Source organism: Pseudomonas asuensis (assembly GCF_014646755.1).
In the GTDB taxonomy this organism is placed as follows: Bacteria; Pseudomonadota; Gammaproteobacteria; order Pseudomonadales; family Pseudomonadaceae; genus Chryseomonas; species Chryseomonas asuensis.
The window spans coordinates 339,168-452,544 of sequence record NZ_BMNW01000003.1; the positions used below are offsets into that span (position 1 = coordinate 339,168).

General features: G+C 53.4%; 104 protein-coding genes, 8 tRNA genes, 1 other RNA gene and 1 pseudogene (2 of these 114 only partly in view). 56 read left to right on the forward strand and 58 right to left on the reverse strand.

All coding sequences use genetic code 11. The features are described 5' to 3' along the window. Positions 1–2,854: the 5' portion of a PAS domain-containing hybrid sensor histidine kinase/response regulator gene (locus IEX86_RS08300; protein WP_188865661.1), read on the reverse strand. 623 nt of this gene lie to the left of the window's left edge; only the first 2,854 of its 3,477 coding nucleotides appear in the window; its start codon is at positions 2,852–2,854; its stop codon lies off the left edge, out of view. A gap of 269 nt (positions 2,855–3,123) precedes the next feature. On the opposite strand from IEX86_RS08300, the gene IEX86_RS08305 reads away from it, so the two are divergent. After that, positions 3,124–3,690: a GNAT family N-acetyltransferase gene (locus IEX86_RS08305; protein WP_188865662.1), complete on the forward strand. Its 567-nt coding sequence runs from the start codon at positions 3,124–3,126 to the stop codon at positions 3,688–3,690. Between the two features lie 114 nt (positions 3,691–3,804). Further along, positions 3,805–5,121: pseudogene (locus IEX86_RS08310) on the forward strand (MFS transporter); the annotation flags it as partial. A 29-nt stretch (positions 5,122–5,150) separates the two neighbouring features. On the opposite strand, the gene sugE reads toward IEX86_RS08310, so the two are convergent. From sugE to rdgC, 3 genes are all read right to left on the reverse strand, one after another. Further along, a complete protein-coding gene (gene sugE / locus IEX86_RS08315) occupies positions 5,151–5,465 on the reverse strand; it encodes a quaternary ammonium compound efflux SMR transporter SugE (RefSeq protein WP_188865664.1) in 315 nt (104 codons plus the stop codon). Positions 5,466–5,583: 118 nt separating this feature from the next. Then, on the reverse strand, positions 5,584–6,528 hold the full coding sequence (locus IEX86_RS08320) for a bile acid:sodium symporter family protein (protein ID WP_188865665.1): 945 nt from the start codon (positions 6,526–6,528) through the stop codon (positions 5,584–5,586). A 67-nt stretch (positions 6,529–6,595) separates the two neighbouring features. Next, on the reverse strand, positions 6,596–7,516 hold the full coding sequence (gene rdgC, locus IEX86_RS08325) for a recombination-associated protein RdgC (RefSeq protein ID WP_188865666.1): 921 nt from the start codon (positions 7,514–7,516) through the stop codon (positions 6,596–6,598). Between the two features lie 309 nt (positions 7,517–7,825). Here rdgC and IEX86_RS08330 point away from each other — a divergent pair. The 7 genes from IEX86_RS08330 (at position 7,826) to IEX86_RS08360 (ending at position 10,412) form a co-directional block, all read left to right on the forward strand. Further along, positions 7,826–7,901, forward strand: a tRNA-Val gene (locus IEX86_RS08330). Positions 7,902–7,916: 15 nt separating this feature from the next. Next, positions 7,917–7,993 (forward strand) — tRNA-Asp (locus tag IEX86_RS08335). Positions 7,994–8,070: 77 nt separating this feature from the next. Then, a tRNA-Val gene (locus IEX86_RS08340) sits at positions 8,071–8,146 on the forward strand. 13 nt (positions 8,147–8,159) lie between these two features. Continuing rightward, positions 8,160–8,236: transfer RNA gene (locus IEX86_RS08345), tRNA-Asp, on the forward strand. A 346-nt stretch (positions 8,237–8,582) separates the two neighbouring features. Continuing rightward, positions 8,583–9,356, forward strand: a complete 774-nt coding sequence (gene bamJ, locus IEX86_RS08350) for a BamJ family beta-barrel-assembly machinery protein (RefSeq protein ID WP_188865667.1) — start codon at positions 8,583–8,585, stop codon at positions 9,354–9,356. A gap of 147 nt (positions 9,357–9,503) precedes the next feature. After that, a complete protein-coding gene (locus tag IEX86_RS08355) occupies positions 9,504–9,971 on the forward strand; it encodes a YkvA family protein (protein ID WP_188865668.1) in 468 nt (155 codons plus the stop codon). 75 nt (positions 9,972–10,046) lie between these two features. Next, positions 10,047–10,412 (forward strand): hypothetical protein, encoded by a 366-nt coding sequence (locus IEX86_RS08360; protein ID WP_188865669.1) that lies wholly within the window; start codon positions 10,047–10,049, stop codon positions 10,410–10,412. A gap of 1 nt (position 10,413) precedes the next feature. Here IEX86_RS08360 and IEX86_RS08365 read toward each other — a convergent pair whose 3' ends face one another. Together IEX86_RS08365 and IEX86_RS08370 are read right to left on the reverse strand one after the other, a co-directional pair. Beyond that, the gene (locus IEX86_RS08365) at positions 10,414–12,165 is read right to left on the reverse strand and encodes a bifunctional diguanylate cyclase/phosphodiesterase (protein ID WP_188865670.1); all 1,752 of its coding nucleotides are present in this window, start codon (positions 12,163–12,165) and stop codon (positions 10,414–10,416) included. 86 nt (positions 12,166–12,251) lie between these two features. After that, positions 12,252–14,342 (reverse strand): carboxy terminal-processing peptidase, encoded by a 2,091-nt coding sequence (locus IEX86_RS08370; protein ID WP_188865671.1) that lies wholly within the window; start codon positions 14,340–14,342, stop codon positions 12,252–12,254. A 117-nt stretch (positions 14,343–14,459) separates the two neighbouring features. Between IEX86_RS08370 and IEX86_RS08375 the strand changes: the two genes are divergently transcribed. Continuing rightward, positions 14,460–15,422 carry an NAD(P)H-quinone oxidoreductase gene (locus IEX86_RS08375; protein ID WP_188865672.1) on the forward strand — a complete coding sequence of 321 codons (963 nt, stop codon included), beginning with the start codon at positions 14,460–14,462 and terminating at the stop codon, positions 15,420–15,422. 43 nt (positions 15,423–15,465) lie between these two features. Here IEX86_RS08375 and IEX86_RS08380 read toward each other — a convergent pair whose 3' ends face one another. From IEX86_RS08380 to IEX86_RS08405, 6 genes are read right to left on the reverse strand one after another with little or no spacing between them, the layout of a single operon-like run. Further along, a complete protein-coding gene (locus tag IEX86_RS08380; protein ID WP_188865673.1) occupies positions 15,466–16,116 on the reverse strand; it encodes an HAD family hydrolase in 651 nt (216 codons plus the stop codon). After that, positions 16,113–17,102, reverse strand: coding sequence for an ABC transporter ATP-binding protein (locus IEX86_RS08385; RefSeq protein WP_188865674.1), 990 nt, complete (start codon positions 17,100–17,102; stop codon positions 16,113–16,115). Before IEX86_RS08385 ends, IEX86_RS08380 begins: the two co-directional genes overlap by 4 nt. Beyond that, a complete protein-coding gene (locus IEX86_RS08390) occupies positions 17,099–17,893 on the reverse strand; it encodes an ABC transporter permease (protein WP_188865675.1) in 795 nt (264 codons plus the stop codon). Before IEX86_RS08390 ends, IEX86_RS08385 begins: the two co-directional genes overlap by 4 nt. Further along, positions 17,880–18,710, reverse strand: coding sequence for an ABC transporter permease (locus IEX86_RS08395; protein WP_188865676.1), 831 nt, complete (start codon positions 18,708–18,710; stop codon positions 17,880–17,882). Before IEX86_RS08395 ends, IEX86_RS08390 begins: the two co-directional genes overlap by 14 nt. Beyond that, positions 18,707–19,504 (reverse strand): alkaline phosphatase family protein, encoded by a 798-nt coding sequence (locus tag IEX86_RS08400; RefSeq protein ID WP_188865677.1) that lies wholly within the window; start codon positions 19,502–19,504, stop codon positions 18,707–18,709. Before IEX86_RS08400 ends, IEX86_RS08395 begins: the two co-directional genes overlap by 4 nt. Before the next feature lie 4 nt (positions 19,505–19,508). Then, a complete protein-coding gene (locus IEX86_RS08405; protein WP_188865678.1) occupies positions 19,509–20,567 on the reverse strand; it encodes an ABC transporter substrate-binding protein in 1,059 nt (352 codons plus the stop codon). A gap of 240 nt (positions 20,568–20,807) precedes the next feature. Between IEX86_RS08405 and IEX86_RS08410 the strand changes: the two genes are divergently transcribed. Next, entirely contained in the window at positions 20,808–21,536 is a 729-nt protein-coding gene (locus tag IEX86_RS08410; RefSeq protein ID WP_188865679.1) for a UTRA domain-containing protein, read from the forward strand. A 45-nt stretch (positions 21,537–21,581) separates the two neighbouring features. Here IEX86_RS08410 and lpcA read toward each other — a convergent pair whose 3' ends face one another. The 6 genes from lpcA to minC form a co-directional block, all read right to left on the reverse strand. Next, complete coding sequence (gene lpcA, locus IEX86_RS08415; protein ID WP_188865680.1) at positions 21,582–22,169, reverse strand: D-sedoheptulose 7-phosphate isomerase; 588 nt, start codon at positions 22,167–22,169, stop codon at positions 21,582–21,584. A gap of 18 nt (positions 22,170–22,187) precedes the next feature. Beyond that, positions 22,188–23,474 (reverse strand): M18 family aminopeptidase, encoded by a 1,287-nt coding sequence (locus IEX86_RS08420; RefSeq protein WP_188865681.1) that lies wholly within the window; start codon positions 23,472–23,474, stop codon positions 22,188–22,190. A gap of 618 nt (positions 23,475–24,092) precedes the next feature. Beyond that, positions 24,093–24,728 (reverse strand): RluA family pseudouridine synthase, encoded by a 636-nt coding sequence (locus IEX86_RS08425; protein WP_188865682.1) that lies wholly within the window; start codon positions 24,726–24,728, stop codon positions 24,093–24,095. 60 nt (positions 24,729–24,788) lie between these two features. Beyond that, the gene (gene minE, locus IEX86_RS08430) at positions 24,789–25,049 is read right to left on the reverse strand and encodes a cell division topological specificity factor MinE (protein WP_188865683.1); all 261 of its coding nucleotides are present in this window, start codon (positions 25,047–25,049) and stop codon (positions 24,789–24,791) included. Further along, the gene (minD, locus tag IEX86_RS08435) at positions 25,046–25,861 is read right to left on the reverse strand and encodes a septum site-determining protein MinD (RefSeq protein ID WP_188865684.1); all 816 of its coding nucleotides are present in this window, start codon (positions 25,859–25,861) and stop codon (positions 25,046–25,048) included. Before minD ends, minE begins: the two co-directional genes overlap by 4 nt. Before the next feature lie 167 nt (positions 25,862–26,028). After that, on the reverse strand, positions 26,029–26,787 hold the full coding sequence (gene minC / locus IEX86_RS08440) for a septum site-determining protein MinC (RefSeq protein ID WP_188865685.1): 759 nt from the start codon (positions 26,785–26,787) through the stop codon (positions 26,029–26,031). Between the two features lie 123 nt (positions 26,788–26,910). Here minC and IEX86_RS08445 point away from each other — a divergent pair, with 123 nt between their 5' ends. Continuing rightward, positions 26,911–27,843 carry a lipid A biosynthesis lauroyl acyltransferase gene (locus IEX86_RS08445; protein ID WP_188865686.1) on the forward strand — a complete coding sequence of 311 codons (933 nt, stop codon included), beginning with the start codon at positions 26,911–26,913 and terminating at the stop codon, positions 27,841–27,843. 77 nt (positions 27,844–27,920) lie between these two features. Beyond that, the gene (locus IEX86_RS08450; RefSeq protein WP_188865687.1) at positions 27,921–29,096 is read left to right on the forward strand and encodes a patatin-like phospholipase family protein; all 1,176 of its coding nucleotides are present in this window, start codon (positions 27,921–27,923) and stop codon (positions 29,094–29,096) included. On the opposite strand, the gene IEX86_RS08455 is transcribed toward IEX86_RS08450, so the two are convergent. From IEX86_RS08455 to IEX86_RS08470, 4 genes are all read right to left on the reverse strand, one after another. Next, positions 29,090–29,941 (reverse strand): pirin family protein, encoded by an 852-nt coding sequence (locus IEX86_RS08455; protein WP_188865688.1) that lies wholly within the window; start codon positions 29,939–29,941, stop codon positions 29,090–29,092. The genes IEX86_RS08450 and IEX86_RS08455 overlap by 7 nt on opposite strands. A gap of 158 nt (positions 29,942–30,099) precedes the next feature. Further along, on the reverse strand, positions 30,100–30,888 hold the full coding sequence (locus tag IEX86_RS08460) for an MlaA family lipoprotein (protein ID WP_188865689.1): 789 nt from the start codon (positions 30,886–30,888) through the stop codon (positions 30,100–30,102). Further along, positions 30,881–32,188 (reverse strand): lipid asymmetry maintenance lipase MlaY, encoded by a 1,308-nt coding sequence (gene mlaY / locus IEX86_RS08465; protein WP_188865690.1) that lies wholly within the window; start codon positions 32,186–32,188, stop codon positions 30,881–30,883. The genes IEX86_RS08460 and mlaY overlap by 8 nt, the downstream gene beginning before the upstream one ends. An 88-nt stretch (positions 32,189–32,276) precedes the next feature. Then, the gene (locus IEX86_RS08470) at positions 32,277–32,765 is read right to left on the reverse strand and encodes a GNAT family N-acetyltransferase (RefSeq protein ID WP_188865691.1); all 489 of its coding nucleotides are present in this window, start codon (positions 32,763–32,765) and stop codon (positions 32,277–32,279) included. A 186-nt stretch (positions 32,766–32,951) separates the two neighbouring features. Between IEX86_RS08470 and IEX86_RS08475 the strand changes: the two genes are divergently transcribed. After that, positions 32,952–33,803 (forward strand): glycine betaine ABC transporter substrate-binding protein, encoded by an 852-nt coding sequence (locus IEX86_RS08475; RefSeq protein WP_188865692.1) that lies wholly within the window; start codon positions 32,952–32,954, stop codon positions 33,801–33,803. A 45-nt stretch (positions 33,804–33,848) separates the two neighbouring features. On the opposite strand, the gene IEX86_RS08480 is transcribed toward IEX86_RS08475, so the two are convergent. Continuing rightward, positions 33,849–34,313 carry a MaoC family dehydratase gene (locus IEX86_RS08480; protein WP_188865693.1) on the reverse strand — a complete coding sequence of 155 codons (465 nt, stop codon included), beginning with the start codon at positions 34,311–34,313 and terminating at the stop codon, positions 33,849–33,851. A 324-nt stretch (positions 34,314–34,637) separates the two neighbouring features. Here IEX86_RS08480 and fadD1 point away from each other — a divergent pair, with 324 nt between their 5' ends. Both fadD1 and hrpA read left to right on the forward strand, forming a co-directional pair. Then, a complete protein-coding gene (gene fadD1 / locus IEX86_RS08485; RefSeq protein WP_188865694.1) occupies positions 34,638–36,323 on the forward strand; it encodes a long-chain-fatty-acid--CoA ligase FadD1 in 1,686 nt (561 codons plus the stop codon). A 161-nt stretch (positions 36,324–36,484) separates the two neighbouring features. Next, positions 36,485–40,513: an ATP-dependent RNA helicase HrpA gene (gene hrpA / locus IEX86_RS08490; RefSeq protein WP_188865695.1), complete on the forward strand. Its 4,029-nt coding sequence runs from the start codon at positions 36,485–36,487 to the stop codon at positions 40,511–40,513. 46 nt (positions 40,514–40,559) lie between these two features. On the opposite strand, the gene IEX86_RS08495 is transcribed toward hrpA, so the two are convergent. Further along, positions 40,560–41,177, reverse strand: coding sequence for a YiiX/YebB-like N1pC/P60 family cysteine hydrolase (locus IEX86_RS08495; protein WP_229685283.1), 618 nt, complete (start codon positions 41,175–41,177; stop codon positions 40,560–40,562). Positions 41,178–41,227: 50 nt separating this feature from the next. Continuing rightward, complete coding sequence (locus tag IEX86_RS08500) at positions 41,228–41,629, reverse strand: DUF4878 domain-containing protein (protein ID WP_188865696.1); 402 nt, start codon at positions 41,627–41,629, stop codon at positions 41,228–41,230. Positions 41,630–41,847: 218 nt separating this feature from the next. On the opposite strand from IEX86_RS08500, the gene IEX86_RS08505 reads away from it, so the two are divergent. Then, a complete protein-coding gene (locus IEX86_RS08505) occupies positions 41,848–43,158 on the forward strand; it encodes an FAD-dependent oxidoreductase (protein WP_188865697.1) in 1,311 nt (436 codons plus the stop codon). A gap of 99 nt (positions 43,159–43,257) precedes the next feature. Then, the gene (locus tag IEX86_RS08510; RefSeq protein ID WP_188865698.1) at positions 43,258–43,845 is read left to right on the forward strand and encodes a LysE family translocator; all 588 of its coding nucleotides are present in this window, start codon (positions 43,258–43,260) and stop codon (positions 43,843–43,845) included. A gap of 19 nt (positions 43,846–43,864) precedes the next feature. Here IEX86_RS08510 and IEX86_RS08515 read toward each other — a convergent pair whose 3' ends face one another. Beyond that, a complete protein-coding gene (locus tag IEX86_RS08515; RefSeq protein WP_188865699.1) occupies positions 43,865–44,695 on the reverse strand; it encodes an AraC family transcriptional regulator in 831 nt (276 codons plus the stop codon). 174 nt (positions 44,696–44,869) lie between these two features. Here IEX86_RS08515 and IEX86_RS08520 point away from each other — a divergent pair, with 174 nt between their 5' ends. Beyond that, a complete protein-coding gene (locus IEX86_RS08520) occupies positions 44,870–45,199 on the forward strand; it encodes a DnaJ family domain-containing protein (protein ID WP_188865700.1) in 330 nt (109 codons plus the stop codon). A gap of 69 nt (positions 45,200–45,268) precedes the next feature. On the opposite strand, the gene IEX86_RS08525 is transcribed toward IEX86_RS08520, so the two are convergent. Beyond that, on the reverse strand, positions 45,269–46,048 hold the full coding sequence (locus tag IEX86_RS08525) for a transporter substrate-binding domain-containing protein (protein WP_373290409.1): 780 nt from the start codon (positions 46,046–46,048) through the stop codon (positions 45,269–45,271). Positions 46,049–46,188: 140 nt separating this feature from the next. Here IEX86_RS08525 and IEX86_RS08530 point away from each other — a divergent pair, with 140 nt between their 5' ends. From IEX86_RS08530 to IEX86_RS08540, 3 genes are all read left to right on the forward strand, one after another. Continuing rightward, entirely contained in the window at positions 46,189–46,365 is a 177-nt protein-coding gene (locus tag IEX86_RS08530; protein ID WP_188865701.1) for a hypothetical protein, read from the forward strand. 332 nt (positions 46,366–46,697) lie between these two features. Beyond that, the gene (locus IEX86_RS08535; RefSeq protein ID WP_188865702.1) at positions 46,698–47,690 is read left to right on the forward strand and encodes a TRAP transporter substrate-binding protein; all 993 of its coding nucleotides are present in this window, start codon (positions 46,698–46,700) and stop codon (positions 47,688–47,690) included. Between the two features lie 122 nt (positions 47,691–47,812). Further along, complete coding sequence (locus IEX86_RS08540) at positions 47,813–48,139, forward strand: hypothetical protein (RefSeq protein ID WP_188865703.1); 327 nt, start codon at positions 47,813–47,815, stop codon at positions 48,137–48,139. 76 nt (positions 48,140–48,215) lie between these two features. On the opposite strand, the gene IEX86_RS08545 is transcribed toward IEX86_RS08540, so the two are convergent. Further along, entirely contained in the window at positions 48,216–49,490 is a 1,275-nt protein-coding gene (locus tag IEX86_RS08545) for a putative porin (protein WP_188865704.1), read from the reverse strand. A gap of 352 nt (positions 49,491–49,842) precedes the next feature. Between IEX86_RS08545 and IEX86_RS08550 the strand changes: the two genes are divergently transcribed. From IEX86_RS08550 to IEX86_RS08580, 7 genes are all read left to right on the forward strand, one after another. After that, complete coding sequence (locus IEX86_RS08550) at positions 49,843–50,964, forward strand: beta-ketoacyl-ACP synthase III (protein WP_188865705.1); 1,122 nt, start codon at positions 49,843–49,845, stop codon at positions 50,962–50,964. Between the two features lie 314 nt (positions 50,965–51,278). Then, a tRNA-Ala gene (locus IEX86_RS08555) sits at positions 51,279–51,354 on the forward strand. Between the two features lie 43 nt (positions 51,355–51,397). Continuing rightward, positions 51,398–51,473 (forward strand) — tRNA-Glu (locus tag IEX86_RS08560). Between the two features lie 35 nt (positions 51,474–51,508). Then, positions 51,509–51,584, forward strand: a tRNA-Ala gene (locus IEX86_RS08565). A gap of 42 nt (positions 51,585–51,626) precedes the next feature. Further along, positions 51,627–51,702: transfer RNA gene (locus IEX86_RS08570), tRNA-Glu, on the forward strand. Positions 51,703–51,872: 170 nt separating this feature from the next. Further along, positions 51,873–53,006, forward strand: a complete 1,134-nt coding sequence (locus IEX86_RS08575) for a GNAT family N-acetyltransferase (protein ID WP_373290410.1) — start codon at positions 51,873–51,875, stop codon at positions 53,004–53,006. Positions 53,007–53,016: 10 nt separating this feature from the next. Next, positions 53,017–53,349, forward strand: a complete 333-nt coding sequence (locus IEX86_RS08580; protein ID WP_188865706.1) for a YnfA family protein — start codon at positions 53,017–53,019, stop codon at positions 53,347–53,349. A gap of 9 nt (positions 53,350–53,358) precedes the next feature. On the opposite strand, the gene IEX86_RS08585 is transcribed toward IEX86_RS08580, so the two are convergent. The 4 genes from IEX86_RS08585 to IEX86_RS08600 all read right to left on the reverse strand — a co-directional run bounded on the left by IEX86_RS08585 (position 53,359) and on the right by IEX86_RS08600 (position 58,428). Further along, positions 53,359–53,613: a YheU family protein gene (locus tag IEX86_RS08585; RefSeq protein WP_188865707.1), complete on the reverse strand. Its 255-nt coding sequence runs from the start codon at positions 53,611–53,613 to the stop codon at positions 53,359–53,361. Between the two features lie 91 nt (positions 53,614–53,704). Beyond that, the gene (locus tag IEX86_RS08590) at positions 53,705–54,895 is read right to left on the reverse strand and encodes an osmoprotectant NAGGN system M42 family peptidase (RefSeq protein ID WP_188865708.1); all 1,191 of its coding nucleotides are present in this window, start codon (positions 54,893–54,895) and stop codon (positions 53,705–53,707) included. Further along, a complete protein-coding gene (ngg, locus tag IEX86_RS08595) occupies positions 54,892–56,637 on the reverse strand; it encodes an N-acetylglutaminylglutamine synthetase (protein ID WP_188865709.1) in 1,746 nt (581 codons plus the stop codon). The genes IEX86_RS08590 and ngg overlap by 4 nt, the downstream gene beginning before the upstream one ends. Positions 56,638–56,655: 18 nt before the next feature. Further along, a complete protein-coding gene (locus IEX86_RS08600; protein ID WP_188865710.1) occupies positions 56,656–58,428 on the reverse strand; it encodes an N-acetylglutaminylglutamine amidotransferase in 1,773 nt (590 codons plus the stop codon). Positions 58,429–58,696: 268 nt separating this feature from the next. On the opposite strand from IEX86_RS08600, the gene IEX86_RS08605 reads away from it, so the two are divergent. Together IEX86_RS08605 and IEX86_RS08610 are read left to right on the forward strand one after the other, a co-directional pair. Further along, positions 58,697–58,960 carry a type B 50S ribosomal protein L31 gene (locus IEX86_RS08605; RefSeq protein ID WP_188865711.1) on the forward strand — a complete coding sequence of 88 codons (264 nt, stop codon included), beginning with the start codon at positions 58,697–58,699 and terminating at the stop codon, positions 58,958–58,960. A 122-nt stretch (positions 58,961–59,082) separates the two neighbouring features. Further along, entirely contained in the window at positions 59,083–60,060 is a 978-nt protein-coding gene (locus tag IEX86_RS08610) for an SDR family oxidoreductase (RefSeq protein WP_188865712.1), read from the forward strand. Between the two features lie 3 nt (positions 60,061–60,063). Here IEX86_RS08610 and metR read toward each other — a convergent pair whose 3' ends face one another. The 5 genes from metR to IEX86_RS08635 all read right to left on the reverse strand — a co-directional run bounded on the left by metR (position 60,064) and on the right by IEX86_RS08635 (position 66,086). Further along, a complete protein-coding gene (gene metR / locus IEX86_RS08615; RefSeq protein ID WP_188865713.1) occupies positions 60,064–60,981 on the reverse strand; it encodes a transcriptional regulator MetR in 918 nt (305 codons plus the stop codon). Positions 60,982–61,093: 112 nt separating this feature from the next. Continuing rightward, positions 61,094–62,635 carry a glycerol-3-phosphate dehydrogenase gene (gene glpD / locus IEX86_RS08620; RefSeq protein WP_188865714.1) on the reverse strand — a complete coding sequence of 514 codons (1,542 nt, stop codon included), beginning with the start codon at positions 62,633–62,635 and terminating at the stop codon, positions 61,094–61,096. 153 nt (positions 62,636–62,788) lie between these two features. Further along, entirely contained in the window at positions 62,789–63,544 is a 756-nt protein-coding gene (locus IEX86_RS08625) for a DeoR/GlpR family transcriptional regulator (protein WP_188865715.1), read from the reverse strand. A 128-nt stretch (positions 63,545–63,672) separates the two neighbouring features. Then, on the reverse strand, positions 63,673–65,178 hold the full coding sequence (gene glpK / locus IEX86_RS08630; RefSeq protein WP_188865716.1) for a glycerol kinase GlpK: 1,506 nt from the start codon (positions 65,176–65,178) through the stop codon (positions 63,673–63,675). A 14-nt stretch (positions 65,179–65,192) separates the two neighbouring features. After that, the gene (locus IEX86_RS08635) at positions 65,193–66,086 is read right to left on the reverse strand and encodes an MIP/aquaporin family protein (protein WP_188865717.1); all 894 of its coding nucleotides are present in this window, start codon (positions 66,084–66,086) and stop codon (positions 65,193–65,195) included. Between the two features lie 303 nt (positions 66,087–66,389). Between IEX86_RS08635 and ybaK the strand changes: the two genes are divergently transcribed. Both ybaK and IEX86_RS08645 read left to right on the forward strand, forming a co-directional pair. Further along, the gene (gene ybaK, locus IEX86_RS08640; protein ID WP_188865718.1) at positions 66,390–66,860 is read left to right on the forward strand and encodes a Cys-tRNA(Pro) deacylase; all 471 of its coding nucleotides are present in this window, start codon (positions 66,390–66,392) and stop codon (positions 66,858–66,860) included. A 309-nt stretch (positions 66,861–67,169) separates the two neighbouring features. Further along, positions 67,170–67,955: a PhzF family phenazine biosynthesis protein gene (locus IEX86_RS08645; protein WP_188865719.1), complete on the forward strand. Its 786-nt coding sequence runs from the start codon at positions 67,170–67,172 to the stop codon at positions 67,953–67,955. On the opposite strand, the gene IEX86_RS08650 is transcribed toward IEX86_RS08645, so the two are convergent. Next, on the reverse strand, positions 67,952–68,992 hold the full coding sequence (locus tag IEX86_RS08650; RefSeq protein WP_188865720.1) for an ABC transporter ATP-binding protein: 1,041 nt from the start codon (positions 68,990–68,992) through the stop codon (positions 67,952–67,954). The two genes, IEX86_RS08645 and IEX86_RS08650, sit on opposite strands and share 4 nt — an antisense overlap. Beyond that, a complete protein-coding gene (gene argF, locus IEX86_RS08655) occupies positions 68,989–69,906 on the reverse strand; it encodes an ornithine carbamoyltransferase (RefSeq protein WP_188865721.1) in 918 nt (305 codons plus the stop codon). Before argF ends, IEX86_RS08650 begins: the two co-directional genes overlap by 4 nt. 331 nt (positions 69,907–70,237) lie before the next feature. Here argF and IEX86_RS08660 point away from each other — a divergent pair, with 331 nt between their 5' ends. The 11 genes from IEX86_RS08660 to IEX86_RS08710 all read left to right on the forward strand — a co-directional run bounded on the left by IEX86_RS08660 (position 70,238) and on the right by IEX86_RS08710 (position 80,745). Next, the gene (locus tag IEX86_RS08660; RefSeq protein ID WP_188865722.1) at positions 70,238–70,669 is read left to right on the forward strand and encodes a hypothetical protein; all 432 of its coding nucleotides are present in this window, start codon (positions 70,238–70,240) and stop codon (positions 70,667–70,669) included. Between the two features lie 228 nt (positions 70,670–70,897). Then, a complete protein-coding gene (grxD, locus tag IEX86_RS08665) occupies positions 70,898–71,224 on the forward strand; it encodes a Grx4 family monothiol glutaredoxin (RefSeq protein WP_188865723.1) in 327 nt (108 codons plus the stop codon). A 556-nt stretch (positions 71,225–71,780) separates the two neighbouring features. Continuing rightward, entirely contained in the window at positions 71,781–73,775 is a 1,995-nt protein-coding gene (locus IEX86_RS08670) for an FUSC family protein (protein ID WP_188865724.1), read from the forward strand. Next, positions 73,762–73,965 carry a DUF1656 domain-containing protein gene (locus tag IEX86_RS08675; protein ID WP_188865725.1) on the forward strand — a complete coding sequence of 68 codons (204 nt, stop codon included), beginning with the start codon at positions 73,762–73,764 and terminating at the stop codon, positions 73,963–73,965. Before IEX86_RS08670 ends, IEX86_RS08675 begins: the two co-directional genes overlap by 14 nt. Before the next feature lie 40 nt (positions 73,966–74,005). Then, the gene (locus IEX86_RS08680; protein WP_188865726.1) at positions 74,006–74,908 is read left to right on the forward strand and encodes an efflux RND transporter periplasmic adaptor subunit; all 903 of its coding nucleotides are present in this window, start codon (positions 74,006–74,008) and stop codon (positions 74,906–74,908) included. A 292-nt stretch (positions 74,909–75,200) separates the two neighbouring features. Further along, positions 75,201–75,509: a DUF485 domain-containing protein gene (locus IEX86_RS08685; RefSeq protein WP_188865727.1), complete on the forward strand. Its 309-nt coding sequence runs from the start codon at positions 75,201–75,203 to the stop codon at positions 75,507–75,509. Beyond that, complete coding sequence (locus tag IEX86_RS08690; protein ID WP_188865728.1) at positions 75,509–77,167, forward strand: cation acetate symporter; 1,659 nt, start codon at positions 75,509–75,511, stop codon at positions 77,165–77,167. Before IEX86_RS08685 ends, IEX86_RS08690 begins: the two co-directional genes overlap by 1 nt. A 60-nt stretch (positions 77,168–77,227) precedes the next feature. Continuing rightward, positions 77,228–79,027, forward strand: a complete 1,800-nt coding sequence (locus IEX86_RS08695) for a DUF294 nucleotidyltransferase-like domain-containing protein (protein WP_188865729.1) — start codon at positions 77,228–77,230, stop codon at positions 79,025–79,027. Continuing rightward, entirely contained in the window at positions 79,027–79,650 is a 624-nt protein-coding gene (locus IEX86_RS08700; protein WP_188865730.1) for a 3'-5' exonuclease, read from the forward strand. Before IEX86_RS08695 ends, IEX86_RS08700 begins: the two co-directional genes overlap by 1 nt. A gap of 174 nt (positions 79,651–79,824) precedes the next feature. Further along, positions 79,825–79,983 (forward strand): DUF3309 family protein, encoded by a 159-nt coding sequence (locus IEX86_RS08705; RefSeq protein ID WP_188865731.1) that lies wholly within the window; start codon positions 79,825–79,827, stop codon positions 79,981–79,983. A gap of 348 nt (positions 79,984–80,331) precedes the next feature. Further along, positions 80,332–80,745: a hypothetical protein gene (locus tag IEX86_RS08710; RefSeq protein WP_188865732.1), complete on the forward strand. Its 414-nt coding sequence runs from the start codon at positions 80,332–80,334 to the stop codon at positions 80,743–80,745. Between the two features lie 23 nt (positions 80,746–80,768). Here the strand turns inward: IEX86_RS08710 and dacB are convergent, their stop codons facing one another. Then, positions 80,769–82,229 carry a D-alanyl-D-alanine carboxypeptidase/D-alanyl-D-alanine endopeptidase gene (dacB, locus tag IEX86_RS08715; protein WP_188865733.1) on the reverse strand — a complete coding sequence of 487 codons (1,461 nt, stop codon included), beginning with the start codon at positions 82,227–82,229 and terminating at the stop codon, positions 80,769–80,771. Positions 82,230–82,887: 658 nt separating this feature from the next. On the opposite strand from dacB, the gene IEX86_RS08720 reads away from it, so the two are divergent. Then, positions 82,888–83,043, forward strand: a complete 156-nt coding sequence (locus IEX86_RS08720) for a hypothetical protein (RefSeq protein WP_188865734.1) — start codon at positions 82,888–82,890, stop codon at positions 83,041–83,043. Then, positions 83,033–84,061: a family 8 glycosyl hydrolase gene (locus IEX86_RS08725; protein WP_188865735.1), complete on the forward strand. Its 1,029-nt coding sequence runs from the start codon at positions 83,033–83,035 to the stop codon at positions 84,059–84,061. The genes IEX86_RS08720 and IEX86_RS08725 overlap by 11 nt, the downstream gene beginning before the upstream one ends. 41 nt (positions 84,062–84,102) lie before the next feature. On the opposite strand, the gene IEX86_RS08730 is transcribed toward IEX86_RS08725, so the two are convergent. The 6 genes from IEX86_RS08730 to IEX86_RS08755 form a co-directional block, all read right to left on the reverse strand. Then, entirely contained in the window at positions 84,103–85,434 is a 1,332-nt protein-coding gene (locus IEX86_RS08730; RefSeq protein WP_188865736.1) for a deoxyguanosinetriphosphate triphosphohydrolase, read from the reverse strand. Positions 85,435–85,550: 116 nt separating this feature from the next. Beyond that, positions 85,551–86,723, reverse strand: a complete 1,173-nt coding sequence (locus IEX86_RS08735; RefSeq protein ID WP_188865737.1) for an EAL domain-containing protein — start codon at positions 86,721–86,723, stop codon at positions 85,551–85,553. A gap of 129 nt (positions 86,724–86,852) precedes the next feature. Next, on the reverse strand, positions 86,853–87,197 hold the full coding sequence (locus IEX86_RS08740; protein ID WP_188865738.1) for a hypothetical protein: 345 nt from the start codon (positions 87,195–87,197) through the stop codon (positions 86,853–86,855). Then, positions 87,194–87,589, reverse strand: a complete 396-nt coding sequence (locus tag IEX86_RS08745) for a phage holin family protein (protein WP_188865739.1) — start codon at positions 87,587–87,589, stop codon at positions 87,194–87,196. The genes IEX86_RS08740 and IEX86_RS08745 overlap by 4 nt, the downstream gene beginning before the upstream one ends. 16 nt (positions 87,590–87,605) lie before the next feature. Continuing rightward, positions 87,606–87,986, reverse strand: coding sequence for an ElaB/YgaM/YqjD family protein (locus tag IEX86_RS08750; protein WP_188865740.1), 381 nt, complete (start codon positions 87,984–87,986; stop codon positions 87,606–87,608). A gap of 96 nt (positions 87,987–88,082) precedes the next feature. Then, positions 88,083–90,038: a monovalent cation:proton antiporter family protein gene (locus IEX86_RS08755; RefSeq protein ID WP_188865741.1), complete on the reverse strand. Its 1,956-nt coding sequence runs from the start codon at positions 90,036–90,038 to the stop codon at positions 88,083–88,085. 197 nt (positions 90,039–90,235) lie between these two features. On the opposite strand from IEX86_RS08755, the gene IEX86_RS08760 reads away from it, so the two are divergent. Continuing rightward, positions 90,236–90,478 (forward strand): glutaredoxin family protein, encoded by a 243-nt coding sequence (locus IEX86_RS08760; RefSeq protein ID WP_188865742.1) that lies wholly within the window; start codon positions 90,236–90,238, stop codon positions 90,476–90,478. A 222-nt stretch (positions 90,479–90,700) separates the two neighbouring features. Further along, entirely contained in the window at positions 90,701–90,988 is a 288-nt protein-coding gene (locus tag IEX86_RS08765) for a DUF3509 domain-containing protein (RefSeq protein WP_037029624.1), read from the forward strand. A 160-nt stretch (positions 90,989–91,148) separates the two neighbouring features. Here IEX86_RS08765 and IEX86_RS08770 read toward each other — a convergent pair whose 3' ends face one another. The 3 genes from IEX86_RS08770 to IEX86_RS08780 all read right to left on the reverse strand — a co-directional run bounded on the left by IEX86_RS08770 (position 91,149) and on the right by IEX86_RS08780 (position 92,801). After that, positions 91,149–91,640 carry a hypothetical protein gene (locus IEX86_RS08770; protein ID WP_188865743.1) on the reverse strand — a complete coding sequence of 164 codons (492 nt, stop codon included), beginning with the start codon at positions 91,638–91,640 and terminating at the stop codon, positions 91,149–91,151. A gap of 15 nt (positions 91,641–91,655) precedes the next feature. Continuing rightward, positions 91,656–91,934, reverse strand: coding sequence for a DUF3509 domain-containing protein (locus IEX86_RS08775; RefSeq protein ID WP_188865744.1), 279 nt, complete (start codon positions 91,932–91,934; stop codon positions 91,656–91,658). 195 nt (positions 91,935–92,129) lie between these two features. Next, on the reverse strand, positions 92,130–92,801 hold the full coding sequence (locus IEX86_RS08780; RefSeq protein WP_188865745.1) for a haloacid dehalogenase type II: 672 nt from the start codon (positions 92,799–92,801) through the stop codon (positions 92,130–92,132). 871 nt (positions 92,802–93,672) lie between these two features. On the opposite strand from IEX86_RS08780, the gene IEX86_RS08785 reads away from it, so the two are divergent. Continuing rightward, positions 93,673–93,879 (forward strand): hypothetical protein, encoded by a 207-nt coding sequence (locus IEX86_RS08785; protein WP_188865746.1) that lies wholly within the window; start codon positions 93,673–93,675, stop codon positions 93,877–93,879. 231 nt (positions 93,880–94,110) lie between these two features. Here IEX86_RS08785 and IEX86_RS08790 read toward each other — a convergent pair whose 3' ends face one another. Beyond that, positions 94,111–97,518, reverse strand: a complete 3,408-nt coding sequence (locus IEX86_RS08790) for an ATP-binding protein (protein ID WP_188865747.1) — start codon at positions 97,516–97,518, stop codon at positions 94,111–94,113. A 98-nt stretch (positions 97,519–97,616) separates the two neighbouring features. Further along, a complete protein-coding gene (locus IEX86_RS08795) occupies positions 97,617–98,165 on the reverse strand; it encodes a hypothetical protein (protein ID WP_188865748.1) in 549 nt (182 codons plus the stop codon). 161 nt (positions 98,166–98,326) lie between these two features. Between IEX86_RS08795 and IEX86_RS08800 the strand changes: the two genes are divergently transcribed. Together IEX86_RS08800 and IEX86_RS08805 are read left to right on the forward strand one after the other, a co-directional pair. Next, entirely contained in the window at positions 98,327–98,545 is a 219-nt protein-coding gene (locus IEX86_RS08800) for a hypothetical protein (RefSeq protein ID WP_188865749.1), read from the forward strand. A 250-nt stretch (positions 98,546–98,795) separates the two neighbouring features. Further along, positions 98,796–99,122 carry a hypothetical protein gene (locus IEX86_RS08805; RefSeq protein WP_188865750.1) on the forward strand — a complete coding sequence of 109 codons (327 nt, stop codon included), beginning with the start codon at positions 98,796–98,798 and terminating at the stop codon, positions 99,120–99,122. A 73-nt stretch (positions 99,123–99,195) separates the two neighbouring features. Here the strand turns inward: IEX86_RS08805 and sstT are convergent, their stop codons facing one another. The 3 genes from sstT to IEX86_RS08820 all read right to left on the reverse strand — a co-directional run bounded on the left by sstT (position 99,196) and on the right by IEX86_RS08820 (position 105,816). Then, positions 99,196–100,410 carry a serine/threonine transporter SstT gene (sstT, locus tag IEX86_RS08810; RefSeq protein WP_188865751.1) on the reverse strand — a complete coding sequence of 405 codons (1,215 nt, stop codon included), beginning with the start codon at positions 100,408–100,410 and terminating at the stop codon, positions 99,196–99,198. Between the two features lie 428 nt (positions 100,411–100,838). Further along, complete coding sequence (locus tag IEX86_RS08815) at positions 100,839–103,901, reverse strand: hybrid sensor histidine kinase/response regulator (RefSeq protein ID WP_188865752.1); 3,063 nt, start codon at positions 103,899–103,901, stop codon at positions 100,839–100,841. Positions 103,902–104,031: 130 nt separating this feature from the next. After that, positions 104,032–105,816 (reverse strand): putative bifunctional diguanylate cyclase/phosphodiesterase, encoded by a 1,785-nt coding sequence (locus tag IEX86_RS08820; RefSeq protein WP_188865753.1) that lies wholly within the window; start codon positions 105,814–105,816, stop codon positions 104,032–104,034. A gap of 215 nt (positions 105,817–106,031) precedes the next feature. On the opposite strand from IEX86_RS08820, the gene IEX86_RS08825 reads away from it, so the two are divergent. Both IEX86_RS08825 and IEX86_RS08830 read left to right on the forward strand, forming a co-directional pair. Further along, on the forward strand, positions 106,032–106,589 hold the full coding sequence (locus tag IEX86_RS08825) for a DNA-3-methyladenine glycosylase (protein ID WP_229685284.1): 558 nt from the start codon (positions 106,032–106,034) through the stop codon (positions 106,587–106,589). 135 nt (positions 106,590–106,724) lie between these two features. Further along, entirely contained in the window at positions 106,725–108,008 is a 1,284-nt protein-coding gene (locus tag IEX86_RS08830; RefSeq protein WP_188865755.1) for a cytochrome P450, read from the forward strand. Positions 108,009–108,237: 229 nt separating this feature from the next. Here IEX86_RS08830 and IEX86_RS08835 read toward each other — a convergent pair whose 3' ends face one another. Then, entirely contained in the window at positions 108,238–108,570 is a 333-nt protein-coding gene (locus IEX86_RS08835) for a hypothetical protein (protein WP_188865756.1), read from the reverse strand. Positions 108,571–108,752: 182 nt separating this feature from the next. Beyond that, entirely contained in the window at positions 108,753–109,844 is a 1,092-nt protein-coding gene (locus IEX86_RS08840) for a hypothetical protein (protein WP_188865757.1), read from the reverse strand. A gap of 372 nt (positions 109,845–110,216) precedes the next feature. Here IEX86_RS08840 and IEX86_RS08845 point away from each other — a divergent pair, with 372 nt between their 5' ends. Both IEX86_RS08845 and IEX86_RS25395 read left to right on the forward strand, forming a co-directional pair. Continuing rightward, the gene (locus IEX86_RS08845) at positions 110,217–110,687 is read left to right on the forward strand and encodes an Hsp20 family protein (protein ID WP_188865758.1); all 471 of its coding nucleotides are present in this window, start codon (positions 110,217–110,219) and stop codon (positions 110,685–110,687) included. Between the two features lie 353 nt (positions 110,688–111,040). Continuing rightward, positions 111,041–111,169 (forward strand): hypothetical protein, encoded by a 129-nt coding sequence (locus IEX86_RS25395; RefSeq protein WP_268239858.1) that lies wholly within the window; start codon positions 111,041–111,043, stop codon positions 111,167–111,169. Between the two features lie 206 nt (positions 111,170–111,375). Here IEX86_RS25395 and IEX86_RS08850 read toward each other — a convergent pair whose 3' ends face one another. After that, positions 111,376–111,864, reverse strand: coding sequence for a hypothetical protein (locus IEX86_RS08850; protein ID WP_188865759.1), 489 nt, complete (start codon positions 111,862–111,864; stop codon positions 111,376–111,378). Positions 111,865–112,010: 146 nt separating this feature from the next. Then, positions 112,011–112,388: a transfer-messenger RNA gene (gene ssrA / locus IEX86_RS08855) on the reverse strand. Positions 112,389–112,684: 296 nt separating this feature from the next. Here ssrA and IEX86_RS08860 point away from each other — a divergent pair. Further along, on the forward strand, positions 112,685–113,377 hold the 5' portion of the coding sequence (locus IEX86_RS08860) for an SDR family NAD(P)-dependent oxidoreductase (RefSeq protein ID WP_188865760.1). Its footprint extends 117 nt past the window's final position; only the first 693 of its 810 coding nucleotides appear in the window; its start codon is at positions 112,685–112,687; its stop codon lies off the right edge, out of view.

Sequence of the window (113,377 nt, forward strand, 5' to 3'; positions counted from 1 at the left end):
TACCTGGGCCACGGTCCCAAACTTCCAGGGTTACAGAGTTGCCGTGACGCCGGACGCCTAACAGCACGTGCCCCTTGGCGTAGCGAAAGGCATTGGTCAGAAAGTTCTGCAAAACCCGGCGCAGGAGTTTGATATCGCTCTCAATCTTCAAGCGGCTTCCGCTGAGGTGGAAGTCGATGCCTTGTTCACGCGCCATCGCTCGAAACTCCACGCCTAACGTATCGAAGAGGGTACTGATTGGAAACGCACGAACCTCCGTATGCACGCGTCCACTTTCCAGGCGTGAGATATCCAGCAGGTCGGCAATGAGATCTTCTACAGAGCGCAGGGAGGAGTCCATGTTTGTAACCAACTCACGAGCATCCTTGGGCAAAGCGTCGTGATGGGCGAGAGCGGCTGTAAACAGACGGGCTGCATTGAGCGGTTGCATCAGATCATGGCTGACAGCAGCAAGGAAGCGTGTTTTGGATTGGTTTGCCGCTTCGGCATGAGCTTTCGCTTCTGTTAGGGCGTGATTAAGCTGGGAAAGCTCTCGCGTTCGTTCCTCCACACGCTGTTCTAGTCCCTCATTGGCTTCCCGAAGGGCCCGCTCTGCTTCGCGAAACGCAGTAATGTCGGTAAAACTCATAACAAAGCCACGTCCCGGCATGGGTTTACCGCTGAGTTCGATTACCCGGCCGTTAGGAAACTGACGTTCGGATGTATGAGCAATGCCTTGTCGCATCCGATCGACGCGTCGAGCTACATGTTCGACTGGATCTCCCGGGCCGCACAGACCGCGTTCAGCGTTATAGCGAATGATTTCGGCGATAGGGCGTCCGACCTGGATCATGCCGTCGGGGTAGTCAAACAGCTCCAGATAGCGCTGGTTCCAGGCCACTAATCGAAGGGATTGATCCACTACGCTAATGCCTTGGGAAATATTTTCGATAGCGCCCTGCAGAAGGGCGCGGTTGAATTCGAGCACTTCGGACGCTTCGTCGGCAATGCGTACGACGTCCTCCACATGCATATCACGGCCTTCAATGGCGGCCTTTACCACAGCCCGTGCCGAGGACGCTCCGATGACCCCGGCTAATAATCGCTCGGTGTGGGCTATCCATTCCCCATTGGCATTTTGTGCAGGATGGAATGTCAGTCCTGTCTGATCAGCAAAGCGGATAAAGCTCTGCCGTGCACGCTCATCACCCACGAAGCGTGCAGCGAGCGCGCGAAGATCTTCCAGTTGAACAGCCAGTAGTGACCGGGTGTTCAGCCGTGCTGATGTCATTTGCCCAATGAAGCGGCCTGCCTGCCAATGTTCGGAGACCCGCGTCCTGGCCTGATTGGAAACCAGAAAGAACAGCAGGAAATTGCCAGCCAAGGACAACAGTACCCCTTGAGTGAGGGGCTTAAAGGGGAGGCCGAAAGGGTTAGCCGCCAGCCAGGCAAGGCCAGGGAATTGTTCAAGAGACCAATGCAGACTCTCTGCCATGACCGGTAAAACCAGTGTGTAGGCCCAGAGAAGGGCACCCGCTGCAAGTCCTGCAAACACGCCGCGTCGGTTTGCCTGCTTCCAATAGAGCGCGCCTACCATAGCTGGGCCTAATTGGGCGATGGCGGCAAATGCAATTTGGCCAATGGTGGCCAGGCTTGCGGTCGAGCCCAGCAGGCGATAGCAGAGATAAGCCAGAAGAAGAATCGCTACAATGGCGACGCGCCGAATGGTTACCAGCCAGTGGCTGAACACCTCATAAGGTCGTTCTACCTTCTGCTTGCGAAACAGAAGCGGCAGTAAAATATCGTTGGATAACATAGTCGATAATGCCACGCTGGCTACGATTACCATGCTCGTAGCAGCCGATGCGCCACCGATAAAGGCCAGCAGCGCCAGCCCTGGATGAGCTTGGGCCATAGGCAGGCTGATGACAAAAGAATCAGGTACGACCCCTTTGGGCAGGTGCATCTGCCCAGCCAGGGCAATGGGAACAACAAATAGCGCTGCCAGGGCCAGATAGCAGGGGAATACCCAGCGGGCCAGATTCAGATCACGCGCATCCGTGTTCTCAACCACAGTGACATGAAATTGCCTTGGCAAACACATGACGGCTGTGAACGCTACACCGGTCTGCACCAGGAGCGCTGGCCAGTCAAAGGTCTCCTTCCAATAGTTTGATAGCTCGGGGGCTATTCGCGCCTGGTCGAATAAGTCATTGAAGCCATCATATAGTCCGTAGGTTACAAAGACGCCTACTGAAAGAAACGCCAGAAGCTTGATCAGGGATTCAAAGGCAATCGCTAGCATCATGCCGCGGTGATGCTCGGTAACATCAAGGTTTCGAGTGCCAAACAGGATGGTAAATACCGCGAGTACGAGTGAAACGATAAGGGCTGTATCTTGCGCACGCATACTGACCGACTCGGCCCCTACGCCCGTCAGCAGGTTTACGCCCATGACGATGCCTTTGAGTTGCAGCGAAATATAAGGCAGCACACCTACCAGGCAGATCAGCGTAACCACAACGGCCAGCGCCCTTGACTTGCCGTAACGGGCGGCAATGAAGTCAGCAATGGAGGTAATATTTTCCTGCTTGCTGATCATGATCATTTTCTTGACCAGCCTTGGCATAAACAGCAAAAGCAGGATAGGGCCCAGGTAAATAGGCAGAAAGGACCAGAGTTGATCCGCGGCCTGCCCAACTGCGCCGAAGAATGTCCAGCTGGTGCAATACACGGCCAGTGACAAGCTATACACCCAGGCGCGTAGTTTTGGGGGTAGCGGTTTCTGGCGTCTATCACCGTAAAAGGCAATGGCAAAAAGCACTGCCATGTATAGCAGGGCAACGGCGGCAATCAGTCCGCTGGAAAGGGTCATGCGAACTCCTGTGATTTATTATAGGTAAAGCCTTTTTATCGTGTTAGCGCCAAACCTTCCGTTGCCAAAACAGGTGGATAAAGCGTCTTTCAGACATTGGCAAACACGATCGGACTATTCTAATGCTCTCATTGGGGAGCATGGCAGGCTTTATAGGTGTCTCATCAAAGCGACTGCTCCAAGGTCCTTAGGCCAATGTCGCAGGTTTGGTTGAGCCCAAGGGCTTCAGCCTGTTAGCGTGTCGCAGTGTTATCAAGGAGAGTGGCGCCATGTTCGAAGCGCATCCCATTACCTTGCAGCGCGGTGCTCTTCGTCTAGAGCCTATGGTGGAAAGCGACGTACTGGAATTGGTCAGCCTAGCCGACCTCAACCGGGACGAGTTGCATTATCTCAGCGGCCCTTTGCGGCCAGACTGGTATAGGCAGGCCATCGCCGAGCAGCGTGAGGGAAAATCCATACCCTTTACTATCAGGCTGGCTGACAAGCTGATTGGTACTACCCGGTTTTCAGAGTTTTTGCCCGCATTGCCTGCGGCAGAAATCGGTTGGACCTGGTTGGACCGTGAGCAGCATGGCAGTGGCCTAAATGCCAACATTAAATACCTGCTGCTGCGCCATGCTTTCGAAAACTGGCATCTGGTGCGAGTACAGCTCAAGACGGCTGCGAGCAACTTGCGTGCGCAACATGCAATCGAGAAATTGGGGGCTGTGCGTGAAGGTCTGTTACGTAACCATCGACGTCTGGCTGATGGCCGACTCGACGACACCGTCATGTACAGTATTACCGACCGTGAGTGGCCTACTGTAAAAGCCAATCTGGAAGCTTCTTTTTCTTAAAGCCCTCAGGCATTACAGCAGTAGTTTGACGGGCAGTGTAACGTTCTTGTTATATCGGGCTGCGAGTATGACTGTAGCCCGCTTCAGGTTCCCCTTCGAATAGGACCTCATTCGATGTCCTCACAGTTTGCCTTGTTGAAAAAGCGGCGCTTCTTGCCGTTCTTTGTAACGCAATCGCTTAGCGCCTTTAATGATAACGTCTATAAGCAGTCATTGATCCTGGCTGTGCTATTCCATCTAAGCCTTGCCGGCGACAGGTTGCTCTTGGTCAATCTGTGCGCCTTGCTGTTTATCCTTCCTTTCCTGTTGTTCTCGGCCTTGGGCGGACAGCTAGGGGAGAAATGCGATAAGGCGCGGCTCATGCAATGGCTAAAGGGCTCGGAAGTTGTCATGTTGGCATTAGGGAGCCTTGGCTTCCTGCTTAACAGCTTGCCATTGCTATTAATGATTCTGTTTGCAATGGGAACACGCTCGGCACTCTTCGGCCCTTCCAAGTACTCTATTTTACCTCAGCATCTTGAGCCACGAGAGTTGATGGGCGGTAACGCTCTGGTCGAGATGGGGACTTTCCTGGCTATTCTAGGCGGCACGATTGGGGCAGGGGTGCTGCTCTCTCAGGCAAATTACGCCCAGGCCGTGGCGATGAGTGTCTTGCTCATTGCCCTATTGGGGTTTTTCTTTAGCCTGGGTATCCCATCGGCACCTGCGGCTATGCCGCAGCTCAAGCTGGATTGGAATATTTTCCGGCAAACATGGGTAATTTTGCGTATGGGCCTAGGGCAGGCGCCTTCGGTCTCACGCTCACTGCTGGGAAATTCCTGGTTCTGGTTTGTAGGTGCGATATACCTTACGCAGATACCTGCTTATGCCAAGGACTACTTGCATGGCAGCGAAAGCATGGTTTCGCTGATTCTTACCCTGTTCTCGGTAGGGATCGCCCTGGGATCTCTCTTATGTGGGCGTTTATCCAAGGGCCATGTCGAACCAGGTATTGTTCCCTTGGGCGCACTGGGGCTGTCACTCTTCAGTATCCTGCTCTATGCCGTCACGCCAGATGCTACTACTGCCGTCATAGATACTTATAGCGGATGGGCAGCGTTAAAGGAGCTCTCCCTGTGGCCAGCGCTTGGGTGCATTCTAGGGCTGGGCATCTTTGGAGGGTTCTACATCGTCCCACTCTATGCACTGATTCAATCGCGTACCCCGCAGGAGGAGCGTTCTCGGGTTATTGCTGCCACAAATATTCTCAATGCGCTTCTTATGGTCTGTTCCGCCCTTATGACCATGGTGCTTCTGTCTGGAATAGGGCTAACCATTCCAGAGCTCTTTCTTGCAGTTGCCTTGATGAACATAGGCGTCAATGCTTTTTTGTTTACAAGCGTTCCAGAGTTTTGGGCGCGTTTTCGGGTACTGATAGGGCGTGAGCATCGTGCACGAAGCGCGCACGATTAGGCTTTGCGTTAGTGACTAAGCTTAAGACCAATCAAGCCACACAGAATCAGCAGGACGCTAAACAGGCGAATAGGACTGACGCTTTCACCAAACAGCATGATGCCAGCGATCACCGTGCCTATAGCGCCAATGCCAGTCCATATGGCATAAGCCGTACCCAGGGGAAGCTGTTTAACAGCCATGCCCAATAAGCTTATGCTGGCCAGCATGGCTGCTGCCGTCAGGAGGGTGGGAAGAGGGCGGGTGAAGCCTTCGGTGTATTTAAGGCCGATAGCCCAGCCTATTTCAAAAAGGCCAGCCAGAAAAAGAAGAATCCAGGACATAGAGGTTCCAGGGTTGGAAGAGCGGGGCCGTCCCCGGGTGGTCATAAGCGGTGAGGTCGTCCTCACCGCCATTGATGAGCCTTTATGAGAGTCCAGGCTCATCCGTTTCATTACGCATTCAATCTTTCGCAGAAGGCTCGTCATTCAAGCGCCGGAACCAGGTGGCCAGCAGCGCCCCGGAAATATTATGCCAGACGCTGAATAAGGCGCTAGGTACCGCTGCAAGTGGGGAAAAGTGAGCTGTAGCTAACGCTGCGCCTAGTCCTGAATTCTGCATGCCGACTTCAATAGCCAGAGTCTTGCGCTGCGCCAGGGGTAAACCAAACACCTTTCCGGCCAGATAACCAAGCGTCAGTCCTAGTAGGTTATGCAATACGACCACGGCCATGATTAAAAATCCTGACTCGGCTATCTTCGCCTGGCTGACCGCCACGACGGCTGCCACGATCACTACAATGCTGATAACCGATACCAGCGGCAATACCTCAACGGCTGCCCGTACCTTTGATCCCAGGAAACGTTGGGCGATCAGCCCCAGTACGATCGGAAGTATGACGACCTGAACGATCGACAGGAAAAGCGCAGAAAACTTGACCGGTAACCACGCTGAAGCCAGTAGCCAGATCAGCGTAGGCGTTACCAGTGGGGCCAGAAGTGTGGTGACGGCTGTAATGCCAACCGACAATGCAACATCTCCGCGGGAAAACCAGGTGATGACGTTGGATGCCGTGCCACCGGGACAGCAGCCGACCAAAATTACGCCTACGGCGATTTCCGGTGGTAACTGCATAATGAAACAAAGCAGCCACGCCATGCCGGGCATGATGACGAATTGTGCTATCACACCAAGGAGTACTCTCAGAGGCTTGCGAAACACCTCTTGGAAGTCCTCAGTTTTGAGCGTGAGCCCCATGCCAAACATGATCAGGCCCAACAGCGGAACAATAGCTGGGGTTAAGGAGCGAAACCCTTCAGGCCATATAAAAGCCAGAATCGCTGCCAACAGGACCCACAAGGCAAAGGTATTGCCTGCAAAACGGCTTAAAGCCGCAAGGACGCCCATGATTATCCTTATAAAAATATGAGAGCCTTTGAAGTAGGAGGCGGCACCTCTCGGGTGCCGCGACCGATTACAGCCCTTGTGGAATTTCTTCTCCACCCAAAGCTTCGACCAGTGATGGAATAAACTCGGCAAAGGTCATCATCATCAATGTAAAGGTAGCATCTAGCTGTGCCATGGCATCATCACCGCCATCCTGCTCAGCCTGCTCCTGAAGCAGATCTTCAAAGCGCAGACGCTTGAGAGCTACCTTATCGTCAATCAGCAACGAAAGTTTGTCCTGCCAGGCTAGCGCCAGCTTAGTGACCAGCTTGCCTGCGCCCAAGTGATTTTGAATCTCTTCACTCGTCAGGTCCTGTCCCTTGCAGCGAACTACACCACCATCCTCATGGCTGTCGCGTAATTCGCACTCGTCCAACAGGTGGAAGTCGTGAGTAGCTGCCTGAGACTTGACCCAGTCCGTAAAGGTCGCAGTAGGTGCCTGCTTAACCGACATTGGGCGGACCGGAAGAGAACCCAGTGCTTCACGAAGGGTAGAGAGCAGGTCCTCGGCCCGCTTGGCACTGGAGGCATCTACCAATATCCAACCCTGTTTGGGTGCTATTGCTGCAAACGTGGTCTGGCGACGGATAAAGGCTCGTGGGAGCAGGCTCATGACAATTTCGTCTTTGATCTGATCGCGCTCCTTTTTATAAACCTTGCGCATCTGTTGCGCTTCGATTTCATCTACTTTTTCCTGCACGGCATCCTTTACTACGCTGCCGGGCAGAATGCGCTCTTCCTTACGAGCTGCAATCAGGAAAAAGTCCTGGCTGGCATGTACCAGTGGGGCGTCTTCTCCTTTGCCAAAAGGAGCAACGAAACCATAGGTGGTTAGTTCCTGGCTGGCGCAGGGACGTGCAGGTTTGCTGGCCAACGCGGTTTCCAGGGCCTCGGCCTCGAGTGATAAATCCTGGGTGAGACGATAAATAAGAAGATTACGAAACCACATGGCGTGACGATTCCCCAAAAAACGAAGCGCGCATTATTCCGCTGCCATGCTTCCAAGGCCAACCCCCAATTGATCATTGGCAGCGATTAAACGGTCTTAATGACAAACAGACCGCTTTTTGAATCATTGGTTAAGTCACTGTGCTTGCCAGGGATCAGGCCAGGAAATGATCCAAGGGCTTGGAAATAAAGGAAAAGAACCTAAGCCTTTGGATCATTTGAAATTTTTTTTAACTGGGGGCTTGCCAGCCTGTAAAACCGTCCGTAGAATGCGCCCCACTTCGAGAGCAAACGCTTACGAAAGTTAAGTGGGTGATTAGCTCAGCTGGGAGAGCATCTGCCTTACAAGCAGAGGGTCGGCGGTTCGATCCCGTCATCACCCACCACTCTTGAAGTTACGCGCAGCGGTAGTTCAGTCGGTTAGAATACCGGCCTGTCACGCCGGGGGTCGCGGGTTCGAGTCCCGTCCGCTGCGCCATTTTTGCTTCATCTTGGATTGCTTGATTCTGATTCGTCAGGTCATTCAGCCAAGAAGAACACTAGCGAAAGCTATGTGGGTGATTAGCTCAGCTGGGAGAGCATCTGCCTTACAAGCAGAGGGTCGGCGGTTCGATCCCGTCATCACCCACCATTTTGCGATATACGCAGCGGTAGTTCAGTCGGTTAGAATACCGGCCTGTCACGCCGGGGGTCGCGGGTTCGAGTCCCGTCCGCTGCGCCATATTAAGATTATCGGGCCTACTGAACTCCCGGTAATCTACGAGAAAGCGGCCTTGTGCCGCTTTTTTTGTTTCCGCCAATTTACTCTATCTCTTCCGATTATCTACTTCATACGTGGCTTTTATTAAAAGGCTATGCGCATTAGAAGCGCCTTTTAGACATGTCCAGCCTGCATGTTCACGTTTGTTTGATACGTCACGCATAGGGACTGTTTTGTATTCAGTCGCTATTCAGCGCTGAACTTATAAGCTACGAACTATTCTTATCATGCCGTAGCCAGTGGCAGTTAGGCCCTGATAAGCTCGCGGTTTTATCGAACGCGCTTCGCGCACGGACAAGGAAACAGCATGAAACAGCACCGGTTGGCAGCAGCAGTGGCCCTCGTTGGCCTGGTTCTCAGCGGCTGCGACTCACAATCCAAGGTCAATCTTGAAACCCCGGCTCAAAAAGCCTCCTACGGCATCGGCTTGAACATGGGTAAAAGCCTTGCTCAGGAAGGCATCGACGACCTGGATTCAAAAGCGGTGGCTTTGGGTATTGAAGATGCTGTGGGCAAGAAAGAGCAAAAGCTCACTGATGATCAGCTAAGAGATGCATTTGCCGATCTGCAGAAACGTGCAGAAGAGCGCATGACCAAAATCAGCGAAGACACTGCCAAAGCGGGTAAGGACTTTCTGGAAAAAAATGGCAAGCGCGAAGGTGTCGTAACGACAGCATCCGGCTTGCAGTATGAGGTTGTTAAAAAGGCCGAAGGTGCACAGCCCAAGCCAAATGATGTTGTGACGGTTCACTACGAAGGCCGCCTTGTCGACGGCACTGTGTTCGATAGCTCCATCAAGCGTGGCAGCCCGATTGATCTGCCCGTTAGCGGCGTGATCCCTGGTTGGGTTGAGGCGCTACAGCTCATGCATGTGGGCGAGAAGTACAAGTTGTACATTCCTAGTGAGTTGGCCTATGGTGCGCAGAGCCCGAGCCCTGCTATTCCTGCCAATTCAGTTCTGGTTTTTGATCTGGAGCTGCTAGGTATTAAGGATGCGAATGCTCAAGGCGATAATGGTCTGATGCAGGAGCCTTCCGACGAATCGGATACTGTGCAAGAGCAAGATACTTCCAAGAAGTAATATCCTGCTTGCTAGAGAAAAGCCCCGTTCATACGGGGCTTTTTGTTTTTGGAAACCTGTAACGAAGAAGATGCTCTAATTTAAGTATTTGCTTAACTATTGACCAATCGCTCTATCAGACTGCCTTTGCAAGGCGGGGGAGATCCCATGAAGCCACCGGTTGGATTTGATCGTTACCTAAGGCTTGCTCAACGGTTTCTTGTTCGGGGCCGATTACCGGCGCTGCTACTGGCTGTAGGGCGCAAATTGGCAAAGCGAGATTTTCGCCTGGGTGCCGCTAAGGATACCTTAGGCTTGTTTCATTCCTTGCTATTGGCGTGGTGGCGTGGGGAGTATCGCGGTATTAGCCGGCAGGCACTTTTGTCGGTGGTAGCAGCGCTTGTTTACTTCCTGTCGCCGATTGATCTGATCCCTGACTGGATGCTGACGTTTGGCTTTATTGATGATTTAGCGGTGTTGGCGTGGGTAAGCAAAACCTGGAAGAGCGAGCTGGATGCTTTTCGAGCGTGGCGAGATGCTCAGCCTGTAGCGCTGCAGCGGTCATTGTCGGCTCCGCCGCACCCTCATGAGAAGCCAGCCGAGGGCATTATAGTGGTTGAGCGAGCTGGTATCTGATTGTAAGAGGCTTGCGTATCAGGGCAGGATAAGCTGTTCTGTATAATAGCCTCTTGTTGAAATCAGGTTTGGATCGTGGCTTTACATATCAGTCGTACCCATTGGCAGGCGCTGCTGGCTGAGTTGGAAGAGGCTCGTTGCCAGCGACACTTGGTAACGTATCGCTCATTGATTGAGCGTCTTCAGTTACCGACTCCAGCCATGATTACGCTAACTGCTGCGCTAGAGCATTTGATGGCTCTAGATGCCCGTCAAGGTAGCCCATTGCGCAGTGCGCTCGTCGTCAGTCAGGGCGCCAGTCGTTTACCGCGTCCCGGTTTTTTCGAGTGTGCTCAGCGGGTCGGACGGTTCAATGGCCAAGTGGACGGTATAGCTGCTGCCGCTTGGCATGCGTCGGAAGTTACGCGCGTTTTTGAGTACACTTATCCCCCCAATGACTAGGTCAGACCATTTCGGCCATCAAGTGTAGGCTGTAGCCGGGAATGGTTTTAGCTTGAGCTTTGGCGCTTTCAGCCAGCTTGAGCAACTGGCGGGCGTCGCGTGAGGTTCGGCTTTCTGCTGTAACTCTTACAACGCCTAGTGAAAGAGAGAGTAGGGGATATTCGCGACGGCAGCCTTCAAGATCTTCTGTAATCAAGCAACCTGCATCCAGATGCTCTGGAGCATAGAAGCGGCGGCAGCGTCCTTGAAACGTTTCCATGAGCCGGGTTAGCCGGGCACGCCAGTCCATAGAGCGCAGAACAACTATAAAGTTATCGTCTCCATAATGGCCAACAAAATCTTGCGTGCGATCAATGCTCTCTGCCAGAACCTGGGCCAGGCATAGCAATACCTCATCTCCTTTTGCATAGCCGTAGATTTCATTGAAAGGGGTAAAGCTGTCTATATCAAGGTGACACAGGATGGCGTTCTGGTTGTGCTCCAATAACTGACTCAGGCAATGATGAATCGGCACGCTACCCGGCAGGCCTGTAAGTGGGTTGGCATGTCGGGCCTCTTGGATCTTCTGCTCAGTGATGAGTTGAAGGAGATCAACCACACGGCCCATGCCGGCATATTGGCCTTGATCGACAATGATGAAGTCTTCTTCCACTCGCTGCTTGGCACGCTGGGTTAATAGTCGGCTAACGTGAAGAGGTGACTGGCTTTTTTCTACGCAAAGAAAATCCAGATGCATCAGGCGTGTAATGGGCTTGCGGCCAAACAGGTCTGGTGCAAAGGGCTTGCGCAAGGTTTCTGCTAGAGCGTAATGATGAACAATCCCGACAGGTGCACCTTGCTCATCAAGTACGGCTAGAGAGTTGAAGCTGGGTTTATCATGGAAGAGCTGCATGACAGCAGGGATCAAGGTGTGCTCCGTGACTGCAGGTCGTTCCAATAGCATGGACGTCAAGCCTGTACCGCCTTCTGTAAGGCTTTTAGGTCGGGCCTCTAGGCGCGGCATGATCTCACGTGCTTCGCGCGGTGGGTTTGCTTCAGGGCGGCTCAACAAGTAGCCCTGAACCAAGTCAATGCCCATTTCTGCCAGTACGACAAGTTCGTCATGCAGTTCAATGCCTTCGGCAACGACTATGGCATTGGAGGCTCTGGCCATCTGAAGAATTGAACCTACAAACTCACGCTTAACACCGTCACGGTGAATACCATCAATGAAATGGCGATCAATCTTTACATAATCTGGCCGCAGCTCGGACCATAGGCGCAGGCTGGAATATCCGGCCCCTAAATCATCTAGAGCGATTGAGAAGCCCATCGCTCGATAATAGTGCAATGCGGTATCGAGTAATCCCAAGTCATCCGTCGGGGACTGTTCGGTTAGCTCAATAACTACTCGGTTGGCTGGAATGCCCAGGCGTTGCAGGAGCTTTAAGGTACGGCCTTGTTCGTGGCTGCTCTCAAGGAGTGATTCAGGTGAAACGTTAAGAAAGAGTTTGCCCTCAAGACCAAGATCGCGAAAGCCGGTACAGGCTTTGGCGCGGCATGCCATTTCCAGTTCCGACAAGCGCTGTGTCGCTCGAGCGACGGCAAACAGCGGGAGCGGAGAGTGCAGAGGGCTATTGGAAGGCCCTCGACTGAGTGCTTCATAGCCGATGATGCGGCGCTCACTCAAGGAGACAATAGGCTGGAAAAGGCTATGCAAATCACCTCGAGCCAGTATGTGCTCAAGTGCACTCAACTGTTCGTTGACGGTCATCTATCTTGGGTCCTGAATAAACAAAGCCAGCGATAAGCTGGCCTTGTTCATTTCACGACAGTTCGATGACTGTTTGATGACGGCGGTTAGTGAGACGTGCGGCCTTGGCTTAAGTCCAGATAGTCGAGCAGGATCTGGCCGCTTTCCATCAAGTAGGCGTCGTCTTGTGGTTTTGTCTTGTCATCGTTATTAGCCGCCGCGATTGCATCATCGTCGATCTTTTTCAGCTCCTTGAGTGGCTCTTCACCTTTAGCTACCCGGCGCGCGTTTTCAATCGCCAGTTGTCGTTTATCAAGAGCATCCTGTTCAGCGCGACGCTTCTGCTCGTTCAGACTGACGGTCGTATCCTTCATGACATCCTGGGCAAATTGAAGGCGTTCACGAGCGAACACAAAGTCCGGATTGGTCTTGGTTCGCATGTCGTGAAGGTCAATCAGCTGAGGCAAGTAAGGCTTGAACGGGTTTTTATCGACCTCAAGAACTGGGCGAATCGTATCCCACGGCATGGAGTTAGGCAGGGCACTTTCGCCAATTTCCTTATTGTCTACGATGTCCGGATAAGTGATATCCGGGATAATGCCTTGGTGCTGTGTGCTCTGGCCTGAAACGCGATAAAACTTGGCTAGGGTCAGCTTCAATTCGCCGTGGTTAAGCGGCTGAATCGTTTGCACCGTACCTTTTCCGAAGGTCTGTCCACCTACAATTAGTGCGCGGTGATAATCCTGCATGGCACCGGCGAAAATTTCCGATGCCGATGCCGACAGGCGGTTGACCAATACGGTCATAGGTCCTGTGTAAAAAGCGTCGCCTTCATCGTCAGCCAGGACATCTACCTTGCCATCGCTATTACGCACCAACACCGTTGGGCCTTGATCGATGAAGAGCCCAGTCAGCTCGGTTGCTTCCTGCAGGGAGCCACCGCCGTTGTTACGAAGGTCGATGACAATACCGTCAACTTTCTCGTTTTTCAGCTCACCGATTAGCTTGCGAACATCGCGAGTGGTGCTCTTGTAGTTCGGGTCACCTGCACGATACGCCTTGAAGTCCAGATAGAAAGCGGGAACATCGACAACGCCCAACTTATAGGTTTTGCCGTTATGGGGGACGTCAATGATGTGTTTCTGGGCAGCCTGCTCTTCAAGCTTTACCGCTTCCCTGGTGATCGAGACGACCTTGGTCGTCTGGTCGTTTGGCGGATTGCTTGACGGAATGACTTCCAGGCGCACGACAGAGCCTTTTGCACCGCGAATCTTTTTGACTACTTCATCCAGACGCCAGCCGACCACATCGACCATCTCGCCATCTTTACCTTGAGCCACGCCTACAATCTTGTCGGCTGGAGCCAGCTGCTTGCTCTTGTCGGCCGGACCAGCCGGTACCAGGCGCACGATCTGTACGTAATCGTTGTCGCTTTGCAGCACTGCACCGATGCCCTCAAGAGAGAGGCTCATGTTGATATCGAAGTTCTCTGCGCTTTCGGGCGAGAGGTACTGCGTGTGCGGGTCGTACGTTTGAGCAAAGGCGTTGATATAGGTCTGGAAAATATCTTCGCTGCGGGTCTGCTTCAGGCGTGCCAGCTGATTACGATAGCGTTTTTGCAGCTGCTCCTTGATGGCTGCATCATCCTTACCGCCCAGTTTCAGGCGCAGGACTTCATCTTTAAGCTTCTTATGCCACAGTTCATCCAGTGCGGCAGTATTGGCAGGCCATGGAGCCTTCTCACGATTGACGTCAAACGTCTCGTCTGCCGCGAAATTCAACTGAGGAATGCCTTTATCCAGCAGGCCTAGCGTGTAGTCCAGGCGTTCCTTTACACGATCCAGATAACGTTTGTAGATGGTAAAGCCTGGATTCAGGTCGCCTTGCTTGAGCAGATCGTCGAAGCGAGTCCGCCATGCATCAAACTCGGAAATATCGGCTGCATTGAAATACAACCGATTGGGATCAAGCATCTTGAGATAGCTGTCATAGATCTTTATCGAGCGTTCATCGTTAAGCGGTGGCTTGCTGTAGTGATGGCGCTTGAGCAGCTCTACCACATTGAGACTTGCCACGACTTGATCGCGGTCTGGTTTGAGACCGTCCCAGACGTTTGGGCTCGCTGTCTTGGCCGCCAGCGGCAAAGCACTGACACCGAGGATGAACAGGAGGGCGGTACGGGGGAAGAGCTGCTTCATGCTTGATTCGACTAGAGTACGGGTAATAACGCTATAGGCCGTACTTGACCGTTCCGGTTCCCCGCAACAGTCAAGTACGCTGTTAAAGGTCAAAAGCTATCTCACTATGGAGGCACCGTGAACGCATTGCAAGGTATTGAAGGTCAGCTTGAATGGCAACAGCTGACAAGTGCTGCACTTTCTGCGGGAGAAATTCGCATTCAGGTGGCTGCAGCGGGGCTTAATCGCGCCGATCTTCTGCAATTGTCTGGTAATTACCCACCACCACCTGGAGCCCCGCAAACCTTGGGTCTGGAATGTTCTGGCGTAGTAGTTGAGGTCGGCGAAGGTGCTAATTGGAACGTAGGGGATCGCGTTTGTGCGTTGCTGGGCGGTGGTGGCATGGCGAGTGAAGTTGTCGTTCATGGTCAGCATGCGATTCCGGTTCCCGAAGGGCTTTCAATGGCTGAGGCCGCAGCGCTGCCTGAAGTCTGGGCAACAGCGTGGTGCAATCTGTTCGAATTGGCAGCCCTGCAGCCCGGCGAAAAGGTGCTTTTACACGCGGGAGCCAGTGGCGTAGGTTCGGCTGCTATTCAGCTCTGTAAGGCCTTTGGTAATCCCTGCTGGGTCAGCGTAGGCTCCGCTGAGCGATTAGACTATTGCATTTCGCTGGGCGCTGAGGGAGGCGTTGATCGGCATAAAGGGCTGGACGGCTTGCGCGACTTTGGACCTTTCGACGTGATCCTTGATCCGGTAGGGGCAGGCTACGCCGAGCTGAATCTGGATGTGCTGCGCCGTGATGGGCGTTGGGTTCTGATTGGATTGATGAGCGGCAAAGAGGCGCAGTTTGATCTGGCCAAGGTGCTAGGCAAGCGCATCAGTTTGATCGGCTCTACGCTGCGTAACCGTGATACAGCGTTCAAGGCTCGATTGATGGCAGAGCTGGCGGCGCGTGTCTGGCCGCTGTTTACGGAGGGCAAGCTCAAGCCAAATCTCGAGCGACAATTTGCTGCCAAGGATGCCGAGGCGGCATTTGCTGCGTTATCGAGCAACAAGGTGAACGGCAAGGTTGTCATGATTCTTGACGATAGCCTGACCTGAGTCCGGCATTGGCCATGCTCTAGGCATGGCCAGCTTCCGTTAGCTACTTCCATTCAAGGATTGGCCAGCCCCGCAGGTTGGCTTGCTCACGCAGATAAGGGTCAGGATTTACAGCATGTGGATGCCCGACCCGCTCCAGCAGATGTAAATCATTACGTGAGTCGGAATAGAAACTGGCTTCTGCAAGCTCCTCCTCCCGATTTTCCAACAACTCAAGAAGACGCGTTAGTTTGCCCTCTCGATAGGTCAGAATACCTTGAGTGTGGCCGGTATAAACACCGTGAGCCAACTCCAGATCAATGGCCAGTATTTCGCTAATGCCAAGCCTGCCAGCAATCGGCTCGACCAGGTGGGCACCGGAGGCTGAAATCAGCACAATCCGGTCACCTTTGGCACGATGCTCGGCAATACAGCGGCAGGCATCGCTAAAGATCAGGGGCTCGATAACATCCTCAACATAGGCGTCAATTTCGGGCTCCAGTTCTTCAGGTGCTCGGCCTATGAGCGGCTCAAGGGCGAATGCCATGTACTCCTCCATGGCCAGAGAGCCCTCAGAGTAGGCCTGCATCAAGGCAGCGTCACGCTCGATGAAAGACTCGTCAACCCAGCCGAGTTGAGCCATTCGCTGGCACCAAAGGCTGGAGCAGTCACCATCAATCAGGGTTTCGTCAAGGTCGAAAATAGCGAGGGTCATGCGACTTCTCTTGCGGCAGATAAATCGATCCCCAATGTGACGTGTGTGCCGCGTGTGCGCAAGGCGGAGGCATCATGATTGAGGACGTCGACCAAGAGCTCGATCCCCATGGTCCGCACACGGTAGCGAATGACATTGCCTAGCAAGGTATGTCCGATGATCTCTGCACTAGGGCCTTCCGAGGCGTTAATCCTGATCGATTCAGGCCGGATCGCTACCTGTTGGCCGAAGTTGTGGCCTAACAAGGCGGATGCTTGTGCAGCATCCAGAATGTTGTAGTTCCCCATAAAGCCTGCTGCAAACAGGGTCGCCGGTGCGGTATAGAGAGTTTCTGCATCACCACTTTGTACAATACGGCCTTCCTGCATCAAGACGATGCGATCGGACATCGTCAGGGCTTCTTCCTGATCATGGGTGACAAACAAGGTTGTAAGATTGAGTTCTTGTTGCAGGCTACGTATCTGCTCACGCAGATGCCTGCGAATACGTGCATCCAGGGCAGACAGCGGCTCGTCGAGCAACAGCAGGCGTGGGCGTGTAACGAGGGAGCGCGCAAGGGCGACACGCTGACATTGCCCTCCCGACAGCTGATGGGGATAGCGACCTTCGAATCCCTTGAGTTCTACCAGTTCGACCGCCTCAGCCGTGCGTCTGATTAGCGTCTGTCGATCCACCTTTTGCATCTTCAAGCCGAAAGCCACGTTTTGCGCCACTGTCATGTTGGGGAACAGCGCATAGCTCTGGAAGACCATGGCGATGCCGCGCTTCTGAGGAGATAAGGCTGCGATATCCTGGCCATCAAGCAGAATGCGACCACCGTTCACGGGGGTAAGTCCGGCCAGGCAGCGAAGGAGTGTGGATTTTCCGCAGCCTGAAGGGCCTAGAAGCGTGACCAGCTCACCTTGTTTGGCAGAAAACTCAATATCCTGAAAGATCATGGTCGAGCCGTAGCTCTTGTGCAGCTGTTTGACGCTTAAAAAGCTCATGATTTGTCCCGACTTAAACCACTGGCCGCCCACGTTACGATCAGCACAACCAGAAAGTAGGAGATAACCAGCGCGCTGGTAAAGTGGCCACTGCCGTTGCGCATGTTGTATAGGTAAACCTGCAGGGTTTCGTAACGCGCGCCCACCAAGATATTGGCAAAGACGAATTCGCCTATCAGAAACGAGAACGAAAGAAATAGCGCTACCATCAGGCCCTTGCGTAAGTTGGGCAGTACCACCAGAAGGGCTGCCCGGAAGGTGCTGGCACCCAGAAGGTGAGCGGCATCCATTAGATCGTGGACATTCAATGCCTGCAGGTTATTGCTGATGGCCCGGTACATGAACGGCAAGGCAATGGTGAAATAGCAGCCAATCAGAATCCATGGTGTGCCTATCAAGGGAAGCGGTCCACCCGCATAGAGCTGTAACAGCCCTACTGATGACACCACTGGTGGTACGGCGAATGGCAGCAGGATCAATACGTTCATAAGCGCATCGAGCCTGGGAAAGTGGTAGGCGATCACGAACATGAGTGGCAGTACAAGAAATATTGCCAACAGCAGCGCCCCCACGCATACGACCAGCGAGTGGCCAAATGCGATGAGAAAGCGTGAGTCGCTCCAGAGCGCCGCATACCATTTCAGTGTCAAGCCGCTGGGTAGAAGCGTGGCAGACCATTGGGTTGCCAATGAATACAGCAGGGTAGCGGCGAGCGGAAGCAGGAGGATCAGAAATAGCAGCCAGACAACCAGGCGATGGTAGAGCGAAACCGACCGGCTAGCGTTTGACATGGTAGCTCCGGCGTAGCAGCCACTGATGGGTAAAGGTAATGACAGTCATGAGAATCACCAGCAGCATGGCGAGGGCGCTGGCCAGATTTGGATCCAGGAATATATCGCCAGAAACCAATGCTGCGATGCGTACCGGAACGACATTAAAGTTGCCCGTTGTCAGGGCGTAGACGGTTGCATACGCTCCTAATGCATTGGCTAGCAGGATGATAAAAGTGCCGAGCAGTGCCGGGGTCAATACGGGCAGTCCGATATGCCGCCAGAAATGCCATGTGCTGGCGCCAAGCAGTGAGGCTGCTTCGCGCCAGTCTTCGCGCAGAGCGTCAAAGGCGGGGTAGAGCAGCAGAACACCGAGCGGAATCTGAAAATAGGTATAGATCAGAATCAGTCCGTTTTTGGAGTACAGATTGAAATCTTCGATCAATCCGGCTTGCTTGAGCAGTAGGGTCAAGCAGCCATTAAAGCCCAATAGGATGATGAAGGCGAAGGCCAGGGGAACGCCGGCAAAGTTGCTCGTCATGTTGGCAAAGGCCGTTACGAAGTCCCTTAGCCTTGAGTCGACCTGGCGTAACGAATAACTGCCCAATACTGCAATCAGTAGGCCTAGTACGCTGGACCAGACAGAGATTTCCAGCGAGAAGCGCATGGCCTGGCGATAGAAGGGGGACCCAAGGATCTCGCTAAAATTACCCAGCCCCCAACCGTCCAGGCTTTTGAGGCTATTGACGGCGATCCAGATCAACGGTGCTATCTGGAACGCACAAAAGAAAATCAGAAATGGCAAAAGGCATAATGTGGCCAGCCATTTGCCTTTCATGCCAGTAACTCCCGGCAAACCTGCTTGTCATGCGCTGCACCTAAAAGCTCGCAGAGCGTGCCGCATAGATCGGCCTGTAACGGTGTTGCCTCTTTCAGGCTGAAGCTTGAGCCAAACACGAATAAAGGTACTTCACGCTCTTCAGGCAAGACGCCTCCATGACTACGATCATCGTTCATGCCGTGATCGGCGGTCACCACCACCTGATAGCCTTCCTCTAGCCAGATTGGTAGATAGTTGGACAAATATATATCGGCCATTCGTGTGGCATTGCGGTATTGACTGCTGGAAAGGCCGTGCGTGTGGCCCGCATCGTCGATATTCATCGAGTGAACCAGAAGAAAGTCAGGTGAGTGGCGCACTCTCAGGCTTTCTGCATCGTCGAAGAGGTGAGAGTCTGGATAATGATCGGCATAATAAAAATGCCCATGCTGAATAGGCAGCTCAGGTGCGCAGGTATGACGGTCTCGCGGGGCCTCGAAAGGCGACAGGTTGTAAAGCTCGCTTATCCAATGGTAAGCCGCAGCCGCCGTAGTAAGGTGTGCTGCACGTGCATAATGAAACACGCTGCGCTGGTTCGAGAGCCGAACGATCTGGTTATGCGTAATGCCACTGTCGACAGGACGTACGCCTGTCAGGATGCACTCATAAAGCGGGCGTGACAGGGACGGTAGTTCACACTGCAAGGTATAGAGCCGTCCACGTCCAGCCTTACACATTCCCTGTAGATAGCCCATGCAGTCATGGGCCACTCCATAAGCAAGGCCATCAAGCACAACCAGGATCGTTCTCATCAGATCACTGCTTCATCTGCATGATCACGTTTTCCTGCCAGAGGCGTGGCAGGCGCTTGGCTGTTTCTTCCCACGCCTTGGCATCGGCGATGGGCTTGGCACTGGCGTACTGCTCACTTGGCAGTAGTTTGGCTTTCACATCCTCGGGTAGCTGGATATGGTCGGCTCGAATAGGGCGGGCGTAACCACGTGCCAGGTTGATCTGTCCTTCATCAGAAAGAATATATTCCCGGGCGAGCTTGGCGGCATTGGGATGCTTGGCGTGCTTGTTCAAAATCGTGGTATAGCCGGACGTAATCGAGCCATCCGAAGGAATGAGCACTTCGAAGCGGGATTGGTCGATCTGATCGCGATAGTTCAAACCGTTGAAGTCCCAGACGATGCCTACTTCGACTTCACCTTTTTCCAGTGTCGAGACGACCGGGTTGGTCATAGACAGGCGGCCTTGTTGAGCCAGCTTGCCAAAATATTCCAGGCCGGGCTTGATATTCTTTTCATCTCCACCATTGGCATAGGTTGCTGCCAGCACACCGCTGACAGCCTGGGAGGCAGCGCTCACATCACCAATGGCAACTTTATAGTTGCCTTTGAGCAGATCGGCCCAGCTATGGGGTACATCAGCTACCAGCTGCTTGTTGACAATAAACGCGATAGTGCCGGTATACGCCAGCATCCAGTGACCATCCTTGTCCTTGGCCCAGTCGGGAATCTGCTCCCAGGTAGTCGGTTTATAAGGCTGGGTCACGCCTTTCTCTACGGCGACAGGGCCGAACGAAGCACCTACATCACCAATATCAGCAGTAGCGTTTTCCCCCTCAGCGGCAAATTTGGCGATTTCCTGAGCCGAGCTCATGTCTGTATCCATGTGCTTGAGGCCATACTTCTTTTGCAGGTCGGCCCAGGTGTCCTTCCAGTTGGCCCAAGTGTCCGGCATACCCACGCTATCTACCTGCCCCTCTTGGCGGGCAGCCTGTTCAAGCGCATTCATATCCGTGGCAGCCAGGGCCAAGGTGCCATTCAGCGCAATTGCGCTACCCAACAGTGAAGCAAGCAAGCGTTTCATTAGGCGCTCCTTCGAGGTGTGGTCGATTGGCTGGTCTAGGTCAGCAAGACACAAGCCAATCTACCGGCGAAGAATGACGATTTGATTTCCAGCCTGACTGTGTTGATGCGTGGATGTACCTTCAGTGGTGACTCGCCAATTAGGCTTTCTGCTTAACGGGGTGGTCATGTAGGTGATCTATGCTGGCCATATTCTTTTTAGCTCAGGCATGCGTGAGCCCTATTGGCTGGACTAGTCCAAATGAGAGCAAGCCCGCACGACGATGCACCGAAAACTGTCACAGCGATTTGCCGCACATTGGAAGAGCGGATTGTCTGCGGTGCGCTTGCACCTTCCAGCAAATTACCCGCGGAGCGGCGGTTGAGCGAGGCATTTTCAACCACGCGGATTACATTGCGTGAAGCACTCGGACAGCTGGAGTCACAGGGACTGATTTACCGGGAGGAGCGTCGCGGCTGGTTTGTCTCGCCTCCCAGGGTTGCGTACAACCCTCTAGTGCGTTCGCACTTTCATGCCATGGTGGCAGGGCAGGGCCGGGTACCGGCCACTGAGGTGCTATCGGCTCGGCTGGTACCGGCTAATGCTACTGTATGCGGGCTTTTGGAGCTTCCTGAGCGCACAGGCGTGTATCAGATACGGCGAGCCAGACGCATAGATGGTCGCTTGGTGCTCTATGTAGAGCACTATCTCAATCCGATCTATTTTCCCAACATCCTGCAATTCGATCTGACCCATTCACTGACCGATTTATATGCCAGCGAATACGGCATTCGTTATGGACGTGTTCGTTTCGAAATGCGGCCTACCGCCTTGCAGGCCGACGCTGCGCTTGCGCTCAAGGTCAGTATGGGAAGCCCTGCATTGCATATCACACGTATCAATCGTGATCAGCAGGGGCGTTTGATCGATTGTGATCTGGAATATTGGCGGCATGACGCTATCCATGTAAGCGTAGACGTGCCGGAGTGAGTGATGTACGGCGCCGTTATATGACGCCGTATCAGAAGGGGTTGGTCAGGCGTAGTTGTCCGGGCTCAACGTGCGCTCGATGAGCTCCATAAGAATATGAATGACCTTGATATGCAGCTCCTGAACGCGATCAGCATAGTTGCCACCAGGGGCACAAATGCAGACGTCTGCCATGGTCTCAAGTTGAGAGCCTGATTTACCCGTCAGGGCAATAACCTTGATCCCTAGTGCCTTTGCGGCTTCAGCGGCTTTAAGCACATTAGGACTCTTGCCGCTGGTGCTGATGGCCAGCAAGACATCGCCCTCACGGCCATGGGACTCAATATAGCGAGAGAAGATGTAGTCGTAGCCGAAGTCATTCGCCACACAACTGATATGACTGGCATCACTGATGGAAATGGCAGCGATGCCAGGGCGGTTCTTGCGATAACGGCCGGTCAGCTCTTCAGCAAAGTGCATGGCATCACACATGGAGCCACCGTTGCCACACGAAAACGCCTTGCCTTTATGCTCAAAGCTTTCAATCAGCAGTTCTGCCGCACGCTCGATATTCTGCAGCGCCTGTTCGTCAGCCAAAAAATTATCCAGTGCTGTCTTGGCTTCGAGCAGACTATTGCGGATATGCGTGATCATCGTGCGGTTTCCTCTGCCTTACGGCAGTACATGGCTGGAATAGAAAGCTTTGAGGACTTTTACCAGGTAGTTAAGGTCATGGCTGCCAGCGAGTTCGCGAATCGAGTGCATGGCGAACGTGGGTAAGCCAATGTCTACTGTGCGAATCCCTAGCTGGCTGGCTGTAATCGGTCCGATGGTCGAGCCGCAACTCATGTCGCTACGAGTGACAAAGCTCTGAACCGGCACCTCATTCTCCAGGCACAGGTGACGGAAGAATCCACCGGTTTCGCTGTTGGTGGCATAGCGCTGGTTGTTATTGATCTTGATAACCGGGCCGGCATTGAGTTTAGGCCCATGGTTGCCATCATGCTTTTCGGCATAGTTAGGATGTACGCCATGAGCGTTGTCAGCGGAGATCAAGAGCGAACGGGCAATGATTCGGGTAAAGTCTTCGCCTTCTGGCAGCACACGGCGCATCACCTGCTCCAGGAATGGGCCGTCTGCGCCGCAATGGGAGCTTGAACCAACTTCCTCGTGGTCTGTGCATACCAGGACGCAGCTTTCATTGCCATCCGCCGACAGAAGCGCTTCCAGGCCTGCATAACAGGACAATAAGTTGTCCAGGCGGGCACCTGCAATGAAGTCTTCATCCAGGCCAACAACGGCGGCCTTCTGAACATCATAAAATGACAGCTCAAAGTCGAGTACCGACTCGGCCAGAATGCCATGTTCTCTTTCCAGCTGCTCGGTCAACAGTGCACGAAAATCGCGGCGCTCACTGGCTGGAACCTGCGCCACGATAGGTGGAAGCTCATTTTGGGCATTGATCGGCCAGCCTTGATTAGCTTCGCGATTCAAGTGAATGGCAAGGTTGGGAATGATGGCGATCGGACGTTTGAAATCTATCAAACGACTATGCTGTGTACCGGTTTGGCGAAAGGTCACACGGCCTGCCAATGACAGGTCACGGTCGAACCAGGGTGCCATGAGCATCCCACCGTATACCTCTACGCCCAATTGCCAGAACCCTTGCTTGTAGAGTTCAGGGTTGGGCTTTACGCGTAGACAAGGGCTGTCGGTATGGGCACCCACCATGCGTAATCCGTTGCGTAGCGGATCGTCACCCAAGCGGAACGCGATCAATGAGGAATCATTGCGTGTGACGTAGTAGCGTCCGCCCGGGCGGATATGCCATGTTTCCCTTTCATCCAGACGCTGAAAGCCAGCCTGCTCAAGACGGCGGCTCAGCGTGGCGGTGGCATGAAAAGGGGTAGGGGACGAAGCGAGAAAGTCGATCAAACCTTGATTGAGTGTGTCGCGCATGCGGTACTCCTTACGATATGTCCCTAGTCTATCCATTTATGATGTTAGGCGGCTAACTCAGTTGGTCGACCGCAGACCACAATTTCAAAAGATGCCCGTGCTTGTCGGCTCCTTTTGTGGTCTCCCGGTCCGCTCGACTTTCTTGAAGTGAATTAAAGCTAGTCTGACGGCGACGCGAGAAGGGGGGCTGCCACTACCATAACGCCTGACACTGCCTTACCGCCTTGTGGCTCGAATAACTGACCTGCGATAAATCCGTTTGGCTGCAGGCTAGAGAAAGCTGAGTACCATAAGGCATTGAAGGATGCAGGCTGGCAGAGGGAAGTGAGAAGCGGGCATTAATCAAGAGGCGTATAGGCCGTTGTAGCTCTTCAATCGAGCCTGCTGCAAGGCAAGGCGCTCACGTTGTTTGCGTGTAAACCGGTACTTAAACGCTCAAAAGCTTCCGCAGACGCATCAATGATGACGATATGTTAGCCCGCGCAGCTCAAGCGTATTTCGGCCAATACCACAGCCAAGATCAAGCTTAACCCCTGCATGCTCACTCCAATGGTTCAGCGCACACAGTAGCGTAGGGCGAGCCGGCTCGTTGCCTATGGCGTCGTGGCAGCCTGTCCATCAAAACGGCGCTACGTTTTCAAAACGCATTCGTTCGCCTGTCTTGGGGTGGGTCAGCGCGAGGAGGCTCGCGTGTAGGCACAATCGAGAGTATGCATTCAGCGCTTTTTCATGGGCGTAGAGCCGATCACCCAATAATGGATGACCTATAGATAGCATATGCACACGAAGCTGATGAGAGCGTCCTGTAATAGGTGTCAGTTCGACACGACTGTAATGCCCGCAGCGCTCCAGAACACGCCAGAATGTCAACGCGTGACGGCCTAGCTCATGATCAACGACATGGCGTGGCTTGGTTGGGGGGTCATACCGCAGGGGTAACTCAATACGGCCGCTGTCGGCCTCAGGCTCGCCCCAGCAAAGCGCGGTATAGGCTTTCTCTGTCTCGCGATCATGAAACTGGCGAGAGAGCTCGCGGTGGCTATCTGGATCGCGGGCAAGCACCATGATCCCAGAGGTTTCCCAATCCAGGCGGTGCACAATACGTGCCTCGGGATAGCCGTTTTCCTGGAGGCGAGTTACCAGGCAATCCCTGTTATCTTCGGCTCGACCGGGAACCGAAAGCAGCAGGGTCGGCTTGTCTACTACCAGTAACGCGTCGTCCTGGTGGATGAAACGGATATTTGAAAGAGGCATGTCACATTCAGGAGAGAGCCCATCGGCGGTCAAGACCGCCGATGAATAACCGGACAAAAATCAACGATCTCGGTCTGGCAGGGTGATATTCAGTTCCAAAATCGAGCAGCTGCCCTGATTTTCCAGTTCCACCTGGATTTGGTCCTGCTCGATTGGTACGTATTTGCGGATTACTTCCAGCAGGTCTTTCTGCAACTGAGGCAGATAGTCGGGCTGGGAGTGGCGTCCACGCTCATGGGCAACGATGATCTGTAGCCGCTCTTTGGCGATGGAAGCGCTGTTCTGCTTCCTCCGCTCGCGAAAGAAAGCAAAGAGGCTCATTCGTTCCCCCCAAATAGTCGTTGCAAGAAGCCCTTCTTCTTCACATCCAGGAAGCGATGGGGCATTTCTTTGCCGAGCAGACGCTCTACTGCGTCGCTATAGGCTTGACCAGCATCGCTCTGCTCATCAAGGATGACCGGGATACCCTGGTTCGATGCCTTGAGAACAGCCTGCGACTCAGGAATGACGCCAAGAAGACGGATAGCCAGAATTTCTTCCACGTCTTCTACGCCCAGCATCTCACCCTTGTTAACCCGCTCAGGGTTATAGCGAGTCAACAGCAGGTGCTCCCTGATAGAGTCCTCGCCATTTTCTGCGCGCTTGGACTTGCTGGCGAGCAGGCCAAGCATCCGGTCCGAGTCACGTACGGAAGAGACTTCCGGGTTGGTCACGACAATCGCCTCGTCAGCGTAGTACATGGCCAGGTGAGCGCCTTTCTCAATACCAGCAGGGGAGTCGCACACAATATATTCGAAGCTACCCTTAAGTTCTTCGATGACCTTGCCGACACCCTCTAGAGTAAGGGCGTCCTTGTCGCGTGTCTGACTGGCTGCCAGCACGTATAGATTCTCAAGACGCTTGTCTTTGATAAGCGCCTGGGTGAGCGTTGCTTCGTTGTTGATGACGTTTACGAAGTCATACACAACGCGACGCTCGCAACCCATGATGAGGTCGAGGTTACGCAAACCCACGTCGAAGTCGACGATAACGGTCTTGTGGCCGCGCAGGGCCAGACCAGTGCCGATGGCCGCGCTTGTGGTTGTTTTGCCGACACCGCCTTTACCGGAGGTGACTACGAGTACTTTGGCCAAGCTGATTCACCCTAAATTCGAAATAAGCTCACGGAATGAACGGCTGGAGTACCAAAAATTGGCCGCCGGAACACTACACAATACTCGGCTGGACTCCAGACGCCACTCGGGTCTGGAAGCGGTAGTGATGACACTACCGCTTCGTAAAAAATTCGCGGCAGTATCCGTTAAAGACGTGTGATGTTCAACACATCTCCAGACAGACTAATCTGAACAGGATTCCCCCACTGAGGATGTCTGCGCAAGTCTTCCGCTACTTTGTATTGTCCAGCAATCGAGACCAGTTCGGCGGTGAGTTGCTGGCAAAAAATTCTTGCTTTTGTGTCGCCCTTCACACCTGCAAGGGCGCGACCTCGCATGGGACCATACACATGAATATTGCCGTCTGCGAGCAATTCAGCTCCCGGACTTACCGAGGATAACACCACCAGGTCTCCACCGGGTGCATAAAGCTGCATGCCACCGCGTACCGGTGCGGTAATAACCTTGGTAGGGTTTATAGTTGGCTCTACAGGCTTTTCCTGTTCAGGGGCTGGCTCTGCTTTTAATGGCTCGCGCTCACGCAGCTCAAGGGCGCGCTCACGTCCCGTACCGTTTGACGGAGGAAGCACAGGCAGATCGAAATCATTGGCTGCCCGGATATCCAAAGGCCGCCTGGCCCGCAGCGCCAGGGTGCGCAGGCCGTGACGGCGACAGAGATCGAGCAGGGCGCCTAAGTCGAGTGCTTCATCATCTTCGTCGAGTTTATCGAGCGACAGGATGAGTGGAGTGTCATGAAAGAAGTTGGGCGCCTGTGCCACTTTCTGCGCCAATTGGCGATCAAGGCGCGAAAGGTCGTTACGGGAGAGTTCCAGTACAGTAATGGCAAGCATGTTGCCTTTTAGCTGGAATACGGAATCGTTATCGAGAAGATCAACCTGGCTCATGTTGGGACCGCGTGCGTCAGATGCCGAGGACTTATAACGAGATGACAAGCATGTCGCAAGCATGGCTGCTTGCTAACGGTCAGGAATGTAGAATGTACCGTTTAATATTCACCAGGATGTTTGATGGAACGCCCTCGCTTTCGACTTGCTTTTCTTCATCCCCGTTATTGGCTGCTCTGGCTAGGGTTGGGCGTACTCTGGCTGGTCGTACAGCTACCCTATTGCGTACTGCTCCGCCTGGGTCGCGCAATAGGCTGGGCCATACTGCACGTTTCTGCCAGCCGACGCCATATCGCGATGCGCAATCTTGAGCTGTGCTTTCCTCAGTGGAGTGAGGCTGAGCGCCAGCGTGTGCTCAAGGAAAACTTCGCCTCGAGTGGTATTGCTCTGATTGAAATGGCCATGAGCTGGTGGTGGCCTAGATCGCGCCTGAGTAAGCTTGCCCATATCGAAGGGATCGAGCATCTTCAGCAAGCCCAGCAGGAGGGCAAAGGGGTCATTCTGATGGCGTTGCATTTTACGACGCTTGAGATTGGTGCTGCGCTGCTTGGGCAGCGGCATACCATCGACGGAATGTACCGTGAACACAAGAATGCGGTTTTCGATTACATACAGCGACGGGGCCGTGAGCGGCATAATCTTGATGCCACCGCTATAGAACGCGAGGATGTGCGGGCTATGTTAAAAGTGCTCAGGAGCGGACGCGCCATTTGGTACGCACCGGATCAGGATTATGGTGCCAAGCAAAGTGTCTTTGTGCCGCTATTCGGAATTCAGGCCGCTACCGTTACCGCCACGACCAAGTTTGCACGGCTAGGCCGAGCGCTGGTCATGCCCTTTACTCAGGAACGGCTCGCAGATGGTTCGGGTTACCGCCTGGTCATCCATCCGCCGTTGGAAAACTTTCCTGGCGAGACTGAAGAATCCGATTGTTTGAGAGTCAATCAATGGGTAGAAAAGTGTGTCAGTGAACTGCCCGAGCAGTATCTCTGGGCACACCGACGCTTCAAGACGCGGCCTGCTGGAGAGCCCAAGCTATACTCTAAGGAGGACTAATCTCTGCGGAGTGTCAATGACACGCTATGCTCATGGCGGCTTAGTCTGTTTTAGCCTCTAGGCTCAAGGAAAAGGTGTTGGACGCTACTTCGACTGTTCCTGTTACAGGGCTGATCCTGTCTGGTGGAGGTGCCCGAGCGGCTTACCAGGTAGGCGTGCTTTCCGCCATTGCCGAGTTGCTGCCTGCGGGTGCACGCAATCCTTTTCCCGTCATTGTGGGGACATCGGCGGGTGCCATAAATGCGACGGTACTGGCCTGTGGTGCGCTGCAGTTTCAGCATGCCTGTCAGCGCCTGACTGAGGTCTGGCGGGATTTTCACATTCATCAGGTCTATCGCAGTGACTGGTCAGGGATCATCCGGCAAGCCAGTCGTTTTGTCGGACAAAACTTCTTTGGCATTCGTGGCAGGACGCCGACAGCATTGCTTGATAATGCACCTTTGCGCGAGTTGTTGACCCGGGAGCTGGATTTTTCGGGCATTACAGCGGCAGTCAAGACGCGGCATCTTAGGGCCGTTGCGATTACTGCATTTGGTTATGATTCTGGCCACTCGATGACATTTTACCAAGGTCATGGCGCTATCGATCCTTGGTTGCGTCACCGGCGGGTTGGGTTTCCAACTCGACTGAACGTAGAGCACTTAATGGCCAGTTCAGCCATTCCGCTGATCTTTCCAGCAGTCAAGCTAGGGCGTGAATACCTGGGGGATGGATCGGTACGGCAGGCCGCACCCATTAGCCCAGCGTTGCACCTTGGTGCTAATCGAGTACTGATTGTAGGCGTCAGTAACAACGCGCACGCCGATGCCTCTCATTCGGAGGACGCTTCTGCTGCAACCGGCAGGGCGCCTACGCTGGCGCAGATTGGTGGGCATCTGTTGAACAGTACGTTTATTGACAGTCTGGAAAGCGACACGGAAATGCTTGAGCGGATCAATTTAATGAGCCAGATGATTCCTCCTGCCGAGCGGCAGGGACGCTTAAGAGTTAAACCGGTTGAAACATTGGTGATTGCACCCAGTGAACCGCTGGCTGAGATTGCCGCTCGATTTCGGCATGAACTGCCAAGATCCCTGCGTTTATTTCTTCGCGGGTCCGGTACGACCAAGAAAGGCGGATCTGCGGTGTTGAGCTATTTGCTATTCGAGTCAGGTTATTGTTCGGAATTGATCGCGCTTGGAAGGCGAGATGCCTTGGCCAAGCGAGATCAATTGATTCAATTTCTAGGACTGGAATTGGCTGGTGTTCATTGACCAAACTCGCCTCGCTGGTAGTCCTGTAGCGCTTGTTCAATCTGCTCACGCGTATTCATGACAAAGGGGCCGTACTGAACAATGGGTTCATTCAATGGCGCGCCTGCAATTAACAGCACACGAGCGCCTTGAGAGGATCGAATCGTCAGTTGTCCTTCATCGCTCAAGCGAACCAAACGATTTGTCGTTACGTGGACCGCCGTATCGCCTCCGACCTCTATCTCTCCCTCATACACATAAAGTAAAGCGCGATGCCCCTCGGGAAGCCTTGGGCTGATAGTGCTTTGCGCGGGCATGATGAAGTCAAAATACTGTGGATCCGTATCCGGACGTTGCACAGCGCCTGTCTGTTGGTATTCCCCGTCATTGAACTGACCCGCAAGCACAACGACCTCTACGCCTTGGGACGTTGTCAGGCGAGGTACTTCAGCGGGTTCATAGTCACGGTAGCTGGCAGGGTCCATTTTGTTTTTTGCAGGCAGGTTCAGCCACAGCTGGAAACCTCGCATTACGCCTTCGTGCTGCTCAGGCATTTCGCTATGAATAATGCCGCGAGCGGCGGTCATCCACTGCAGGCCACCAGGACTAAGGAGTCCCTGGTTGCCCAAGTGATCTTCATGGCGCATACGGCCTTCGAGCATGTAGGTAACTGTCTCGAAACCACGGTGAGGGTGAGCTGGGAAGCCACCGATATAGTCATCAGCGTTGGCTGTGTCGAATTGATCCAGCATGAGGAAAGGATCAAAGCGCTCAACGCCATGGCCAGCGAATACACGTGTCATGCGTACGCCCGCTCCATCTGAGGCGGGTTGGCCGGTATGCAATTCCAGAACGTTACGGTACATAGTTAATGCCTCCCAAAGGGCAAACGGAACGTTTAGCCAGTAGATGAAAGCTATAATAATTCATTTAATCAGATGTATTTATGCTTATTTTTCAGGATTAATATCAGATTATTCGATGGTTTAGATTTGAAAAAAGCCGGCGTAAAAGCCGGCTTTTTTTACTCCCTGATCTGGAGCTTACGTGCTTCGGTATAGACGTAACGAACCTTCTCATACTCAAAGGGAGAGTTGAGCTGGCCATATCGGAAGTTGGTTATGTAACGCAGGTTGATTCCCCTTAGCAGCAAGATTTCAGGATGCCGGCCGCTTTCCTGGCTCACGTTCAGGTAATTAACCTGACTCTCAGCCAGTGTATCAACTGCGAAACCGCTAGCATCCCGCAGGTTGGAGGGCCCTAGTAGCGGCAGTACAAGGTAAGGGCCACTAGGTACGCCATAAAAGCCCAGTGTCTGACCAAAGTCTTCAGATTGCTTGGCCAGTCCCATGCGTGTTGCTGGGTCCCATAAGCCAAATACGCCGATAGTGGTATTGAACAACAGGCGTCCCGTAGTATTCAGGGCTCTTTTACCCTTGAGCTGCAACATGCTATTCAGCAAGTTACTGACATCGCCCAGGTTGCTGAAGAAATTGGTGACGCCGCTACGCACGAAGCCCGGCGTGACCCAGCGATAGCCATTAACAACCGGCAGCAGAACCCACTCATCCAAGCGGTAATTGAAGTGGTAAATGCGGCGGTTCCAGGACTCCAGCGGATCATAGACATCAAGCGCATTAAGTGACGCCCGCTCGAATTCGCGCTGATCCAATCCTGGGTTGAATTTCAGAGTGGACAGAGGATTGGTGAAGCCGTCTCCGCCTACTGGTGCAGCCGGCAATGTGGATGAGGTCGTGTCAGCGAAAGCGTAGGCGCTAAACAGCAAGGGCAATAAACAAAGGAATTTAGCCACGGGCAAAGAACTCCAGCATGGCGTCGGCGTTGACGCGATAATTGAGATTGCCGCAATGCCCGCCCAGCGGGTAAAGGGTTAAGCGATTACCAAACGTGCGGCGCAGGAAGCCGATATCGCCCGGACCAAGAATCAAGTCATCCGCATTGTGCATTACGCCGATTTTGTCGCTCTCTTTGAGATAGCTTTCTAGCGCCGTCAGGCTTGATTGTCTGGCCAGCTCCGCTAGGCCGGTGCCCTTGGTCGTCCGTTCCCAGGAGGGCAGTAGCTGGTCATACATGTAGCAGTCAAAGTCGCATTGCAGGGCGCGGGCAAAAAAGCGCGACAGGCTGGTGCCCTGATAGATAGGGTAGCCGGGTGGTGTTATCAGGCCGCGGCGATTGATCAGGTCGGACGTAAAAGCGATGTCAGCGGCAGAAAAGCGGAACGATGTGCCAATGAGCATCGCCATTTCTTCATTGCTCAAGCGTTGAGGCGACTGCTGGAAATCAAAAAGTAATGCTTCGTTAAGATCAACGTGGCCTTTCTGCTGGAAATAACGAGTCAGCTTTGCCAGTACAAGCTCATAAAAGGTCCGGTTGTTGGTGATGCCATTGACTTGAGTCTGGACCAGGCGATCAAGGTTACGCACCGAGGTTAATAGGTTAACTGGTGGATTAAGCAGTAAAACGCGAGAGAAGTTGAAGCTGCGCTGGCTCTCATCAAGCTTGCTGACGAATGCAGCATCCAATGCCCCCAGGCTGTAGCCCGTAAGAAAGTATTTGGTTACAGGTAGCTTGGGATGCTGCGCGCGAACCGCCTGCATGACACGGTAGAGATCTTCTGCATCACCAGGTGTATAGCCAGGTGTAGCTTGCCGGGAAGCCGCTGCCATAAAGTCATAGCTGGTGGGCGAGGACAGCTGCACAACATGGTAGCCTGCACTGTAATAAAGACGCTTCAGGTATTCCGGCGTGCTGGATGAATAACTGGCACCGGTCCCGGCAATGATGAAGATCAAAGGTGCAGGGCGGTCCTGCTGTGCCAACCGATAATGTAATTTCTTGACCGCCCAGAAGTTATCTGGAAGTTCATGCTCCCGTTCAGGCCGCAGGTTGATGCTGTAGTCTTTCTGGTCGATTTCCAGATCGGTAGGCAGCAGCGGCCGCAGGTCTGCGGGCGTAGAGGTAATAGTGGCTTCGAAGGGGTTGGTCAGCGGATAGCCATAAGTAGCAGCATCAATGTCAGCTGCGACAACACGGCCGGAGAGACCAAGCAGGAGCGCACCCAGTAAAGCTGTAATGCGCAACGGGCTAAGCATAAGGAGAGTCCTTTCGCAGGGTTGCTTATTGGAATAGGCCTATGACCACGGCCGAATAATAAGGTGCGCTGGGCTTGTTGGCTCTGTATTAAATTGTGCGCTTGGCCAAGCTTGTCAGGGTTTCGCCTGTTACTCGATTGACGGTCCATTCGTCCATTGAGATAGCGCCCAAGCTGCGATAGAACTGAATTGCAGGTTCGTTCCAGTCCAAAACGGACCATTCCAGACGTCCGCAATTGCGTTCTACTGCCAAGCGCGCCAGGTTGACGAGAAGTGCTTTTCCAAGACCTACCCCGCGAGCGGCAGGGCTGACGTACAAATCTTCTAGATAGATGCCTGGCTTGGCGAGCCAAGTTGAGTAGTTATGAAAGAACAAGGCAAACCCGGCGGGAGTCCCGTCTACTTCGCCTATCAATACTTCAGCATAAGGACGCTCACCAAACAGTGTCATGCGTAAGGTGTCCTCGGTTGCCATGACCTCCTCAGGCATTTTCTCGTAATCGGCCAGTTCCCTGATAAAGGTCAGAATCTGTGGGACATCCGTGTCAGTAGCTGGGCGGATATTCAGGCGGGACATGTAAAACCTCGACATCGGAAAAGCGCTAAGCATGCCGAGGCTCCTTCCGGGAGGCAATAGAGGTGCCATTTCATCCCAGGTGTCGTATATGACGTTTACTTATGTCGCTCTCAGGGCAACCCCATTTTCGTCGCGCTTGAAGATAGAGCTAGTGCAGTGATGCCGTTTTCAATAAGGGGACAAAGGATGCGAATGTTTCGAAAGGTAGTGGGCCTGAGTATAGGACTCTTCCTGTCGGCAGCAGCTAGTCTTGCCATAGCAGCGGCCAAGCCAACAGTAACCATTGGCTATGTAGATGGATGGGCCGATAGCGTAGCGACCACCTTTACGGCGGCTGAGGTCATCCGGCATCAGCTTGGCTATGAAGTCAAGCTGATGCCGGTGGCAGCAGGAATCATGTGGCAGGGCGTTGCACGCGGTAAGCTGGACGCCATGCTTTCGGCATGGTTACCGGGGACACATGGCTCCTATTACGAGAAGATGAAAAACGAGGTTGCTGACCTGAAGGCCAATACGCCGGATGCCAAGATTGGTTTGATCGTTCCCGAGTACGTCAAAGCTTCCAGTATCACTGATCTTGTAGCGCAGAAAGGCGATTTTGGTGGACGCATCGTAGGTATTGATGCCGGCGCGGGCGTCATGATTAAAACCGATGAAGCAATCAAGGCCTATAATCTGGATTACAAGCTGGTAGCCAGTTCAGGCAGCGGGATGATTGCTGAGCTGATACGTGCGGAGCGAGATCAGAAGCCAGTTGTTGTAACCGGTTGGATTCCTCACTGGATGTTTGCCAAATGGAAACTGAAGTTTCTTGATGACCCCAAGGGAGTCTATGGCGGCTCCGAGCAGGTGCACACTATGGCTAATCCCGAATTGGAAAAAAAGGCCAAGCCAGTATGGGATTTCCTGAAGAAGTTTTCCTGGCAGCCAGGAGAGGTCAATGAAGTTATGCTGGCTATTGAAGAAGGCAAGAAGCCCGAGCAGGCTGCAAAGGACTGGTTGACGGCCCATCCTGATCGGGTGAAGAGCTGGCTGTAAATTGTTGACCTAAAAGAAAAGTGCCCCGCGATGCGGGGCTTTTCTTTAACCAATGGTCACCGGTGGTAGAGTGCTTAGCTCAATACTTAGCGCTCTTTTAGGGGCTAGGACTTCGGCCTCTCCATCGACAACTTGCTCATCGTTCTGGTTGAAGACGCGTGTGGCCAGACGCACTCGATTCTTGGGCAGCTTTTCCAATACTTCGATTTCGATTTTTAGCGTATCACCCAGCTTTACGGCCTTGTTAAAGCTTAGGGTTTGTCCCAGGTAAATAGAGCCAGGACCAGGAAGCTCGCATGCAATAGCCGCACTGATCAGGGCGCCGCTCAGCATGCCGTGGGCGATACGCTCACGGAAAGCGCTTCTGGCAGCATAGTCAGCGTCCAGATGCACAGGGTTGCGGTCGCCGGAGAGTTCAGCAAACAGGAGTACGTCGCGCTCTTCAATCACGCGAGTAACACAGGCTTTCTGGCCTACTTCCAAAGCTTCATATGGGATATTGTCGGTCATGCTTAAAGATGGTCTCGTCTTCTGTTGTTACGATAGGGTAGGACGGATCTGACGTTATCGGTACCCGAAGTGAATAGTAGGGACGCCACTTTATAGGGATATGGCACGTTCTCTAGCATTTCAGTGGGTTATAAAGGAATATTGAAGACTAATCTGGTTAATTGATGTGACTGTAAATTAAGTTTTGGTCATTTTTGTTACCAGGAGTCCGCTTTTCGGTGCTGGTGGAGGCCTGCCAAAGCTGATAATCTCGGTACGCCTTCGTCGTAAGAGTGGGCGATACAATCACAACAAGATCACGTTGTCGCTTAGGAGTGGGCTTCCATGACCCCGAATTTCTGGAAGGACAAATATCCGGATGGTATCGCCTCCGAGATCGATCCTGATCGTTATCCTAATGTCCAGACGGTCCTCAGGGAATCCTGCGAGCGTTTCGCCAACAAGATTGCCTTCAGCAATTTAGGGCAGACCCTTACCTACCGTGAGTTGTATGCCTTGTCTGGCCAATTCGCGACTTATTTGCAGAATCATACGGATCTTAAGCCAGGTGACAGGATCGCCATACAGCTTCCTAATGTCCTGCAGTATCCGGTTGCCGTCTTTGGTGCAATGCGGGCGGGCTTGATCGTTGTCAATACGAACCCGCTGTATACCGCACGTGAAATGCAGCATCAGTTCAAAGACGCCGGTGCGCTGGCCCTGGTTTGTCTGGCCAATATGGCCCACTTGGCCGAACAGGTTTTGCCTAACACACAGATCCGCCACGTTATTATCACGGAAGTGGGAGATCTGCTGCCGCCGCTTAAACGTCTGGTAGTCAATAGCGTAGTCAAGTACGTCAAGAAAATAGTGCCAGCGTACCGACTTCCACAGGCAGTGAAGTTTACCACTGCGCTTACTAAGGGGCGTCAGGGTACGCTCAAGGAAAGTCAGCCGCACGGAGACGATGTCGCCGTACTGCAATACACCGGTGGCACGACGGGCATTGCCAAGGGCGCAATGCTGACGCACCGAAATCTGTTAGCCAATATGCTGCAGTGTCAGGTGTTGATGGCCTCGAACATGGAAGAAGGTTGTGAGATCGTCATTGCGCCTTTGCCGCTGTACCACATCTATGCCTTCACCTTTCACTGCATGGCCATGATGCTCTTGGGCAACCATAACGTACTGATCACCAATCCGCGCGACTTGCCCACAATGATCAAGGATTTGTCCAAGTGGAAGTTCACGGGATTCGTCGGGTTAAATACGTTATTCGTAGCATTGTGTAATAATGAAGCCTTCCGGGCATTGGATTTTTCTGCTCTGAAAGTAACGCTTTCAGGTGGTATGGCCTTGCAACATGCGGTGGCCGAACGTTGGGAGCAAGTTACAGGGTGTGGCGTCTGTGAAGGGTACGGCATGACTGAGACCAGTCCTGTTGTCAGTGTGAACCCTATCCAGCACCGACGTATTGGCACAATCGGAATTCCTGTGCCGTCCACAGACTGCAAAGTGGTCGATGAGGATGGTGTTGCCCAGCCGTTCGGACAGCCAGGCGAACTCTGTGTCCAGGGTCCTCAGGTCATGAAAGGCTATTGGAATCGGCCTGAGGCGACTGCTGAAGTATTAAACCCTGAGGGCTGGTTGCGCACAGGGGATATCGCCGTGATCGACCCGGATGGTTATATCCGGATTGTGGATCGCAAGAAAGACATGATCCTGGTATCCGGTTTTAACGTATATCCAAATGAGCTGGAGGATGTACTGGCTCAGCTGCCTGGCGTTCTACAGTGCGCCGCGATTGGTGTGCCGGACGAAAAGGCGGGCGAACAGATCAAAGTGTTTGTCGTGCCCAAGCCTGGCGCATCGCTGACAACCGAGCAAGTGCTCAAGCACATGCACGATAATCTGACGGGCTATAAACGACCCAGGCAGGTCGAGTTCCGAGACAGTCTGCCTACGACCAATGTCGGCAAGATTCTGCGCCGCGAATTGCGTGATGCCGAGCTGAAAAAGCTCAAGGCCTGATCGGCTTTTCCTGCACAGAGCCCCGACTTTCGGGGCTTTGTCGTTTTCGTTTGGGCAAATCTGCGACAATTGCCCATCTCTCTTTATAAAGGCGCCTGGGCTGGCGCGAACCGAGCCGGCCTTGCAGGTTCCTATTTGAAATGGTTGCCATATAGCACTCAATGACTGAGCTAACATCGTCTTTTGAACAACTTTCCAAGCGCCTTGATCAAGCCTTTACTGCGGATCGGCACCGTTTGCGTCGCCAATTGGGGGACTTGCGTAAACAGCCCGATGAAGCCCGGCTAGCGCAATGGACGGAGCGCTTTCAGGCGTCCTGCGCGAAGGTGGAGGCCCGTCGCGCAAGCGTTCCGGCCATGCGTTACGACGACAATTTGCCCATCGCCGCTAAGCGTGAAGAGATCAAGGCAGCGCTTGAAAAGCATCAGGTTGTCGTGATCGCCGGGGAGACTGGTTCAGGCAAGACTACCCAGTTACCCAAGATCTGCTTGGAAATTGGCCGGGGTATTCATGGCTTGATTGGCCATACCCAGCCACGGCGTCTGGCGGCACGTAGCGTGGCCAGCCGTGTGGCCGAAGAGATCGGCACGCCCCTGGGCGAACTTGTCGGTTATCAGGTGCGTTTTGAGGATCAGTCCAATGAACGCAGCCTGATCAAGCTGATGACTGACGGCATCCTCCTGGCTGAAACCCAGCATGACCGTTACTTTGAGCGCTATGACACGATTATTGTCGACGAGGCGCATGAACGTAGTCTGAATATCGATTTTCTGCTGGGCTTTCTTAAAACCTTGCTGCCACGGCGTCCGGATCTCAAGCTGATCATTACGTCAGCGACTATTGATCTGGAAAGATTTTCCAAGCATTTCGGTAATGCGCCTATCGTGGAAGTGTCTGGGCGGACCTATCCGGTCGAGACCTGGTATCGTCCTCTTGCAGCAGAAACCGACGAGGATGGCGAGCGCCTGGAAGAAGATCTCAGTGTCGATCAGGGCATTCTGGCGGCGCTGGATGAGTTAGAGGCCTATGAGCGCAGTGAGCATAAGCGGCCTGGTGACGTACTGGTCTTTTTGCCAGGAGAGCGTGAAATCCGTGATGCGGCCGAGGTGCTGCGTAAAGCCAACCTCAAGCATACGGAAATCCTGCCGCTGTATGCTCGACTGACACCCGCCGAGCAGCAGAAAATCTTTCAATCTCACCCCGGACGGCGTGTCGTGCTGGCTACCAACGTGGCAGAAACATCATTGACCGTCCCGGGCATTCGTTACGTGATCGACAGCGGTACTGCCCGTATCAGTCGATACAGTTATAGGGCCAAGGTCCAGCGCCTACCCATCGAGGCCGTTTCCCAGGCCAGTGCCAATCAACGTAAAGGCCGTTGTGGCCGGGTCGAGCCGGGTATCTGCATCCGCCTGTATAGCGAGGCTGACTTTCTCTCGCGTCCGGCCTTTACAGACCCTGAGATTTTACGAACTAACCTAGCGGCAGTCATTCTTCAGATGCTGCACCTGCGGCTTGGACGGATCGAAGACTTCCCGTTCATCGAGCCACCAGATGGCAAGGCGATCAAGGATGGCTTCACGCTGCTTCAGGAATTGTCCGCCGTTACGAATCAGGGGCAGCTGACGGCGCTGGGGCGTCAATTGGCACGTTTACCTATCGATCCACGGATGGGCCGAATGCTGCTGGAGGCGGCAGAGCAGGGTAGTCTTTCTGACGTTCTGATCGTGGCCAGTGCGCTGTCCGTACAGGATCCTCGTGATCGCCCGGCAGAGCGCCAGCAGGCGGCTGATCAGGCTCATGCCCAATGGAAAGATCCCGATTCTGACTTTGGAGCACTGATTAAACTCTGGCACGGCTTTGAGGAGCAGCGTCAGGCATTAGGCTCAAATGCCCTCCGTAGTTGGTGCCGCAAGAACTTCCTCAACTACTTGCGCCTGCGCGAGTGGCGGGATGCGCATCGCCAACTTACCCTGATCTGCCGAGAGCTTAAACTTAAGAGCAAGCCTGCTACCGTACAGCCTGTCGTTCAGGCTCCAGTGTCTGAGGAGGTTTCACCCTCTACTGACAAGAAGGTTAATACCAAGGCTGCTCTGCAGGCCGAGGCCGCTGAGGCCGCGCAGCGCGCAAAAAGCTATGCCTCAGTACACAAGGCAATTCTGTCAGGTCTTTTGAGCCAGATCGGTAACAAGACGGAGGAGGGGGACTTCCAAGGGGCTCGCCAGCGACGCTTTTGGGTTCACCCGTCCAGTGTCATTGGCCGTAAGAAGCCCAACTGGGTAATGGCAGCCGAACTGGTCGAAACGACAAAGCTGTTTGCGCGTATGGTGGCAAAGATCGACGCGGACTGGATCGAGCCGCTGGCGCGTCATCTCACCAAGGCTAATTACTTTGAGCCACACTGGGAGAAGCGTCGGGGGCAAGTGATTGCCTATGAGCAGATTACGCTCTATGGGCTGATTATTGTGGCGAAACGTCCTGTCCATTATGGGCCTATTGACCCTGTTGTTTCTCGGGAGCTGTTTATTCGCGAAGGCTTGGTACGAGGCGAAATTCAGTCGCGTGCAAAGTCCTTGAGCGCCAACCGGCAACTGCTGGAGCGGCTCGATGAGTTGGAGGCAAAAGCCCGTCGTCGTGACATTCTGGCCGATGAGGAGACGTTGTTTGACTATTACGCCGCTCGTTTGCCAGCAGATATCTACCAGACCGCGACTTTTGATAGCTGGTACAAGCGAGAGAGCGCTAAAGATCCACAACTGCTGATTATGCGTGAGGAAGATGTACTGGCCCGTGAGGCCAGCGAAGTTACCGCAGCGCAGTATCCGGATACGTTAAGGATCGGCGATTTGCAGTTACCGCTAACGTACGAGTTCGATCCTACTCATCCTCGCGATGGGGTTACTCTGCGTGTACCCGCACCGTTGTTATCGCAATTACCGCCGGAGCGGCTGGAGTGGCTTGTTCCTGGGCTCTTGTACGACAAGGCCGTAGCCTTAGTGCGCAACCTGCCCAAAGCCATTCGTAAGAACTTTGTTCCGGTTCCAGATTTCGTCAAGGCAGCTCTGACCAAAGTCACGTTTGGGCAGGGATCGTTGTACGAAAGTTTGGGCAGAGAGTTGCTACGCATGACGGGCGCGCGGATATCCGAGGACGCTTGGCCGGAGGCCGCCAACTTACTTGACCGGCACCTTCGCATGAACATCGAAGTGGTTGATGCCAACGGTAAGTACTTGGGCGAGGGGCGTGACTTGGCAGAGCTGACGGCCCGCTTTGCCGAGGCCAGCCAGGCGGCCCTGGCTGTTCCCCAGCAAAAGACTGAACAGCAGAAACCTGTTGAGGCCAAGGCCTTTGCTGCCGTTCCGCAGCAGACCCAACAAAAGATTGCCGGTCTTTCCATGACGGTCTATCCGGCGCTGGTGGAGGAGAATGGAGTAGTCAAGGAAGGGCGGTTCTCGACCCAGTCGGAAGCTGAATTCCAGCATCGTCGGGCGTTACAACGGCTCCTCCTGCAGCAGTTGAGTGATCAGGCCAAGTTTCTTCGTAATAAGTTACCTGGACTCACCGAGCTGGGATTGCTCTATAGGGATCTTGGTCGTATTGACTCACTGGTCGAGGATATTCTTCTGACCAGTCTTGATAGCTGCATTCTCGATGGCGAACAACCACTGCCCCGAAATGGCGCTGCCTTGGCTTCGTTGGCAGAAAAAAAGAGAGGCGGGTTGAGTGAGCATGCGGAACGTACTGCACGGTTAGTACTGGAGATTCTCAAGCAGTGGCATGCCTTGCAAAAGCGTTTCAAAGGCAAGATTGATCTGGCTCAAGCTATGGCGCTTAACGACATCAAACAACAGCTGAGCGCGTTGATTTACCCAGGGTTTGTTCGTGAAACGCCTCCAGAGTGGCTTAAGGAATACCCACGCTACCTCAAAGCGGTTGATCAACGTTTGGACAAGGTCGGGTCACAGGTTCAGCGTGATCGGGTATGGACCGGCGAATTGGCTGGTTACTGGGAACAGTACAAGGCCAGGGCTGCCAAGCATGCTCAAGAAGGCAAGCATGACGAAAACTTGGTCATGTACCGCTGGATGCTGGAGGAGTATCGAGTATCGCTGTTTGCTCAACAGCTAGGTACGCAGATGCCTGTTTCCGATAAGCGTTTAAGCAAGCAATGGCAATCCGTAGAGGCGTAGCTTTCTCAATGGATAAAGGGTTGAGCCCCTCAACCCTTTGCGCCAGTCATTGACGATAAATCCATTTAAGGCCTGGATATTCTACGAATGCCTGAGGAAACAGATAGTCACCTCGGAATACAGGAGCATTCAGGCTTGTCCAGCGGGGCATAAAGGACGGTAATTGGGTTGTAATGGCTTCTGCTAACAGTGTCGTGCAGTACAGATGCGGCTTATCACGCGGCTCAAGGACAAAGCTCCGCCCCAAGGCACCTTGCAGATATTGGGCAATACGCTCCTTTTGTTCGCCACTCAAAAAGTCTGGGCGCGCCACTGCAAAATGCTTTGCCATTTCAGGCTTCAGGAAGTCCTCAAGGGGTGTAAGCAATACTTGGTTCAAATGCCTTGGGTCGTCGTCCGTCGTAGCATGAATAACCAAAACCGCGGGATTTGTGGCAACGACCATGCCTATATGGGAGAACTCGCCCCCACTTACTCTCTCTACAATACGGCTGTCTGTCGACGTCCCCAGGCGAAATAACCAGTCGCCTACTGCCAATAAGGATGGATCCAAGCGTTGCGCGGAAGGTGGAGCAAGTGTCTCTGTTAGACGAGTGCTATAGACGGCCATAGCCAGGCCGATACAGACAAGGGCTGCCAGAGCCCAGCGACATAAGACGCTCATAGGTCAAATAAACAAAGGCTTCATCTGATAATGATGAAGCCTTTATCTCATCAGATCTCGATCTTCCAGTTGCCGTTGCTTTGGATCAAGTTGGTCTTTTCTGTATGAGTTTTGCCGTCCTTGTTAAAGGTAACCGTTACGCTTACGTGGGCGTGAGTCTTGTCATCGTTATAAGTCGGTTCTTCAGCCTTTATGTTCTTGATGCCGCCCAGGGATTCAGCTTGCTTGGCCTTTTCCGTCAGTACCATTTGAAACTTGCCACGAACAAAACCCTTGGCGTTTGCGTCAGCATCCTTGGGAACATCGATCAGATCCATCATGGTGTCCAAGTCTTGAGCATAGGCCGCTTTAATAAAGCGCTCTGCGACACTTTCCGGCGTATTGTCATCAGAGCAGGCCGCTAGAAAAGAGGCGATAAAAATCAGTGCAAACCATCGTTTGATAAGAAACATATGAAATCCTTTTCGTAAATCAGTGGTTGGATATCCAGGGCGGCGGATTTTACCCAATCATGTCTTCGCTCGATGAGAGGTAATCGTGGTTTAGCGGCACGCCTATAGACCGCCGATGCTTGAAAGCCGATTTGCGGGCAATAAGAGCTACTGGGCTGCTCACTCATGGCTACGTGACAGACGTAAAATTTGCTCTGGCCAATAAACGGAGTGTGGCTATGAGGGCGTTGGCGATAGGAATCGTTGGGGCTGGTACTGCGGGTTTGGCTGCGGCTACTTTCCTGGCTCGTAAAGGTTACACCGTCAGGCTGCTGGAGCGTGTACCTGAACTGCAGACGGTTGGAGCAGGTATCTTGCTTCAACCCTCAGGAATGGCGGTGTTACATCAGTTGGGCTTGTTGACCGAGTGCACGGCATTGGGCGCGCCTGTTAGCCGTCTGTACGGGACCTCTGCCCAGGGCAGGCGCATCATTTTGGATACCCGTTATGAATCCTGGAAGCCAGGCAGTTTCGGATTAGGCATTCATCGTGGCGTTTTGATGACGTCTCTGCTAAATGCTGCACGAGGCGCTGGCGTCAGTATCGAAACCAGCACTGATATTACCCGATTCCAGCAGACGCCAAGCCATGTCCAACTCTTCCATCGAAATGTGCAGGGAAATGAAGTCCTGCTAGGCGATTTTGCTGCCTTGATACTGGCGGATGGGACGCGTTCAGTATTACGTGCGCAAATGAGCGTTAAGCAACAGGCCACCCCTTATCCATGGGGCGCGTTGTGGAGTATGGTTCCCACGCCAACAGGAAATGACTCGACAGAGTTACGTCAGTGGTATCAACAGTGTTCTGAAATGTTCGGGATCATGCCTACAGGTTGTACACACCAGAGGCGAGACGTCCGAGTAAGCAGCTTATTCTGGAGCCTGCCAGTTATTGACTACCCTAAATGGCAGTCGTTAGGTCTGGATCGCTGGAAGGCGCAAGTTATAAGGTTGGCTGGCGCAACTGCAGAACCCTTTCTGCAGCAAATCCATCGGTCAGAGCAGCTAGCGTTTGCAGCCTACGCAGATGTCTGGATGCAGCGTTGGAGTGATGGGCGCGTGCTGGCTATAGGTGACTGTGCACATGCGATGAGTCCCCAATTGGGGCAAGGTGCAAACATGGCCTTGGTAGATGCGGCAGCTTTAGCTGATTCGGTAGAAACTCTAGCGCCTTCCGATAGTAAAGCGTGGCCTGCGGTTTTGGACGCCTATGGTGTCACCCGCCGGGAGCATCTGCGCTATTACCGGCAAGCCAGTCGTTTTCTGACGCCGCTATTCCAGTCACACAATACAGCTTTGGCTTGGTTGCGTGACAGTGGCCTATTTCTAGCCCGGCACAATGCATTTGGGCGCAGGCATGCGGTGACAACATTGGTAGGGGCTCGAACAGGATGGCTGCTTCCAGCTAAAGAGGAAAGGGCTCTTTATCATTGGGATGGTCAGCAGGATAAGACTTGGGACTGGAGTGGCAGTGAAGTACAGGGTGCCTGAATAGCGCCGCCAGCCTGTTGTACAGGGTGATTTTATTCAATACTGCTTGCGATCGGCGCAATAGGGTGTGTACTTCATTTATTACATGAGTAGACACCTATGGATGTGCTGTTTTCCATGGCCGGTTTTGCCCTGGCTTCGTCAATTTCCCCCGGGCCTGTCAACCTTATGGCTTTAAGTTCAGGAGCCTGTTATGGCTTTTGGAAAAGTCTTAAGCATGTCACTGGGGCAACGGCCGGTTTTACGGCACTGCTGCTACTGGTTGGCCTGGGGCTATACGAGGTATTGAACCATGTTCCGGGGCTGATCACGCTTATTCAATGGGGCGGCATTGCCTTTCTTTTTTATCTTGCTTACCAGCTTGCCAGGGATGATGGCGTGCTGGATATAAAAGAGGAGGGCTCAGGTCCGTCGATGATGCATGGCGCGCTAATGCAATGGTTGAATCCAAAGGCTTGGCTGGCTTCGCTGGCAGGCATGGGACTCTTTGTTGCAGACGGCGACACTCTAATGGTGTGGACGTTTGCCGCTCTCTATTTCCTGATTTGCTATGGTTCTATTGCTTGCTGGGCATTTACGGGAAGTTTTTTGCGCCCTTACGTACAAGAGTCTGGCCGTGTTCGGTTTTTGAATCGCGTCATGGCAGCGCTGCTGATTATCAGCGCGTTATACCTGTTGTGGGGTTAAATGATGCGCAAAGCAGTTGTCAGCCACGGTAGTGTCCAGGTGTGGCGGACAGGTGCCGCTTGAACGTGCGATGGAAATGCGCCTGGTCAGCAAAGCCAGCAGCTACAGCAACGTCGGCAAGACTGTAACCCTGCCGAAGCCATTGACGACTGAGCTGGATACGCCGGTTGATCAGGTAAGCGTGGGGCGTCAGACCATAGTGGTCTTTGAATGCTCTTATAAGGTAAGAAGCTGATAACTCAGCAGCTGCGGAAATGTCATCTAGGGTTAGCGGTTCGGCGCAGTGCTCATGGATAAATTCGGCGGCTCGCTTAAGTTGCGCGTGAGGTACAGCGGTTGATACAGCAAGGCGCGCTGAATAGGCTTGTTGAAGCCGTATGAAAAAGTCGATGGTTGCATCGTGCTTGTAGAGCGCATCGCTACAAGGGGATGTGAGTATTGCATGCAGCCTGACCAATCCTGAGTGGATGGCAGGGTCGCGCGTATGGATGACGTCAAACGCCATAAATGATCCTTGCGTACTATATCCTGACTCTTGTTGAAGCCTGCCTAGCCACGCTGTGTCGACATAAAACATCTGATAGGCCCAGTGCTCACCCTTGATCGGGTTACAGGCGTGCACTGTTTCCGGGTTTACTACAACGACAGAGCCCTGACTGATCTGGGTTTGGCTTCGCGCATTTAGATAGTTGCTGTGGCCTGCAGTAATTGCCCCAATAGAAAAGGTGTCATGCGTATGCTTGGCGTGGCTTACTTGACGGCCATCACTGACGGTACGGATCTCGATAAAAGGCAATGCATTATCGCGCCAGAACCGCGAGTTCAAGCATTGTGCTGCTGCAGAGTTCACGAGGGGCCTCAGGCAAAATAGTCAGTACATGATGACTATAGCGCCTCTAGCCCCGCAGCGAGCCTCTTCTGAGTAAGCACGGCGGTTCACTTTGTCGGCTGATGCCATTGAGCGTCTGCACCTGGGGCAATCAATTGCTCTATATCGCTATGGTAGTTAATTCCAGGAGATGTTATGAGCACACTGGAGCAAGAAATCGAACGCAGGATTGCGCGGGAAGTAGCGGCTTGGCAGAAGCAGGTAACAGGAAAAGGCGAGCCGACCAAGATTGATGAGGGATGGTTGCAAACTCCGGAAGGGCTCCGGATGCCATTTCGCGTACTGAAGAATGCTGGTATTCCGCCTCAGGAGATTGAGCTGTTTAATCAGCGAGCCCGGCTTAAGGAACAGATTGAAACCACGCACGATGAAACGTTACGAAATCAGCTATTAAAAAAGCTCAGCGCCCTGGAGCAGATCATTGCTTTTCGCTTGGAAAAGCTCAAACAGATGGGAAGAGGTTGAGGTGACCATATAGGATGTGGAGCAGGCGGTTTATCAAGCGCTGCTCCATTACCTTGTTATGACTGCCCGTTAGGCATCAGGCTTGCTCAGCCAGTGATCTACAGTTTTCTGATACTCACCAGTAGCTTTATACAGGCGAAGCCACTGATCGACATAAGCCTTCCAGGTGACATCATCTCTAGGCAGTAGAAACGCTTTTTCACTGTACTGCATGGGCTTATGTGGGTTTACAGCACATAAGGAGAGATAGCGCTTTTGTTGAAAAAGTGCTTCCGAGGCGTCAGTGATCATGACATCGGCCTCCTTGCTGACGAGCTTCTCAAAAATCGTGACGTTGTCCTTGAACAGGCTCAGCTGCGCTTGTGGTAACTCCCGGTGAGCAAACGCTTCATTGGTACCGCCCGGTGGCTCGATCAAACGAGTCGAAGGCTGATTGATCTGCTCAACGGTTTCGTAACGTTTGGCATCTTCGCAGCGAACCAGTGGGATCTTCCCGTCGACAGTAATGGCATCACTGAAAAAAGCCTTTTTCTGACGCTCTAGAGAAATGGATACGCCTCCTACCGAGAGATCGCAGCGACCTTCAAGAAAGTCGGGCATTAATGTTTTCCAGCTGGTTTTTACCCACTCCACATTCACGCCAAGGCTTTTGGCCAATGATTCGGCCATCGTAATTTCAATGCCTTCGTATTTTCCATCTTCACGAAGGAACGTGTACGGCTTGTAGTCGCCTGTCGTACACACGCGAATCGTGCCTTTTTGCAGGATCGTATCAAGGTGTGAAGTGCTATCCGCCGCGTGGACGCTGCCAGCAACCAATAACAGCCCTGTGATTGCAAATGTTTTCATGATCACGATCCTTCTTATTATGGTTTTGGTGTCCATCACGCTACCCGAGCGGCAAACCGCTTCACAAGTTTTTCCTGCATCGAACTGGCTGATACAGGGTAGGTCCACCTTTGGTGTACACACATATAAGGAAAAGACACATGCATCCTATTGAGTCGGATATACCTGAAGTACGTGCTGCTCCGGTTTACCTGTCTGAAAAGGACGACGGGGCCTCCATAGAAAATGTACCAGGAGGCAGTTATGACGTGGATGAGGACTTCATCGAGTCTGTAGGCGATGAAAGTCAGATGGACGACAGTGAAGAGGAAAACTAATGCCTATCGTCCTCAACGGTTTGACTTCCCAGGCCGTTGAGGACGTTTCCATGCTGTTTTACTCAAGTCCTATAGAAAAGGCAGTAGTCGCGACGACAAGGCCGGTTTTTTGCATTTGTTGTGAGCTGAGGGTTATCGATTGGGATCGAAGCCGTCTGCTTAATCATCGGGGGAGCTTTTTGTCGCGACAGGCCAAGGGCAAACAGGACCAAAACGGTCACAAAAGAAAAATAAATGTCATTGAATAGGCCTTAGGGATCCTTTTCCATGGCAGTGGCCCAGCCTTACGTAATAAGAAACACACCCCTTTCACGGAGTTAGAAGGGAAGACTATGTTCAAGTTTGTCGCTACGGCATTGTTTGCGGCATCACTCGCTGTTGCTTATGTCACCCCGGCAGTGGCCGAAGAGCCTATTGTCATTAAGTTTTCGCATGTCGTGACAGACGATACGCCCAAGGGGAAGGGGGCTCGTTTATTCCAAAAGCTGGTTCAGGAGCGTTTGGCGGGACAAGTAAAGGTTGAGGTCTATCCGAACTCAACGCTGTATGGCGATGCTGAAGAGCTCGACGCGTTGCAGCGTAACGAGGTCCAAATGCTAGCGCCTTCGGTATCCAAGTTCGACCAGTACACCAAGCAACTCGAAATTTTCGATATGCCGTTCCTGTTCGATGATCTTGAGGCCGTCAAGCGTTTCGAAAAGCGGGACAAGAGTCGCGAGCTCTTGGGCTCCATGGCTAGCCACGGGATTTACGGGCTGGCGTTCTGGAATAACGGTATGAAGCAGCTTTCTGCCAATCGCGAACTGCGTAAGCCGACAGATGCACGCGGCTTGGCGTTCCGAATCCAGGCGTCCAACCTGTTGGAGGACCAATTCAAGCAGGTTGGAGCTTCTGCGTTGAAACTCCCGTTTAGTCAGTCCTTTAAGGCGCTTCAGAGTGGGCAGGTGCAAGGCACGGAGAACACCTGGTCCAACCTGTATAGTCAGAAGCTCAACACCGTCCAGCCGTATATCACTGAAAGTAATCATGGCGTTCTGGTTTACATGCTAATCAGCAATTCGAAGTTCTGGAACGCGCTTCCCTTTGGTGTGCGTACTCAGCTTGAGCAAATTTCGGATGAAGTAACGCAGTTTGTTAACAAGGAAGCCGAGGCGATCAATAGCAAGGATCGTGAGAGCATTCTGGGCTCAGGTACCAGCAAGCTAGTCACATTGTCCCCGTCCGAGCGGCAGGCATGGCGCGAGTCGATGCAGCCATTGATACAAAAATACGAGCCTGAAATCGGCGCTGATGTCATTCGAGCTGCGCAGCTGGTTAATCGCTGATAGCTCATGCATCCAGCTTCCTACCTCCTTAAGCCTGCTGCCGGCAGGCTTAAGGATGCTTCAAAAATGAACAGTGTTTTCATTCTGCTGCCCAAACGCATAGGTCCTTATGGGAAAACACTATGCGTAAAATCATTTCATTCGTTTTTGCTGCTTCTATAGCGCCCGCTGTATGTCTGGCGCAAGGGCTTGAGCTTGATCAGGATGTAGGTGATCTCAATATCCTGGCGGAGTCATCCAGCCAGGAACTGCCTAATGATGCCCCTCAGCTCATCACGTTAACCAATAACGAACATGCACCGGTTAATTGCTGGTTACAGGCGTACGGCCCAAAAGACAGTGAGCAGGAGGAGCATTTGATTGAGCCAGGCAAGTCCGCAACGCTGCGTATGCCAGGTAAGTCAGCTGAGACTTCCACAAAAGCTAAACTGGTCTGCCGCAAACAGTAATGCTTTTGATAGCTCAATAAAAAACAAGCGCCTAAAAAGGCGCTTGTTTATCTCTGGGAGGTAGAAGCACAGTAGTTTAGAACTTGGCTTCAAGATCCAGCTGCAAGATATCGACGTCAGCATCTCGCTTGGTGCGGCTGGCAAAGTCAGACTTGGCCATGTAGTAAGTCGCGCCCAGGCCAAAGTTCTTGTCGATGTCGTAGCTGACCTTGAACTTGTGCCCGCGAGAGCCGACATAGCCATTTGCGAAGTCGGAGTCGGTAAAGGCACCCACCACGGCGTTACGCTGAACGTCGCGATAGTTGTAATCGAAGCCAATGCCGTAAGCCTTGGTTTTCAAACCTGCCAGCCATGCAGTGTCGTTATCGTCGGCTTCGCTGTTTACGACGTACTGTCCATATAGTGACAGCGGAATGGCCAGACCGCCGATATCGACTTGACCAAAGCCTTCATACAAATTGAATTCATTGGTCGTGTTGCCGTTGGCCTGTAGGGCACAAGGCGTCGTCGTGCTGTTGCCGCAGGTGCTGTCCTTGTCTTTATCGTAGCCATAAATGCTGCCACCCACAGTTACCTTCAGGTTATCCGTCGGAGCGAAGCGGGCACCAAGCTGGCCGGCGTACAGGCGCAGGTCATGCTTGAATTCATAACCTTCACCATCGACGTTATCCTTGAGTACATAGTAGCCAGCACTGCCAAATAGCTCAGTTGATCCACTCAGGGGATATTTATAGGTAGCGGCTAAGCCTTCAGGGTTGATATCGCCATCCCAGATGACATCGCCCATGCTTACCCAGGGTTGAAGCATTTTGCCGCCGATTACATGGAGATTTGGAACAGCTGTTGGATGGAAGTCGATATAAGCCAAGTCCATCCAAATCTGTTTCTTGTTGAAGTAGTTATTCATGTCCTGATTAGTGGAGCGTGCATCGTCACCACCACCCGACGCTACGCGAATGCCTGCATCTACTTGAGGGTTAATCTGGCTATACACACCAAGGCGGGCACGGATGCGCTGACGGTCTCGGTCACGACCATTGTCCGGCTCGCCATCGATATCGATATTTTCGTGACGCACACGCACATCGCCCTTGATCTGGGTCTTGGCTGCCCAGGCAAGTTTCTCTTCGAAAGAGGACAGTTTTTGCTGCTGCGCTACCTTTGTTTGTTCTGCGCGCGTCTCGTTGTCTAGGTCGGCTTTCAATTCAGTGTACTGAGCCGGAGTAATAGAGCCGTTAGCTCTCAACATATCCAGTAGCTTGGCATCGACCGCTGCATGGGCAGGAATGCTCATGGCTAGTAATAGCCCACCACAAAGACCTGAGGCTGTTCCTACTGAAAAAAGACGCATATCTCAATCTCCGTATCTTATGAGGCGACGTGTGCCATCGCTGGAAGAGTCGGCCTTCAAGGCCTGCTACTGATCGACTCAGGTCGATTCGAAAGCGGCGCCAGTATTACCGTGGCTCATGACGGAGCAGTTACGGATTCGTTTTAGAGCGATGAAGAAAACATGAAAGAATAAATAGCTTTAGTATTCTTCATGTTTCAAAAAACAGGCGCAGTTAGGCTTGTTTGGGGAGGAGGGTGAAGTAGGGAAAGAGTGGGAAATAGCTATCTCAGTTGTCAAATAAGCCAATAGGGTTTGGCTTGGTTTTACGGCACAATAGTGGCTAACTTTTATAAAAATCAGAGGAATGATCGTGCACCAGGCAGTCATTAGCGGTACCGGCCTGTACACTCCGCCGAACAGCATTTCCAATGACGAGTTGGTCGCTTCCTTCAATGCCTATGTTCATCAATACAATACCGAACATGCCGACGCGATAGCACGAGGTGAGCAAGAGGCCAAACAGGAGTCCAGTTCGGCTTTTATTGAGAAAGCGTCAGGAATCAAGAGCCGCTATGTCATCGATAAAGAAGGCATTCTTGACCCCAGCCGTATGGTTCCTCGTATTCCTGAACGCAGTAATGATCAGTGGTCTGTGTTATGCGAGATGAGTGTAATTGCAGCCCGTGAAGCCTTGGCGCGAGCGGGGAAGACTGCCGCGGATATCGATGGGGTTATCGTTGCCTGTTCGAATCTCCAGCGACCTTACCCTGCCGTGGCCATTGAAGTACAAGCTGCACTAGGCATTAACGGCTTTGGTTTCGATATGAACGTGGCCTGTTCATCGGCTACGTTTGGCTTGCAAGTGGCTGCCAATAGCGTACAGCTCGGGCAAGCTCGGGCGATATTGCTGGTGGATCCTGAAATCTGTACAGGACATCTGAATTTCAGGGATCGTGATAGTCATTTCATATTCGGCGATGCAGCAACCGCCATGATTGTCGAGCGGGCTGATCTGGCAACTTCCTCACATCAGTTCGATATTCTGGGGACCAAGTTGCTAACGCAGTTCTCCAATAATATCCGTAATAATTTTGGCTTCCTCAACCGTGCTGCGGAAGAGGAAATGAGTAGTCCAGACAAACTATTCGTCCAAGAGGGGCGTAAAGTCTTCAAAGAAGTCTGTCCTATGGTTGCCGATTTGATTGCCGAGCATCTGGAGGCGCTGAGCATTCCCGTCGAGCAGGTACGTCGATTCTGGCTGCATCAAGCCAATCTCAATATGAATCAGCTGATTGTGCGTAGGTTGCTTGGCCGCGATGCGGAGCCCTATGAAGCGCCTGTTATTCTGGATACTTATGCCAATACCAGTTCTGCCGGTTCGGTGATTGCGCTTCATTTGAATCAGGACGATCTGGCATCAGGCGATCTGGGAGTACTCAGCTCCTTTGGTGCGGGTTACTCGATTGGATCGGTGGTGCTACGTAAGCGCTGAGTTTAAGCGAGTCGGCGTCGTCATTAGGTTGTCATGCTAATGAGATAAATACCTGACCTCTAGTGTCAGCACGCTGCTGATGGGCTAGCGCAATTCATTGGTACTTTCGCCCCGCTTGTCGGGGCTTTTTTTATGAACTAAAGAAAAACTGATTTTGTCCGTTGTATATAGAAATACCAGCGGACAAGGCGAGCCTCGCGAACCACTCGGTCAGCTATAAGTATTTGTGTATTCAGCAAAATATTTTCAGAGAATGCATAAATATCGTTGACAGAGGCATTGGGTCCTCTTAAGATTCGCACCGTCTTAGCGACGGGGCTATAGCTCAGCTGGGAGAGCGCTTGCATGGCATGCAAGAGGTCGACGGTTCGATCCCGTCTAGCTCCACCAAATTCCCAGGGCCAGCCATTGGCTGGTCTGAATCGAAGGTTTCGTCCCCTTCGTCTAGTGGCCTAGGACACCGCCCTTTCACGGCGGTAACAGGGGTTCGAGTCCCCTAGGGGACGCCATTTATAGCTGCTTATTTTAGGCAGCAGTGTGTTACGGGGCTATAGCTCAGCTGGGAGAGCGCTTGCATGGCATGCAAGAGGTCGACGGTTCGATCCCGTCTAGCTCCACCAAATTCCTAGGGCCAGCCATTGGCTGGTTTGAATGAAGGTTTTGTCCCCTTCGTCTAGTGGCCTAGGACACCGCCCTTTCACGGCGGTAACAGGGGTTCGAGTCCCCTAGGGGACGCCATCTTTAAAAGCCGCCTTTATAGGCGGCTTTTTTTTGCCTGCAATTTCACGCATTTGGCGGTCATATCAGCCGTATACCAATGCCTGACGAATAAACCTGTTTAAGCAGATTAAACAATAGGCCACTATTCGAATCAGGCCTTGCCCTATAGGCCCGTGAATTAACAGGGGATGTCAGTGATTATCGAGCGGCTAGATAACCTGTCCGAGCTGCCTGCGCAGGCTTGGAATGCGTTGTTACCGGATAACCAGCCCTTTATGAGGCATGAGTTTCTGCATGCGTTGGAAGCCAGTGGAAGCGTAGGGCGCCGTACAGGCTGGAAGCCTGCTCATTATATTGTGCGTGATCTGGAAGGCACGTTGAGGGCGGCTATGCCGGCCTATATTAAGTACCACTCCTATGGCGAGTATGTATTCGACTGGGCTTGGGCTGATGCCTGTCATCGCGCGGGTATCGATTATTATCCGAAACTTCTGGCGGCAGTTCCTTTTTCCCCTGTGGGCGGTGCCCGCCTGTTAGGGGAGCGCACGGCCTGCGAAGAGCTACTGCACGTATTGACCAGTAAGCTTGAGGGGCGTGGGCTTTCAAGCTTGCATATCAATTTTACTAATGAAGCGACAGATGCCTTGCTGACTGGTCGTGAAGGGTGGCTTAAGCGGCTTGGATGCCAGTTTCACTGGCATAATCGTGGGTATCGAGACTTTCAGGACTTCCTGGACGCACTGGCGTCACGTAAGCGTAAGCAGCTTCGTAAGGAGCGTGAGCAGGTTGCCGGACAGGGAATCGATTTCGAGTGGCGGAAAGGTGGGTCGCTCACTGAACAGGAGTGGGATTTTGTCTATACCTGTTACGCTAATACCTATGCTGTAAGAGGGCAGGACCCCTACCTGACCCGTGAGTTTTTCAGTGAGTTGGCCGAACGTATGCCTGAAGCCATTCGTGTCGTCCTGGCGCGCCAAGAGAGTCGGCCTGTGGCTATGGCATTCTACCTATGCGATGAAAAGACCTTATACGGGCGCTATTGGGGATGTTTGGCCGAGTTTGATCGACTGCATTTCGAGACGTGCTTCTATCAAGGGATTGACCATGCCATCAGTGAAGGCCTGACTCGTTTTGACGCAGGCGCACAAGGTGAGCACAAGCTGATTCGGGGATTCGAACCGGTCTTTACGCATTCCTGGCACTATCTCGTACATCCAGGACTGCGCGATGCGGTAACGGAGTTTCTCGATCAGGAACGCGAAGGCATCAAGCGTTACGCACAAGCTGCCGCTGATGCATTGCCGTTCCGCCAGGAAGGGTAGTTAGCACGCTATGCTCAATTATCTGTGGTTTACCTTGGCTGCCTGCCTTGAGATTGCTGGCTGCTACACGTTCTGGCTGTGGTTAAGACTTGGCAAAAGCCCGCTGTGGTTGCTTCCTGGGGTTTTATCGCTCACGCTGTTCGCGTTGATATTGACGCGTGTCGAAGCGGCGTATGCGGGTAGGGCATATGCTGCCTATGGCGGGATTTATATTGTGGCTTCGTTGGTCTGGCTGGGCCTGGTAGAAAAAACCAGGCCCGCATGGACTGATCTGGTAGGCGCAGCCCTATGCCTCTTAGGCGTAGCTGTGCTGGTGATCGGACCAAAGCTATCGGCTCATTAAAAGGTAGGCTTACTGGGGAAGAGCCTGCTCGTCTGGCGTGTTCAACCATTCCTTGGGCACGTCCCGTCTGAGCATGAGCTGGCATTGTCCGCTGTCAGGCTCGAATACAATGACGGCTTCCCCGTTTTCCAATGCTCGCCGTGCTCGCTCAACACGTGTCTGTAGTGGCGTTTCATCGCCATTATCCGTTCCCTCTCGCGTCACGAAGTCTTCGAGAAGGTTGCCTAAGGTGTCGGGGTTGAGCATATCGTAAGGTATAAGCATAGCGGCAGTTCCTGAAGCGGACAGCGATGCTAGCGTAAGGTTTAGCTGTTGGCGAGAGGGCGCCGTCGGATAAGGCAGCGCCCCCTAACCCCTAAGACTTTCCGCCTTCTTTAATCAGTTCATCAATGTGGGGTAAATGCGTCTGGTTATCCTGATGCGTTTCCTCCAAGTCGAGTTGATGCGCGAATCGATCAACAGAGTTGTCGGCCGGGGCGGCATCGCTATCGAATACAGGCGGACTTATCATGTATCCCACCAGTAACTGGCTCAGCGATGCCAGGCTAACTATGTGTGTCCGCTCATAGCCATGAGTGGCATCACAGCCAAATGCAAGGAGCGCAATCCGAATATCATGCCCGGCATTGATGGCAGAGTGGGCATCACTGTAGTAGTAGCGGAAAAGGTCACGTCTGACTGGAATGCTATTGCGTTCGGCAATGCGTAATAGGTGACGTGAGAGATGGTAGTCGTAGGGACCGCTTGAGTCCTGTAGTGCGACACTCACGCGGTGCTCATCGGACTGTTGTCCAGGCGCGACCGGCGCAATATCGATACCAACAAATTCGCTTACATCCCAAGGCAAAGCACCGGCTGCGCCAGAACCTACCTCTTCTGTAATGGTGAAGAGCGGGTGGCAATCGATAGGTGGAACAATGCCTGCTTCCTGGATCATCTTGAGTGCTGTCAACAGGGCTGCTACACCTGCCTTGTCGTCTAGATGGCGAGCACTGATATAGCCACTTTCCGTAAATTCGGGTAGCGGATCAAAGGCGACAAAGTCACCTACGCGTACGCCTAAATATTCTGTTTCCGAGCGGCTTTTGGTCGTGGCGTCGAGGCGCAGTTCGATGTGATCCCAACTAATGGGCATCTTGTCAACTTCAGTATTGAACGCATGTCCAGAAGCCAATAGCGGTAATACGCTGCCGCGTAGAGTGCCATTGTCAGTAAAGATGCTGACTCGGCTTCCTTCGGCGAAGCGGCTAGACCAGTGGCCGACTGCTGCCAGGCTCAGGCGGCCGTTATCCTTGATCTCCCGAACAATGGCACCAATAGTGTCCAAGTGCGCAGAGACCGCTCGGTCTGGGCTTTCCTTATGCCCTTTTAAAGTTGCCCGGATCGTACCCCGGCGGGTTAGCTCGTAGGGAATACCGATTTCGCTCAGGCGCTCGGCCACATACATGACGATGGTATCTGTAAAGCCTGTTGGGCTAGGAATAGCGAGCATTTCCAGCAGAACACGGCGCAGGTAATCCAGATCTGGCGTCGGCAGCTTATTCAAGCAGGCACCTCACGTGACAAGGGAAATAACAGATCGATAAAGCGTTCTGCGGTAGGGCGGGGTTCATGGTTGGCCAATCCAGGCCGTTCATTCGCTTCAATGATCACGTATTCACTTTGATCAGCAGCTGGCACTAATAAATCCATACCTGTAACCGGAATATCCAATGCCCTGGCTGCTGCGATAGCTGCCTGTGCCAGCTCCGGGTGAAGAATATCGGTAACATCTTCTAATGTGCCGCCGGTATGTAAGTTGGCCGTTTTGCGGACGAACAAACGGGTGCCTTCCGGCAAAACAGTATCGTAACTGTAACCAGCGGAGGTAAGTGCCCGCTCTGTTTCCTCATCAAGAGGAATTCGGCTTTCACCTCCCGTCGCTGCCTGGCGGCGGCGGCTTTGATGCTCGATCAGCTCATGAATATTACGGCGTCCATCGCCAATTACTTCGGCTGGACGACGTATAGCGGCCGCCACAACTTCATAGCCAATAACAACAACACGCAGATCCAGACCTGCATGGTAGCTTTCGAGTAGGACATTATCATCGTAGCGGCGGGCTTGGCTGATAGCAGCCTTAAGGTGCTCAGAGTCCCGTACATCTACGGCTATGCCTTTGCCTTGCTCGCCATTCACAGGCTTTACAACCAAGGCACCATGTTTTGCGAGAAACGCTTCGTTCTCCTCGTCCTCACCGCTGACCAGGCGCTGATCGGGAACACGCAACCCCGCCTCTTTAAGGGTGCGAATTGTCAGCGTCTTGTCTTGGCAGAGCGTCATGGTCACTGCACTGGTCAGGTCCGAGAGTGACTCGCGGCAACGGATGCGTCGGCCTCCCTGGATCAGGGTGAAAAGACCAGCTTGGGCATTGTCCACCTGCACATCAATCCCGCGGCGTTGTGCCTCATCCACAATGATTTTGGCGTAAGGGTTTAACCCAGCCTCGGGGCCAGGACCAAGGAATAGGGTCTGGTTGATCGCATTCTTACGCTTGACGGTAAAGGTCTGTAATTCCCGGAAGCCCAGCTTGTCATAGAGACGCTTGGCCTGGCTGTTGTCATGCATGACTGATAAGTCTAGAAACGCCAGGCCACGGCTAGCATAGTGTTCAATCAAATGGCGAACCAGTGCTTCGCCTACGCCTGGACGGGGGCAGTCAGGCGCGACGGCAAGGCACCACAAGCTTGAGCCGCACTCGGGGTCGTTAAACGCCTTGGCATGATTCAGCCCCATAACCGAGCCGATAATGGCACCGGTATCCTGATCTTCTGCTAGCCAATAAACTGGGCCGCCTTTATGGCGAGGCGTCAGTTTTTCAGTATCCACAGGAAGCATGTGTCGCGTCTGGTAGAGACGATTGATCTCGCTCCAGTCACTCTCACTAAAGGCACGGCGAATTCGGAAACCGCGAAAGGGAGCGTGGGCGGGGCGGTAATCGGTAAACCACAGCCGCAACGTATCCGATGGGTCCAGGAAGAGCTGTTGTGGAGCATGGGACAGCACCTGTTGCGGGGCAGCGACATAGAGTGCGATGTCACGCTCGCCAGCCTCTTCCTTAAGGAGCTCCTTGGCCAATACGGACGCATCGGAAAAGGTATGACCAATCAGAATCCGGCCCCACCCACAGTGTAGGCAAACGGATTGGCAAGTGGCTCGCTCTTCCCCTGTCATCTGGGCTTGCAGACGCTCATAGTTAGGTGTCTGGGCCCTTTGAAGACGCTGATTGTTATAGTAGGCGGCTTTCATCGTGCGATACTCCAACACTTATAGGCCATGTTCACTCAGCCACAAATTAAGGGCGGCAAGCTGCCAGAGCTTGGAGCCCCGTAGTGGCGTGATTTGGTCGTCAGGGTTCTTCAGGAGCCGATCGATTTCTGCGGTATTGAATAGCTGACGATCCTGGCTGGGATCAAGCAGCAGCTCACGTACCCACGTCAGGGTGTTGCCTTGTAGGTGCTTTAGGCCTGGTACTGGAAAGTAGCCCTTGGGCCGATCAATGACTTCTGCCGGAATGACTTTGCGGGCGGCTTCTTTGAGTACGTGTTTGCCTCCGTCGCCCAGCTTGAACTGCGCCGGAATACGGGCAGACAGTTCCGCCAGTTTGTAGTCCAGGAAGGGCACGCGTGCCTCCAGGCCCCACGCCATGGTCATGTTGTCGACTCGCTTGACCGGGTCATCTACCAGCATTACCGTGCTGTCCAGGCGTAGCGCCTTATCAACACCAGCTACTGCACCGGGTTGTGCAAAGTGCTGACGAACGAAATCACCTGCAGCGTCATGATCCAGGCGGCGGCCATCCTGTACAGTGGCTGCATACTCTGCATAGTCACGGTCAAAGAAGGCTGCTCGGTAAGCAGTGAACGGGTCTGACGCACTATCTACCTGCGGATACCAGTGATAGCCGGCAAATAGCTCATCTGCGCCTTGGCCGCTCTGCACGACCTTGCAATGCTTGGATACTTCGCGGGACAACAGGTAGAAGGCGATGCAGTCATGGCTTACCATCGGCTCGCTCATGGCTCTGAACGCGGAGGGCAATTGCTCAATGATTTCAGATTCGTTGATGCGCAGCCTGTGATGCCGTGTACCGTAGCGCTGAGCGATCAGGTCTGAATACTGAAACTCATCCCCACGCTCTCCACCGGCATCTTCAAATCCGATGGAGAAGGTCAGTAGATCGCGTACGCCGGACTCGTGCAGCAAGCCGACCAGCAGGCTTGAGTCCACACCACCAGACAGCAGCACACCTACATCGCGGGCTGCTCGCTGTCGAATCGAGACAGCATCGCGCAAGCTGTTCAGGACTTCGCCGCTCCAGTCTTTCATGGTGTAGTTGGCTTCATCGGCGGTTGGGCCGTAATTCAGTGTCCACCAGGTTTGCTGTTCGGTTTTGCCATTAGCGTCAATAACCATCCAAGTGGCTGGCGGCATTTTCTTCACGCCGTTCAGGATGGTGCGGGGCGCTGGTACAACAGCATGGAAGTTAAGGTAGTAGTTCAGCGCAACAGGATCGAGGGAGGTATCGATATCATCTGCTTCAAGCAGAGCAGGTAAGCTTGATGCAAAGCGCAGGCGTTCATTGGTCTGGCTCAGGTACAAGGGCTTGATGCCCAGGCGATCGCGTGCAATGAACATTTGCTGCTTATCGCGATCCCAAATAGCGAAGACGAACATGCCGTTGAGTTTGGGCAGCATTTCCTTGCCCCAGGCGTGATAGGCCTTGAGCAGAATTTCGGTATCGCCACCAGAGTGGAAGCGATAACCCTTGGCCTCCAGCTCGCTACGTAGCTCCGGGTAGTTGTAGATGGCGCCGTTGAAAACCATCGACAGGCCTGTGTCCGAGTCGATCATGGGCTGACCAGAGGCTTCTGCCAGATCCATGATTTTCAGGCGTCGGTGGCCTAGCGCAACAGGGCCTTGGCTATGAAAGCCCCAGGCATCGGGGCCGCGTTGAGCGAGGCGATGGGTGACCCGTTCCAGCGTGGCCAGGGTGACGGGACGATTATCGAAACGTAATTCTCCAGCTATACCGCACATAGTTCCTTACCGGTTGCTCCGTTGGGGGTGGGGAGGTATTGCTCCACAGGGAAACGACAAGCATTTGTGGGGGTAAGTTGCATTTTTCCGCCCAAATGACTGCAGGCAACGGGCTATTACGGCTACTAAGTATCGTTTTTAGATCTCGAATAAAGTAATTAAGAAATAAAGGTTGAAAGTCATATGCAAGGCCTTATATAGGTAATGAGCTGTTATAATGTAACGAAACGGCTTGGCGTATAGCCTTATCGAATACCCAGGAGGCACCATGAAACCGAACATTCATCCCAATTACCGGCCAGTGCTTTTCCACGACACCACTGCTGATCACTATTTCCTGATCCGCTCAACAGCACAGACCGACCGTATGCAGGAATATGAGGGCAAGAGCTATCCTTATATAGCGCTGGACGTTTCCAGTGCCTCTCACCCAATTTACACAGGTGAGCAGCGTCAGCTGAAAAGCGAAGGTCGCGTATCCAGCTTTAACAAGCGTTTTGCGGGTTTTCCAGGTGGAAGCAAGCTCTCCTGATCATCCAGTGTTACTGATTAAAGCCCTCGCAGTGTCGAGGGCTTTTTTATGCCTGAAAAAAGGAATGCCTGACGCTAAACAAGGTCCTCTTCTAGTGACTATTGAACGCGAAGAGAGTACCGATGAAAGCACGTAATCTAGAGGGCGTCGTGGTGGTCATTACGGGCGCTTCCAGTGGTATTGGTCGAGCGGCTGCTCATGAATTTGCACGGCAGGGCGCTTCTCTGGTCTTGGCGGCGCGAGACGAAGCGGCGCTTGAGGATGTAATGGCTGAATGTACTCTCTTGGGAGGACAAGCAATTGCAGTACCTACAGACGTCACCTTAATGGAGTCTGTAGAGCAACTGGCGGAGCGCGCCCTGGCGTTTGGGCAAGGACGGATTGATGTCTGGGTTAACAATGCAGGAATTGGTGCGGTAGGCAAGTTTGACGAGACGCCCTTTGAAGCTCACGAGCGTGTCGTACAAACTGATCTTCTAGGCTATTTACGCGGCGCCTACGCTGTTGTTCCGGTGTTCAAGCGTCAAGGCGCGGGAATATTGATCAATACCTTGTCGGTGGGCAGTTGGGTGCCACTTCCCTACGCCGTAGCTTATTCAGCGGCTAAATCAGGTTTGAGAGGATTTACTGAGGCGTTGAGGGGAGAGCTTACACGTTGGTCTGGTATTCATGTCTGCGATGTTTATCCCGCATTCATTGATACGCCAGGGTTGCGTGACGGTGGCAATTACAGTGGAAGGACGATAAAGCCTACGCCGCCTGTTTATGATGCTCGAAAGGTCGCCAGGGCCATTCTTTCCATGGCACGTTATCCGCGCAAATCGACGACAGTAGGGCAGGCCGCTACAGTGCTTCGAGCGGCTCATGCGTTAGTGCCTGGCTATGCTCGGTTGTCCCGGATCTTTATGGATCGCGCCCTGAGTCGAATGGAGCCGGTAGAGCACTCCTCGGGCAATCTGTTCGGTCCTCCCAGTGGCAATCGCAGTGTCGATGGGGGATGGCGTCGTCCTGATGAGCGCATGGTCGTGGCAGCAACCAGTGCTGCGGCGCTAGTGTTTGGGGCGTACCTGTACCGGCGACTGACGGAGCGGTCAGATTGATCCCTAACGTGCCGCGCTGACGCCTTCAAGCGTAGCGAAGGATGTGTCCTTGGCTGTTAGTAAAAAGTCCTGCATGAATGGAGCTTCCAGCATGTCTTCGCGAATCCCGGCATACAGGGTGGCATAAAGCCCTTTCTCACCCAAGCGCTTTGCAGTGACATAGCCGCGAGAGCTGTATTCATGAAGCGCCCAGTTAGGGAGGCAACAGACGCCACGGCCAGAGGCTACCAGTTGTAGCATCATGACTGTTAGCTCAGCTGTACGTATTCCGGCAGGCTCGACACCCGCTGGATCCAGGAACTGCCTGAAAATGTCCAGGCGCTCACGATCGACCGGGTAGGTGATCTGCGTTTCGTCAGCCAAGTCCTCGGGCACAATGTAGGGTTTGTTTGCCAAAGGGTGCTGGTTAGCCATGGCCAGCTGCGCTTCATAGGTAAACAGTGGAATGTAGGTGATGCCGGTTAGATCAATTGGGTCGGACGTGACAACAAGGTCAAGATCACCGCGTGCCAGGGCGGGTAGAGGGGCAAACGAGAACCCTGAGGCGAGATCCATTTCCACTTCTGCCCAAGAGTCACGAAACTGATCGATAGTTGGCATCAGCCACTGAAAGCAGCTGTGACATTCGATAGCGATATTAAGACGTCCGGCTGTGCCACCTGCAAAGCGTGCCAAATCGCGCTCTGCACTACGAAGTTGCGGCAATACGGCATCAGCGAGTTGCAAAAGACGCAGCCCGGCACTGGTAAAGCGGACCGGCTTGGTTTTGCGAACGAATAAGCTCAGACCAAGACGCTCTTCAAGCTCTTTGAACTGGTGAGAAAGAGCCGATTGAGTCAAATGAAGACGTTCGGCAGCTTCGACAAGGCTGTCGGCCTCACGTAGCGCATGTAGCGTTTTCAAGTGACGAAGTTCGAGCATGGCCTGGATCCTGATAAGTGCTGCAGCAGGTATCCATTATGAATGATTTCTACGCCAAGAAGGATATGAATGAAACTGGCTCATGATTTCACCAGTTTCATTCATCTGGCAGTTACGCGGCTACATAGCTGGTTTTACGAATATCCAGATTGCTCAGGTAGGTCTCCAGCTTGGCTTTATCGCTAGGTGTGAACTCAAGACCCAACTTGGTACGGCGCCAGAGAATATCGTCTGCTGTATTGGCCCATTCGTAAGCATGGAGGTAATCCGCTTCGCGCTCATACAGGTCGGCACCCAGGCATTCACCTAGATCGGCCATCTGCGTGACGCCTTCCAATAGCTTGCGAGTACGGTTGCCATAAGTAGTCGACCAGCGTTGAGCAAGCGCTGCTGGTAAGTCCTTGACCTGCATTTGTAGCTGCTTGGCCAAAGCCTCTGGCGTTGTCATCTCTTCTCCGCCAGGAAGGGTTGCGTTAGCTGTCCACGGCTGCCCCATGCTTTTGAAGAATGGTTGCAGCTGCTGCATAGCAGACTCAGCCAACTTGCGATACGTGGTTAGCTTTCCGCCAAAAATAGATAGCAGGGGTGCATCATTTTCGGGTGCCGACAGTGACAACGTGTAGTCACGAGTAATGGCCGAAGGATTATCCGATTCGTCATCACATAGCGGCCGTACGCCCGAGAAGGTATGGAGCACATCGCTACGGGTCAGTTTTTTGCGGAAATGTGCATTCGCAACACTCAGAATGTAGTCTGTTTCCTGCTCGGTAATCTGTACGTTGGCCGGGTCGCCTTTGTACTCACGATCCGTGGTGCCGACCATGGTGTAGCGGCCCAAGTAAGGAATAGCAAAGACAATCCGGCGATCTTCGTTCTGCATGATGTAGGCGTGATCACCTTCATACAGTTTTGGTACAACGATATGGCTGCCTTGAATCAGGCGGATGCCATAGGGCGAACGTTCTTTGATGTTTTCGCGAACAATCTGGGCAACCCAGGGACCCGCCGCATTGACCAGCGCTTTTGCCTTGATCGAGAACGTGCTGCCATCCTGACGTTGAAGATTCAGGTGCCACAGCTTGTTGGCGCGGTGAGCGCTAAGGCATGTTGTACGGGTATGAATATGAGCACCACGCTCACGGGCAGCCATCGCATTGAGTACGACAAGGCGCGCGTCATCTACCCAGCAGTCAGAGTATTCAAAACCCTGACTGATGTCGCTGACCAAGGGGCTATCTGTACCAAACCGCAGACTACGAGATGCAGGAAGCTTTTCACGTTTGCCAAGGTGGTCGTAGAGGAACAGACCTGCACGAATCATCCAGGCGGGACGTAGGTGCGGCCGGTGCGGCAGAACGAAGCGCATGGGTTTGACAATATGGGGCGCTTTAGCCAGCAGCACTTCGCGCTCGGCCAGGGCTTCACGTACCAATCGGAATTCATAATGTTCAAGATAACGCAGACCACCATGAATCAGCTTGCTACTAGCCGAGGAAGTGTGTCTTGCCAGGTCGTCACGTTCGCATAGAAAGACGGACAAGTTACGGCCTGCGGCATCGGCTGCAATACCAACACCATTGATACCACCGCCGATCACGGCGATGTCGTAGATCTCGGAAAGGGGCGGCGTCCCGAGCAAAGTGGACTGAGGCATGGGCGTCTCCTGTTATAAACGAACATCAATGTTCGTATTCGAACAATCGTAGACAAAAGAGTTGCCTTGCGCCAGTCGATTAACGATAAAAAATACCTAAAAGGAAAATAAACGAACGTAAATGAAAGAAATGTGAAAGGCCTGACACTCTGGTCAGGCGATTTCAAGGCGAACTTTGAATTGGGAAAGCAGGCGGGTAAAGGCTTCGTCCGGCTGGGACTCGGTAAAGAGCACATCGATCTGTTCAAGCGAGCCCAGGCGGATCATAGCGCTACGCCCGAACTTGCTAGAGTCTGCCGCGAGAAAGACTTTGCGTGCGTTCTCGAAGATCGCCTGTGAAACCCGGACTTCCTGGTAGTTGAAGTCCAGCAACGTGCCGTCCTCATCGATGCCGCTGATGCCAACCAAGGCGTAATCCACCTTGAATTGCTTAATGAAGTCAGCTGTCGCCTGGCCTACAACACCACCGTCACTGCGCACGCTGCCGCCTGCGATCAAAACCTCAAAGTCTTCTTTTGCGCTAAGAATATTCGCCACATGAAGATTATTTGTAATGATCTTCAGGCTGCGATGGTTAAGCAGGGCATGAGCAATGGCTTCAGTGGTTGTCCCGATATTAATGAATAATGATGCGTGATCTGGAACCTGTGCTGCTACGGCTTCGGCAATGCGCCGCTTTTCATCCCGCATCTGTCCGGCACGCATGGTGTAAGCCGTATTCTCCACACTGGAGTCATGGGCTGCGCCGCCGTGATAGCGGCGTAACAGACCGCTTTCAGCCAGCTGGTTGATATCTCGGCGAATCGTCTGAGGCGTTACGGCGAAATGCTGTGCAAGCTCCTCGATGCTGACATAGCCTCGCTCGCGGACAAGGTCCAGAATATTCTGCTGACGGGGCGCCAGGCTCATGCAATCTTCCTTCAACAATGGTTTGACAGGAAGAATGCCGTAGCGAGGCGCCGGGCGCCAGTTCGGTGCATCAACTTCGTTATCCTGATGTGAAAAGGGCGACTTCCCAGTCGCCCCGTCCAGTGACATCAGTCTTGCGCCCAGCCGCGAGTACGCTCAACGGCTTTTTTCCAGCCTTTATAGAGCTCTTCGCGATGATCGCCATCACAGGAAGGCTCGAATACGCGCTCGATGGTGCTCTTATTGCGTAGTTCGTCCAGGCTGCTCCAGAAGCCTGTTGCCAGGCCAGCCAGATACGCTGCGCCAAGGGCGGTGGTTTCCTTCATCTCAGGACGCTCTACACAAGTGCCCAGTAGGTCGGCCTGGAATTGCATAAGGAAGTTATTTGCTACCGCGCCGCCGTCGACACGTAGCGAGCGCAGACGCTCGCCTGCATCTTGCTGCATGGCATCCAGTACGTCACGAGTCTGGTAGGCAATCGACTCCAGGGCTGCACGAATCAGGTGTTCGACTTTAACGCCACGGGTCAGGCCAAACATGGCGCCGCGGGCGTAGGGGTCCCAATAGGGAGCACCCAGGCCGGTAAAGGCGGGTACCAGATAGATGCCGTTGCTGTCTTTCACCTTGGTGGCGAAGTACTCGGAATCCAAAGATTCATTAATGACCTTAAGCTCATCGCGCAGCCACTGAACTGTAGAGCCACCATTAAAGATGGCACCTTCCAGTGCATAATTCACTTCACCACGTGGACCGCAGGCAATAGTGGTTAGCAAGCCATGCTGTGACTGCACCGCTTTCTCACCGGTGTTCATCAGCAGGAAGCAGCCGGTGCCATAGGTATTCTTGGCTTGGCCCGGCTCTACGCACATCTGGCCAAAGAGGGCTGCTTGCTGATCGCCTGCGATACCAGCAATAGGAATGCCGGTTTCCTGGCTGCTACCCAGTGTGGCATACCCGTAAACTTCTGAAGAGGAGCGAACCTCAGGCAGCATTTCGCGGGGGATATCCAATGCTTCAAGCATTACTGGGTCCCAGTCGCGGTTATGGATATCGAAAATCAGGGTGCGCGAGGCATTGGTGTAGTCGGTAACGTGTACTTTGCCCTGGGTCATCTTCCAGATCAGCCAGGTGTCGACTGTACCAAACAGCAGCTCGCCACGGCGCGCGCGCTCACGGCTACCTTCGACGTGATCCAGAATCCACTTGATTTTGGTACCGGAGAAGTAGGGGTCAATAACCAGACCGGTTGTGCGGCGGATATGATCTTCCATGCCGTCACGCTTGAGTTGATTACAGATCTCAGTGCTCTGACGGCTTTGCCATACGATGGCATTGTAGATCGGGCGACCCGTCACCTTATCCCAAACAATGGTGGTTTCACGTTGGTTGGTAATGCCAATGGCAGCGACGTCATCATGGCTGATGCCCGCGTGAGCCAGGGCCTCAACGAACGTAGCACTCTGGGTAGCCCAGATTTCCATCGGGTCATGTTCGACCCAGCCGGCTTGCGGGTAGATTTGTGCGAACTCACGCTGAGCAATACTGACCACGTTAGCATTGCGATCCAGGACGATAGCGCGGGAGCTGGTAGTACCCTGGTCGAGGGCAACAATATAGTGCTTGTTATCGGACATGATGGAAATCCTTATTATTGAGCTTGTGACGCGCTGATCTTGGGCTGAGCGGCAGCGTCTTTCTTATTGGTTTCAATTGGGGCTTCTTTGGCGGGAATGTCGCATGCGGCTGAGCCAAGGCTCGGCAGGTGGCGGCAAATCAGTGCCTTGTAAGCAGCAGCACCCAGGCAGGCACCTAGGATGGGCGCAAAGATGGGTACGAGGAAATAAGGAATGTCTCGGCCGCCTGTAAGGGCTATATCGCCCCAGCCGGCCAGAAAGGTCATCAGCTTCGGACCCAGGTCACGTGCAGGGTTCATGGCAAAGCCTGTCAACGGGCCCATGGAACCACCGATTACAGCGACAAGCAGGCCAATCAGGAGTGGGGCCAGTGGGCCGCGTGGAAGGCCGTTGCCATCGTCAGTCAAGGCCATGATTACAGCAAGAAGGATGGCGGTAATAACCATCTCAACCAGGAACGCTTGGCCAACAGACAAGGCTGCGTTTGGATAAGTGGAGAACACGCCAGCAAGCTCAAGACTGGCTACGCTACCGCGTACCATGTTGTGTGCTTGTTCATATTCGAAAAAGAGGCTGTTGTATAGGCCGTACACCAAGGCAGCGCCGCAAAAAGCACCTGCAATCTGGGAAATGATATAGAGCGGGACCTTTCTGCGTTCAAAACCGCCAAAAAGCCAAAGCGCGATAGTAACAGCAGGGCTCAGGTGTGCACCTGACACGCCAGCGCTCAGGTAAACGCCCATGCTGACCGCAATGCCCCATATGATGCTGATTTCCCAAAGCCCTAACGTGGCTCCGCCAACCTTCATGGCGGCGACACAACCAGTGCCGAAGAAAATGAATAATCCTGTTCCCAAAAACTCGGCAATGCATTGCCCACGCAGGGTGGGCATTAGTGGAGTACTCATACGAGGAGCCTCTTGATTGTTGTATTTATTGCGGTAGTAGAAAAAAAATGAAACTACATCCTTTCGGAAACGAAAAGTTAGTTTCAAAATCGAACGTTGTCAAAGGTTCTTCTTTCATCCCCATAGAAAATTGTGATGAGCAAAGCAGGATATTTTATGACATGCGAAACACTTGTTTGAAAGGGAACTTTATTAGGGGTGTTTCAAGCCTTGTCTAGAAAGTGGCCTGGATCAGGCGGCGTAAGGCTTTACAGGCTGTAAGGGCAAAGACAAACTGAATCGTAAAGCCATAAGGACAGAGGCATGACCCCTGCGATTGACCTGCTTAAAAAACACAAGATAGCGCACCGCGTGCTTAGCTATGTGCATGATCCCAAAGCGGCTTCATATGGGCTTGAGGCTGCAGACAAGCTAGGGCTTGAGCCGGCTCACGTGTTTAAAACGCTGCTGGCCGTGACCGAAAAGGACGAGTTACTCGTTGCCATCGTTCCGGTTGGCGGTAGCCTTGACCTGAAAGCGTTGGCCCATGCGGCTTCGGTTAAAAAAGCAGACATGGCAAATCCTCAGGTAGCCCAACGCGCAACGGGCTACCTGGTGGGTGGAATTAGCCCATTGGGACAGAAGAAGCGCTTGCGTACATTTATTGATAGTAGTGCTGAGCATTTTCCTTTTATCTACGTCAGTGCAGGACGTCGTGGTCTTGAAGTGGAGTTATCTGCCCAGGCGCTGGCTCATCTGACAGCGGGAAAATTTGCCGAAATTGCACGATCCTAAAAGAGCGGTGGTTGGCCGCTCTGCCGCACGCTAGCAAGGAAGGTTGACCATTCGGTTCACTGCGCTATGGTCAATTATTGCCGCTCTGATGTTTTTCTCTTGATTCTCACCTGGCCGCTCATGATTACAGCAGACGTTGAGTGTGCGCTTAGCACCTGAGCGTTTAGAGATGCCAGTGATCCGAGAGACCATGCACAGAGCGAGTTGCCCTGACTGTTTAGCTGTCATACACGGTGAACTGTACATTGTGACGTAGACACGTTTCGCTCATGCTGTACCAAGAACTCAAAAGAAAAGATGGAGCAAGCCATGCAACTCGACTTCCACCAAATCGATGCCTTTGCTGATCGTCCCTTTGTGGGCAACCCAGCGATGGTTTACCGCCTCGATGCATGGTTGCCAGACGATCTGATGCAAAAGATTGCAGCTGAACATAACTTGGCAGAAACAGCATTCATCCGGCGGGAAGGTGATGTCTGGCGTATCCGCTGGTTTACTCCAAAGGTTGAGATACCGTTGTGTGGCCATGCCACCCTGGCAGCCGCTTATGTACTCTTCAATGTGTATGAGGAGGCAGGAGATAAGATCGAATTCATTTCCCGTTCCGGTACTTTGCGCGCTTATAAGGAAGAGGATGGTCTGCTGGCGCTGGATTTTCCTGCACAGGTCCCGAGTGAGATCGGCTCCACCCCTGAGCTGGAACGTGCGCTGGGCATTAGCCCAGTCGATGTACTAGGTGCTGATAAAATGCTGGTTCTATTGGAGTCCGAGGAGGCGGTGCGTAACTGCAAGCCCGATTTTGCGGCTCTGGCGCGTCTGCGTTGGCCGGGAATCATCATTACCGCGCGAGGTGAGCGATACGATTTTGTGTCTCGATTCTTTGCGCCTGGCATAGGTATTAATGAAGATCCCGTTACCGGTTCTGCGCATTGCAGCCTGATTCCTTACTGGTCGCGGCGTTTGGCGAAGCGGATGCTACGAGCGTATCAGTGCTCGGAGCGGGGAGGGGAGCTCTGGTGCCGTCTGGACGGGGAGCGAGTCAGCATCGCTGGCCACGCGTACCGTGTTGCCAGCGGCCGTTTAATGCTTGATTAAATTTGTGCGGCGCTGAAGGTCGTCAGCGCCGTTGCCTTGACTGCGATGCCAATCTGCTCGCCAGCGTGGTGTTCAACGAAGCCCGGAAAGGCGGCTTCGACACGAGCCCCTGAGGCCAGTGCCAACTGGTAGCGAGTGCTTGCACCTAGAAAGACCTGACTGACCACGCGTGCTGTTAGTGGGCTCCCAGGCGTGTAAAGGATGTCGTCAGGTCGAAGAAGCACACGAAGCACATCACCTTCCTTGAAGTCTTTCTGCTTGGCCTTGATGACGCCAAGTTCCGTTCGTACCGATTCAAAATCAACTGCATTGCCTGGGATGAAAAAACCCTGGCCTACAAACGTAGCCACAAAAGGTGTAGCCGGAGTTTGATACAAGCGTCCAGGTGTATCCCATTGCTCAAGATGCCCATGTTGGAAAACGCCTACTTTATCGCTTACCGCAAAGGCCTCTTCCTGATCATGAGTCACCAGAATGGCACTGGTGCCCCGTGCCTTCAAAATATCCCTGACTTCATTGCTGAGCGAGCGGCGGAGCTCAACGTCCAGGTTGGAAAAGGGCTCATCCATCAGCAGCAGGCGAGGAGAGGGAGCTAGCGCGCGGGCCAGGGCAACACGTTGTTGTTGGCCGCCGGACAGTTCATGAGGATAGCGTTGGGCCAGGTGCTCCAGTTTAACCAGAGCCATTAGCTCACTGGCAATCCGTGCGCGCTCAGGATGTTTGCGGATACCAAAAGCGATGTTATCTGCCACGCTCAGGTGAGGAAACAAGGCATAGTCTTGAAAGACCATGCCGATTTCACGCTTCTCAGGCGCCAGGGTAAATCCAGCCCGGGAAATAACGTGATCAGCCAGCCAAATTTCGCCCTGTATGACAGGCTCAAATCCGGCGATAGCGCGCAGTGTAGTGGTTTTCCCGCACCCGGACGGACCTAGCAGACAGCCGATCTCTCCAGATTCGAGTGACAGGCTTAGGTCGTTTACAACTGTACTGTCGGCATAACCGCAGGCCAGGTGGCTAAGTGTAAGGATGCTCATGCGTTAAGGGTGTGGGGAATCAGGAATTCCATCAATGCCTTTTGTGCATGCAGACGATTTTCTGCTTCATCCCACACAACCGCACGGGGATCTTCCAGAAGGTCATGGCTGACTTCTTCGCCGCGATGAGCAGGAAGGCAATGCATAAACAGGACGTCATGGCTGGCCTTGTCCAGCAGCTCACGTGAGACCTGATAATCCTTGAAGGTTTGCAGACGGATTTTTGATTCTTCTTCCTGACCCATGGATGTCCAAACGTCAGTACTGACCAGATGAGCGCCTTCCACAGCCTCTTTTGGATCACGAACAATCTGGATACGGTCGCCTGCGCGCTCGACAAAGCGGGCGTTGGGTTCAAAGCCCTCAGGGCAGGCCACGCGTAATGTGAAATCCAGCTGTTCGGCAGCTTCTATATAGCTATTGCACATATTGTTGCCATCACCAATCCACGCAACCACCTTGCCCTGAATGCTGCCACGATGCTCGAAGAACGTCTGCATATCGGCCAATAGCTGGCATGGATGGAGGTCATCTGACAGGCCATTGATGACCGGAACCTCAGAGTTCTTGGCAAAGGTAGTCAGGGTGCTGTGGGCATATGTACGAATCATGACACCATCAAGCATCCGGGACATGACACGAGCGCAGTCATCTACCGGCTCGCCGCGACCTAGCTGAGTATCACGGGGGGACAGGAAAATGGCCTGACCGCCCAGTTGAATCATGCCCGCCTCAAAGGACAGACGCGTACGAGTCGAGGCCTTCTCGAAAATCATGCCGAGGACACGGTTTTTCAATGGCTCGTGGCTGACACCTCGACTACGTAGTTCTTTCAGCTCAATGCCACGGCGGATCAGCTGCAACAGCTCATCGGGAGTGCAGTCCATGAACGAAAGAAAATGCCGAGCGCTCATCATCAGTACCTATGAATACAGGCCAGGAGTGCCGGCCGGCTTCAAGGAAAACAGGCTACACCCAAGGCAACTGCCGCACCTGTGCGGAGGAAAGGGAAAGGCCGGATCTTATAAGTAATTTATATATTTGCGCAAATCCCTGGCGAGGTGGCAGAAAAGAGGAGATTGCAACCGGTTATTACGCAAAAGGTAAAACTTCACAAAGATTGGAAAATTGCTCCGCTACGGTTGTTACATTTTTGTTAAATGACTACTATGCCGCCCGCCTTTCGAGGCGATGTTATTACCCCGCAACGGGGTTATTGGAAAATTGTATGCAAAGGAGTATTGCATGAAACGCGTAGTGTATGCCGCTGCCTTCTCTACCTTGGCCCTGCTCACTGGCTGTGCCAGCCAGAACGTAAGTCAACCTGCTCTGCCTCTGGGTGGCACGGTTGATACCGGTCTGAAAGCAGACGTCAAAGTAGGCGAAACAATCACAGGTCAGTCTTCCGTAAACGTTCTGTTCGGTATGCTGAAGCTGGGTGGTGATAGCAAGTTCGCAGACGGCGTAACTTATGGCGGTGGTGAAGGTGGTTTTGCTCTGGGACTGGATCCAGTTTCCTCGGCCAAAGCTGCTGCAGCTTACAAGGCTGTCAAGGCTTCGGGTGCTGACGTAATCGTTGCTCCGCGTTATGAAGTCGATGTTCAAGACTACGTGGTGTACAAGGCCGTCAACGTAAAAGTGACTGGCCAGAAAGGCACCATCAGCTCTATCCACTAAGGATAAGCTCGAACCGGCGGACATGGAGTTCGCCGGTTCGAAGAGAAACACTGCAGCGTTCACCTTTCCCTCCGTCAATCTCCCTTCCTGCGTCAAGTTCATCATCATTAGGCTTGTAAGTCGTTTCTGCTGTCCTCATATGTTAGGACGGGTGGCCAGAGGCAAAGCCGAGCGTTTTACTGGGTTTTCCGTTACACTGGTCAGCACTGAAATTCAGCGAGGTGCACCGTGGATATCATCGAAACGATCAAAGAGCAGATCGCCAATAACCCCGTTCTTCTTTACATGAAAGGCTCCCCCAATGCTCCGCAGTGCGGTTTCTCTGCCCGTGCCTCGCAAGCGTTGATGGCGTGCGGTGAGAAGTTCGCTTATGTGGACATTCTGCAAAACCCTGAAATTCGGGCCAGCCTGCCCAAGTATGCTAATTGGCCAACCTTCCCCCAGCTGTGGGTGGGCGGTGAGTTGATAGGCGGTAGCGACATCCTGTTGGAGCTGCACGAAAAAGGTGAGCTTCAGCAAATCGTTAAGGGCGCTGCGGGTAAAACCGAGGCCTGATTGGCTCTCCAGATGAACGTCTGGTAACCAATTGGGTTTTGACTGCCTGGGTTGTCCGGTAGTCAGCCGAATTCAACAAAGCCCCGCTTCGGCGGGGCTTTGTTTTACTGGCGTGATGATAGAAGAAGGCTTTGGCAGGCCTTGATCGTTGCGCCTATTTCTTTGCCACCAGGGGCTAGTCATACGTTTCTTGTTGGTGCGTGGGGCGACAGTCGATCAGATCATGGCTCTTCAGTATTCCCAATACGATGCCTTTATCTTCGTGTTTGCGTTGTCCGAATAGCTGTGATTATCGTACCGATGCTGCTCAGTGCAGCGAGAATCCGCCTGCTATTGATCTGGAATTAGAGTCACTGCAATGGCCAGCTTGGCATGAGCTGCAAGGCTCATAGGGCCGTCCCTGGTTGGCCTTACTGTTTATTGCCGCTGCCCTATGCCTGCAAGCTGGTGTTACCTGGAAGCATAACGAATAGTTTGCCTAACAGTGCCCAGGCGGGTAAGGAACTTCCTGCTCCGTTCGTGAGCCTATCGGTCATCACCCAACGATAATAAGCACGTGCGTATTCCCTGGCAGGTTTTTCTCGCGCCTAGCCCTTTGGCGCTCAAGTTCGCGATCAAGACGCTTTTTGCAGCGTGCTTAGCCTTATGGCTTGCGTTTCGTTTCGACCTTGAGCAACCGACCTGGTCAATGATGACAGTTTTTATCGTGTCGCAGCCATTGTCAGGCATGGTCATAGCCAAGGGGCTGTTTCGTCTGATTGGCACAGTGGTCGGAACGATTATGTCCGTGGTGCTGATTGGCCTGTTCGCCCAGGCACCCTGGGCTTTTCTATTGGCTATGGCGCTCTGGCTCGGGCTCTGTACCGCTGCCTCAACCTTGCTGCGTAATCATGTGTCCTACGCGTTCGTCCTGGCAGGCTATACCGTAGCGATTATTGGTCTACCTGCTATTTCTCAGCCGCTGGAAGTGTTTGATCAGGCGGTCGCCCGCTGCACGGAAATCTGTATGGGCATCATTGTGGCGTCCATTGTCAGTTCGGTGATCTGGCCGCAGCGGGTGGAGCAAAATCTGAGTCAGCAGGCTGGCAAAGTGTGGCTGGCGGGTTTGCAGGCAGCACGGGCTGAAGTCTCAGAGGATGAGACCGCAGCGACTGGCCTGCTGGGAGTATTTGGTCAAATCGTAGCTGTCGATGCGCAGCGCGACCATACGTGGTTCGAAGGCTACCGAGGCCGTCAGCGGGCCAGGGCACTTCGGCTATTCTGTCGGGAGCTGCTGAGCATGTTGCGCACTTCGCGAGGTGTGGCTCGCCAATGGCGTAACCTTGAGCCGGATGAGCGAGAGGCAATCACACCCTGGCGTGAAAAAGCGATTCAGCATCTTGATCCGTTTGATCCTGCAGCCGCCGAAGCGATACTCAATCAACTGCGAAGCAATCTCACTGATCCACGTTATAGCAACGATCAGCGCTACTTTTTGGCTCGACTGGGGATCTTGCTTGGTAAAGCCCTGACGGCTTACCAGGCGGAACAGGCTGTTGCACGAGGTGTTGCAGACGACAGCGCTCCCTCAGCGCTGTCCTGGCATCGGGACATCCAGACGGCATTGCTCTACGGTATGCGCAGTGCAGTGGCATTATTGGGGCTTGCTATCTTCTGGCTTAATACCGCCTGGCCTGCTGCGACCGGTGCCATGCTGCTAGGTGCTGTTTTATGCAGCCTATTTGCCAATCGTGATAATGCTGTTCAGATCGGTTTGAGTTTTCTTCGCGGTATTGCCTACGCCTTTTTGGTAGCCATTATCGTAAGCCAGGCCGTGTTGCCTTCATGGTCTGGATTTCCGTTGTTGTGCCTGGGAATGGGTGTTCCGCTGTTTTTTGCTGCACTTGGAATGGCCGGGCCACCCGCGGTTGTTGGTACGGCTACGGCTTTTGCGCTGCATTTCATTGTGTTGGTTGCGCCAAACAACCATACCCGCATGGATATGGCGAATCTGCTCAATCAAGCGCAGGCACTGGTCATTGGTGTAGGTTTTGCGGTGGTGATCTTTCGTTTGATCACACTTCGTCACCCCAAACGCTTGATCCGGCGAATCCTCTCGGCAACAACCTATGACTTGCAACGGCTGACGGAGCGGCCTTTGAGCATTGCTGAAACCTGGTTCGGGGGCCGTATGGCTGACCGACTGCTGCAGCTGGCGCGCAACATAAACCTGATGCCGCTCAATGAACGCCGCCGCTGGCATGATGGCCTGCTGGCATTGGATCTGGGTAACGAACTCTTGCATCTGCGTGCCTGCCTTGAAGGCGCAAACGGACCGCTGGCGATAGAGCGTGACCGATTTTTACAGGCGTTTGCGGCTGCATTGTCGGATGGGCTAGAGCATGTGCATCCAGGACAGCTGGATGAGCCCGCGAATCGATTGCGCTCCGCATTGGAGGCGGTAACAGAACCGGATGAGCCTAAGCGCCTGGCCTATGGTGCGGTCCGCCAACTGCAACGAACCTGGATGATGTGGTGCCAATCGCTTGAGGATAACCATGGACCTGTATGAGTGGGCCATCGGCGGCATATACCTGAGCCCGCTATTTCTTTATGCGGTAGTGGCTTTGCTGCTGACAGGAGTGATTCGGCTAGCCATGCATACACTTCATGCAAGCCGCTGGATCTGGCATGAGGCACTTTTCGGGTGCGCCGTATTTCTACTGCTGCTGGCAGCGATTACCTGGGTTGCCGCGACGTAGGCTGGCCAGTGGTATATGAACGCTTAGATAAGGGGGCATGATGCGCAAGGTGGCTCGGGTGGTAATTACCGTAGTCGTGGTAGTACTGGCGGTGCTGGCTGGCTTGTGGCTGTGGCGCTTTTACATGCTGTCGCCTTGGACCCGCGATGCGCGTGTCCGGGCAGACGTTGTTGTGGTTTCGCCCGATGTAGCAGGCTGGGTGACCCATTTGCCCGTCAAGGATAATCAGCGGGTCAAGAAAGGCGACCTGATTATGCAGATCGACCGGGAGCGCTATCAGGCTACGCTCAACCACGCCCGCGCCGTTGCCGATACGCGAAAACAGCAACTACGGTTACGTGAAAGTGAAGCCGAGCGCCGTAATCGACTGGGCGTCAGCGCCATCAGCGCCGAGGATCGAGAAAATGCACAGATCAATGCTGCCGTTGCAAGAAGTCAGTACCAGGAAGCGCTGACGGAGGTCCGTCTGGCTGAGCTCAACCTGAAGCGTAGTCAGGTCCTGGCCCCTCGCGAAGGACGGATCACAAACTTGCGATTCGCTGAAGGCAACTATGTACGGACCGGTGAGGCTGTTATGGCGCTGATCGATACACAGTCCTTCTACATCATGGCCTATTTCGAGGAGACCAAGATTCCGCATATTGCGGTAGGGGATGAGGTCAATATCCGCCTGATGAGCCACAGCGGCGTTCTTAAAGGACGCGTAGCCAGTATCAGTAGCGGGATTACCGATCGCAATGCAAGTCCAGATGAACAGCTTTTGGCAGAAGTCCAGCCTACCTTCAATTGGGTAAGACTGGCGCAACGCATTCCTGTCCGTGTAGAGCTTTCTGATGTGCCTCCAGGGGTCCAGCTCAGTGCTGGAATGACCGCTAGCGTTTCAGTGCTGGATTCTAGCGGGCATCATCCGCTGGAAGGATGGCGCAGCCTCTGGGACTACTAAACACGGTTATTGATCTACCAGGCAACCCTGGGCATCGGGCGGCCTACAAATAACCAGGGCATGCTGTTGTTATTTCTCTCAATAAAACGAGCATGTTCGGCTTATGGTCAGTCCGTTTGTAGCGCTGACTATGCGGTCTCAAAGACGCTGTTGGCTGGTGTATTCAAGCCCTTGCTCCTAGCCCTTTGAAACAACTCTTTTTCCCGGTTACGACTAAAGTCGTCTGGCTGTCAGGTACTGGTAGCCTAGAGTACAAGTCGACGATCCCCGTCACGCTGTGAGGACAACAATAATGAACGACAGCATCTACCGGCGGATAGAACAAAATCCGCAATTCAAAGAACTGGTTGCCAAGCGTGAGCGTTTTGCCTGGCTGCTTTCCCTGATCATGTTAGGACTTTACGCCGGCTTCATCCTGCTCATCGCCTTTGCGCCACACATTTTGGGTGCTCGCATTAACCCGGATAGCCCAATCACCTGGGGCATTCCGATCGGCGTCGGTTTGATTCTTTCTGCTTTTATCCTGACCGGTGTCTACGTTCGCCGTGCCAACGGTGAGTTCGACCAGCTCAACCGTGCCATCTTGAAGGAGGTCCAATAATGAAGGCGCCTCTTTCTTCGGTAATGGGACTGGCCCTGTTCGCTCCGACTGCCTGGGCAGCGGATGCTTTGACCGGCGCTGTTCAACGGCAACCTTTGAACGTGGCCGCCATTTTAATGTTTGTTGCTTTCGTAGCAGGAACATTGGGGATCACTTATTGGGCCTCCAAGCGCAACCGTTCAGCGGCTGACTACTACGCCGCCGGCGGACGCATTACCGGCTTTCAGAACGGTTTGGCGATTGCAGGCGACTATATGTCTGCCGCCTCCTTTCTAGGTATTTCCGCGCTGGTATTTACCTCTGGCTATGATGGCTTGATTTACTCCATCGGCTTTCTGGTCGGCTGGCCGATCATCCTGTTCCTGATAGCCGAACGCCTGCGTAACCTGGGCAAATATACGTTTGCCGACGTAGCCTCCTATCGCCTAAAGCAAATGGAAATTCGTACGCTGTCGGCCTGCGGCTCGCTGGTGGTGGTGGCGTTATACCTGATCGCCCAGATGGTAGGTGCCGGTAAGCTGATCCAACTGCTGTTCGGACTCGACTACCATATTGCAGTGATTCTGGTCGGCATCCTGATGGTCATGTACGTGTTGTTTGGCGGTATGCTGGCCACTACCTGGGTGCAGATCATCAAGGCGGTACTGCTGCTTTCAGGCGCAAGCTTCATGGCTATCATGGTGATGAAGTCAGTCAACTTCGACTTCAATGCCTTGTTCTCCCAAGCCATTGCCGTTCACCCCAAGGGTGAGGCCATTATGAGTCCTGGTGGTCTGGTAAAAGACCCAATCTCAGCCTTCTCTCTGGGTCTGGCGCTGATGTTTGGTACAGCAGGTCTGCCGCACATTCTCATGCGCTTCTTCACGGTGAGTGATGCCAAAGAAGCTCGTAAGAGCGTGTTCTATGCAACTGGCTTTATCGGTTACTTCTACATCCTGACCTTTATCATCGGCTTTGGCGCGATTCTGCTTGTTAGCACTAACCCGGCATTCAAGGATGCGGCAGGCGGCCTGATTGGCGGTAACAATATGGCAGCGGTGCATCTGGCCAATGCGGTTGGCGGCAGCATCTTCCTGGGCTTTATCTCGGCAGTAGCGTTTGCGACCATTCTGGCAGTAGTGGCAGGCTTGACGCTGGCCGGTGCGTCGGCGGTTTCCCACGACCTGTATGCCAGTGTGATCAAGAAAGGTAATGCCAACGAGAAGGACGAGTTGCGTGTCTCCAAAATCACAACGATTACCTTGGGTGTAGTTGCGATTGGCCTGGGTATCCTGTTCGAGAAGCAGAACATCGCTTTCATGGTGGGTCTGGCATTCTCCATCGCAGCCAGCTGTAACTTCCCGGTACTCTTACTCTCGATGTACTGGAAGAAACTCACTACACGTGGTGCCATGATTGGTGGTTGGCTGGGGCTGATTACGGCCGTAGGTCTGATGATCCTGGGTCCGACCATTTGGGTTACCATCCTTGGGCATGAAAAGGCGATCTACCCGTATGAGTATCCGGCACTCTTCTCCATGCTCGTAGCCTTCATCGGTATCTGGTTCTTCTCGATCACCGACAAGTCCACTGCGGGTAATGAAGAGCGTGCCCGGTTCTTCTCGCAATTTGTTCGCTCCCAGACTGGCCTCGGCGCTTCCGGCGCAGCGGCTCACTAAGTCGTATTGAATCGGCAGGTCCAGTTGGGCCTGCCGTTTTCATTTCAGGCGATTCGTTTCATGCCGGATAATTTCAACTTCGAAGCAGCGCCGTTCGATACGCTCAGCGAGTACGAACGCAACCTGCTTCGCTCGGCATTATCGGTCGGGTATTACGTGCCGGGCGAGACATTGATCGAGCCGGGTAGCACCACGCTTGCGCTCTATATCGTGCTAAAGGGCGTAGTCGAAGAACGCGGCAAAGACGACCAATTGTTTGCCCACTATGGGCCAGACGATCTCTTTGATGTGCGAGGCCTGTTTGCCGGTCAGACCCGACATGCCTACCGGGCTGTTGAAGAAAGCATCGTCTACGAACTCAACGCCAAGATGTTTCACGAACTGTGCGAGCGTAATGCGCCGTTTGCCAGTTACTTTCAGGCGAGCCTTGCGGCCAAGCGGCAACTGGCGCGCCGGGATGGACAGAACCTGGCGGAGTTCATACTGACCCGCATCGCTCGCGAGCACTTGCTGCCTGCTGTAGAAGTCAGCGCTGACCTTTCATTGGGCGAGGCGGCTCGTACACAGCTGGAGGTCGGGGCTGATGCCTTGCTGGTTCGGCTCGAGGGCGGTTTTGAAGGCCTCGGCATTGTAACGAGAACAGATCTGATGGCCGCCCACTTCCAGCGAAGGCTGAGTGACGATACGCCTGTTGGGACGCTAGCACACCAGCCGTTGGCTGTTGTAGAGCTGGGGGACTTCTTGTTTGACGCCATGATCCTTATGACCCGCCAGCGTATTGAGCGGGTGGTGGTCAGGCAGGGCAGTCAACCGGTTGGCCTGCTGCATCTGACGCAGGTGCTAAGCCTGTTTTCTACCCATTCTCACGTTTTGGCACTGCGCATTGCCCGCGCCGAAACGCTTGATGAGCTGCAGCGAGCAGCCGAAACGCTGGATACCCTGATTGCTACCTTGGAGGGTAACGGCATCCGGCTGCGCTTTATCATGCAGTTGGTTAGCGCACTTAACGAGCAATTGTTGGCGCGGGTATTCGAACAGAGTGTTCCTGCGGCCTTTCGCTCCCGATGTTGCCTTGTCGTCATGGGCAGCGAAGGGCGAGGGGAGCAATTGCTCAAAACGGATCAGGATAATGCCCTGATCCACGCGGATGACATTTCGAGCGAGGATGCTCTGACCTGGATGGCTCACTTCAATGAGGCGCTCAAGGGATTTGGTTACCCACAATGCCCTGGTGGTGTAATGGCTTCAAATGCGCTGTGGTGCAAGTCTGTGAGTGAGTGGCGGCATGAGCTTCAGACTGCGGCTCAGGAGGGGCGCCCTGAGCAATTGCTACGGCTGTCTATCCTGATGGATGCCTATCCTGTGGCGGGTAATGAGCATTGGTTCAGCAGTATACAGGCGCAGCTGAGCACCTGGTCAGACCAGGGGGAGCGTTGGTTGAGTGATATGGCGCTGGCTGCCTTGCAGTTCGATACACCACTGACGCTGTTTGGTGGGCTTAAGACTTCGGGCGAGCGGCTGGATATCAAACGTGGCGGTCTGTTTCCCATTGTTCATGGCGCTCGAATATTGGCCCTGCGCAAAGGGCTCATGGTGCGTGGTACTTTGGCTAGGTTGCAGGTCTTGGGTAAGCACGGCGTGCTGGATCAACATATGGCCGATAACCTTGCCGAGACGTTTGAGCTGTTCGTGCAGCTACGATTGTCCCAGCAACTGGCAGGCGACAGAAGCGGACTGAGGCAAGGCCTTGATGTCTCAAGGCTTAGTCGAGCAGAACGCGACCTGCTGCGTTTCAGCCTGCATGTTGTCAAAAAATTCAAGCAAACCCTGGGACGTCAGTTTCATCTGGATACCCGTTGATGTCCGTGTACATATCAAGACCTGATCTACATTGGCCACTTTGGCGGCAGCGCCTGCATTGGTGGCGGCATGACCCCATGAAAGCCGATGAAATCATCTCGCTGGATCTGGAAACTACCAGCCTTGATCCACGGCGAGCCGATATTCTCAGTATTGGTGCTGTACTCATTCGCCAGGGAAAGATGTTGGTGGGGGAGCGCCTGGAGCTGTATGTCGAGCCGCCGCCCAGCCTGGATGCCGAGTCAATTCGCATTCACAAGCTACGTCGCATGGATCTGGAGGGGCAGCTCAATATTAGGGAGGCTCTAGAGCACTTGCGCGGCTTTATCGGTAATCGTCCGCTGCTCGGCTATTACGTATCCTTCGATATTGCAGTGCTCAATCGTCACTTTAGGCGTTATGGAATGCCTCGGCTGACAAACCCCCGGATCGAGGTATCAGCCCTCTATCATCGCAAGGTCAGCCGTTTATTTCCTGATGTGCATCTGGATCTACGGTTTGACACGTTGTCACGTGCGCTGGATATACCGGTCACGGGGCGGCATACCGCTCTTGGAGATGCACAAACGGTTTCGCTGATGTTTCTAAAGCTATTGAAAGGTCCGGTACCCAAGCCGTATTGATCAGGCGCAATAGTGTGCTCCCGGTCAACAAGCAAAACGGTTGCAGGACTTTTCCCAAGGGATAGCAGTCCGATAGTACAGGTACGCTTTCTTCTTATTCTGCGACTTCAGGGTCTCGGTCATGGGAAGCGACCTGTGCAGTGGATTCCCATAGCGGTTATAAGGAGATACATCATGTCGCTGACGACTATATTGGTTCTGGTGCTGCTTGTTCTGCTGATTGGTGGTTTACCTGTGTTCCCGCATTCGCGTAGCTGGGGATATGGTCCATCCGGGATCGTAGGGGCACTGCTGGTTGTACTGCTCGTACTGCTTTTGTTAGGAATGATCTAGCATTACCTGCTCAAGACTAAAAAGTATTGTTTATCAACAGGTTAATAATGCTCTAAGGTTGGCTTTACCTGCCTTCTTGCCCTTGCTTGGTGCGTCGGAGAAAATTCTTGCCCAAAGAGGTGCAACAGGGTAGGGTTCTTGTTACCGGCCTGCCTTGCCGATGTCAGTTGTGAGATAAAACCAGAGCCAAGCGCTGCTTGCTCTGGTTTTATCTTTTCTGCACCACCCCTTTTTATTCACTCGTCTCAGTGCCTTGCATCACGGAGTGATCATTCAGGTGCTGTACGAGATTCAACCGACCAAGCGGCTGTGATAAAAGCCAAAGGAGTATTGAAGAGGGAGTGTTCCGTGGATTCGGAATCCATTGTGTATGGCTACATCAAGGATTGGCCGACGAGCGACTCCATGGAGCGCCGGATGCGTCGAGCATTGAACCGTCGTGTCCTCTCCAATCTTCCTCATGGCACCTGGGCGTTTCTGGGGAAAGAGATGTTCAGCCAGTGCGAACAAGCTGGAGCAGGACTTTATCGAACGCAAGTCATTCACTTTGGCGCCAGTTACGAAGGCGTCGAGTACGAATGGAAATTGTGGGTCGAGGAGTTCGAAGCTTTGCTCAAGCGCCTGTACTGGGCCAATGCCATAGTACATCTGGAAACAGGGCTGAACGGTACCCATACGTTTCGCTGGGAGTCGGAAAAGGGCTTCCATAGCCCGCAGGAAGACGATCTGCGGGCACGTTGCGCCTGGGAGCGAGAGGGCTAAGCGCCCTCCCGTCGTTGCTGTTCTCAGCGGACGGCAGTGCTGTCCTGTCTGGTACGGTTGTACAGATCTATTACAACTTGATCCAACACTGTAGAGGCTCCCCAAGGGCGGCTACTGTTCAGGATTGCTACTACAGCCCATGTTCTTCCAGTAGCGTCTCGGCTGAAACCAGCCAGAGCGCGTACGTTATTGAGTGTCCCTGTCTTCATGTGCGCCTGCCCGATCAAGGGCGTGTTTTTCAAACGCTTGCGCAAGGTGCCGTCCATGCCGGCAATCGGTAGCGAGGAGATGTACTCGTAGGCGTAAGGGCTTTGCCAGGCGGCCTGAAGAATCTGACCCATTTCCCGAGCACTGACGCGCTCATCGCGGGACAGTCCTGAGCCATTTTCCATGACCAGATGGGTAGCCGTTATGCCTTTACGGGCCAGCCACTGACGGATCACACGCTGTGCTGCCACACCATCATTTGCATCTGCACTGGTACGGTATTGGGCACCAATCGATAAGAACAGCTGCCGCGCCATGGTGTTATTACTGTATTTATTGACGTCGCGAATGATCTCGACCAAATCCGGCGAGAAAGAACGGGCCAGCAGCTCGGCACTCTTGGGTACAGTTCCTTCACGATCCTTACCCATGATGGTGCCGCCCAGCTCCTTCCAGATAGCGCGCACGGCACCTGCGGTGTAGCTTGGGTGATCCAGCAGGGACAGGTAGCTCTGAGCGCTGCAGCCGCTAGGGAGGTTTCCCGTCACAATAAGGGCGGTGCCGTCGGCCTGTGTAACTGGGCTGAAGCGGATTTCCGGCCAGGCAGGGCACTTGCCTTTACCTACAGCCTTAACTTGGTTTTCGATTCGCACATTGGTCAGCGGCGGATCCATCGAGACGTTGGCCTTGCCGTCATCGGCGCGGATAACCATGCGTACCGACTTCAGGTTAACCATCAGAGCGTCCGGGCCTACCAGAAAAGGTTTGTTCTCATCGTTGCCGTCATCGTTAAAGACTGGCAGTTCGGGTTTGATGAAGCGGCCGCGATCCAGAACCAGATCACCATTGACCTGCGTAACGCCGTTGGCGCGCAGATCACGCATCATCAACCAGAGTTTTTCCATATTCAGTTTTGGGTCGCCGCCGCCTTTGAGATACAGGTTGCCATTGAGTATCCCGTTATGGAGCTGGCCGTCGGTGTAAAACTCTGTCTTCCACTGATAGGTAGGGCCTAGCAGCTCCAGCGCAGCAAACGTAGTGATGAGCTTCATGGTGGACGCTGGGTTAACGGAAACATCAGCGTTGTAATAGTCAGCGGTTCCGTTGGCATCCAGTGGAATCATGACCAGGGAAAGCTCGTCATTGGCCAATTTGTTCTTCTGCATGATCTGCTGCACCTTGGGAGGTAGCATAGCGGTATCAGCGTAGGTCAGCGCAGGTACACCAAGAGGAAGTAGGCCTAACGCCAGCGAAACGGAGCGGAAAAATTTCAGCATTAAAAACCCCAAAAGAAGGCCGGGCCGAGATGAAAAGGTAATAGCCGGGCGATCTATTACAAGAAGCAGACATTATGCAGCAAACCGGTTTTTAGCCAATACAGCGCGTGAAATGACTATCACGTGCTGTCAGCTTTCCATCTGTACGAACTAAAAGGCCATTTATCTGGCAGGCTTCTATGATGTGACAAATATCGCCAAAAGTAATGATCGGTTGTTCGTTAGGCATCGAGTAAACGGCAAATGGCTATACAGATGATTTCTGTCCTGAACAAGCACAACACTCGACTACATTAACAGCCTTAATGACGAAAACCTGAACCAGCAGTCTGAGACATCGATATCGATACAGACGCATCATGCGCTCGGCTGGGCCTTTCTCGATGCCACTGAAGACCACTTCCGCCCGGGAAGGCCCTGCAGTCGAGCATGGCGCTCCTTGAAGGGCAGGGCTATGTCAGCGGCGCTCGGTACAAGGGCAGCAGCGATAGCAGGTTCGCGCTCAATACTGAGGCTAAACTCGAATACAGCCTGGGTAAGCAGACCAAGGCAGGTGTTGGAGAAATTTCTCAACAAACACTGGAAGGCCATGGGTTAAGGCTGGGTCCGTTTAAGTGCGCAGGGCAAGGCTATATAAATCGAGCATGGCGCTTATCCTATGCTGGAACGTTCCGAGCGCTGGGGCGAGAGCCGGGCTGCTGTGTTGGAGGGGCTGTATGAGTGCATATTCCAGGCGCAGGGTGAAGGCCCGCGCCTACAGGTGGGTCTGGGCGAATCACCTAAGGGTGCATTGGTCTTTTGCTGTGCAGGTTAAACGGTGGGGATGTGCAACCCTGGCCGCGCTTTGCCTGACCACCACAGCGGCCCTGGCTGAACCTTTGAGCTGTCAGCATGGCTGGGGCGTATACCAGCAGCGGTTCATAACAGCAGACGGGCGTGTTACGGACACAGGCAACCAAGGCATCAGTCATTCCGAGGGCCAGGGTTATGCGATGTTAATGGCCGAGGCCAGTGGTGATCGCAGGACGTTTAACCGACTCTGGCAGTGGACGAAAAAAACGCTGCAACGTGAGGATCGTTTGTTCTCATGGCGGTACGACCCGCAGGCAAAGCCAGCAGTGACTGATCGTAATAACGCATCCGATGGCGATCTGCTTATTGCCTGGGCGTTGCTACGAGCCGGAGAGCGCTGGCACGAATCTGCCTATACAAACGCTTCAAAAAGTATCCGCAAGGCGATCCAGGTGCATCTGGTCCAACGGGAGCCGGGTTATACAATACTGTTGCCAGGACTTGAGGGTTTCAAGCGCCCGGATGGGACGGTTATCAACCTGTCGTACTGGATATTTCCAGCACTGCAAGCCTTTACGCGTGTCGATCCAAAGGGGCCTTGGACTGAGCTGTTCGAGAGTGGTAAGCGCCTGATCCAAACAGCACGGTTCGGTGAGGCTAAACTGCCGTCTGACTGGATTGTCATGGATGCCGCTGGCACCTTGAGGCCTGCTCAGGGCTGGCCGTCACGTTTTGGATTCGATGCTGTTCGCGTACCGCTGTATGGTGCCTGGGCAGGCATGGGTAGAGAGGACGAGTGGGGCGCCGTCAGCACGTTCTGGCACAGCAAGGACCCAGCTTCACCGCCCGCATGGATCGATCTGATGTCTGGCGAGGTTGCACCTTATGCTGCATCCTGGGGCGTGCTGAGTATTCGCGCGCTGGTTGATGGTCAGCTGCAACCGCTGCAACGGGAAGTGCTTGAGCAGGAAGATTATTACTCGTCATCCTTGCTGATGCTAAGTCAGATTGCCCAGGGAAACTGCTCGAGCGCAAAGTAAAGTCTTCAGCCGCTCACAACGGTGAGCGGCTGAGTGCTTTATCAGACGGGGCTTGAGCGGCCGGTCATTTCGCGCGCCATTTCGGTGGCATAGCTGTCCGTCATGCCGGCGATAAAATCGATCACACGCATGAATGAGCGATACAGGGGCCAGTTTGGGTCCGGTGCGTTATTGCCCAAAAGATCCAGAATGCGGCGATGCTTGAAGGACGGCTCACGTCCACGGTGTTGTTCCAAGGCTGCGCCGCAGAACGCATTGAGCAAGATTTCGAGCGTTGTGTAGGCGCCGATCTCATGCAGCGTCTTGCGCTTGTCCTGGAAAATCTTTTCACGAGCCATGGCCTTGGCGCGCTGCACGCATAGTTTGGCAGGACCATCCATATGCTCGACCAGATCGTCTTCCAATGTGCCAGCGAGCAGGGCGTCCTGCTGTTCGACGAACGCGCGTGCCGTGGCATTCGTCAGATGTTCAATAGCCTTGCCACGCAGGATGGCCAGCTTGCGACGGCGCGAATCCTGGGGTCCCAGTTGACGATAGGTTTCGGGTAGGTCGTCACCCACAAGGCCGAGCAGCAGCGCTTCTACTTCAGCATAGGTAAGCAGGTCCATTTCCAGACCGTCTTCCAGGTCGATCAAGGCATAGCAGATGTCATCGGCGGCTTCCATGAGGTAAACCAATGGATGCCGGGCCCAGCGCTCCTCGCCGAGCAGAGGAATGCCCAGCTTGTCGGCAATCTGTTCAAGCAGCGGCAGCTCGCTCTGGTAGCAGCCGAACTTATGCTTCTTGTAACCGGGTGCCTCGGCGTAGCGGGACGTCCAGGGATACTTTAAATAAGTTCCGAGCGTGGCATAGGTAAGGCGGGTTCCTCCATCGAACTGGTGGTATTCCAGCTGCGTCAGGACGCGAAAACCTTGAGCATTACCCTCGAAGTGCAGGAAATCATCGCGCTCGATATCGCTCATGTCATCCAGCCAGCCACGGCCGGCTGCCTGGGCAAACCAATGGCGGATAGCATCTTCGCCTGAGTGCCCAAACGGCGGATTGCCAATATCGTGCGCAAGACACGCTGACTGTATGATCACACCCAGATCGCTGGGGTCGCACCAATCCGGCAGCTGATGGCGCAGGCTTTCGCCCACACGCATGCCGAGCGAGCGGCCCACACAGGCGACTTCAAGGCTGTGAGTCAGACGAGTATGGATATGGTCGTTGCTGCTGACCGGATGCACTTGTGTCTTACGGCCCAGGCGGCGAAAGGCCCCTGAGAAGATGATGCGGTCGTGATCTTTATGAAACGGGCTGCGGCCTAGTTCGGCAGTGCTGTGCACGGCCTTGCCAAGGCGTTCGCGGGTTAGAAGTGTTTGCCAGTCCAAGGCCTACCTCGCAACAACGGTTTTCGTGTGACGTAACCTAGCAGGCTTGTGCCTATAGGTGATACTGGGGCATTGCCTATACGATAGACCTTCTTAAGTCAGCAGGTGTTTTGTGACTAAGACTCCGTCAGGAACGAGGCGTCAATGTCGATCAGTAGAGGCCGTTGTCCTTGAGCAATGAACTGACCTGCCGTTATGCAGTACTGGTTGCTGGTAGCATCGCGGTAAATGGTGGAAAGATTGAGGCGGCGTTCATCCATACCTTCGGCGAGCAGGCTGTAAAAATAGGGGCGCCATGACCAGTTATGATTCAGGTAGCGGCGGTTCTCCTGCCAGAACATACCGTTCCACTCAAGATTTGGGGTGATCTGGGTGCCATGACGATCGCACTGATACAGGCGCAGCAGCCAGGGTAAGTCATGGGGGAGAGGGAGGGCACTGATCATTGAATGCCCCTCTGCCCAAGACCGTACATCCTGAATGAAGCGCGACAACTGCTGGCGCAGCTCCATGAGCCTGGAGCGTTCTTGCAGTTTGTGCTGCACATAACGTGTTCGTAATGCCGCGAAGCGCTCAAGGTAAGCATCGGCCTGTTGAAACTGCTCACTAGCCTGCGCAAAAAGAAAGCCCTGCACATAGCGCGCGCCACATTCCAGTGCAAACTCCAGCTCTTCCTCTGTTTCAACCCCTTCAGCAATGATCCGGCAGCCGGTTTTTTCGGCCATTAGAGCCATTGCCTTGACGACTTCACTGCTCGGCCCGCCTCGGACGGCGGCTTGAAACAAGCGCATATCGAGTTTAAGAATATCTGGCGCCAGATCCATTATCCGATCCAATTGTGAGTAACCTGCGCCAAAGTCATCAATGGCAACTCGTGCGCCTGCGGCACGGTAACGGCGGACTACCTCCAGCAAACGCTGTTGATTTCCTGTTAACTCGGTAATTTCGAACACGATACGTCGCGGGTCAATGCCATAGCGCTCGACTTGCCTGAGGCTTGGCAGAGGCTGATCGGCCGGAGCGCGGCTGATCCAGCGAGGTGAAATATTCAGGCTCAGGAACCAATCTGGCGGTGCCTCCCGAAAGCGACTCAACGCATTATCGCGGATATCGCGATCCAGCTGGCGAAGGTCCAGCGATGAAACTTTGCGTGAAGCAAACAAAGGACCTACAGAGCGATAACTACCGTCAGCCTGACGTAGGCGACCCAGGGCTTCAATACCGGCAATCTGCCCGGTAGCCGTGTCGATGAAGGGTTGGAAAAAGGCGAGGGGATGTCCTGTGAGCACATTCATTCCTGTTGGAGCGGCCAACCAGCGGTTGACACAAAAAAGGGATGTCCCTTTTCTCTCGCAAGAATGCGGCCAATGTTTTCCAGGTGTAGAGCTGATGCCTGGCGCGTCCGTGCGCCAGTCTCCTCAAGGGTAGGGGTGGTGAGGCCCCTGTTGAGGGGTATGCTGACCTTGGCGTGCGGCTTGGTAACGTTTGACAAACGGATAGACCGCAAGGCCTACGCGTGCCAGACGGCCAATGGGCCCCAAGCGCTTGCCAAACAACGATAGCAGCAGCGTTGCGCCAATGATCAACGGGCCCTTGGACTGAGTAGCTACATCTTTTGGGCGGATCATGTCTTTCAAGGTCCCGAGTGGGTTGTGCAAAGGCTCGGCGTTGTACACGATTTGCTGGCGATACAGCTCCATACGCAGCCGCACCATTTCCTTGCGCTTCTGGCGGCTGACGGCCGCCGTTAGAGGTTGGTTCATGGCAACAGGCGCTCCCGATTACGGGCCAGCTCTTCGAGCGTGGCATGGAACGGAGGATTACCCTTTATCAGGCTCATGGCCTTCCAGACGCACAGTGCCATGGCTACGGCATAAGCGGCTGAGAGTAAAAGGGTTGCCAGCAGGCGATGAGTATCCCAGAACGCAATGATGACGGCCGCCGATAGCCCCACCAGGACTAGCAAACCGAAAATCAGGCTTAGGCCGGTTAGCAGGAACAACTTGAAGGTACGAACCTTCTCTTCCTGAACCTCGATACCTAGCAATTCGAGATGACTCTGGACCAGGCCAACTGCCGCACCGGCCATTCGCTTTAGGGACGGCTTGGGCGCTTCGTCTGGTATCTCATGGGGAGTCGGCGGTGTCACGTCCATTCATCCCACTCCTTTATCAGCGACGGGTGAATAACAGGCCTACTACAAAGCCGATACCGGCTGCGATGCCTACGGACTTCAGCGGGTGCTCGATCACATATTCTTCAGTGGTCTGAACGGCTGCGCGGCTTTGGTCGTATACCATGGACTGCTGAGCCTTGAGTGTTTCACGGGCACGGGCCAGGGTATCGGTCAGGCGGCCACGGGCTTCATCCATCTGCTCGCTCGAGGAGGAGGACGAACCCTTGAGCAGACGCTCGGCATCCGCGATCAGTGCAGAAAACTCTGTAGTGATTGCATTTTGAACATTACGCAAGTTTTCACGGTGAGTCTGCTTTTGAGAGCTGGAACCGGTTTGGTCTTCCTGAGAAGGTGGAAGAACGCTTTCCATTGTCATATCGATACTCCTTGCAAAGATCGTGAAAGATTGAATTTCATTTGCTTCAGCGGGTTCGAACCCGTCTGGGCGGCAAAGGTTCCGTTTGTCGCTCTCTCATGACATGCCGGCTAACAACCGGGCCTCAGCTTGTTCCAAGGCGCCGACAGGCCCTTTAAGCAATACGGTATCGTGGGCGTGAAGGTGTAGTTCCGGCGTAATCGTCAGCTCCATACCAGCACGTCGGATGGTTTCCAGGCTAAGCCCCAATGCTTCCAGTTCCAGTGAATCTAGAGATCGCCCCACCGCATAGGCATTGTCGGGAAGGTAAATTGCATGCAGCAGGACACGGCTGTTGCGGTGGGCATCCAGCACATCGGCCTGGGCACCTTGGTAATAGCCCTGTAGCAGGCTGTAGCGCTCGCGGCGGACAGTGTCGATACGCTCTTGAACATGACGCTCGGATAGCCCCAGGAGAAGCAGCGCCTGAGACCCCAGCATCAGACTCGACTCAAGCAGTTCAGGTACTACCGCGCTGGCCCCTGCTGAGCGGAGGTCGGCATTCAGGCTGCTGTCTCGCGTGCGCACCAGAATAGGCAGGTCGGTCCGGTGCTGGCGCGCCAGACGAACGATAGCCAGCGCTCGGGACGGGTCGTCTACTGCAACCACCAGCAAGCGCGCTCGGGCAATGCCCACGGCTTCCAAGAGTTCTGTACGGCTGGAGTCACCGTAGTGCACGCTTGCCTCTATAGCGACAGCTTCCTGGACTCGAACAGGATCGTTATCCAGCGCAGTGAACGGGATTTTCTCCAGATTCAGTAGTCGGCCAATCGACTGACCTACCCGGCCAAAGCCACAAATAATGACGTGTCTGGAGAGGTCTGCGCTGGCAGTGGCGATATCTGAGGCCTGTGTTGGACTGAACAGGCCTACTGATCGGGCCAGTTGCGAAGCATTACGCAGTAATACCGGTGCAAGGGCCATGGAGAGAAAAACAGCCGTCAAGAGCGCCCCGGAAAACATATCGTCTACGAGGCCTTCCTGCCTGGACTGCGCTACCAGTGCAAAGCAAAACTCACTGCCCTGGGCAAGCGCCACGCCTGTACGCCATCCCGTGGCATTGTCGCCAAAACGACCTCGGACTATCAGAGCCACTACGAGCGCCTTTAGAACAACCAGCGCCAGCACCAATAGCAGTACAAAGCCGGGCTGGCGTATGACAACCTGTATATCGATCAGCATGCCAACACTGATAAAGAACACCCCCAAGAGCACATCCCGGAAAGGGCGCAGGTCCGCTTCAATCTGATGCCGATAATGGCTTTCGCCTAAAAGCATTCCGGCCAGGAAGGCGCCAAAGCCCATGGAGAGTCCCATCAGGTGAGTTAGCCAGGCCGTAAGTAAGACAATAAACAGGGCTAGCAATAAAAAGAGCTCGGCGGAGCGGGAGCTGCCAATTTCACGAAACAGTGGTGGTAGGAGCCATCGACTGGCAGCCAGCAAGGCCATGAACAGCACGGCGGTCTTGCCTAGGGTGAGGGGCAGGGCCCAGTACCATACGGTTTCGCCATTTCCGCTGAAGACCGGTATCAGAGTCAGGAGAAGAACCGCAACCACATCCTGAAAGAGCAGGACGCCAATGGTGTTCTGTCCGTGTGGTGCCAGGACCTCACCCAGTGTCGAAAGCTCTCGTGTCACGATAGCCGTCGAGGAAAGCGACAGTCCAACACCTAATAGCGTTGCGGTTCCAGGCGAGGCGCCCAGCAGACTCAACACAAGAGCCAGAGGAATACTGCATAGCAGCACCTGAAGACTTCCCAATCCAAAGACGACCCGGCGCAATGCCAGCATGCGCGGCAGGGAAAACTCCAGCCCAAGCATGAAAAGCAGAAACACGACGCCCATTTCGGCAATCAAGGGAAGTGATTGATCCGGCTGAACCCACCCCAGGGCATTCGGGCCCAGAGCCAGACCTACAAATAGGTATCCTAGCAAGGGCGGTAGCCCGACTCGGCGTATCAGCGAGATAATTACCAGGGAGGCTGCTAACAATAAGAGAAGGTCGATGAACACGCCAGGCCTCACAGTCAGGTTACGTCAGTAAAGTCGACCACGCGATGATTGTTAGTCTCCCTCTGGGGCGCATTGAAGCCGAGTTGCCGAATAAACAAAGTGTAAATGAACCTGCACAAACTTTATTGAGGCACATCAATGCCTCGTCTGATGAGTCTCGACCATACTAAAAGGGTTTTTCTTGTTGGGAGATCGTCATGAGCCCGCATTGTCAGCTGCTGGTTACGGCAGCGTGTCACCTTTGTCATGACGCTGAAGCGGTGCTGATGCCATTCGTGGAGCACGGCCTGCTAGTCGAGGTTGTTGATATCATGACCTTGGAGGAAGGGCCGGAACAGTATAGTCTGCGGATTCCCGTGTTGCGTCATATTGAGAGTAGACGGGAGCTGAACTGGCCATTCACCTGTGAACAGATCGCAGCCTTTTTGATGCAAAGTTAACCCCAGTCATGGCGGTTTGTGGATAGAAAGCCCTGGGTCAATGTTGCTCTGAAAGATTTAAATCGCCTATTTTTTTAGTGGATGGCGTATTGATAGCAGCAGGATCGCGACTTCTATTGCATTTTTTCATGAATTTCAAGTTTTTCGTGTGAACTCTGGCTTCCAAGTCACTGTCTTTCTCATCGCATTCATAAAACGTAAAAATACTTAATGAATGGGGGAATGATGAATAGCGCAACTGAAAAACTGATGACTGCCTTTCCAACCTACGAATGTTCGGTAACAGAACCGCGTCCTGATGGAAGTGTTGTGTTCTGTGTACAGGACCTGGGCAGCGATGCACGAGTGACTCGTGTAATCTCCGCTCGCCAGCTAAGCGATGATCGCGCACTGCAGATTGTGATCGATGATATGCGCAAGGATGTCTCGCTTCGCGCTGGCGCGCTGGCACCGCAATCGTTGGCTACCTTGCGAGCCACGGGAGCGACCGTAATGCGTTACGCTGATTGAGGCATTGGCACCTGTCCATGACAGCGTTGCATTGCGCTTACTCAGTCAAGGTTCAGCAGGTTTTGCCTGCTGAACCTTGCGTGTCTGCTTGATTTAGAACGAAAAAACTCGCCTTGAGCGAGTTTTGCTGTTGCGCTAAATGTAAGTCTGGCTATAGGCCTTAGTACTTACACCTCATCAAGCGACAGTCCTTGCAAGGCAGATCTGCAGGGACTGTCGTTTCCTCCGGGCAACTGTCCGGTTTTTCCAAGCCTATATCCCAGACCGGGAAGCCTATGCCCTGTGCAGTTAACGCACGTCGGGCTGCATGGACAGTACCTTTCAGTGAGCCAGGCTCGCTGTATTGTGCGTGCCGAATTCGAGGTGAACGGTAGGCAACGCGCCCATATAGATCAAGCACGCTAAAGGAAAACGCTCCCTGCACGTCAGGTAGTGTCGGCCATACCTGAAGAGGAGCCAGTGCACTCATCAACTCATCGCAAGCCAATGTGTAACGTGTGGTCATGACCGGGTCGGTGATGACTGTATTTTGCTGCGCCTGCTGCTGCGCAGCATGAGTCAGCGGGATTGCTGTGCCAAGAGCAGTGGGGGCGCCGATCGAATCTGCTAGATCGTAAACACTTGAGGTGCCCAAGCTGTTGGGTAAAGACATGAAGCCACTGCTCACTCAACGGGAAATCGAATACGTCTTATAAGGCGATAAAGAGGCCAGTAACTGCGGTACGCCATGACCACTGTCAATCGCCATACCCAGACGGATTCCATCAATCACGCAGTCCAGTTTCTTGGGAGTATGCAACTGTTCTTTGGTAATTAAGCGGCGCACTTTTGTGCCGGTATCGTCAGAAAGCGTCAGTGTGACACTTCCATCCATTCGCTCAATACGGAAGTTGACGCGGTAATCAGCTTCGAAAGCCGCAGCGATAACTTGAAAAGGATTATCCATATGCCTCACCTGATAGCCACATCAACATTACGGTTTCATTGACACAGCTGAGGTCTGCAAAGTTCTACAATTTTTTTCTAACTGCGACAGATGCGCATGGGTATACAGTTTTGCTGTGATCTCTGCTTATCCCTTTAACGCTAGGCCCTAATAGAATGATCTGCTGCAAATTCAGCAACATACGGAAACATCTCTTCATGCAGATTCTATTGTCAGTATCTGCTGTATGACAGTTATCAGGTTAGGGCCTTGTACTGTAGGGGGTGCTAGTGGACTTGGCACCTGCTGAGCAGTACGGGAAACCAGGGCAGTCTTGAAGCCTGCTCGTTGCGCACCGGCAATATCCCAGGCATGAACGGCGATTAGCCAAAGCGCTTCCGGCTTTTCACCGATGGCCTTAGCTGCCTGAAGATAAGCCGGAGCATCAGGCTTTAGCGTATGGGCATCCTCAGCAGAAAGAACGTCATTGAAATAAGCACGCAGTCCAGCCGCAGACAGTTGGGCATTCACCAGCTCACGGGCGTTGTTAGAGAGCGCCACAATCCGTGCACCAGTGTTGCGTAACTGTTCGAGTGCAAGCTCAGCATCAGGGTGCGCTGGCAGCATGCGCATGGCTGTCTTTACACTATGGCGATCGGCTTCGGACAGCTGGACACGTTCGCGCTGCGCCAGCATGGTCAGGGCTGCCTGCCCGGCTTCTTCAAAAGAAATACTGGGACCGGTAATGGTAGCTGTCATGGCGTTCTGTAGCGTTTGGGCAAACCAGGCGCTGCGCGCTGTAGAGGAGCCAAAAACCTGGAAGAAAACGGAATCGAGTCCTGCCAGGTCCAGCAGTGTTTCATTGATATCGAACAGGCAACAAGTCATGGTCATTCCTTGCATGGAGATAAAGGATGGACACCCTACTGCTAAATCTGGTTGCGCACTCGATGGATAAGGTCAAATCTTAATGGACCGTAGCGGCTCAAATGAGAGCCTGCCACGTCTGGTCAAAAGCATTAATACATGACGGAGACGAGATGACGCAGGAGGCGAATTGCTCTTGGAAGCCCTTTCCATTAAAGCGGAACTGGTTTGGATGCTTCTTTCGGCCGTAGTCTTCAGAAGTGTGTTTAAGAGGCTATGGGCCAGGTCGTCGGTGTTCTGGCGTGGCATTATTGAGCGATAGGTCCTGCTGTATAGAGCTGGCATCTAGGGTCTGTCTGAAAAGTCTTGTTACCGGCCCTATAGCTCCTTTTTAGCTTCTTACCGTTACGGAAATCAATAAGTTAGGGAAGTGCTTCAGGCCGTTCATGATGGCGGTTTAATATTTTTCAGACAGAACCTAGTCTCCTCTATAAAGCACAACAACATCTCGTAGGGTTCCGAGTTTTAGAGAGAAGTGCGGCTGCGTGTCGCGTTGAAAGGCTGGATATTGCCTTTATCTTCTGACCACCGAAATAGCCACGCGGCTCATGTACATACTGGGAAAGCCAGTTTTCCTTGACGTCAGAACAAGTCATCCATTTGACATGACGCCAAGTCAAGAATTGACCGCTGTGATTATCAAGAAATAGCGCCTGATACCGATACCTAGCGACAGGAATAAACGGTTGCAGTCAATTGACTGTTTTATAACCGCTTGTCAGGTATTTTGCGCCTATTAGTTAGCTTGCTGCCTTTTGATGTGACTGCCAGATAATTAGTCTGCGTCTTCAGGCCGCTGAATCGATTTTTATTTACTTTATATGGAGTTAACGTGAGAACTAAAGAAGATGCATCGAAGCGTCGTCGAGAGGGCGTATCGATCATGGAGTGGCTGGTGATTGGCATTCTCTCGGTTTATATCGTATTCACTCTTACTGTCTTCGCCCAAAAGCAGTGGAATTCGCTGACTGAAGTACAAAAAGAACAAATCATTGAAGATATCAGCCGTGCTGCCCAAGAAACGCCGCTACTGACCTGATCGTGCCTCTTTCAAGCCGTCTGGCTTTTACCGCATAAGAATAAAAGCAAAATACTTTTTCCACCCTGTTTGATGGGTCGAGGTTATATATTGCCTGTAAAAAGAGCTTTTGATTAATTACCTAAGCGTGCTCAAGAGTCTCATGCGGTATGTTTAATAAGAACGATATTCTGAAACCCTCAAGATAGAGCCTGTCTTGAGGGGTTTGCTTATGTGGGGCGTAACTAATATCTAGTTGAGTTTGATTTTCTGCTTGTGACTTACGACATTAATAATAGTGTCGGCAAGTTGGTTTAATGTGAACGGTTTGTTTAGCACGGTAAGGCTGCCTGTAGGTAGTGCGGCTGAGTCGGCATACCCCGTCATTAAAAGCATTTTGAGTTCCGGTCTTATGCCCAGACTTTGCTTGCACAGCTCCATACCTGTCATGCCAGGCATGGCGTAATCGGTTAGAAGCAGGTCTATCCCCTCACTATCCTGCAGCTGCTGTATGGCCTCTTGGCCACTTGCCGCCTTGATATGCTCATATCCTAGCTCTGTTAGCATGGCGGAGGTTGAGCGGCGTACCTGGGCGTCGTCATCTACCAGCAGGATCCGTAGCGGGACTGCAGGTGAGAGGCCTACCTTTACTGGCTCAGTCATGGCCTGTACCGGTTCTGAAGTACGGGGCAGATAAAAGCAGATCCGTGTGCCTCTACCTGGCAGGCTCCGGACCTCAATGTCTCCCCCGAACTGCCGGACGGTGCCGTAGACTTGTGCCAGGCCCAGCCCTGTTCCCTTGCCTTGGGCCTTGGTCGTGAAAAAGGGCTCGAACAGATGACTAAGCACATCCTGAGACATGCCCTCTCCAGTATCCGTCAGACTGACGCTTATAAATTCGCCTCGGCCTAACGAGGCTGGGTGAGTATCCGAGGGACCTACGTTTTGCGTCTGGATGGTTAGCGTTCCGCCGCTGGGCATGGCATCCCGTGCATTCACAACCATGTTCAAGATCGCCAGTTCAAGCTGGTTGGAGTCGCCTTGCGCTATCCAGAGGCCCGGCTGAAGGTCCATGACCAGCTCGACAGTGCCACCCAAGGTGCTATGCAGCAGCTCTTTCATCCCCAGGAGCATTGTATTGAGGTCGACCGGGCGTGCGTTTAAGCGCTGCTTGCGTGAAAAAGCCAGAAGCTGTGTGGTCAGTTTGGCGCCTCGATCAGCGGCCTGCTGGGCATTCTTCAGCAGATGGCTGGTACGCTCATCAGTAGCCCGTAGCGCCATGAGATCCAGTGATGCGATGACAACAGCCAGCAAATTGTTGAAGTCATGCGCCACGCCGGCGGTCAGTTGACCAATTGCATCCATCTTTCGAGATTGGGCCAGTTGTTCTTCGGCTTCGCGACGCAGTTGCGCAAGCTCAAGGCTGGCTTGAACCCGGGCTTTGAGCTCCCGAGCGGAGAACGGTTTGACAAGGTAGTCATCTGCACCGGATTCCAATCCATCCACACTGGCTTCTTCGCCTGCACGTGCTGAAAGCATGATAATCGGCAGTGTTTTGAGCAGAGGGTCCTCACGTAGCTGACGTACTAAGCCAAACCCATCCAGAATAGGCATCATTACATCGGTTAGTAACAGGTCTGCTCCGTGCTGTCTTACCACGTCAAGCGCGATGGCTCCATCGGCGACCGCTATGATGTCGTGATCAGGCTCAAGCAGGCGCTGGATATACGCACGCATATCAGCATTATCGTCGGCCAGTACGATGCGGGCCCGCCGTTTCGTGGAGTGTTTAGCTGCAACCGTTACCGCCTGGGCTGTGGATGACTCCAATGGGTAAGCTTGGGTGTCATCCGCCAACCAGCGTAAGGCTTCCTCTACAAACGGGGCGGCTCCTGGACCTTCGTCATAATCGGATGAGACGTCATGAATGGACTCATCTGGAAGATGTTGGCTACCGAAGGGAATTTTAAGCGTAAATACCGTCCCCTGATCTGGCAGGCTGTTTACTGATACCGAGCCGCCATGCAGCATTACAAGTTCGTTCACCAGTGCCAGGCCAATGCCTGAGCCCTCATAGGATCGGCTCTTTGTACCTTCGATTCGGTGAAAGCGCTCAAAGAGACGGGGCAGGTGCTCGGCTGCAATGCCAACGCCTGTATCCGCTACCGTGAGCTGGGCATGGTTCTCGTTTGAGCTCAACTCAAGGCGAATCTGGCCGGTAAATGTAAATTTAAATGCATTGGAGAGCAGGTTGAGTACAACCTTTTCCCACATTTCCCGATCGACAAAGACAGGCTCTGGTAAAGGAGGGCAGATGACCTCAAAGCGAAGGCCTGCCCGTTCGATAGCTGAGCGAAAACTGCTTGCAAGGTCTGTTGTGAAGGATGCCAGATTCGTAGGGATAAAGCGTGCTTTAGAGCGGCCTGCTTCAACCCGTGAAAAATCAAGCAGTGTGTTGACCAAGCGTAACAGGCGCAGGGCGTTACGGTGCGCTACTGTCAATTCATCCCGAACCTCAGGGGGCAGGGTCGGCTTGCCAAGCAGATCCTCAAGAGGGCCCAGCATAAGCGTTAGCGGTGTTCTGAACTCATGGGATACATTGGAGAAGAACTGCGTTTTAGCCCGGTCTAGCTCGGCTAGCATCTCGGCCCGCTGTTGTGCTTGCTCATAAGCACGCGCATTACGCAGCGCCATTGAGATCTGGCCCGCCACCAGTGTAATGAATGTTCTATAGGCCTCATCCAGTGCACGGCTGGGGCTGATGCCCAAAACCAGAACGCCTAATGGCTCGGCATCACTTTCACCAGCAATTGGAATGACCTGTGCGCAATCGACCAGGTCCTGCCAGAGCCCCCCGTGCAGTCCTAATGTTTTGGATAGTCCTGTAAGGGTTTGGGGTTGTCCGGCCAGGGCTTGCGTGAGTGGCCAAGGCTGATTGGCAGCGTCATAAGCTATCGGTAGGGTCGACGGGGCATGGATACTGTCAGGAGCGATCGACGTGGCGGCAGCCAGATTCAGAGTTTCTTCAGGGCCTCTTAAATAGAGCAGGGCGAAAGGCAGGTCCAGCAGGTCACTTGCCAGGGCTTTTCCAACCTCTTCGCTGGTGGTTTCAACACTCCGAATCTCGCCAGCCTGTGTTGAAAGATCACTTAGCAGCTTGAGCCGACGCTCGCCCACAACCTGTACAGTCACCTCGCTGCACACGGCCAGCATGCCGACAATAATCCCTTCGTCATTTTCAGCAGGCGCATGGGAGACGCTGAAGTAAGCCTCCTCCCGATAGCCCGATCTGTCCATCAGTAGGGGGAGGGCTGCAGTCCAGTTGGCCTGCCCGGTTTCCATGACTCGCTCGATCATGGGGCCAAGAGTGTCCCAGTTTTCCGCCATGGTGATACGGATATCATCACCGAGCGCCTGGGGGTGCTTGTCGCCGATCAGCTTGGCATAAGCATCGTTATAGATCTGAGTAAATTCAGGCCCCCAGGTAAGGATCATGGGGTACTGGGAGGAAAGAAGTGTACGGACCGTCGAGCGAAGACTTTGCGGCCAGGCGGAGACAGGGCCTAACGGCGTCTTTGACCAGTCAAGGTCTCTTGCCAGGGCACGTATCTCGCCGGGGCCGCGAAAAAAATTAAGAGCAAATGCGTTGTGTAAAGTCATGGGACAGGCTAACAGGAGGCACCCAGACTATCTGGGACACAAAGTGTATTAAGTCCATGCTTCGCAGTCGAACTCAACTGCCAACTGATAGCAGCGTCTTATTTATCGATAGGCATCCAGCCTAAACGCTGTTCGATAACCGTTCTATAGGGTGTTCTGATCTCAAGCGGAAGCTGCCTGACATAGTCACAGGCGTGGTCACGGACTCCGCCTTCAAGCCCCTCAAGATAGGCGATGGCTTCATCAGCCGAGGGCATACGACCTTCCTCGTCCTTCGACTTGGGCGGTAATGCCGTCCAGACAACAGCATCCAGCTCCTTACTGGCCGCCCACTCCTTGATGCGCTCTCCATAAGGCCCTTCGTACTCACCTGGAATAGTGCCGACATACTCAGGGCGTTCACGGTTGATTTGCTCCCGATCTCGCAGCAGTTCACGTGCGGTATCTAAATCTTCAACATTCAAGAGGGCCCAGAAGGTAGGGCTATCCGGTGCACTGGAGGACAGGGCAACTGCTAGCTCTCCACCATCGCAGGTGCGGCAAAGTTCTACTGGCAGTAAGGGACCGTCATTCATCCAGGCAGAAGACAGCGGAAGAGGGCCGGGCTTCCAGATCAGGGAGCCCCAGGCAAGACAGGCAATACGCATGCTGAATACTCGCGGTTGGAATCAAAAAATGGATTTGGGTTAGGCCGACAACATACAGGTTTGAATGTAAAAACCCGTTTCGGTTCAGCACGATCGATCAGGGGCAGTAATATTGACGATCCGATAGAATGGGGCCGCTTTGAACTTCGCTGAGTAATGGAATGAACGACTCCAAAACCAAAGTACGCCCCTTAACCTGGATCGGCCTGGTGCTGTTCGTAGGTGGAGTAATAGGTCTGGTGACTGCTCTAGTGCCCTTGATCGGTCCTGAAAGAGCGCCTCGTGACGCTGGGCACCTGACGCCTCTGGTGGTATCAGCAATTGTCCAGTTTATTGGGTATGTCTTGCTTAATCGCAATCGCTTCCGTGGCCGTCGATAAGCAGCCGCTGATGCTCTCGTGAGGCAGCTCCGCTGTCTCATCTATTCCCTTATCCATATCCTGCCAGCTCTTAAGCTTGAGTCCTAACTGCTGCGAACGAAATCACAGAAAGCGAGTCGGAAGGAAGCGTTACGACTTGGTTGCAGTCCTTTGAGTATGACCAAACCTTGAGCGTAGCGATATCAATCAGGGGTTCGGTGTAGGCACATGCAGCAATGGGTGCTGCCGGGCTGGAAAAGGATGAAGATTCATGCGCAAGACAATGGTGATGCTTTCCTTGGCGTTGTTGGCGGCTTGTACCCAGGGGTACAAGGGTGAACAGGCACCCCAGGATGTTCAGATCCAGCGGTATATGACCGAGCAGCAGCTGATAAGCTCGATGGGTAAGCCTGATCATGTGCAGAAGGAAGGTTCGCTGACCGTCCTTGTTTACAAGGCCCGGTTGCTTAGTATGTCGGCAGATCGCTCAGACTATTCCTTTATCTTCGACGGCGGGCACTTGGTTGAATATACGCCGGGACGGGTCAAGGTACAGACCCATAATGGTACGCCAAAGATTACAGTCGAACCTGCCTGAGCTTGAGAGCGTGCAGTATTGAAGGGTTATGGCAGCGGAAAGATGATGCTTCTACCTTTCCGCTGCACGAAGATCAGGCTTCTTTAGCCTGACAGGCCGCTGCCGTGAAGATGACGTCAGTGGAGGAGTTCAGCGCGGTTTCTGCCGAATCCTGAACCACGCCGATGATAAAGCCCACCGCCACAACCTGCATGGCGATTTCGCTAGGTATCCCGAACAGGCTGCAAGCCAGAGGGATCAATAGCAGCGAGCCGCCCGCTACCCCAGATGCACCACACGCACATACCGCTGCCACAATGCTGAGCAGAATGGCGGTTGGAATATCGACGGCAATACCCATGGTTTCTACTGCGGCTAATGTCAGCACCGTGATGGTAATGGCTGCTCCGCCCATATTGATGGTCGCGCCCAGCGGAATCGATACCGAGTAAGTATCCTCATGCAAGCCCAAGCGTTCGCACAGTGCCAGATTGACGGGCACATTGGCTGCAGAGCTACGCGTGAAAAAGGCCGTAATACCGCTTTCTTTCAAGCAGGTCAGTACTAATGGATACGGGTTACGCCGGATTTTCCAATAAACGATGAGCGGGTTAACGACGAGGGCTACCAACAGCATGCAGCCAACCAGTACGGCCAGAAGGTGCAAGTAACTCACCAGGGCATCAAACCCGGACGTAGCCAGCGTTGAGGCTACCAGACCAAAAATGCCCAGTGGCGCAAAGCGAATCACGAAACGGACGATATTCGAAACGCCATCTGCCAAATCACTAAACAGCGTTCGGGTCGTCTCGCTGGTATGGCGGAACGTAATGCCCAGTCCAATGGCCCATGCCAGGATACCCATGAAGTTGGCGTTGATGAGGGCGTTGATGGGGTTGTCCACGATACTTAGCAGCAGGGTTTGCAATACGCTGCTGATTCCTTCTGGTGGGCTGACATCACTGGTATGGGCGACAAGTGTCAAGGTGGAGGGGAAGAGAAAGCTGGCCAGCACTGCAATTATCGAAGCGGATAATGTCCCGATTACATAAAGCCACAGGATGGGCTTTATGTGAGTTGGCTGTCCTTGCTTATGATTGGCAATAGAGGACGCTACCAGAACGAATACCAGGATCGGCGCAACCGCTTTCAAGGCCGTGACAAACACAGAACCAATGAAACCTGTGGCTTGAGCGGCAGAGGGCGCCACGAGCGCGAGCACAATGCCGGCGATCAGTCCAATGAGAATCTGCATCACCAGACTGGAGCGCATCAGCCAGTTCAGGAGAGGGTTTGAAGCTTGGGTCATGGCAGGTATCAACTTATAAGGAAGCGGGTCGTCGTATGGCAACAAAGGGATTCGTGCGGCCCCTTCACGCTGGATGAATCAACGCCGTACACAGTCAATGTGTCCCGCTAAAGGTTCGTTTTCATGCACGCAATTGAGCGAAGCGGCGGATTTTAAAGGTATTTACCCGCTTTTGGACACAAAAAGCGCAAGGCCGACGTTTGGTAGCGTGTGCGGGCTAATGGATTTGTAGCCTATGGCAGTCGTCTGTGACGCGCAATTACCGGCGTGAGGCTGGTTGATTCGCTGAAATAGATGCGTCTGTACTGATACCCCATCGCATGATGTTTTATTTCACAGCTCCTCCAGTAGGTCGAGTAATTCGAGCCTATCGACTTACATCCGGTAAGCCTGGACTGCTCAGCAGCGGCCAAGTCGACCTGCAATAGTCAGTCCGGAGGCTTGATAATGTCCTGAATCTTGCTAGCCAATGCATCCACGTTGAATGGCTTGGTGATAATTTGCATGTTTTCTCCCAGGTAGCCCTCTACCTGAGCGCCCTCGGCATACCCTGTTGCAAAGAGAATCTTTAGCTCCGGCCGTATGGTTCTGGCTACATCGGCTAATTGACGGCCGTTCATTCCAGGTAATCCAACATCAGAAATCATCAAATCAATCTGCTGGTCACTTTGCAGTAGTGGTATAGCCTGTTGCGCATCGATTGCCTCAAGCGAGCTGTAGCCCAACTCATTCAACACCTCGATAATCAGCGAGCGGACAACAGGCTCGTCTTCGACCACCAGCACCGTTTCCCCCGAGCCCTTAGGCACCTGCCTTGCAGTATCAGTGGGGCGTTCATCCAGGGCGCCGCGGTAGCGAGGTAGGTATAGCCTGACGCTGGTGCCTTTGCCTTGTGTGGAGAAAATGCGGACCTGTCCCTTGGACTGTTTGGCATAGCCATAGATCATGGATAGCCCAAGCCCGGTTCCCTGACCAATGGGTTTGGTTGTAAAAAAGGGGTCAAAGGCACGCTCTATGACCTCCTGGCTCATGCCGGTGCCGGTATCGTTTACGCTCAGCACCACGTAGTCACCCGGTGCCAACGTAAGGTGTGGGTCTTCGTTATGTTCGTCAACGTGTGCCGACGAGGTGGCAATGGTGATTATGCCGCCAGCCGGCATGGCATCGCGGGCATTGATCACTAGGTTGAGCAGGGCGCTTTCCAGCTGATTGGTATCGGTCAGCGCTGGCCACAGTCCTGCTACAAGCGTCGTGTTGAGTGTGATTTTTTCGCCTATGGTGCGCCGTAACAGCTCCTCCATCGACGCAACCAGTGTGTTGAGATTGACAGGTTTAAGATCAAGGGCCTGTCGCCGCGAAAACGCCAGTAGGCGTTGAGTCAGCGCCGCTGCGCGCTGAGCCGAAGTAACGGCAGCACTCATATAGCGGTCCAGATTCTGAGGACGGCCAGACTCGTAACGACGCTGCATCAGATCCAGCGAGCCGATGATTCCAGTCAGCAGGTTATTGAAGTCATGGGCAATACCCCCCGTAAGCTGGCCGACCGCTTCCATTTTCTGGGATTGACGCAGTTGATCTTCAAGCTGACGCTGCTCGGTAATATCCCGGCCAACTGAGTAAATCAGCCCCTCCTCAGGCACAGCCGTCCATGATGTCAGTCGATAGTTGCCATTCTGATGGAGTAGGCGTACTTCGTAGGAGCGAGCCCGACGCTCCTGGTCGATGGTATTCAGTCCATGGGTGATGCGGTCAACATCGTCCGGATGAATCAGGTCAAGGTAATTTCTTCCAAGCAGGTCGCTCTCTGACCAGCCTAGTGTCTTATACCAGGCTTCATTCACTGAAACGAAGCGGCCATCCAGCTGACAGACCTTCATCAGATCGTTACTCAAGCGCCAGATTCGATCACGCTCGCGTGTGCGCAACTCAATTTGTTTTTCAAGCTCTTCACGGGAACGGGATAAAACCTCGCGAGCATTGATGATGTCCTGGATATCAGTTGAAGTACCAAACCAGCCGTCTATGGTGCCACGTTCATTACGTACTGGCTGGGCCCGTGCGAGCACCCAGCGATACTGGCCTGAGCAGTGGCGAAGCCGAAATTCTGTCCGATAGAGCTCGCCATTGTTGAGACACTGCTGCCAGAGCGCCCAAGTGGTTTCCTGGTCGTCTGGATGAATCAGCTCGGCCCAGCCGTCACCGTCAGTACGCCCGGCCGTTGAGCCGGTAAATTCGTACCAGCGTTCGTTGAAATAGTAGTGATGACCATCCGGGCGGCTAGCCCATACCATCTGATCGATTGAATTGGTGATGGCCTTAAAGCGTGCTTCGCTTTCCGCCAGAGCCGCTTCAGCTTGCTTGCGCGCTGTAACATCCAAAAACAAAACAACAAAGCTTTCAGAATCCAGACGTCTTAGCCACGACTCGAACCAGCGGCCATTGAGCGCCTGCAGTTGCAACTCGAAATGCACGGGGTCGTTGTGGCGTACGAAGCGCGAATAACTCTCCACCAGCGTGTCATCGATATTGGGCAATGCTTCACTAAGCGTACGACCCTCTACCTGATCAAGCGGCAGCCCTGTCAGCTGGCTAAACGCCGGATTGACCTCTATGAAGCGAAAGTCGACCATGTGGCCGGTTGCATCCAGGATAGGTTCTGCAACAAAGAAGCCCTCTTGCATGCCTTGGGTGAGGCCGCGTAGGCGAGCATCGCTTTCCAGTCGTGCCTGTTCGGCCAGTTTGCGGTCAGTAATGTCATAGCACACGCCAAAATAGCGCATGCCTTCGCGGGAGTTGACCAGGATTGGCTCACCTCGGCGAGCCATCCAGCGCTCCTCACCGTTATCCGGCCTTCGAATACGATACTCGACGTAATCCAGCGCCCCCTCTATAAACTCATGGCTATCGGTAGTGATACGGGCGCGGTCGTCAGGATGGATAAGCGCAATCAGCTCGTTGGTCTGAAAGGTATCCTGTTCAGGCAGGCCCCAGAGCTGGCACATCTCTCGAGATACGGTCATGCGTCCCGAGGCTGGGTGTAATTCGAATGTTCCGATTTCTCCAACCTGTTGAGCCAGGCGCAGTCGCTCTGCAGCCAGGCGCTCGGGCGTACGGTCTCGTAGAATTTTGGAGTAACCCATGAGCACGCCGTTTCTGCGCAATGCGCTCATCTCGCCACTTGCCCAGAAACGTGTACCGTCGTGCTTGATGTGCCATCGCTCATCCTTGGCGCAGCCACACCTGGCAGCCTCCGTCATTTCGACGTTGGGTCGATCATTCGCACAATCTTCTGGTGTGAAGAAAATCGATACAGGCTGGCCAATGGCTTCAGCTGCCGTCCACCCCAAGATCTTTTCGGCGCTGGGGTTCCAGTCCACGATGGTTCCAGACAGGTCAGATACGACTATGGCATAGTCGGAGGTATTGGCTAAAACCAGTTGCGCCAGATCGCCAGGACTTAATGCGCTAAGAGATGATCTACCGGATTCCATAAAGAATACTTTTTCTGTCGATTCATGATGTGACAGAAAAAGTACGGGTTTATCCCTTTGGCAAGATCAACGCTCTATAAGCCAGCAAATAGTAAAAGGGTTCCTGTCTTATAATGATCGTCAGAACGCTTTAGTACTGAAGAGGCTTGCTCTCAAGCCATTCAAGCAGGGCAATGGCTGGCATGGGGCGGGCCATCAGGTAGCCCTGGCCCTCATCGCATCCCCAGTTTCGCATCAGCTTGTAGGTTTCCTCAGTCTCGATACCCTCGGCCACCACGCGATAGTCCATTTCCTTGGCGAGCCTGATCATGGCCTTGACGATCCGCTTATCTTTTTCGTGTCGAAGTGCATTGCGTATGAAGGACTGGTCGAGCTTGACCACGGAGGCGGGAATATCGCGCAGATACGACCAATTGCTGTAGCCCGTACCAAAATCATCGATAGCGATGACGATGCCCAGATTATGGATGCGCTCAAGTTGGTGCTGCACGACTTCGGTTTGCCGGATCAGGGCTCCTTCGGTGAATTCTACCTCCAGCCGCTGCGCCGGGAGATCATGCTGCTTGAGCAGGGCTGTCAGCGTATCGGTAAACATCTCATCGTCCAGATCAGCTGCGGAGACATTGATAGCTACCGTCAGGTTAAGCCCCTGTTGTTGCCAGGCTTTGGCCTGTTTAATCGCGGCTCTCAATACCCATAAGCTTACTGAGCGGATCAGAAAGGTCTTCTCGGCAAGTGGTATGAACTCGCCAGGGCTGATATCACCTAGTGTGGGATGGCGCCAACGGATAAGTGCCTCTACCGAAGTGCACTCACTGCTGGCCAGCTCGATCTTGGGTTGGAAGTAGAGCCTTAACTGGTCATCTGCCTGAAGCGCTATCGTCAAGGCGCTTAGCAGGCGAAAAGCACGCTGCTGCGCATGGTCGCGGCGCGGGCTGTACATTTCCCAACCCGCATTATTTTCCCGTGCATCGTCTGCGGCACTGACTAGGGAGCGTATCCAGTCCGTTGAGCATGCCTTTTCTCTGTTGAGTATCAGGATGCCCAACCCGATTTGTGTCTGAATAGGAATGGTATCGCATACCAGGGGTGCTTCAAACGCTTCAAGAATATGTCTGTACAGTGTTTCGGCTGCTTCCGTTGCGGTGTCTGCCAGCATAAAGGCGATGCGTGTAGGGCTGATTCTGTACAGCTTAAGGTTTTCGGGCACAACGGCCTGAAGGCGATCTCTGATAAGCAGCATGAGCCGCTCTGAAAACGTATATCCCAAGGCTTTAACAATATCGTTAAGAATACGGGGCGCAACCACATCGACTGCAACCAGCGTGACCGGAACATCCTTATCCGAGAAAAAGACCGAAATGTCTCTTTCCAGGCGAGGCCGATTGAACAGGCCAGTCGGTAAATCTACAAAGTTGAGATTACGCAGCGTTTCCACGCGCAACATAACCAATTCGGCAAGGTGGTTCAGAAGCCTTATCTGGTGATCATCCAATGGAGGGCGCGGCTTCGTATCAATGATGCAAAGACTGCCCAAGCCAAGGCCCTGATGGGTTAACAGGGGAGCGCCTGCATAAAAGCGGATATGAGGCTCACCTGTTACCAGCGGGTTGTCCTTGAAACGAGAGTCTTGAGTCGCATCACTGACCATAAAAAGCTCATCGCTTAGGATGGCATGGTTGCAAAAGGAGTGCTCACGAGGCGTTTCGCTGATAGTGAGTCCAATACTTGCACTAAACCACTGGCGGTGCGCATCGATAATCGATATCAAGGCAATCGGAACCTGAAACAGCTCAGCGGCCAACGTAACGATTTTGTCAAAAGCGCAGTCCGGCTCAGGATTGATCAGGCACAGCTGCTGGATTTCTGCAATTCGCTCGGGCTCGTTTGCTGGGATGGGCACTGAGTTGTTCATGGTTCTTACAAGGCTTGGGTTATTCAGCGATCATATACCTTCTGTGATACAGATCAGGTATTAAAAAATTCTGATTTAGCCGCAAAAAAATAGTTGTTAAAGGTTCAGGATACGCCGCCGATAAAGATGCATATCCTCGGCTTAGGAGCCATTTCTAATGGCACCTGAGACAGTCAGGGTTGTCATGTGTCTATGACTATGTAGGCAATATGACCATGACTGTACCCATTGACTTTGCTGCTCCTTCCCATGAAGTGGCCCATCAATTAATTGGCTGGAATTTGACATTCAACGGTGTAGGAGGGCGGATCGTCGAGACCGAAGCCTATGACCGTGAAGATCCTGCCTCCCATAGCTTTTCCGGGCCTACGCGCCGTAATGCCACCATGTTTGGGCCGCCTGGCCATGTGTATGTTTACCGCTCCTACGGTATTCACTGGTGTTTGAATTTTGTCTGCTGTGATGTGGGGCATGGGGCCGGTGTGCTGATCCGGGCGTTAGAGCCTCTTGAGGGTATTGACGTCATGCGTGAGCGTCGCGGGCTCGATACGCTAAAGCTGCTATGTGCAGGTCCAGGTCGCGTCTGCCAGGCCTTGGGTATTTCCGGTGAGCACGATGGGCTTTCATTGGAGTCACCGGCTCTTGAATTGAATGCACCGCTAGCGTCTGTTGACGTAGTCACAGGGCCGCGAATCGGTATTACCAAGGCACGCGATGTACCCTGGCGGTTTGGCCTGAAGGGATCACCTTTTCTGAGTCGCGGCTTTCGTTAGGTGGATAACGGCCAATACACATTGCACCTTTGGCCAGGATAGCGGGTCGATTAAATCAATGCGCTTCCGTGCGCCTGTAGGTCTACAGTGCGTTACGGCAGGACGTTGAGTCGATCAATCGGAGTGCCGCCGTTTATGTCTGCGATCCCAAAAGACCCTCATCTGGATAGCTCTTTTGCTCTGCTCAAGGAAGGATATCGCTATATTCCAGAGCGTTGCCGTCGTTATCAAAGCGATGTGTTCCAGGCGCGTCTGCTTATGCAAAATACAATCTGCCTGTCTGGCGAGGAGGGTGCCAGGCTGTTCTATAATGAGTCGCTCTTCATGCGTGAAAAAGCGGCTCCCCGTATGTTGAAGAAAACCCTGTTTGGCTTTGGCGCTATCCAGGGCTTAGACGGGGACGCTCATCGCATACGTAAGCAGATGTTCATGTCGCTGATGACACCTGACAACGTTCAGGCTCTGGCTGACCGGTATGCGGAGCAGTGGCAACGGGATATTCCCACTTGGACCGGTAATCACGAAGTCGTTCTGCTCTATGCTGTGCAGTTCCAGCTATGCCGGATCGTCTGTGAGTGGTCCGGCATTCCTCTCCCTGAACAGGATGTGGCCAAGCGCCGCTCGCAGCTTACGGCCCTGATCGATGGCGCGGGAGGAATAGGGCTCAGGCACCTCAATGCCCGTAAGGCACGCAAAGAGGCTGAAGCCTGGATTGCCAATCTGGTCATGCAGGTGCGTCAGGGTGCGCTGAGCCCGGCTCCGCAAACGGCCTTGTATGTGTTTAGCCACCACAGGGATAGTGAGGGTAATCAGCTCGATCCTAAAACCGCAGCAGTTGAAATTCTTAATGTGCTACGGCCCACTGTAGCTGTAGCCCGGTTTATCGTCTTTGCGGCCTGGGCGTTGAATAAGCATCCCGAGTGGCAACAGCGGCTGCGTGATGAGCCCGACATGCTGCAGCCTTTTGTACAGGAAGTCCGCCGAGTTTTTTCCTTCTTTCCATTTACGGTAGCGCGCGTTCGCAAAGACTTTGAATGGAAAGGCTACCCTTTTGCCAAGGGCACTCGCGTATTGTTGGATCTCTATGGAATCAATCACGATGCACGAATTTGGAAAGATCCAGAGAAATTCGACCCCGAGCGCTTTTTGAGATGGGATGAAAATCCTTTCAACTTTGTTCCTCAAGGAGGCGGTGACCACCATCAAAACCATCGTTGCCCCGGTGAGTGGATTACGATCGAGTTGCTAAAAGTGGCTGTGAAGGCACTTACCCAGTGGATACGCTATGACGTACCCCCACAGGATCTTTCAATCGATACCACACGCATCCCAGCCTTGCCAGAAAGCCGTTTCGTAATCAGTCATGTGCGACCGGTTATGCGTGAGCCTGCTCAGATTGGCTTAGCGAGAGGAGAATGATATCCAGCGCCCGAGTGTTGTACAGTCTTTGTGAAGCAGTAGCCCAGGCAGTGCCAGTAGTGCCTCGGTTTTAGAGGGCTGCTTGTCCTTTAAGCGCCATCGCCTCTGGATGCACAAGGAGCCTTCCCTGTTTCTCTCAATGAGGCAGTAAATGGTCGTTCTGATCAGAACTCACGCTATCTGAACATACGTAATAAAGAAGCCTCGCCTCTGGCGAGGTTTCTTTGGGTTACCAGCGCGGTGGCGGACCGTAATAGCCAGGTGGCGGGCCATAGTAGTAATGGGGCGGCGGCGCAGGCGCTACGCGTACAACCTGGGTTTCGTAATAAACAGGTTGAGCTGGGTAGTAAACAACATGTGGCGGTGGAGGTGGGGGAGCTGCCTGTACATAGACAGGGGCTTCTGCAGCACGTGAGTTAGCTACAATCGCTCCGCCAACAACAGCCCCGACTACGGCCCCTAAAATGGCAGGCCCTGGGCCGTGTCCACCGTGGGCAAAGGCTTGGCCAGCGGCTGCAAGGCAACCTGCCAGAAGAGCAATCTTGGGAATTTGGCGAATCATAAACGTCTCCTCCTCAGGCGTCCGGCTGTATAAAAAACCGGTTATTCAATGAAACAACGGAGCCCTGTAAAGAAAAAGAGGAGGAAGGTAAAGGTTGTGTAAGGGGCACCACCATCAGATGGGCAGTCAGCTCATAACATCAGGCTACCGGCTGTATGTAGCCAGTAGCCTGGAAAGTATGATTACTGACTAACAGTGGCAGAGTTGCCTGTCCCCACTTGCTGGATATAGGCTTGGTTTGATGAGTTGTTCTGATTGAGCTGGACCTGATTCAAATCACCGGTTTGGATAATGGTGGACAACAGGAAATCTCCGTTCTGAGCAGAATTGACTATGTTGTCATTTCCCGTTTGTGTGATATCCACACTGCCGATCATACCGCTCTGGGTGACATTGACTTCATTGTTGTCTCCCTGGCTGATCAAGATAGCGCGTTGATCCATACCATCCTGGCTAATGCTCAATTCGTTATTGTTACCCGCCTGGGTCATGGCCTGGGTATTATTTCTGCCAGCCTGCTCGCTGGTCATGATATTACCGTTTTGTGACTGAGCCAGTCGAATGCCATTTCCAACGCCGGATTGTTCAACCGTAATGGTGCTATTGGAATCATACTGGCCTGTCCAGAGTTCGTTGTCGAAGCCCTGTTGACTGGCATTCACCGTGTTTGAACTGCCGGCCTGGCCAAAAAACATCGTTAGGTCCGAGCCGTACTGGCCGCCCATAAAGGCTCCTTGCTGACTGGCGTTCACGGTATTGTTACTGCCAAACGTGTACGCCTCTGCCAGGTTGTTTGAGCCGGCTTGAGTAATAGAGGCCGTGTGCTCTGTACCTTGCTGGTACACCGTAACAGTAGAGTTGGTCGTACCCACCTGCTGAATAGCAGCCGTATGAACGTCGCCTTCTTGAGTTACGCTGATCGTGCTTCTCGAAACGTCATCCTGCCGTGCGAGCGCCGTATTGTTGTTACCGCTCTGATCGGTAGTAATGCTGCTGTTTTCTTCAGCGTACGCCTGGGTGGCCCGGCTAAGATTGGCATTGCCGGTTTGGGTTTGTTCTATCGTGCTGTTGTTGCTGTCGGTTTGCTCGGCGATAGCCTGGTTGCCGTCGCCGGTTTGTGTTTGAGTTGCTGCGTTATAGGTTCCACCACTCTGATTGATGGAGACCTCGTTACTGTTTCCTTCCTGGGTCAATGTTGCCGAGTCAAATGCGGCCATGGCTGAAATGCTGGTTAGAGCAGATACCGCTAGTACAAGAGGTTTCAAACTGAACATAGGGACACACTCCTTGATCATTGATAACGTCCATGCACGGACCACCCGCACTGCCTGCCCCTCGGGACGCCAGCCTGGAGATTTGCCCTTGCGTTTATGGCAAACAGGCAAAACGGATGCAAGTCTCTCTGGCTGCGCCTGAAGAATCTATCGCCCAAAAGATTGTTTATCAGCGCCTAACGTCGGCCATCAGGATTAAATCCTATGCGACTTTGTCCAGCTCATTTGAGCGTCCAAGTCGTTATAAGCTTGAGCTAACCGTTTGTCGGTTGGAGCTCTTGAAAAAGAAGCGAGGGTCCTTATATGGGATTGTGCAGGGCGCCGAAGTCGGGCCCCGCTTTGAAACTTGCTGATGCTTCAGGAGATTTCCATATGAATACTGCATTTTCTCTTGCTCCTCTGTTCCGCCATTCCGTTGGGTTCGACCGCTTCAATGACCTGTTCGAATCCGCTCTTCGTAATGAGTCGGGCAGTACCTATCCACCCTATAACGTGGAAAAGCATGGTGATGATCACTACCGCATTGTGATTGCCGCTGCTGGCCTTGCCGAAGATGACCTCGAGCTTGAAGTGGAGCGGGGCGTGTTGACTGTGAAGAGCGGGCGCCGCGAGAAAGGCGCTGAGAGCGTGACCTATCTGCATCAGGGCATCGCACAGCGTGCGTTCAAGCTGTCCTTCCGCCTGGCCGACCATATCGAGGTGAAGGGTGCGAGCTTGAAGAGCGGTCTGCTTAATATTGATCTGGTGCGTGAAGTACCGGAAGAGGCCAAGCCCAAGCGTATCGCCATCAATGGCCAGGTACGTGCAGACGAAAAGCCTGTGTTGGAAGGCCAAGCCGCTTAAGCAAAGGGCCTAAGACAGGAAAAGGGGCTGCTACATGGCGGCCCCTTTTGGTTATTCATCCCTCCCAACCATCACACTTCTGGTTAGTGCGTACGGCCCTTGTCGCACTCGCACATCATCGCTGGGCTCGGGCTACTACCTCGTTTGGCTGTAACCATCACCTTACTGACGCGTAAAGGATGCCTTCTGACAGCTCCACTGTTGCTGCGGCAGGTCTTCTGACGTCAGGCGCAACTCAGATGCAATAGTAAACAGATAACAAAAAGCCCCGATTGCTCGGGGCTTAAGGTCAGGCAGAAAGAGAGGGAAACTGCCTGACCTTTTTGTTATCGACCGAACAGGTGCGGACTTGAATGGCGGCTGGACGCCAGCGCCTTAAGCTTCCGCTGGCTACGCTGACCTTCAAAAATGTAGATGAGGCCGATAGTCATCAGCAGTACACCTTCAATAACGATTTGAAGGTCTTCTGGCGCAAAAAATAAGCAAAAGGACCCAGCAGCAAGGAGAATCAAACCGAGGCAGTAGAACACTTTTCTATCCTTGGCAGCGTCTTACGCTACTCATAAATGAGACGGCAGCTTACCTTGCTGCCTTAGTGTCTAACGTATCGGCTGGTTCAGCGGGGTCTTTAGTCCAGAATAAGCAGTAATTTCAGGCTGAACATAGAGTAGATGCGCAGCTGAAAGTGTCAGCCTTCGGTAACATCCAAGAGACGTTGAAGTCCTTCAAGATCATCGTCTGAAAGCCTGCCTTTAACGTGACAAGCCTTGTATTCCACGCTTTGGCCAGATGCAACGTACTCAAGGGCTTCGCGAGTAACGGGGGTGGTGAAATCTTCGCCATAGATATCGCGAAAGGTGTTGAGCTTGTACTTGCCTTCCATCTCGTAGAAGGTCTTGCCATCGATTGTCCAGCGTGCAAACCGGCAATCGCCAAATCGGGCTTCTTTGCCAATGCTTGACAGCTTGGCTACGTACGTAGTGATTTTGCCGCCTGAGCTTGTTGTTGCCTGGCTGGCCGAAACGGTGAAGACCAAGTCATCGGCAGACTTGTCGCCGGTCCAGATTACAGAGCGCCGCTCCCTGAACTCGTCATTTTCATCCGTCAGCTCACCTGCATGGGCGGCTAGGGAGGCCAGACATCCTGTTATGGCTAATAACCAAACCTTGTATCTCATCATCCAACCATGTTGTCAGTGGCGCCTGCCATGGTGCAGACCGTAAAACTCTAAAATATCAAAGTGCCATTGTATCGCCTTATTTCTAACAATAGCCGAATTTAGGCAATAAAAAAGGGCTAGCCGTTTGGCTAGCCCTTAGTGTTTGGTGGAGGCGGGGGGATTTGAACCCCCGTCCGCCAGCTCTCCGCTCTTGGCGCTACATGCTTAGCCTATCTATTGAGTTAACCCATCGCGACCCGGTAGGCAGGGTGCTTTGGGCGAGCTGTATAAGTTTTAGCCGTTACGTCTACAGCGAACTTGGCGGCGATCCTGTTCTATCTGACGATCATTTCGGGTTTACAGGCATCCCCTAATGATCGCTGGCGCCGAAGCGACCAGATGAAGGTTAGGCGGCTAGCGCGGCCCCTTCGTAGTTGGCATCGTTGGCAACTATAAGTTTGCAGCAGCTAATTTACGAGGTCTGCTACCAGCTCGGCATGCTCCTCAAGTTTTGTTACCGGCGTCGAATCCTAATCGCCCCCTTGATGAGTACTGCTCACTGTATAAATGAACAGCCGAATTGTCAAGTGCCTGATATTAAAAGGCAGAATCTAAAGAAAGTACGCTTTCTTCTTTCGGCACGTGTAAAGATGGGGGAAGCGATCCGTTTGTTCAAGGGCTGACAGAGAATTATTTTCAAATTCATGTTTGGTGTGAGATGCCCACCAGTTGCCAAACATGTTTCTAGCAGCCGTGGCTACGCCTTTGGCATTGGTCAGGGAGTCGTTCCGGTTTTTAGTAAGTCATACCCTTTATGATTATTACAGGGTAGCCCGGAATGACTCAGACAAAAAAACCACTGGCTGTGGTAACAGGCGCATCAAATGGAATAGGCCTGGAGCTAGCCCGACAATTTGCTCGGAACGGCTTCGACTTACTAATCGCTTCACGTGGTAAAGGTTTGAGTGATGCCCAGCTGAGCTTGCAGGCCTTGGGTGCTCAAGTCGAGTGTGTGGCGGTTGATCTTGCGACCCATGACGGGGTACAGCAACTGTATGCAGCGTTCCGTGCATTGAATCGCCCAGTTGATGCGATTGCTATCAACGCGGGTGTAGGTGTTGGTGGCAGTTTTGTACCGGGTACCGAGGCGGAGACGACACTGGAAAGTGAGCTAAACCTTATTCAGGTCAACGTGGTTTCTGTAGTTCACCTGGCCAAATTATTCAGTCGGGACATGGTTGCTCAGGGGCAGGGACGTATGCTTTTAACCTCTTCGATTTCTGGAACATCGCCTGTTCCCTTTGAGGCGGTATATGGAGCGTCCAAGGCTTTTGTACGCTCATTTGGAAATGCCATAGGGAATGAAATGAAAGGGACCGGAGTCAGTGTCACTGTACTGATGCCGGGGCCGACCGAGACAAACTTTTTCCACCGTGCCGGTGAGGATGACACACAAGTAGGATCAGGCCAGAAGAATGATCCTGCTCTGGTAGCACAACAGGGGTTCGAGGCATTGATGGCCGGACAGGCG

Bases quoted from the DNA above. Each gene is read 5' to 3' on its own strand.
- metR (WP_188865713.1), bottom strand. From the start codon at position 60,981: ATGCTCGAACTTCGTCACTTGAAAACGCTACATGCGCTACGTGAGGCC.
- IEX86_RS08480 (WP_188865693.1), bottom strand. From the start codon at position 34,313: ATGACCGACAATATCCCATATGAAGCTTTGGAAGTAGGCCAGAAAGCC.
- fadD1 (WP_188865694.1), top strand. From the start codon at position 34,638: ATGACCCCGAATTTCTGGAAGGACAAATATCCGGATGGTATCGCCTCC.
- IEX86_RS08850 (WP_188865759.1), bottom strand. From the start codon at position 111,864: ATGAGATACAAGGTTTGGTTATTAGCCATAACAGGATGTCTGGCCTCC.
- IEX86_RS08535 (WP_188865702.1), top strand. From the start codon at position 46,698: ATGTTCAAGTTTGTCGCTACGGCATTGTTTGCGGCATCACTCGCTGTT.
- IEX86_RS08770 (WP_188865743.1), bottom strand. From the start codon at position 91,640: ATGTCTTTACCCAACAGCTTGGGCACCTCAAGTGTTTACGATCTAGCA.
- IEX86_RS08650 (WP_188865720.1), bottom strand. From the start codon at position 68,992: ATGAGCATCCTTACACTTAGCCACCTGGCCTGCGGTTATGCCGACAGT.
- IEX86_RS08385 (WP_188865674.1), bottom strand. From the start codon at position 17,102: ATGAGCTTTTTAAGCGTCAAACAGCTGCACAAGAGCTACGGCTCGACC.
- minE (WP_188865683.1), bottom strand. From the start codon at position 25,049: ATGAGCCTCTTTGCTTTCTTTCGCGAGCGGAGGAAGCAGAACAGCGCT.
- IEX86_RS08635 (WP_188865717.1), bottom strand. From the start codon at position 66,086: ATGAGTACTCCACTAATGCCCACCCTGCGTGGGCAATGCATTGCCGAG.
- IEX86_RS08575 (WP_373290410.1), top strand. From the start codon at position 51,873: ATGTCAGTGATTATCGAGCGGCTAGATAACCTGTCCGAGCTGCCTGCG.
- IEX86_RS08540 (WP_188865703.1), top strand. From the start codon at position 47,813: ATGCGTAAAATCATTTCATTCGTTTTTGCTGCTTCTATAGCGCCCGCT.
- IEX86_RS08320 (WP_188865665.1), bottom strand. From the start codon at position 6,528: ATGGGCGTCCTTGCGGCTTTAAGCCGTTTTGCAGGCAATACCTTTGCC.
- IEX86_RS08605 (WP_188865711.1), top strand. From the start codon at position 58,697: ATGAAACCGAACATTCATCCCAATTACCGGCCAGTGCTTTTCCACGAC.
- IEX86_RS08500 (WP_188865696.1), bottom strand. From the start codon at position 41,629: ATGTTTCTTATCAAACGATGGTTTGCACTGATTTTTATCGCCTCTTTT.
- IEX86_RS08775 (WP_188865744.1), bottom strand. From the start codon at position 91,934: ATGGATAATCCTTTTCAAGTTATCGCTGCGGCTTTCGAAGCTGATTAC.
- IEX86_RS08840 (WP_188865757.1), bottom strand. From the start codon at position 109,844: ATGTTCAGTTTGAAACCTCTTGTACTAGCGGTATCTGCTCTAACCAGC.
- IEX86_RS25395 (WP_268239858.1), top strand. From the start codon at position 111,041: ATGGCGGCTGGACGCCAGCGCCTTAAGCTTCCGCTGGCTACGCTGACC.
- IEX86_RS08800 (WP_188865749.1), top strand. From the start codon at position 98,327: ATGAACGACTCCAAAACCAAAGTACGCCCCTTAACCTGGATCGGCCTG.
- glpK (WP_188865716.1), bottom strand. From the start codon at position 65,178: ATGTCCGATAACAAGCACTATATTGTTGCCCTCGACCAGGGTACTACC.
- argF (WP_188865721.1), bottom strand. From the start codon at position 69,906: ATGAGCGCTCGGCATTTTCTTTCGTTCATGGACTGCACTCCCGATGAG.
- IEX86_RS08660 (WP_188865722.1), top strand. From the start codon at position 70,238: ATGAAACGCGTAGTGTATGCCGCTGCCTTCTCTACCTTGGCCCTGCTC.
- IEX86_RS08580 (WP_188865706.1), top strand. From the start codon at position 53,017: ATGCTCAATTATCTGTGGTTTACCTTGGCTGCCTGCCTTGAGATTGCT.
- IEX86_RS08410 (WP_188865679.1), top strand. From the start codon at position 20,808: ATGAGAGCAAGCCCGCACGACGATGCACCGAAAACTGTCACAGCGATT.
- IEX86_RS08680 (WP_188865726.1), top strand. From the start codon at position 74,006: ATGCGCAAGGTGGCTCGGGTGGTAATTACCGTAGTCGTGGTAGTACTG.
- IEX86_RS08600 (WP_188865710.1), bottom strand. From the start codon at position 58,428: ATGTGCGGTATAGCTGGAGAATTACGTTTCGATAATCGTCCCGTCACC.
- IEX86_RS08505 (WP_188865697.1), top strand. From the start codon at position 41,848: ATGAGGGCGTTGGCGATAGGAATCGTTGGGGCTGGTACTGCGGGTTTG.
- IEX86_RS08390 (WP_188865675.1), bottom strand. From the start codon at position 17,893: ATGTCAAACGCTAGCCGGTCGGTTTCGCTCTACCATCGCCTGGTTGTC.
- IEX86_RS08305 (WP_188865662.1), top strand. From the start codon at position 3,124: ATGTTCGAAGCGCATCCCATTACCTTGCAGCGCGGTGCTCTTCGTCTA.
- IEX86_RS08790 (WP_188865747.1), bottom strand. From the start codon at position 97,518: ATGACTTTACACAACGCATTTGCTCTTAATTTTTTTCGCGGCCCCGGC.
- IEX86_RS08805 (WP_188865750.1), top strand. From the start codon at position 98,796: ATGCGCAAGACAATGGTGATGCTTTCCTTGGCGTTGTTGGCGGCTTGT.
- IEX86_RS08815 (WP_188865752.1), bottom strand. From the start codon at position 103,901: ATGGAATCCGGTAGATCATCTCTTAGCGCATTAAGTCCTGGCGATCTG.
- IEX86_RS08495 (WP_229685283.1), bottom strand. From the start codon at position 41,177: ATGAGCGTCTTATGTCGCTGGGCTCTGGCAGCCCTTGTCTGTATCGGC.
- IEX86_RS08400 (WP_188865677.1), bottom strand. From the start codon at position 19,504: ATGAGAACGATCCTGGTTGTGCTTGATGGCCTTGCTTATGGAGTGGCC.
- IEX86_RS08705 (WP_188865731.1), top strand. From the start codon at position 79,825: ATGTCGCTGACGACTATATTGGTTCTGGTGCTGCTTGTTCTGCTGATT.
- IEX86_RS08355 (WP_188865668.1), top strand. From the start codon at position 9,504: ATGAAGCCACCGGTTGGATTTGATCGTTACCTAAGGCTTGCTCAACGG.
- IEX86_RS08510 (WP_188865698.1), top strand. From the start codon at position 43,258: ATGGATGTGCTGTTTTCCATGGCCGGTTTTGCCCTGGCTTCGTCAATT.
- IEX86_RS08685 (WP_188865727.1), top strand. From the start codon at position 75,201: ATGAACGACAGCATCTACCGGCGGATAGAACAAAATCCGCAATTCAAA.
- IEX86_RS08475 (WP_188865692.1), top strand. From the start codon at position 32,952: ATGCGAATGTTTCGAAAGGTAGTGGGCCTGAGTATAGGACTCTTCCTG.
- glpD (WP_188865714.1), bottom strand. From the start codon at position 62,635: ATGCCTCAGTCCACTTTGCTCGGGACGCCGCCCCTTTCCGAGATCTAC.
- IEX86_RS08830 (WP_188865755.1), top strand. From the start codon at position 106,725: ATGTCTGCGATCCCAAAAGACCCTCATCTGGATAGCTCTTTTGCTCTG.
- IEX86_RS08690 (WP_188865728.1), top strand. From the start codon at position 75,509: ATGAAGGCGCCTCTTTCTTCGGTAATGGGACTGGCCCTGTTCGCTCCG.
- IEX86_RS08795 (WP_188865748.1), bottom strand. From the start codon at position 98,165: ATGCGTATTGCCTGTCTTGCCTGGGGCTCCCTGATCTGGAAGCCCGGC.
- IEX86_RS08700 (WP_188865730.1), top strand. From the start codon at position 79,027: ATGTCCGTGTACATATCAAGACCTGATCTACATTGGCCACTTTGGCGG.
- lpcA (WP_188865680.1), bottom strand. From the start codon at position 22,169: ATGATCACGCATATCCGCAATAGTCTGCTCGAAGCCAAGACAGCACTG.
- IEX86_RS08425 (WP_188865682.1), bottom strand. From the start codon at position 24,728: ATGCCTCTTTCAAATATCCGTTTCATCCACCAGGACGACGCGTTACTG.
- IEX86_RS08845 (WP_188865758.1), top strand. From the start codon at position 110,217: ATGAATACTGCATTTTCTCTTGCTCCTCTGTTCCGCCATTCCGTTGGG.
- IEX86_RS08825 (WP_229685284.1), top strand. From the start codon at position 106,032: ATGACTGTACCCATTGACTTTGCTGCTCCTTCCCATGAAGTGGCCCAT.
- IEX86_RS08695 (WP_188865729.1), top strand. From the start codon at position 77,228: ATGCCGGATAATTTCAACTTCGAAGCAGCGCCGTTCGATACGCTCAGC.
- IEX86_RS08760 (WP_188865742.1), top strand. From the start codon at position 90,236: ATGAGCCCGCATTGTCAGCTGCTGGTTACGGCAGCGTGTCACCTTTGT.
- IEX86_RS08745 (WP_188865739.1), bottom strand. From the start codon at position 87,589: ATGGACGTGACACCGCCGACTCCCCATGAGATACCAGACGAAGCGCCC.
- IEX86_RS08645 (WP_188865719.1), top strand. From the start codon at position 67,170: ATGCAACTCGACTTCCACCAAATCGATGCCTTTGCTGATCGTCCCTTT.
- mlaY (WP_188865690.1), bottom strand. From the start codon at position 32,188: ATGCTTAGCCCGTTGCGCATTACAGCTTTACTGGGTGCGCTCCTGCTT.
- IEX86_RS08420 (WP_188865681.1), bottom strand. From the start codon at position 23,474: ATGCGCGACACACTCAATCAAGGTTTGATCGACTTTCTCGCTTCGTCC.
- IEX86_RS08765 (WP_037029624.1), top strand. From the start codon at position 90,701: ATGATGAATAGCGCAACTGAAAAACTGATGACTGCCTTTCCAACCTAC.
- IEX86_RS08720 (WP_188865734.1), top strand. From the start codon at position 82,888: ATGCTGGAACGTTCCGAGCGCTGGGGCGAGAGCCGGGCTGCTGTGTTG.
- IEX86_RS08380 (WP_188865673.1), bottom strand. From the start codon at position 16,116: ATGACCCTCGCTATTTTCGACCTTGACGAAACCCTGATTGATGGTGAC.
- IEX86_RS08740 (WP_188865738.1), bottom strand. From the start codon at position 87,197: ATGAACCAACCTCTAACGGCGGCCGTCAGCCGCCAGAAGCGCAAGGAA.
- IEX86_RS08395 (WP_188865676.1), bottom strand. From the start codon at position 18,710: ATGAAAGGCAAATGGCTGGCCACATTATGCCTTTTGCCATTTCTGATT.
- ybaK (WP_188865718.1), top strand. From the start codon at position 66,390: ATGACCCCTGCGATTGACCTGCTTAAAAAACACAAGATAGCGCACCGC.
- hrpA (WP_188865695.1), top strand. From the start codon at position 36,485: ATGACTGAGCTAACATCGTCTTTTGAACAACTTTCCAAGCGCCTTGAT.
- IEX86_RS08545 (WP_188865704.1), bottom strand. From the start codon at position 49,490: ATGCGTCTTTTTTCAGTAGGAACAGCCTCAGGTCTTTGTGGTGGGCTA.
- IEX86_RS08405 (WP_188865678.1), bottom strand. From the start codon at position 20,567: ATGAAACGCTTGCTTGCTTCACTGTTGGGTAGCGCAATTGCGCTGAAT.
- IEX86_RS08585 (WP_188865707.1), bottom strand. From the start codon at position 53,613: ATGCTTATACCTTACGATATGCTCAACCCCGACACCTTAGGCAACCTT.
- rdgC (WP_188865666.1), bottom strand. From the start codon at position 7,516: ATGTGGTTTCGTAATCTTCTTATTTATCGTCTCACCCAGGATTTATCA.
- IEX86_RS08445 (WP_188865686.1), top strand. From the start codon at position 26,911: ATGGAACGCCCTCGCTTTCGACTTGCTTTTCTTCATCCCCGTTATTGG.
- sugE (WP_188865664.1), bottom strand. From the start codon at position 5,465: ATGTCCTGGATTCTTCTTTTTCTGGCTGGCCTTTTTGAAATAGGCTGG.
- IEX86_RS08530 (WP_188865701.1), top strand. From the start codon at position 46,189: ATGCATCCTATTGAGTCGGATATACCTGAAGTACGTGCTGCTCCGGTT.
- IEX86_RS08750 (WP_188865740.1), bottom strand. From the start codon at position 87,986: ATGACAATGGAAAGCGTTCTTCCACCTTCTCAGGAAGACCAAACCGGT.
- IEX86_RS08835 (WP_188865756.1), bottom strand. From the start codon at position 108,570: ATGATTCGCCAAATTCCCAAGATTGCTCTTCTGGCAGGTTGCCTTGCA.
- IEX86_RS08520 (WP_188865700.1), top strand. From the start codon at position 44,870: ATGAGCACACTGGAGCAAGAAATCGAACGCAGGATTGCGCGGGAAGTA.
- IEX86_RS08525 (WP_373290409.1), bottom strand. From the start codon at position 46,048: ATGAAAACATTTGCAATCACAGGGCTGTTATTGGTTGCTGGCAGCGTC.
- IEX86_RS08455 (WP_188865688.1), bottom strand. From the start codon at position 29,941: ATGTACCGTAACGTTCTGGAATTGCATACCGGCCAACCCGCCTCAGAT.
- IEX86_RS08675 (WP_188865725.1), top strand. From the start codon at position 73,762: ATGGACCTGTATGAGTGGGCCATCGGCGGCATATACCTGAGCCCGCTA.
- dacB (WP_188865733.1), bottom strand. From the start codon at position 82,229: ATGCTGAAATTTTTCCGCTCCGTTTCGCTGGCGTTAGGCCTACTTCCT.
- minC (WP_188865685.1), bottom strand. From the start codon at position 26,787: ATGAGCCAGGTTGATCTTCTCGATAACGATTCCGTATTCCAGCTAAAA.
- IEX86_RS08820 (WP_188865753.1), bottom strand. From the start codon at position 105,816: ATGAACAACTCAGTGCCCATCCCAGCAAACGAGCCCGAGCGAATTGCA.
- IEX86_RS08370 (WP_188865671.1), bottom strand. From the start codon at position 14,342: ATGAAGCAGCTCTTCCCCCGTACCGCCCTCCTGTTCATCCTCGGTGTC.
- bamJ (WP_188865667.1), top strand. From the start codon at position 8,583: ATGAAACAGCACCGGTTGGCAGCAGCAGTGGCCCTCGTTGGCCTGGTT.
- IEX86_RS08780 (WP_188865745.1), bottom strand. From the start codon at position 92,801: ATGACTTGTTGCCTGTTCGATATCAATGAAACACTGCTGGACCTGGCA.
- IEX86_RS08625 (WP_188865715.1), bottom strand. From the start codon at position 63,544: ATGAGCCTGGCGCCCCGTCAGCAGAATATTCTGGACCTTGTCCGCGAG.
- IEX86_RS08365 (WP_188865670.1), bottom strand. From the start codon at position 12,165: ATGACCGTCAACGAACAGTTGAGTGCACTTGAGCACATACTGGCTCGA.
- IEX86_RS08470 (WP_188865691.1), bottom strand. From the start codon at position 32,765: ATGTCCCGCCTGAATATCCGCCCAGCTACTGACACGGATGTCCCACAG.
- sstT (WP_188865751.1), bottom strand. From the start codon at position 100,410: ATGACCCAAGCTTCAAACCCTCTCCTGAACTGGCTGATGCGCTCCAGT.
- IEX86_RS08610 (WP_188865712.1), top strand. From the start codon at position 59,083: ATGAAAGCACGTAATCTAGAGGGCGTCGTGGTGGTCATTACGGGCGCT.
- ngg (WP_188865709.1), bottom strand. From the start codon at position 56,637: ATGAAAGCCGCCTACTATAACAATCAGCGTCTTCAAAGGGCCCAGACA.